This window comes from Pseudoalteromonas sp. EB27, assembly GCF_001974875.1.
Lineage (GTDB): Bacteria > Pseudomonadota > Gammaproteobacteria > Enterobacterales > Alteromonadaceae > Pseudoalteromonas.
In genome coordinates, this window is the sequence record NZ_MTQD01000011.1 from 57672 (window position 1) to 173014 (window position 115343).

General features: G+C 38.7%; 104 protein-coding genes (2 of these 104 cut by a window edge). 41 read left to right on the plus strand and 63 right to left on the minus strand.

Annotated features, from left to right (window positions below; genetic code table 11):
• Together BW142_RS13255 and BW142_RS13260 are read right to left on the minus strand one after the other, a co-directional pair.
• A protein-coding gene (locus BW142_RS13255; protein WP_024598285.1) for a BolA/IbaG family iron-sulfur metabolism protein crosses the window boundary here: on the minus strand, nucleotides 1-239 show its 5' portion. The gene continues 73 nt to the left of window position 1, outside the view; only the first 239 of its 312 coding nucleotides appear in the window; it begins with the start codon at nucleotides 237-239; its stop codon lies off the left edge, out of view.
• 62 nt (nucleotides 240-301) lie between these two features.
• A complete protein-coding gene (locus BW142_RS13260; RefSeq protein WP_076925155.1) occupies nucleotides 302-913 on the minus strand; it encodes an alpha-ketoglutarate-dependent dioxygenase AlkB in 612 nt (203 codons plus the stop codon).
• A gap of 42 nt (nucleotides 914-955) precedes the next feature.
• Between BW142_RS13260 and BW142_RS13265 the strand changes: the two genes are divergently transcribed.
• From BW142_RS13265 to BW142_RS13280, 4 genes are read left to right on the plus strand one after another with little or no spacing between them, the layout of a single operon-like run.
• Nucleotides 956-2098 (plus strand): methyltransferase, encoded by a 1143-nt coding sequence (locus tag BW142_RS13265; RefSeq protein WP_024598287.1) that lies wholly within the window; start codon nucleotides 956-958, stop codon nucleotides 2096-2098.
• Nucleotides 2099-2659 (plus strand): YajG family lipoprotein, encoded by a 561-nt coding sequence (locus tag BW142_RS13270; RefSeq protein WP_076925156.1) that lies wholly within the window; start codon nucleotides 2099-2101, stop codon nucleotides 2657-2659.
• A gap of 2 nt (nucleotides 2660-2661) precedes the next feature.
• A complete protein-coding gene (locus BW142_RS13275; RefSeq protein WP_024598289.1) occupies nucleotides 2662-3282 on the plus strand; it encodes a peptidylprolyl isomerase in 621 nt (206 codons plus the stop codon).
• Between the two features lie 49 nt (nucleotides 3283-3331).
• On the plus strand, nucleotides 3332-4711 hold the full coding sequence (locus tag BW142_RS13280; protein WP_076925157.1) for an MFS transporter: 1380 nt from the start codon (nucleotides 3332-3334) through the stop codon (nucleotides 4709-4711).
• Nucleotides 4712-4779: 68 nt separating this feature from the next.
• On the opposite strand, the gene BW142_RS13285 is transcribed toward BW142_RS13280, so the two are convergent.
• On the minus strand, nucleotides 4780-5019 hold the full coding sequence (locus BW142_RS13285) for a helix-turn-helix transcriptional regulator (protein WP_007584874.1): 240 nt from the start codon (nucleotides 5017-5019) through the stop codon (nucleotides 4780-4782).
• A gap of 451 nt (nucleotides 5020-5470) precedes the next feature.
• On the opposite strand from BW142_RS13285, the gene BW142_RS13290 reads away from it, so the two are divergent.
• Nucleotides 5471-5659 carry a hypothetical protein gene (locus tag BW142_RS13290; protein WP_024598292.1) on the plus strand — a complete coding sequence of 63 codons (189 nt, stop codon included), beginning with the start codon at nucleotides 5471-5473 and terminating at the stop codon, nucleotides 5657-5659.
• A gap of 49 nt (nucleotides 5660-5708) precedes the next feature.
• On the opposite strand, the gene erpA is transcribed toward BW142_RS13290, so the two are convergent.
• Nucleotides 5709-6047, minus strand: coding sequence for an iron-sulfur cluster insertion protein ErpA (gene erpA, locus BW142_RS13295; RefSeq protein ID WP_002958911.1), 339 nt, complete (start codon nucleotides 6045-6047; stop codon nucleotides 5709-5711).
• 322 nt (nucleotides 6048-6369) lie between these two features.
• Between erpA and BW142_RS13300 the strand changes: the two genes are divergently transcribed.
• The 5 genes from BW142_RS13300 (at nucleotide 6370) to BW142_RS13320 (ending at nucleotide 12968) form a co-directional block, all read left to right on the plus strand.
• Nucleotides 6370-8052 carry a chloride channel protein gene (locus BW142_RS13300; RefSeq protein ID WP_076925158.1) on the plus strand — a complete coding sequence of 561 codons (1683 nt, stop codon included), beginning with the start codon at nucleotides 6370-6372 and terminating at the stop codon, nucleotides 8050-8052.
• 15 nt (nucleotides 8053-8067) lie between these two features.
• Nucleotides 8068-8502, plus strand: coding sequence for a CopD family protein (locus BW142_RS13305; protein ID WP_024598293.1), 435 nt, complete (start codon nucleotides 8068-8070; stop codon nucleotides 8500-8502).
• A 115-nt stretch (nucleotides 8503-8617) separates the two neighbouring features.
• Entirely contained in the window at nucleotides 8618-9634 is a 1017-nt protein-coding gene (locus tag BW142_RS13310; RefSeq protein WP_076925159.1) for an aspartate carbamoyltransferase, read from the plus strand.
• Nucleotides 9635-9667: 33 nt separating this feature from the next.
• Nucleotides 9668-10948 (plus strand): glutamate-1-semialdehyde 2,1-aminomutase, encoded by a 1281-nt coding sequence (gene hemL, locus BW142_RS13315; protein ID WP_024598294.1) that lies wholly within the window; start codon nucleotides 9668-9670, stop codon nucleotides 10946-10948.
• A gap of 178 nt (nucleotides 10949-11126) precedes the next feature.
• Nucleotides 11127-12968 (plus strand): methyl-accepting chemotaxis protein, encoded by a 1842-nt coding sequence (locus BW142_RS13320; protein WP_076925160.1) that lies wholly within the window; start codon nucleotides 11127-11129, stop codon nucleotides 12966-12968.
• 279 nt (nucleotides 12969-13247) lie between these two features.
• On the opposite strand, the gene mrcB is transcribed toward BW142_RS13320, so the two are convergent.
• From mrcB to BW142_RS13340, 4 genes are all read right to left on the minus strand, one after another.
• Nucleotides 13248-15590, minus strand: a complete 2343-nt coding sequence (gene mrcB, locus BW142_RS13325) for a penicillin-binding protein 1B (protein ID WP_076925161.1) — start codon at nucleotides 15588-15590, stop codon at nucleotides 13248-13250.
• A gap of 149 nt (nucleotides 15591-15739) precedes the next feature.
• Nucleotides 15740-16969: an ammonium transporter gene (locus BW142_RS13330; RefSeq protein WP_024598297.1), complete on the minus strand. Its 1230-nt coding sequence runs from the start codon at nucleotides 16967-16969 to the stop codon at nucleotides 15740-15742.
• A gap of 9 nt (nucleotides 16970-16978) precedes the next feature.
• Nucleotides 16979-17317, minus strand: coding sequence for a P-II family nitrogen regulator (locus BW142_RS13335; RefSeq protein WP_004587162.1), 339 nt, complete (start codon nucleotides 17315-17317; stop codon nucleotides 16979-16981).
• Between the two features lie 219 nt (nucleotides 17318-17536).
• Complete coding sequence (locus tag BW142_RS13340; protein ID WP_024598298.1) at nucleotides 17537-18760, minus strand: response regulator; 1224 nt, start codon at nucleotides 18758-18760, stop codon at nucleotides 17537-17539.
• Nucleotides 18761-19125: 365 nt separating this feature from the next.
• Here BW142_RS13340 and BW142_RS13345 point away from each other — a divergent pair, with 365 nt between their 5' ends.
• The gene (locus BW142_RS13345; RefSeq protein ID WP_076925162.1) at nucleotides 19126-20643 is read left to right on the plus strand and encodes a carboxypeptidase; all 1518 of its coding nucleotides are present in this window, start codon (nucleotides 19126-19128) and stop codon (nucleotides 20641-20643) included.
• A 41-nt stretch (nucleotides 20644-20684) separates the two neighbouring features.
• Here the strand turns inward: BW142_RS13345 and BW142_RS13350 are convergent, their stop codons facing one another.
• The 4 genes from BW142_RS13350 to BW142_RS13360 form a co-directional block, all read right to left on the minus strand.
• Nucleotides 20685-22916, minus strand: a complete 2232-nt coding sequence (locus BW142_RS13350) for an ATP-binding protein (RefSeq protein WP_076925163.1) — start codon at nucleotides 22914-22916, stop codon at nucleotides 20685-20687.
• Nucleotides 22903-23712, minus strand: coding sequence for a phosphate/phosphite/phosphonate ABC transporter substrate-binding protein (locus BW142_RS13355; RefSeq protein WP_076925164.1), 810 nt, complete (start codon nucleotides 23710-23712; stop codon nucleotides 22903-22905). The genes BW142_RS13350 and BW142_RS13355 overlap by 14 nt, the downstream gene beginning before the upstream one ends.
• 156 nt (nucleotides 23713-23868) lie before the next feature.
• The gene (locus BW142_RS20850) at nucleotides 23869-24012 is read right to left on the minus strand and encodes a hypothetical protein (protein WP_253188821.1); all 144 of its coding nucleotides are present in this window, start codon (nucleotides 24010-24012) and stop codon (nucleotides 23869-23871) included.
• 109 nt (nucleotides 24013-24121) lie between these two features.
• Nucleotides 24122-25645, minus strand: coding sequence for a CYTH and CHAD domain-containing protein (locus tag BW142_RS13360; protein ID WP_007584831.1), 1524 nt, complete (start codon nucleotides 25643-25645; stop codon nucleotides 24122-24124).
• Nucleotides 25646-25858: 213 nt separating this feature from the next.
• Between BW142_RS13360 and BW142_RS13365 the strand changes: the two genes are divergently transcribed.
• Nucleotides 25859-26464 (plus strand): TIGR04211 family SH3 domain-containing protein, encoded by a 606-nt coding sequence (locus BW142_RS13365; protein ID WP_076925165.1) that lies wholly within the window; start codon nucleotides 25859-25861, stop codon nucleotides 26462-26464.
• Between the two features lie 32 nt (nucleotides 26465-26496).
• Here the strand turns inward: BW142_RS13365 and BW142_RS13370 are convergent, their stop codons facing one another.
• From BW142_RS13370 to BW142_RS13390, 5 genes are all read right to left on the minus strand, one after another.
• The gene (locus BW142_RS13370) at nucleotides 26497-27558 is read right to left on the minus strand and encodes a CNNM domain-containing protein (RefSeq protein WP_076925166.1); all 1062 of its coding nucleotides are present in this window, start codon (nucleotides 27556-27558) and stop codon (nucleotides 26497-26499) included.
• A gap of 55 nt (nucleotides 27559-27613) precedes the next feature.
• Nucleotides 27614-28966: a magnesium transporter gene (locus BW142_RS13375; protein ID WP_076925167.1), complete on the minus strand. Its 1353-nt coding sequence runs from the start codon at nucleotides 28964-28966 to the stop codon at nucleotides 27614-27616.
• 312 nt (nucleotides 28967-29278) lie between these two features.
• Entirely contained in the window at nucleotides 29279-30028 is a 750-nt protein-coding gene (locus BW142_RS13380) for a serine/threonine protein kinase (protein WP_076925168.1), read from the minus strand.
• Nucleotides 30029-30161: 133 nt separating this feature from the next.
• On the minus strand, nucleotides 30162-30677 hold the full coding sequence (locus BW142_RS13385) for a MarR family transcriptional regulator (RefSeq protein WP_253188822.1): 516 nt from the start codon (nucleotides 30675-30677) through the stop codon (nucleotides 30162-30164).
• 121 nt (nucleotides 30678-30798) lie between these two features.
• Nucleotides 30799-32466, minus strand: a complete 1668-nt coding sequence (locus BW142_RS13390) for a methyl-accepting chemotaxis protein (protein ID WP_076925170.1) — start codon at nucleotides 32464-32466, stop codon at nucleotides 30799-30801.
• A gap of 516 nt (nucleotides 32467-32982) precedes the next feature.
• Between BW142_RS13390 and BW142_RS13395 the strand changes: the two genes are divergently transcribed.
• From BW142_RS13395 to BW142_RS13435, 9 genes are all read left to right on the plus strand, one after another.
• Nucleotides 32983-35688, plus strand: coding sequence for an endo alpha-1,4 polygalactosaminidase (locus tag BW142_RS13395; RefSeq protein ID WP_076925171.1), 2706 nt, complete (start codon nucleotides 32983-32985; stop codon nucleotides 35686-35688).
• Between the two features lie 304 nt (nucleotides 35689-35992).
• Nucleotides 35993-38701, plus strand: coding sequence for an endo alpha-1,4 polygalactosaminidase (locus BW142_RS13400; RefSeq protein WP_076925172.1), 2709 nt, complete (start codon nucleotides 35993-35995; stop codon nucleotides 38699-38701).
• Entirely contained in the window at nucleotides 38701-41982 is a 3282-nt protein-coding gene (locus tag BW142_RS13405; RefSeq protein ID WP_076925173.1) for a tetratricopeptide repeat protein, read from the plus strand. Before BW142_RS13400 ends, BW142_RS13405 begins: the two co-directional genes overlap by 1 nt.
• A gap of 14 nt (nucleotides 41983-41996) precedes the next feature.
• On the plus strand, nucleotides 41997-42512 hold the full coding sequence (locus BW142_RS13410) for a protein PelC (RefSeq protein WP_076925174.1): 516 nt from the start codon (nucleotides 41997-41999) through the stop codon (nucleotides 42510-42512).
• Complete coding sequence (locus tag BW142_RS13415) at nucleotides 42509-43807, plus strand: PelD GGDEF domain-containing protein (RefSeq protein ID WP_076925175.1); 1299 nt, start codon at nucleotides 42509-42511, stop codon at nucleotides 43805-43807. The genes BW142_RS13410 and BW142_RS13415 overlap by 4 nt, the downstream gene beginning before the upstream one ends.
• Entirely contained in the window at nucleotides 43804-44787 is a 984-nt protein-coding gene (locus tag BW142_RS13420) for a protein PelE (protein WP_076925176.1), read from the plus strand. Before BW142_RS13415 ends, BW142_RS13420 begins: the two co-directional genes overlap by 4 nt.
• Nucleotides 44780-46297, plus strand: coding sequence for a GT4 family glycosyltransferase PelF (gene pelF, locus BW142_RS13425; RefSeq protein WP_076925177.1), 1518 nt, complete (start codon nucleotides 44780-44782; stop codon nucleotides 46295-46297). The genes BW142_RS13420 and pelF overlap by 8 nt, the downstream gene beginning before the upstream one ends.
• The gene (pelG, locus tag BW142_RS13430; RefSeq protein ID WP_076925178.1) at nucleotides 46285-47649 is read left to right on the plus strand and encodes an exopolysaccharide Pel transporter PelG; all 1365 of its coding nucleotides are present in this window, start codon (nucleotides 46285-46287) and stop codon (nucleotides 47647-47649) included. Before pelF ends, pelG begins: the two co-directional genes overlap by 13 nt.
• Before the next feature lie 81 nt (nucleotides 47650-47730).
• Nucleotides 47731-48039, plus strand: coding sequence for a hypothetical protein (locus tag BW142_RS13435; RefSeq protein WP_076925179.1), 309 nt, complete (start codon nucleotides 47731-47733; stop codon nucleotides 48037-48039).
• 99 nt (nucleotides 48040-48138) lie between these two features.
• On the opposite strand, the gene BW142_RS13440 is transcribed toward BW142_RS13435, so the two are convergent.
• The 3 genes from BW142_RS13440 to BW142_RS13450 all read right to left on the minus strand — a co-directional run bounded on the left by BW142_RS13440 (nucleotide 48139) and on the right by BW142_RS13450 (nucleotide 51665).
• Nucleotides 48139-49140, minus strand: coding sequence for a D-Ala-D-Ala carboxypeptidase family metallohydrolase (locus BW142_RS13440; protein WP_076925180.1), 1002 nt, complete (start codon nucleotides 49138-49140; stop codon nucleotides 48139-48141).
• 11 nt (nucleotides 49141-49151) lie between these two features.
• Nucleotides 49152-50477 carry a L,D-transpeptidase family protein gene (locus BW142_RS13445; protein WP_076925181.1) on the minus strand — a complete coding sequence of 442 codons (1326 nt, stop codon included), beginning with the start codon at nucleotides 50475-50477 and terminating at the stop codon, nucleotides 49152-49154.
• A 210-nt stretch (nucleotides 50478-50687) separates the two neighbouring features.
• Nucleotides 50688-51665 (minus strand): DNA topoisomerase IB, encoded by a 978-nt coding sequence (locus BW142_RS13450; RefSeq protein WP_076925182.1) that lies wholly within the window; start codon nucleotides 51663-51665, stop codon nucleotides 50688-50690.
• A 309-nt stretch (nucleotides 51666-51974) separates the two neighbouring features.
• On the opposite strand from BW142_RS13450, the gene BW142_RS13455 reads away from it, so the two are divergent.
• Both BW142_RS13455 and purU read left to right on the plus strand, forming a co-directional pair.
• Nucleotides 51975-53861 (plus strand): hypothetical protein, encoded by a 1887-nt coding sequence (locus tag BW142_RS13455; protein WP_076925183.1) that lies wholly within the window; start codon nucleotides 51975-51977, stop codon nucleotides 53859-53861.
• 204 nt (nucleotides 53862-54065) lie between these two features.
• Nucleotides 54066-54896 carry a formyltetrahydrofolate deformylase gene (purU, locus tag BW142_RS13460; protein WP_076925184.1) on the plus strand — a complete coding sequence of 277 codons (831 nt, stop codon included), beginning with the start codon at nucleotides 54066-54068 and terminating at the stop codon, nucleotides 54894-54896.
• 88 nt (nucleotides 54897-54984) lie between these two features.
• Here the strand turns inward: purU and BW142_RS13465 are convergent, their stop codons facing one another.
• Nucleotides 54985-55635 carry a response regulator transcription factor gene (locus BW142_RS13465; protein ID WP_007584799.1) on the minus strand — a complete coding sequence of 217 codons (651 nt, stop codon included), beginning with the start codon at nucleotides 55633-55635 and terminating at the stop codon, nucleotides 54985-54987.
• A 104-nt stretch (nucleotides 55636-55739) separates the two neighbouring features.
• Nucleotides 55740-57680 carry an acetate--CoA ligase gene (acs, locus tag BW142_RS13470; RefSeq protein ID WP_076925185.1) on the minus strand — a complete coding sequence of 647 codons (1941 nt, stop codon included), beginning with the start codon at nucleotides 57678-57680 and terminating at the stop codon, nucleotides 55740-55742.
• A 440-nt stretch (nucleotides 57681-58120) separates the two neighbouring features.
• Here acs and BW142_RS13475 point away from each other — a divergent pair, with 440 nt between their 5' ends.
• A complete protein-coding gene (locus BW142_RS13475) occupies nucleotides 58121-59287 on the plus strand; it encodes a DcaP family trimeric outer membrane transporter (protein WP_076925186.1) in 1167 nt (388 codons plus the stop codon).
• 223 nt (nucleotides 59288-59510) lie between these two features.
• Entirely contained in the window at nucleotides 59511-61634 is a 2124-nt protein-coding gene (locus tag BW142_RS13480; protein ID WP_076925187.1) for a TonB-dependent siderophore receptor, read from the plus strand.
• 375 nt (nucleotides 61635-62009) lie between these two features.
• Here BW142_RS13480 and recA read toward each other — a convergent pair whose 3' ends face one another.
• Both recA and BW142_RS13490 read right to left on the minus strand, forming a co-directional pair.
• A complete protein-coding gene (gene recA / locus BW142_RS13485) occupies nucleotides 62010-63053 on the minus strand; it encodes a recombinase RecA (RefSeq protein ID WP_076925188.1) in 1044 nt (347 codons plus the stop codon).
• Nucleotides 63054-63121: 68 nt separating this feature from the next.
• Nucleotides 63122-63610 (minus strand): nicotinamide-nucleotide amidohydrolase family protein, encoded by a 489-nt coding sequence (locus BW142_RS13490; RefSeq protein ID WP_076925189.1) that lies wholly within the window; start codon nucleotides 63608-63610, stop codon nucleotides 63122-63124.
• A 21-nt stretch (nucleotides 63611-63631) separates the two neighbouring features.
• Between BW142_RS13490 and mutS the strand changes: the two genes are divergently transcribed.
• Nucleotides 63632-66217 (plus strand): DNA mismatch repair protein MutS, encoded by a 2586-nt coding sequence (gene mutS, locus BW142_RS13495; RefSeq protein ID WP_076925190.1) that lies wholly within the window; start codon nucleotides 63632-63634, stop codon nucleotides 66215-66217.
• Between the two features lie 91 nt (nucleotides 66218-66308).
• Here mutS and rpoS read toward each other — a convergent pair whose 3' ends face one another.
• From rpoS to BW142_RS13550, 11 genes are all read right to left on the minus strand, one after another.
• Nucleotides 66309-67283, minus strand: a complete 975-nt coding sequence (rpoS, locus tag BW142_RS13500; protein WP_076925191.1) for an RNA polymerase sigma factor RpoS — start codon at nucleotides 67281-67283, stop codon at nucleotides 66309-66311.
• A 35-nt stretch (nucleotides 67284-67318) separates the two neighbouring features.
• Entirely contained in the window at nucleotides 67319-68143 is an 825-nt protein-coding gene (locus BW142_RS13505; protein ID WP_076925192.1) for a peptidoglycan DD-metalloendopeptidase family protein, read from the minus strand.
• Nucleotides 68144-68184: 41 nt separating this feature from the next.
• Nucleotides 68185-68763 (minus strand): YqaA family protein, encoded by a 579-nt coding sequence (locus BW142_RS13510; RefSeq protein ID WP_007584782.1) that lies wholly within the window; start codon nucleotides 68761-68763, stop codon nucleotides 68185-68187.
• Nucleotides 68764-68772: 9 nt separating this feature from the next.
• The gene (locus BW142_RS13515) at nucleotides 68773-69411 is read right to left on the minus strand and encodes a protein-L-isoaspartate(D-aspartate) O-methyltransferase (protein WP_076925193.1); all 639 of its coding nucleotides are present in this window, start codon (nucleotides 69409-69411) and stop codon (nucleotides 68773-68775) included.
• Nucleotides 69401-70165 carry a 5'/3'-nucleotidase SurE gene (gene surE, locus BW142_RS13520; protein WP_076925194.1) on the minus strand — a complete coding sequence of 255 codons (765 nt, stop codon included), beginning with the start codon at nucleotides 70163-70165 and terminating at the stop codon, nucleotides 69401-69403. The genes BW142_RS13515 and surE overlap by 11 nt, the downstream gene beginning before the upstream one ends.
• Entirely contained in the window at nucleotides 70146-71198 is a 1053-nt protein-coding gene (locus BW142_RS13525; protein WP_076925195.1) for a tRNA pseudouridine(13) synthase TruD, read from the minus strand. Before BW142_RS13525 ends, surE begins: the two co-directional genes overlap by 20 nt.
• Nucleotides 71195-71692 (minus strand): 2-C-methyl-D-erythritol 2,4-cyclodiphosphate synthase, encoded by a 498-nt coding sequence (ispF, locus tag BW142_RS13530; RefSeq protein ID WP_076925196.1) that lies wholly within the window; start codon nucleotides 71690-71692, stop codon nucleotides 71195-71197. Before ispF ends, BW142_RS13525 begins: the two co-directional genes overlap by 4 nt.
• Nucleotides 71689-72390 carry a 2-C-methyl-D-erythritol 4-phosphate cytidylyltransferase gene (gene ispD, locus BW142_RS13535; protein ID WP_076925197.1) on the minus strand — a complete coding sequence of 234 codons (702 nt, stop codon included), beginning with the start codon at nucleotides 72388-72390 and terminating at the stop codon, nucleotides 71689-71691. The genes ispF and ispD overlap by 4 nt, the downstream gene beginning before the upstream one ends.
• Complete coding sequence (gene ftsB, locus BW142_RS13540) at nucleotides 72380-72667, minus strand: cell division protein FtsB (RefSeq protein ID WP_024596337.1); 288 nt, start codon at nucleotides 72665-72667, stop codon at nucleotides 72380-72382. The genes ispD and ftsB overlap by 11 nt, the downstream gene beginning before the upstream one ends.
• 37 nt (nucleotides 72668-72704) lie before the next feature.
• Nucleotides 72705-73340, minus strand: a complete 636-nt coding sequence (locus tag BW142_RS13545; RefSeq protein ID WP_024596336.1) for a hypothetical protein — start codon at nucleotides 73338-73340, stop codon at nucleotides 72705-72707.
• 75 nt (nucleotides 73341-73415) lie between these two features.
• Nucleotides 73416-73895: a DUF2947 domain-containing protein gene (locus tag BW142_RS13550; protein WP_024596335.1), complete on the minus strand. Its 480-nt coding sequence runs from the start codon at nucleotides 73893-73895 to the stop codon at nucleotides 73416-73418.
• 60 nt (nucleotides 73896-73955) lie between these two features.
• Here BW142_RS13550 and BW142_RS13555 point away from each other — a divergent pair, with 60 nt between their 5' ends.
• The 3 genes from BW142_RS13555 to BW142_RS13565 are packed head-to-tail and all read left to right on the plus strand — an operon-like array spanning nucleotide 73956 to nucleotide 76285.
• On the plus strand, nucleotides 73956-74195 hold the full coding sequence (locus BW142_RS13555) for a DUF1653 domain-containing protein (RefSeq protein ID WP_039486721.1): 240 nt from the start codon (nucleotides 73956-73958) through the stop codon (nucleotides 74193-74195).
• 52 nt (nucleotides 74196-74247) lie between these two features.
• Complete coding sequence (locus tag BW142_RS13560; protein WP_010554437.1) at nucleotides 74248-75096, plus strand: MoxR family ATPase; 849 nt, start codon at nucleotides 74248-74250, stop codon at nucleotides 75094-75096.
• Nucleotide 75097: 1 nt separating this feature from the next.
• Nucleotides 75098-76285, plus strand: a complete 1188-nt coding sequence (locus BW142_RS13565) for a VWA domain-containing protein (RefSeq protein ID WP_076925198.1) — start codon at nucleotides 75098-75100, stop codon at nucleotides 76283-76285.
• A 135-nt stretch (nucleotides 76286-76420) separates the two neighbouring features.
• Here BW142_RS13565 and BW142_RS13570 read toward each other — a convergent pair whose 3' ends face one another.
• From BW142_RS13570 to tkt, 7 genes are all read right to left on the minus strand, one after another.
• Nucleotides 76421-79204, minus strand: coding sequence for an NACHT domain-containing protein (locus BW142_RS13570; RefSeq protein WP_076925199.1), 2784 nt, complete (start codon nucleotides 79202-79204; stop codon nucleotides 76421-76423).
• Complete coding sequence (locus BW142_RS13575; RefSeq protein WP_076925200.1) at nucleotides 79205-80650, minus strand: P-loop NTPase fold protein; 1446 nt, start codon at nucleotides 80648-80650, stop codon at nucleotides 79205-79207.
• Nucleotides 80651-80851: 201 nt separating this feature from the next.
• Nucleotides 80852-81307, minus strand: coding sequence for a GNAT family N-acetyltransferase (locus BW142_RS13580; RefSeq protein ID WP_076925201.1), 456 nt, complete (start codon nucleotides 81305-81307; stop codon nucleotides 80852-80854).
• A 71-nt stretch (nucleotides 81308-81378) separates the two neighbouring features.
• Nucleotides 81379-82554: a divalent metal cation transporter gene (locus BW142_RS13585; RefSeq protein WP_143475940.1), complete on the minus strand. Its 1176-nt coding sequence runs from the start codon at nucleotides 82552-82554 to the stop codon at nucleotides 81379-81381.
• A gap of 202 nt (nucleotides 82555-82756) precedes the next feature.
• Nucleotides 82757-83113 (minus strand): ribosome-associated translation inhibitor RaiA, encoded by a 357-nt coding sequence (gene raiA / locus BW142_RS13590; protein ID WP_007376058.1) that lies wholly within the window; start codon nucleotides 83111-83113, stop codon nucleotides 82757-82759.
• A 177-nt stretch (nucleotides 83114-83290) separates the two neighbouring features.
• Nucleotides 83291-83605 carry a pyrimidine/purine nucleoside phosphorylase gene (locus tag BW142_RS13595; protein ID WP_002958974.1) on the minus strand — a complete coding sequence of 105 codons (315 nt, stop codon included), beginning with the start codon at nucleotides 83603-83605 and terminating at the stop codon, nucleotides 83291-83293.
• Nucleotides 83606-83789: 184 nt separating this feature from the next.
• Nucleotides 83790-85781 (minus strand): transketolase, encoded by a 1992-nt coding sequence (tkt, locus tag BW142_RS13600; RefSeq protein ID WP_076925203.1) that lies wholly within the window; start codon nucleotides 85779-85781, stop codon nucleotides 83790-83792.
• 303 nt (nucleotides 85782-86084) lie between these two features.
• Between tkt and metK the strand changes: the two genes are divergently transcribed.
• From metK to serA, 5 genes are all read left to right on the plus strand, one after another.
• A complete protein-coding gene (gene metK, locus BW142_RS13605; protein WP_024600601.1) occupies nucleotides 86085-87236 on the plus strand; it encodes a methionine adenosyltransferase in 1152 nt (383 codons plus the stop codon).
• A 175-nt stretch (nucleotides 87237-87411) separates the two neighbouring features.
• Nucleotides 87412-87957, plus strand: coding sequence for a hypothetical protein (locus BW142_RS13610; RefSeq protein WP_076925204.1), 546 nt, complete (start codon nucleotides 87412-87414; stop codon nucleotides 87955-87957).
• Nucleotides 87958-87975: 18 nt separating this feature from the next.
• On the plus strand, nucleotides 87976-88572 hold the full coding sequence (locus tag BW142_RS13615) for a 5-formyltetrahydrofolate cyclo-ligase (RefSeq protein WP_076925205.1): 597 nt from the start codon (nucleotides 87976-87978) through the stop codon (nucleotides 88570-88572).
• A 53-nt stretch (nucleotides 88573-88625) separates the two neighbouring features.
• Nucleotides 88626-89279: a ribose-5-phosphate isomerase RpiA gene (gene rpiA, locus BW142_RS13620; RefSeq protein ID WP_076925206.1), complete on the plus strand. Its 654-nt coding sequence runs from the start codon at nucleotides 88626-88628 to the stop codon at nucleotides 89277-89279.
• Nucleotides 89280-89288: 9 nt separating this feature from the next.
• Nucleotides 89289-90518, plus strand: coding sequence for a phosphoglycerate dehydrogenase (gene serA, locus BW142_RS13625; RefSeq protein WP_024600597.1), 1230 nt, complete (start codon nucleotides 89289-89291; stop codon nucleotides 90516-90518).
• Between the two features lie 65 nt (nucleotides 90519-90583).
• Here serA and panP read toward each other — a convergent pair whose 3' ends face one another.
• Nucleotides 90584-92209: a pyridoxal-dependent aspartate 1-decarboxylase PanP gene (panP, locus tag BW142_RS13630; protein ID WP_076925207.1), complete on the minus strand. Its 1626-nt coding sequence runs from the start codon at nucleotides 92207-92209 to the stop codon at nucleotides 90584-90586.
• Nucleotides 92210-92739: 530 nt separating this feature from the next.
• On the opposite strand from panP, the gene BW142_RS13635 reads away from it, so the two are divergent.
• Complete coding sequence (locus tag BW142_RS13635; protein ID WP_076925208.1) at nucleotides 92740-94620, plus strand: GGDEF domain-containing protein; 1881 nt, start codon at nucleotides 92740-92742, stop codon at nucleotides 94618-94620.
• A 266-nt stretch (nucleotides 94621-94886) separates the two neighbouring features.
• Here BW142_RS13635 and BW142_RS13640 read toward each other — a convergent pair whose 3' ends face one another.
• The 8 genes from BW142_RS13640 to folB all read right to left on the minus strand — a co-directional run bounded on the left by BW142_RS13640 (nucleotide 94887) and on the right by folB (nucleotide 101061).
• Entirely contained in the window at nucleotides 94887-95564 is a 678-nt protein-coding gene (locus BW142_RS13640; RefSeq protein WP_024604061.1) for an SAM-dependent methyltransferase, read from the minus strand.
• On the minus strand, nucleotides 95564-96331 hold the full coding sequence (locus BW142_RS13645) for an ABC transporter permease (protein ID WP_007584748.1): 768 nt from the start codon (nucleotides 96329-96331) through the stop codon (nucleotides 95564-95566). The genes BW142_RS13640 and BW142_RS13645 overlap by 1 nt, the downstream gene beginning before the upstream one ends.
• Complete coding sequence (locus tag BW142_RS13650; RefSeq protein ID WP_076925209.1) at nucleotides 96332-97261, minus strand: ABC transporter ATP-binding protein; 930 nt, start codon at nucleotides 97259-97261, stop codon at nucleotides 96332-96334.
• The gene (locus BW142_RS13655) at nucleotides 97261-97881 is read right to left on the minus strand and encodes a flavin prenyltransferase UbiX (protein ID WP_002961027.1); all 621 of its coding nucleotides are present in this window, start codon (nucleotides 97879-97881) and stop codon (nucleotides 97261-97263) included. The genes BW142_RS13650 and BW142_RS13655 overlap by 1 nt, the downstream gene beginning before the upstream one ends.
• Before the next feature lies 1 nt (nucleotide 97882).
• Complete coding sequence (gene mpl / locus BW142_RS13660; RefSeq protein WP_076925210.1) at nucleotides 97883-99238, minus strand: UDP-N-acetylmuramate:L-alanyl-gamma-D-glutamyl-meso-diaminopimelate ligase; 1356 nt, start codon at nucleotides 99236-99238, stop codon at nucleotides 97883-97885.
• A gap of 177 nt (nucleotides 99239-99415) precedes the next feature.
• Nucleotides 99416-100216, minus strand: coding sequence for an undecaprenyl-diphosphate phosphatase (locus tag BW142_RS13665; protein ID WP_076925211.1), 801 nt, complete (start codon nucleotides 100214-100216; stop codon nucleotides 99416-99418).
• Complete coding sequence (gene folK, locus BW142_RS13670) at nucleotides 100213-100701, minus strand: 2-amino-4-hydroxy-6-hydroxymethyldihydropteridine diphosphokinase (protein ID WP_007584740.1); 489 nt, start codon at nucleotides 100699-100701, stop codon at nucleotides 100213-100215. Before folK ends, BW142_RS13665 begins: the two co-directional genes overlap by 4 nt.
• Nucleotides 100702-101061, minus strand: coding sequence for a dihydroneopterin aldolase (gene folB / locus BW142_RS13675; RefSeq protein WP_007584738.1), 360 nt, complete (start codon nucleotides 101059-101061; stop codon nucleotides 100702-100704).
• A 230-nt stretch (nucleotides 101062-101291) separates the two neighbouring features.
• Between folB and plsY the strand changes: the two genes are divergently transcribed.
• Nucleotides 101292-101903: a glycerol-3-phosphate 1-O-acyltransferase PlsY gene (gene plsY / locus BW142_RS13680; RefSeq protein ID WP_024600589.1), complete on the plus strand. Its 612-nt coding sequence runs from the start codon at nucleotides 101292-101294 to the stop codon at nucleotides 101901-101903.
• Between the two features lie 11 nt (nucleotides 101904-101914).
• Here plsY and tsaD read toward each other — a convergent pair whose 3' ends face one another.
• From tsaD to BW142_RS13695, 3 genes are read right to left on the minus strand one after another with little or no spacing between them, the layout of a single operon-like run.
• Nucleotides 101915-102928: a tRNA (adenosine(37)-N6)-threonylcarbamoyltransferase complex transferase subunit TsaD gene (tsaD, locus tag BW142_RS13685; RefSeq protein WP_076925212.1), complete on the minus strand. Its 1014-nt coding sequence runs from the start codon at nucleotides 102926-102928 to the stop codon at nucleotides 101915-101917.
• A 39-nt stretch (nucleotides 102929-102967) separates the two neighbouring features.
• A complete protein-coding gene (locus tag BW142_RS13690; RefSeq protein ID WP_007584732.1) occupies nucleotides 102968-103558 on the minus strand; it encodes a YjaG family protein in 591 nt (196 codons plus the stop codon).
• Nucleotides 103551-103904 carry a DUF2007 domain-containing protein gene (locus BW142_RS13695; protein WP_076925213.1) on the minus strand — a complete coding sequence of 118 codons (354 nt, stop codon included), beginning with the start codon at nucleotides 103902-103904 and terminating at the stop codon, nucleotides 103551-103553. The genes BW142_RS13690 and BW142_RS13695 overlap by 8 nt, the downstream gene beginning before the upstream one ends.
• 104 nt (nucleotides 103905-104008) lie before the next feature.
• On the opposite strand from BW142_RS13695, the gene BW142_RS13700 reads away from it, so the two are divergent.
• The 3 genes from BW142_RS13700 to BW142_RS13710 all read left to right on the plus strand — a co-directional run bounded on the left by BW142_RS13700 (nucleotide 104009) and on the right by BW142_RS13710 (nucleotide 106405).
• Nucleotides 104009-104431: a DUF2721 domain-containing protein gene (locus tag BW142_RS13700; protein ID WP_024598942.1), complete on the plus strand. Its 423-nt coding sequence runs from the start codon at nucleotides 104009-104011 to the stop codon at nucleotides 104429-104431.
• A 377-nt stretch (nucleotides 104432-104808) separates the two neighbouring features.
• Complete coding sequence (locus tag BW142_RS13705) at nucleotides 104809-105693, plus strand: LysR substrate-binding domain-containing protein (RefSeq protein WP_024598943.1); 885 nt, start codon at nucleotides 104809-104811, stop codon at nucleotides 105691-105693.
• A gap of 91 nt (nucleotides 105694-105784) precedes the next feature.
• Nucleotides 105785-106405, plus strand: a complete 621-nt coding sequence (locus tag BW142_RS13710) for a 2OG-Fe(II) oxygenase (RefSeq protein ID WP_076925214.1) — start codon at nucleotides 105785-105787, stop codon at nucleotides 106403-106405.
• 37 nt (nucleotides 106406-106442) lie between these two features.
• On the opposite strand, the gene ubiA is transcribed toward BW142_RS13710, so the two are convergent.
• Together ubiA and BW142_RS13720 are read right to left on the minus strand one after the other, a co-directional pair.
• Nucleotides 106443-107321, minus strand: coding sequence for a 4-hydroxybenzoate octaprenyltransferase (gene ubiA / locus BW142_RS13715; RefSeq protein WP_076925215.1), 879 nt, complete (start codon nucleotides 107319-107321; stop codon nucleotides 106443-106445).
• Nucleotides 107318-107857, minus strand: coding sequence for a chorismate lyase (locus tag BW142_RS13720; RefSeq protein ID WP_076925216.1), 540 nt, complete (start codon nucleotides 107855-107857; stop codon nucleotides 107318-107320). Before BW142_RS13720 ends, ubiA begins: the two co-directional genes overlap by 4 nt.
• A gap of 154 nt (nucleotides 107858-108011) precedes the next feature.
• On the opposite strand from BW142_RS13720, the gene BW142_RS13725 reads away from it, so the two are divergent.
• Nucleotides 108012-108410 carry a flagellar basal body-associated protein FliL gene (locus BW142_RS13725; protein ID WP_002961049.1) on the plus strand — a complete coding sequence of 133 codons (399 nt, stop codon included), beginning with the start codon at nucleotides 108012-108014 and terminating at the stop codon, nucleotides 108408-108410.
• 3 nt (nucleotides 108411-108413) lie between these two features.
• Here the strand turns inward: BW142_RS13725 and glpG are convergent, their stop codons facing one another.
• The 6 genes from glpG to BW142_RS13755 all read right to left on the minus strand — a co-directional run bounded on the left by glpG (nucleotide 108414) and on the right by BW142_RS13755 (nucleotide 113675).
• On the minus strand, nucleotides 108414-109232 hold the full coding sequence (glpG, locus tag BW142_RS13730; protein ID WP_076925217.1) for a rhomboid family intramembrane serine protease GlpG: 819 nt from the start codon (nucleotides 109230-109232) through the stop codon (nucleotides 108414-108416).
• A complete protein-coding gene (gene glpE / locus BW142_RS13735) occupies nucleotides 109229-109546 on the minus strand; it encodes a thiosulfate sulfurtransferase GlpE (RefSeq protein ID WP_024598948.1) in 318 nt (105 codons plus the stop codon). The genes glpG and glpE overlap by 4 nt, the downstream gene beginning before the upstream one ends.
• A 68-nt stretch (nucleotides 109547-109614) precedes the next feature.
• Nucleotides 109615-110640: an L-threonine 3-dehydrogenase gene (gene tdh / locus BW142_RS13740; protein ID WP_024598949.1), complete on the minus strand. Its 1026-nt coding sequence runs from the start codon at nucleotides 110638-110640 to the stop codon at nucleotides 109615-109617.
• A 50-nt stretch (nucleotides 110641-110690) separates the two neighbouring features.
• Nucleotides 110691-111884 (minus strand): glycine C-acetyltransferase, encoded by a 1194-nt coding sequence (locus BW142_RS13745; protein WP_024591460.1) that lies wholly within the window; start codon nucleotides 111882-111884, stop codon nucleotides 110691-110693.
• Between the two features lie 169 nt (nucleotides 111885-112053).
• The gene (gene gmhB / locus BW142_RS13750; RefSeq protein ID WP_076925218.1) at nucleotides 112054-112617 is read right to left on the minus strand and encodes a D-glycero-beta-D-manno-heptose 1,7-bisphosphate 7-phosphatase; all 564 of its coding nucleotides are present in this window, start codon (nucleotides 112615-112617) and stop codon (nucleotides 112054-112056) included.
• Complete coding sequence (locus BW142_RS13755) at nucleotides 112617-113675, minus strand: glycosyltransferase family 9 protein (RefSeq protein ID WP_076925219.1); 1059 nt, start codon at nucleotides 113673-113675, stop codon at nucleotides 112617-112619. The genes gmhB and BW142_RS13755 overlap by 1 nt, the downstream gene beginning before the upstream one ends.
• A 122-nt stretch (nucleotides 113676-113797) precedes the next feature.
• Here BW142_RS13755 and BW142_RS13760 point away from each other — a divergent pair, with 122 nt between their 5' ends.
• The gene (locus BW142_RS13760) at nucleotides 113798-114526 is read left to right on the plus strand and encodes a 3-deoxy-D-manno-octulosonic acid kinase (protein ID WP_076925220.1); all 729 of its coding nucleotides are present in this window, start codon (nucleotides 113798-113800) and stop codon (nucleotides 114524-114526) included.
• 16 nt (nucleotides 114527-114542) lie between these two features.
• Here the strand turns inward: BW142_RS13760 and BW142_RS13765 are convergent, their stop codons facing one another.
• Nucleotides 114543-115343, minus strand: the 3' portion of a protein-coding gene (locus tag BW142_RS13765; protein WP_076925221.1) for a glycosyltransferase. It continues 285 nt past the right edge of the window; 801 of the gene's 1086 nt are visible here — the last part of the coding sequence; the start codon falls outside the window, past its right edge; it ends in the stop codon at nucleotides 114543-114545.

Sequence of the window (115343 nt, forward strand, 5' to 3'; positions counted from 1 at the left end):
GGTGTATATGTATGAATAGCGAGTGCATGAATATGATTTGCTAACTCATCTTTTAAAATTTCATTAATTTCGCGATGACGTTGTAATAAACGCTTACCCGCAAAACCTTCGCTAACAACTACTACTTTAAAGTGTGATTCAGTGCCAGCACTGTGCATATGACTTTCATTGATTACGTTTAAATGTTTACACGCAATGGCGTTGCTTATTTTTTCTTGGATCTGTTGCTGCATTGACATAAAAAGACCGTTTTAATTAGCTAATTTATACACTTACTATAACAATTTAACGCAGCGATTGGCTAACTAAATTGCTTTTGCTTAATGTGTTTAATAAATCGGTAAGTTAAACTTATTCGCGGATGCGCAAGTGTTGTTTGCCTAGGTATTGCATGTTGGTAGTCTCGTTGGCTATGCCCATTCATTATTAAGCAGCTGCCACTTTGTAATTTTAAGTCAGTTACTTTATTGCTTGCCTTGTGCTTTAACTTTAAAACCCTATCAGCTCCTAAAGATACACACACAATTGTTGGTTTATCACCAAGCTCTATTTCATCATCACTATGCCATCCCATCGTATCATTACCATCTCGGTAATAATTAACGAGCAATGAGTTCAGAGGCTGGTTTAAATGTGCTTCTAAACGCTTTCTCATATTAAGTAACAATTCATCCCATGGTTCTACTATTTGCTTACTACTTGAATACCCGTATTCAATATTTAAATCACTCATGAAACATTGCAGTCGTGGAATAGGCCCCGTTTTGCCGTAAACGGTTACATCGGGTTGCTGCCAACGTAGGTTTTTTTGCAAATAATAAAATAGATCGAGGCTTTTTTGCGCACTAAGTGCCCTACTTTGATAAGAAAAGCCATTTGGTAACTGTTGGGGGTTGGCGTTTTGCCGTTGCATGTTAGAATTTACCTACATTAGATTACTGATCAACGAACCATTATGACGACGCAAGCCCAGCTAGGCGATAAAACCTTTACTCTTGAACGCTTTCCATTGGATCAAAAAAACCGCAGCTTACAAGCGTGGGATTCGGCAGATGAGTACCTTATCAATTATGTTAACGAACATCACCCTGATTGTCGCTCATTGCTTATTTTAAACGATAGCTTTGGTGCGCTTGCTTGTTATTTTAATAAGTTAACGGTTTGTTCAGTTAATGATTCTTATATTAGCCACCAAGCTGCGGCTTATAACTTACAAGAAAACAAGCTGCCTACAGCAGAGTTTACGCAAGTAGATAGTTTGTCGGCATTACCAGAGGATGTAGATTTAGTACTTATTAAAATCCCTCGTAATGTGGGTTTTTTACAGTTCCAATTAAGTGAACTTAGTGAAGTACTTGCACCTGGTACACCAGTAATTGCCGCAGGTAAAACAAAAGAAATTCATAATTCAACAATAAAATCATTTGAGCAATTTATTGGTGAAACAACAACAAGCCTAGCAGTTAAAAAATCACGTCTAATATTAAGCAATGCCAAAGGCGGATATAAAGCAGCAGACTTCCCTACAACATGGGAACTTGAAGGTACTGAGTTTAATATAACAAATCATGCAAATGTGTTTTCGCGTGATTCGTTAGATATTGGTGCGCGCTTCTTTTTTAACTACTTACCAGAAACACCAAAAGCTAAAAGTATTATTGATTTAGGGTGTGGTAATGGGGTTGTTGGATTAATGACGCTAGCTCGCTGCCCTAATGCATCAGTTACCTTTGTTGATGAGTCTTACATGGCTGTGGAGTCGGCTCGGTTAAATGTAGAGATTAACCTAGGCGATAAGTTTGACAACTGTGAGTTCATCGAAAACGACTGTTTAACAGGCTTTGAAAGAGACAGTGTGGATATGGTGCTATGTAATCCTCCATTTCACCAAGCTCAAGCTGTTACCGATCACATTGCTTGGCAAATGTTCAAGCAAGCAAAAGATACTTTAAAAGAAGGCGGCGAACTGCGCATTATTGGTAATCGTCATTTAGATTATCATGATAAATTGAACCGCATGTTCGGAAACTGTAAGTTGTTAGGGTCAAACAAAAAGTTTGTCGTTCTAAGTGCAACTAAAAATAGTGGAATGCTATAAATGAAATTAACAAACATTATACTTGGGTGTTGTGTATTACTAATACTTGGTGGCTGTGCAAATCAGCCTAGCCAAGTAATACTTAACCCTGTTTATAAAAGTGGCCAAATAAGCTCTATAAATAGTAGCTTAAGTACTAGTGTAATTGATTTACGAGGTGATACATCAACACTTAAACTTATTGGGTCAGACAAAACTAAAACCTTTGCAAGCCAAGGTATTACTAGCTCTATTAAAAATGTTTTAGATAGTGCACTTAGCCGCAATGGCGCCAGTATTTCTAATTTGGCAAGTGTACGCTTTGAAGTAGATATTCATGCACTACAAGCGGTAGTAACCGAAAAATTAGTGAGCCATACCAGTGAAGCCCATATAGAACTTGGCGTGCGAGTTATTCGCGCCTCAAGTAACTTTAGTAAAGTGTATAGAGGTAGTGCTAATTTAGAAGGACCATTTAGTCACGAGCGAGCAAAAATAGAAGGTCAGCTCAATAAGTTGACTGAGCAAATTATTACCCGCATTGTATCTGACCCTGAATTAATAGAATTTTTAGAAGGTTAACTATGAAACGACTTTTTTTAATCTGCTTAGGCCTATTCTTTAGTGTAAGTAGCTTAGCAGCCCAAGAAGGCCGCTTTGTGCAAAAGGATAATATTTTTCCACGCGTCGAAATTGTAACGACTATGGGTAGCATAGTGGTTGAACTTGATCGTTCAAGAGCCCCTATCACAGTCAATAACTTTTTAACTTACGTGTCAGATAAAAGCTATCAAGGTAGTGTTTTTCACCGTATTGAACGTGATGTAGAAAACGAGCGCGACTTTGTTATTCAAGGTGGTGGCTACGATAAAGATTACGACGGCCTACACGAAAATGACCCTATTTTTAATGAAAGCGGTAACGGTATGAAAAACGATATGTATAGCATTGCTATGGCGTATCAGGACCGTGAGCCTCACTCTGGTACTCGTCAGTTCTTTTTTAATATGGATAACAACGATCACTTAAACCCAGGTAAAGATTGGGGTTTTGCTGTTTTTGGTAATGTGATGGAAGGCTACGAAACACTAGACAAAATTATGGCTGTAGAAACGGGCTTTAATGAAAAAATTGGTTACGATTTTGTACCTGTAAAACCAGTGGTTATTTTAAACATAAAAATGCTTGAGCAAGTCCCACTGTAATTTTTTAAGAGCAGCTTAGCTGCTCTGCATCTAAGCCAATGAAGGCCCTATGAGCAAATCACTCTCTATTAGCGAATATTTTTCTTATTTTAAAGACAAACGCTTAATCCATATTTTTATATTTGGTATGAGTAGCGGTTTTCCGTGGGTACTAATTGGCTCTGTTATGTCGGCTTGGTTAAAGGATGAAGGGCTAAGCCGCAGTATGATTGGCCTATTTGGCATTGTATTTGGCGCCTACAGTATCAACTTTTTATGGTCGCCACTCATTGACCGTATAAAACTCCCTGTTTTATATAAATGGCTAGGCCAACGCCGCAGTTGGATACTATTTTGCCAAAGCTTTATTTTTATTGGCACCCTGCTACTAGCTGGTCTTGATTTAAAAGCTAATCTGGCAATTGTTGCTGCAATTTGTTTATTAATCGCAATTGCTTCTGCGACACAAGACATTGCAATTGATGCATTTAGAATAGATACACTAAGCGAAAAAGAATCGCACAAAGCAACAGCAGCTGCAGCTATGGCAACGTCTGGTTGGTGGACAGGTTATGCGCTTTTAGGTGCCATCCCGTTTTATATGGCCGATATCCCCTCGCTCGACTGGCCACAAATTTATTACTTTTTAGCTGCTGTAATGCTGCTGCTAATGAGTGGAGCACTGTTTGCAAAAGAGCCTGAATCTAACCGCGAAGCAGTACATGCCGAACTTGAACGTGTGTACCTTGAAAAGCTCTCATCAGCAAAACAAACGCCACTTACCAAAACGGTTGCCTGGCTTGCAGTAACCGTTATTGACCCCTTTAGAGCTTTTTTTACTAAAAACGGCGTTAAAACAGCATTGGCATTACTTGCGTTTATTTTCTTATTTAAGATAGGCGAAGCGTTTTTAGGGCGTATGTCGATTGTGTTTTATAAAGAAATTGGTTTTAGTAATAGCGACATAGCAACATTCTCAAAGGTAGGTACGGCGGTGCTTACAATCATATTTACCTTTGTTGGTAGTTTATTTAATCAAAAATATGGCATTGTTAGAGGTTTATTTATAAGTGGCATTGCAATGGCTGCTTCAAACTTAGCCTTTTCGTGGATCGCTTTAGTTGGCCCTGATTTAAGGCTATATGCCTTTGCTATTGTTATTGATGGGTTTACGCAAGCATGGTCGTTAGTGGCTATGGTCGCCTTTATATCGATGTTATGCGATAGAGCATTTAGTGCAACGCACTATGCATTACTGGCATCATTAGGAAATTTAGGACGAACATTACTTTCGAGCTACAGTGGTGTCGTCATTGATGATTGGTTAATGGGGAATTGGTCGCTGTTTTTTGTTTTAACAGCCTTAATGGTTTTACCTTCACTGATATTTTTATATCTGATTAGGCATAAGTTGTATGAGCTTGAGAGAAATTATCATCAAAATATTTAATGCATCCCTGCATTAACATATTGCTTAGCACTATAAGTGCCCCTTAAGTGTACTAAGCAATTTTTGAGTTAATCTACTTTTAGCAAGCTAAGTGCTTCATGTGGATCAACTTCAAGAGCTGTACAATAACGAACAAACTCAATTACATCTAAACGGCGTTCTTGATTTTCAATCTTGCCGATAAACGAATGAGGCGTTCCAAGCACTTGTGCTAGGCTTCGCATTGTATGACCCTTTTCGTGGCGTTTACTTTTAAGCCACTTTGTTAGCTTTGCATTTTCTTCAGAAGAAACTGTTTTGCCCATCATTTTACATCTCCTACTAGATGATTTGACGTACCTATTAAAGCAGTAGTCTCTATCAATAGCTGTAGGCAAGTAAGTAGTCATACTTACATTCAATAGCAAGCTATTGCTTAACAAAGCATGTGTTGCTACTCACTCCACCAATATAGCTAAAAGAACTACGCTAATAATATGGTAAAGATTTATTTTTATTGAGAATGAAATTTTGCCCGTCTCATTCTTGGATACATTATATACTATTAACACTTTGGTTAAATAACTAATTACATACTCGGTACAAATATGAACACGAGTGAATATTTATAAACGCTGAATACTGACCTAAGTACTCAAAAAATATTAATAAATTATTTCTAGTTATAAAATATTTAAAGGAATATTTATAACAATTTTGTTCCAATTTATCGTCATATGTTTATGATTAAGCAATAATTAGCACCAAAAAGGCCGAATAATGTTCAGACTTCTTTTTTTATTACCTATCGTATTGTGCCTGAGTTGGTACTTTTTTTTGCACCATAACGGCGTACCAATTAAGCAAGGCAAAAAAGGCTTCATATACATTTTAGCGTTTTCTGCTTTTGTACTTGGCTTTTTTGTATTGATAATGCAAATAACCGAATACGCCCCAACCGATTTGTAGGCATTAAAAAAGCCGCAAAAGCGGCTTTATTCTATTTAGCATTTAGCTGTTAAACGCTAAAGCTTGCACCACAACCACAGGTTGTTGTTGCATTAGGATTAGATACAAAAAAGCGTGCGCCTTCTAATCCTTCTGTGTAATCAACTTCACCGTCAACCAAATATTGAATGCTCATTGGATCGATAACGAGTGTTACACCATTTTTTACAATTTCTAAATCGCCAGGATTCGCTTTTTCATCAAAAGTAAAACCATATTGAAAACCCGAACAACCACCACCTGTTACGTAAACACGCAGTTTTAAATCTGGATTTTCTTCTTCGTCGATTAACTGTTTAACGCGAACAGCAGCTGCATCGCTGAACTTAATTGGTAATTCTTCAGACATTCTAAAACCCTCAATATCGCAATGGCGTGATTATCTAATACCCGAGTGTTTTAATCAAGTATAGTAAAACAACTCTTTACTCTAAGTTATACCTATAAATAAGTAAAAAAGTGGCTAAACGTTAGCTCACTAAAATAATACTTAAGCAAACTAAAAGCGACCCTTGTAAACTAAAAGTTCGTTAAAAATTTTAGTTATAAATAATAGGTCTTAATCTTTACTGCAAATTGTTAATATAAATTACAAAAATTTCAAAATCACAACGACTTAGCTAAACTCTTTTGCTAAAATGCTGCTGAAAAATGCGGCGAGGAAATAATGCATGTGGCTTGAGCAACTCAGACGTCGACTGGCAAAACCTAAAACATCTGTACAATTATGCTTACTGGGCGTAGTTGCCGGACTAATTGCTGCTTTTTTTATTATTTTATTTCGCTTAACTATTTTATTTTTCCAAAGTTTATTTTTAGAAACCCCTGACGACTTTACTACTCTACCTACACTTGAACGTGTACTCATGCCTTTAATTGCTGCATTACTAATAGCCACGTTTGCTGCTTTTACTGGGTTTAAACATTACCGTTTAGGCATTCCTTTTGTTATTCATCGTATTAAACGCCATTATGGGCAAATGCCTTTATACAATACGGTTAATCAATTTGTTGGTGGCGCACTTGCACTCATTAGCGGTTTTTCGGTCGGTCGAGAAGGGCCTTCCGTTCATATGGGCGCAACAGGTGCGAGTATTTTAGCAGATAAGCTACATTTACCGCATAACGCCATGCGCACTTTAAGTGGTTGTGGTGTTGCCGCAGGTATAGCGGCTTCATTTAATACCCCCCTTGCAGCTGTTATTTTTGTGATGGAAGTGGTACTTCGAGAATATAAAGTACACATATTTGTGCCAATCATGCTTGCCGCTGTTACTGGTGCATTAGCTACACAGTTTGTTTTTGGTGAAGGCTCTGAGCTTGCCCTCATTACCATAGCGCCATTGAGCGGCTGGCATTACCCTTATTTAATATTATGCGGTATGGCGCTGGGCGCTATAGCATTTAGCTTTAATCAAAACTTAATGCTAATTATTAAAACATTTAAACCTTTAAGTATGTTTCCTCGTTTACTAATCGCAGGCTGTATTGCCAGCTTAATAGCTTACGCGGTTCCTCACGCTATGGGCTCTGGTATGAGTGCAATTACTATCGCGGTTGAATCCCCTGATAACGTAAAGCTACTTACCACCATTTTAATCGCTAAACTACTTGCCACATTGTTTGCTATTGGTTTGGGTATTCCCGGTGGCTTAATTGGTCCGGTAATTGGGCTTGGCGTATTAATTGGGACATTAATGGCCTTTTTTGCCCAATACATTAGCCCGGGTACTGATATTGCGGGTACATATGGTGTTTTGGGTATGGCTGGGTTATTAGCGGCTACACTGCATGCACCACTTGCTGCATTAACAACAGTAATGGAGCTTACATCATCACCTGAAATAATTGTTCCTGCGATGATAGTAATAACCACGGCCTATGTAACTGCATTACAATTTTTTGGAAATCGCTCCATATTTTTACAGCAATTAGATTTTCAAGGTTTGCCGTACCATGTGTCCCCTGCAACAGAAGCACTGCAAAAAGTGGGAATAATGGATGATATGGATGAAGACTTTAAATTGCTTTATTCAGACGATAAAGAACAAATAAAGAACACGCTTGATGCGATGGATAGTCAAACACCCTTGATTGTTTTTGACGAAGAAAATGGCTATCGCCTCGCTGAATACGATTTAACGCTAATGTCTGACGAAGCAATAAATATAAATTACATTAGCTTACAGGGCATCAGCAGCCAAGCCACCCTAGCCGATGCATTCGATATACTAAAAGATAAAAGAAGTGGCGCACTTTACGTTTATAACCTTTTAGATAATCAACAAATTATGGGGCTATTACGCTGGGATCAAATTCATCATATTTTAACCATTCGTAACAGCTTACTTTAAGCAATAAGGATTATTATGAGCGCATTATTGATTTATAAAACACTGCACATATTTTTTATGATTGCGTGGTTTGCCGGTATTTTTTACTTACCACGATTATTTGTATATCACGCAATGAGCGAAGAAAGATCATGCAACTCTATGCTTAAAGTTATGGAGCGCAGACTACTTTACTTCGTAACCCCATTTGCTGTTTTAACGGCTGTATTTGGTGTATTAACCATTGTTGAATATGGTCGTGATTGGTTTAGATACAGTATGTGGTTACATTACAAACTTGTACTGGTAATTATTTTATACGTATACCACGGCTACTGTTTTAAGTTATTGAGTGACTTTAAACATGACCGAAACACTAAAACAGACCGCTTCTACCGTATTTTTAATGAGCTCCCTGTTATTGCGCTGCTCATCATAGTGGCACTTGCGGTAATAAAACCTAATTTATAAGCTTTGTAGCGCATGTTAAACTGCGCTGCAATTTACAATACTTGCTAATAACACGCGCGATTGCGTGCTCCATTTATGGATTATCGCGCCCATTTGATTGATTAGGAATTACCCCATGTTAAGTTTCCAAGGCGAACATATACTGTCTGTAAATCAGCTAGACAGAGACTGCATTGAACGTATTTTTGCAGTAGCTAAAAAAATGGAGCCTTATGCTAAAAAGCAAAAGCAAACAACGGTGCTTAAAGGCGCTATTTTAGCTAATTTGTTTTTTGAACCAAGCACTCGTACACGAGTTAGCTTTGGTACAGCCTTTAACTTACTAGGCGGTGGCGTACGTGAAACTACAGGTATGCAAAGCTCAGCTCTTGCTAAAGGTGAGTCTCTTTACGATACTGCGCGCGTTATTTCAGCTTACGCCGATGCTGTTGCTATGCGCCATCCTGACGCAGGCTCAGTAAGTGAATTTGCTGATGGCTGTACTGTGCCGGTTATTAATGGCGGCGACGGTCCAAATGAGCACCCGACCCAGGCATTACTTGATTTATTAACCATTGAGCGTGAATTACAGCGTTTTGATCAAAATATTGATGGCATGCATATAGCGCTTGTGGGTGATTTAAAATATGGTCGCACAGTGCATTCTCTATCAAAACTATTGTGCCATTATAAAAACGTAAAGTTTTCGATGGTCGCACCTGATGGCCTACAAATGCCAACGAGCATTTTAGATGCAGTAGAAAATGCAGGACACAAAATTGAGCTAGTAAACAAGATGGAAGGTAATTTAGCAGCCGATATTGTTTACCAAACACGTATTCAAGAAGAGCGTTTTCCTTCACAAGAAGAAGCAAATAAATATCGTGGCGGTTTTAGAATTAGCCAATCTATTTACAGCGCTCATTGCAAACCTAACTCTGTATTAATGCATCCGTTACCACGCGATAGTCGCTTAGAAGCCAATGAGCTTGATAACGACTTGAACAGTAACGACAATTTAGCAATATTCCGCCAAGTACAAAATGGCGTATTAATTCGTATGGCACTGTTTGCTTTAACACTCGGCGTAGAAAACAAAGTCGATAAGTATGAAGTAGACGTACCTTGGTTTAGCCGCAAACGCGACAGCTAAACCCTCTTTAAGTGACAATTTATAGGATTTTTCATGACAATTAGCCAAGACTTATTTGAACGCGCTCAAGCCTCTATTCCTGGTGGCGTAAACTCGCCAGTTCGTGCTTTTAATGGTGTGGGCGGTACGCCGCTATTTATTACAAAAGCAGAAGGCGCGTTTACATTTGATGCCGACGGTAATCGTTATATTGATTATGTTGGCTCTTGGGGACCTATGATCATGGGTCATAACCACCCTGCAATTAAACAAGCCGTACACGAAGCAGTAGAAAATGGCCTTAGCTATGGCGCGCCAACTGAAGCCGAAATATTAATGGCTGAAAAAGTAAAAGAGCTGGTTCCATCAATCGAAAAAGTACGCATGGTTAGCTCAGGCACTGAAGCAACGATGAGTGCAATTCGTTTAGCACGTGGCTTTACCGGCCGCGATAAAATATTAAAATTTGAAGGTTGTTACCACGGTCACGCTGACTCGTTATTAGTTAAAGCAGGCTCTGGTGCATTAACAATGGGTGTGCCTAATTCTCCTGGTATTCCTGAAGACTTTGCTAAGCATACACTTACGGTATCGTTTAATAACCTAGATGAAGTAAAAGCCATTTTTGCAAAATACGCAGACGAAATTGCCTGTATTATTGTAGAACCAGTAGCCGGTAACATGAACTGTATTCCACCAGTGCCAGGCTTTTTAGAAGGTTTGCGTGATGTGTGTGACGAATATAAATCAGTACTTATTTTTGATGAAGTAATGACGGGCTTTCGTGTTGCACTTGGCGGCGCACAAGCTTATTACAATATTAAACCAGACCTTACGTGTTTAGGTAAGGTCATTGGCGGCGGCATGCCTGTTGGCGCATTTGGTGGTAAAACTGAAATAATGGATTACATTGCGCCTGTGGGCCCTGTTTACCAAGCGGGTACTCTTTCTGGCAACCCTATTGCGATGGCTGCAGGTTTAAAATCACTTGAGCTATTATGTGAGCCAGGTCTACACGATAAGTTAGAAGCTATTTCAAAAGCAATTTGTGAAGGCTTTGAAGCTGGCGCTAAAAAAGCAGGCATTGCATTAACAACTAATTATGCTGGCGGCATGTATGGATTCTTTTTTACTGATGCTGAAAAAGTAACGACATACAAACAAGCGACTGAATGCGACCTAGAGCGCTTCAAACGTTTTTTCCACCTTATGCTTGAAGAAGGCGTGTACCTTGCTCCATCAGCATTTGAGGCTGGTTTTGTATGTGCTGCGCATACTGAACAAGAAGTAAAAGACACAATAGCGGCAGCAGAACGCTCGTTTGCTAAACTTTAAGTTAAAATTACTTTTTATATTTTATAAGCGCTTGTTTTTACAGTATGTAATTAAGACTAAAGATTGAAAAAAGCCCGAAAGGGCTTTTTTTATTTGTAAAGTACTATAAATGAATGATAATTAAGCATAACAAGGTCTATTCACCTTTACCCTAATTACAAAAATACAAGAGAGCCTTATGTCAGGATTACGCCAATTTTCTTTTCCCGCTATCCAGCTAATGGCAAATTTAAAATACAAAACTAAAATCAGCTTAATGTTTGGAATTTTACTCGTTCCTCTTGCACTTAGTTTGTTTTTTTTAGTCTCATTATTAAGTGAAAGTATCGCTGTTTCAAAAATGCAGCAACAAGGCTTAAAAGGCTACAGGTCAATACTTTCAAATCAAACGCAGGGGGAAGCAAATCAAAATATAAAAATAGCTCGCTCACTCGGTTTTGATATAAAAGACGATCAAGAAAATGAAGTACTCGAACTTGTTTCTATTCAGTCAAACCTAGCATTAGATAGCCAGTTAGCCAGTGCTTATGTAAACCGCTCTTTAGTCACGCCGATTCCTGCACTTATAATGCAAATAAACTCGACAGCGCAAAGCGCAAACACTGTTTTGGCAAGTAATCGTTTTACGCCCGATACCTTTATAGCGCTTTCAAATTTTAGTAAATCACTTCCTTTGTACGAAAAACAACTAGATAAAATACTCAATGTAGCCACCAATGCAGATAAATCAGTAAATAAGGCGCTCATGCCTTCGTTAACTAATTTACACAGTGCTGTTGGTGCATTCAAAAAAGCAATAGATGAAAAACTACTTGAGCCTGACGATATTTTATTAACTCAAGCAGAATTTAATAGGCTAACAAACAATGTTCACAGCAGTATTAATCAACTTGTTAGTAAGAGCATTCCAACGCTTGAGAGCCTTATTGAAGCAAAACTGCAAACTCAACAGTGGACTCGAAATCTTGTTTTAGCAGCTTCATTGATTAGTTTGTTATTTGCATTTTATTTAATGATTGGTTTTTATTTTGCGGTTGTTGATACCATTAATCGCTTTGCTGATGCGGCGAATAGAGCCGCGAATGGCGACTTAAATGCAACGATTGATTCAAGCACCAATGATGAAATGGGTATTATTGCATCGCGCTACAACGCATTACTTAATGCATTTTCACACTTATTATTTGATGTTAAAGCAAGTACAGAAGAGCTATGCGGCGCAACTAAATCGCTATCGCATGCGAGTAGCCAAACAAGCAATGATGTTTCAAAACAGCAAACTCGAGTAAATGCCATTTATAATGCACTAAGCGAAATGGCTCAAAACGCACTTGCAGTTGAAGAGTCAGCCCATCAAGCAACGCTTACCGCGCAAGATGCTGCTGCACATGTAAAACAAGGTTCAGACAATACAATGGAGCTTGCTAAATATATGCAAGATCTACAAATTGAATTTGCAGAGAGCCAACAAGCACTCGATAAGCTAGCGCAAGATAGCCAAGAAATTAGCAAAGTTAGTAAAGGCATTAGTGAAATAGCCGATCAAACAAACTTGCTTGCACTCAATGCCGCTATTGAAGCTGCACGAGCTGGCGAGCATGGCCGAGGCTTTGCCGTTGTAGCTGATGAAGTAAGAACTCTTGCTCAGCGTACACAAACACAAACTCAAGAAATTCACCAAATTATTAGCTCCTTACAACAAGCATCTGACGACACTCAACAAAAAATGCGCTCAAGTGTTGAAAAAATGGAGCAATCAGTAAAAGCAGCCAATCAAACTAATGATGTATTGCAAAGCGCAGAGCAAAGTATGGGCGATATTAAACATCAGGGCGAAGTTATTGCCGAGCGTGTTAAACAGCAGTCAAATGCGACAACACAAGCATTGAATGATTCGCAAGAGGTGAGTAATTTAGCAGATCAAACGCTAACATCGGCCCAATCAACGCTGCAAGATGCACAGCAGCTAAGTCGCTTATCTAATGATTTAACCAAATCAATGCAGTTTTTTAAATCTTAATACCAATTCGCTTAATTAAGTGATCTATTTTGAGGGAAGAAAATCGTGTCGATAACAAGGCAAAAATTTCGTTATTTAGTTGTTCTCGGCAATTGCTCCTGCATTGCTCTACCTCCTGCATCCATGCAGTTGTATATCAGAAATTTTTAACGTAGTTAACGTCAGATTTAACCCCTCAAATTGATTAAGTATTATTACGGATTGGTATAATTACGCTAACTATACTTTAAACAACAAAGCCGCTAAATAAGCGGCTTTGTTGTTTAAAGTAATCTCAAATTAACGAATACATTGTGGTCTTGGCTCAAACTCACTCGCTCTAAGCGGTAGCTGAATCACCTTGCCACAACCTGGTGGTGCCTGCTTACCCGTTTGCTCATTTACAAATGCCCAGCGTATTGAAGGTGGACGAGTATCAGCTATTGCTTGTGGGTTAAGCGGCTTTAAGTAACGAATATACGCTTCTAATGCGCCTACGCTGCCTGTTAAACCCGTGCTTTTGTTGTCGTCTCGGCCAAGCCACGCAACAGTCACTGTATTTTGATCAAAGCCTGCAAACCAACTATCACGTAAATCGTTACTAGTTCCTGTTTTACCAGCTAGTTGAATTGACGGAAAGTGTAAATTCAATCGTTTAGCTGTACCGTCTTTCGTTACGCGTTTCATTGCGTATTTAGTCATATACATTGCAGATTTATCAAAACGAGGCTCTGCATTTACTGTATGTTTATAAAGCACTTTACCAACTGAGTCAGTTAATGCCGAAATTGCAGTGAGCTTTTTATATTCGCCATCTGCAGCAATTGTTGTATAAAGCTGAGCAACTTCAAAGCTCGACATTTCAACAGCTCCTAAAAGCAACGATGGGTAATCGTCTATTGCCCCTGTTGCACCTAAACCTTTTAGTGTATTTACTACCTTATCAACACCTACATCGAGGCCTAAATTAACCGCTGGAATATTAATACTGTTACTAAATGCTTTATAAAGAGGGATTGCACCACGGTATTGATGATCAAAGTTCTCTGGTTGCCACACTTTTCCCTGCTCATTTGTAACCTGTACTGGCGAGTCATCAAGCAAAGTAGCTAAATTATAATGTGGTAATTGCAAGGCGGTTAAATACACAGCTGGTTTTACCAGCGAGCCGATATTACGCTTTGTATCTAAAACACGATTAAACCCTGAGTAACGAACATCGCGCCCTGCAACAAGTGCGGATACACCGCCCTTTTCTACATTTACAGAGATCATGGCCGCTTCTAGATTTTCGGTTCTAGGGCGATTTTCTAGGTACGGTAAGCTTTTTTCAACAGACTCTTCCATTGCAGTTTGCTTTTGCAAATCAAAATAAGTAAATACTCTTACGCCTGCATCAAGTGTGTGCTGATCTGGCAGTAATTTATTTAGCTCCCTGTTTACTAGCTCTAAATACCCAGGGTATGATTTTTGTAAGCTGGCTTTCATAGGCGCAATATCAATTGGGCGGTTAAGCGATGCACGGTACTCTTTTGTACTAAGTAGCTTGTTTTCAACCATAAGGCGAAGCACTAAGTCTCGGCGCTCCATTGTGCGCTCTTTATAGCGACGTGGGTTGTAATAAGATGGACCTTTAACCATTGCCACCAGCAAAGCAATTTGATCGTACTCAAGCTCATCTACCGGCTTTGAAAAGTAAAAATCAGCAGCAAGCCCCATTCCATGCACACCTTGGTTATATGACTGACCTAGGTATACTTCATTTAAGTAAGCTTCTAATATCTGATCTTTTGAATAACGATAATCTAAAATAAGGGCAATAAAGGCCTCATTTATTTTTCGTACCAAAGAACGCTCACGCGTTAGGTAAATATTTTTAGCTAATTGCTGAGTAAGCGTACTACCACCTTGAACGGTGCGCCCGGCTTTAATATTAGAATAAAGCGCGCGTAAAATAGAAAACACGGATACACCATGATGTTCGTAAAAATCACGGTCTTCAACCACCAATAGCGTATCTTTTAGCATCGCTGGAAACTTATCTAGTGGTACAAATTCTCTATCTTGTTTAGAGTCGTTACCAATACGCGCTATTTGCACAGGCTCTAAACGAGCGGTGTTTAAACGTCTGCCAAACTTATCTTTAATAGTCGCAACTTTTTGTCCTGCAAAGCGAAGTTCAATAATATGTGATTCTTCAAGCCCATCATAAAATTCAAAATCACGACGATAAATCTTAATGCTATCTGCTGTTTTAACAAATTGCCCTGTTCGGCTTAATCTATTAACAGATGAATAATTTAAACGCTCAAGTTCAAACACAACCTCTTCACTTGATAAAAATTGCCCCGGATAAAACGCCATTGAACGAGCATACACTTGCGCAGGAAGCTGCCATTTATTCCCTTCAAATTGACGTGTTATTTTTGAATCTAAATAAATGAAGTACATTGCCATTGCAATAAAAACAGCCAAGCTTAATTTCCAAAACACTGACCATGTTTTTCTCATAAAAGAACGTTTAACAGTAGCTTTCACTGTTTTTTTACTGCCCTTTGAGGTGCTTTTTTTTGTCGTGCTTGACGATTTACTTGCACGTTTAGTTGCAGGTTTACTGGTAGCTGTTTTTTTATTGTCGGCCATTTAAGTGTAATTTATTCCAAGGGTTATTCACGAGTGTGAGCTTAGCATATTGGGCATACCCTAACATCCGAAAAGTTAACCCTCCCTGAAACAAAAAAGCCCTACCGAAGTAGGGCTTTGTGTAAACACACTATTATTTAAATAAACTATTAGCTATTTCGAACAGAAACAAACTCTGGGTAGGCTTCAATACCACAATCGTGTTGATCCATACCGTTTAGTTCTTCTTCTTCGGTTACTCGTATACCCATTGTTTTGTTAAGCACAGTCCAAACAATAAATGATGCTACAAATACAAAGGCAAGAATACATACTAGACCAATTAACTGATTAACAAAGCTTGCGTCGCCATTTGTTAGCGGTACTAACATAATACCTAATGCGCCACACGTACCGTGAACAGAGATAGCGCCCACTGGATCGTCAATCTTAACTTTATCAAGTGCTATGATACTAAATATAACAAGTGCACCACCAAGTAGACCAAGTAGACATGCCATTAATGGTGATGGTGATAAAGGGTCTGCTGTAATAACAACTAAGCCAGCTAACGCACCATTTAATACCATGGTTAAATCTGATTTACCCCAAAGTACTTTGCACACAAACAGTGCTGCAATAGCACCCATTGCAGCGGCAGCATTAGTATTAAGTAATATTTGGCCTACTGCAGTTGCGTTTTCTTTATCAGAAAGTAATAATTGAGAACCACCGTTAAAGCCAAACCAACCCATCCATAAAATAAATGTACCTAGTGTAGCAAGTGGTAAGTTTGAACCTGGAATCGGGTATATTTCACCGTTCTTACCGTATTTACCTTTACGAGCACCTAGAATTAACACACCTGCTAATGCAGCTGCTGCGCCTGCGCCATGTACAATTGCAGAACCTGCAAAATCAACAAAGCCCATTTCAGATAAGAAACCACCACCCCATGTCCAGTAACCTTCAATAGGGTAGATAAAACCAGTTAGTACTACAGCAAAACCTAGGAAAGCCCACAGTTTCATACGCTCAGCAACAGCACCCGATACAATCGACATAGCGGTTGCAACAAATACTACTTGGAAGAAAAAGTCAGATTCTAAAGAATGGTCAGCATCGGCAGCTTGCGTACCAATTAAAGCGCCTATTGAAGGAATGAAACCACCTTCGGCATTGTCTACATACATAATGTTGTAGCCAACTAATAAAAACATCGTACATGCAATTGAATATAGCGCGACATTTTTAGTTAAAATTTCAGCTGTGTTTTTAGAGCGAACTAAGCCCGCCTCTAACATGGCAAAACCTGCTGCCATCCACATTACTAATATACCTGATATTAAAAAATAGAAGGTATCGAGTGAAAACTTTAGTTCTATTATTGTATTTTCCATGAGACCCCCTTAAATTGCTTCTTCGTCAAGTTCGCCAGTACGGATACGAACAATTTGATCTAAGTCGTACACGAAAATTTTACCGTCACCAATTTTACCTGTTGATGCAATTTTAGTAATTGCTTCAACAACGCGTTGACAATTTTCAGTACGCGTTGCAATTTCAAGTTTGATCTTAGGAATAAAATCTACTTGGTATTCTGCACCACGATATAACTCAGTATGACCTCGTTGACGTCCAAAACCTTTAACATCAACTACTGTCATCCCCTCAATTCCTAAATCAGCGAGTGCTTCACGCACGTCATCTAATTTAAATGGTTTTATGATTGCACTAATCATTTTCATAGCGGCCCCCTCGGACTCTTTATTGTTATCTTATTGGGTTAAACAATCCAACCTTTGTGCCACTATTTTTATATTTTTAAAAACAACAAGTTAATACAAAACACAAACTCAAGATCAAAAAAAACGCACCAATTAGGTGCGTTAATTTAACAAGTCAGCTACATTGGTGCGTGGTATATCTCTATATATTTATCGCGTACCTAGCTTTATTAAGAAAGGTTATACCACACAGTTTCTGCCTTGGCTTTTAGCTTGATATAATGCTTTGTCAGCAACACGCATTGCCTGCGTTAAACTAGTGTCTTGAAAGTCAGCTAAGCCTATACTCGTGGTAATTTTAATCGATTTATCGCTAATAGAAAAATCGTAACTAGCCATCTTTTTCCTGAATGCTTCAAAGTATTCGCGACCGCGTTCTAACTCTATTTCAGGTAATATTATGGCAAACTCTTCTCCGCCAACGCGTGCAACCGTAAAGTTGGAAAATGTAGATCGTATTAAAGAACCAACCTGCTTTAAGGCCTGGTCGCCGCCTTCATGGCCGAACGTATCATTAATATTTTTGAAAAAATCGATATCAAGCAATGCAAGAGTATTTTTCTGGTTTTTACCTTTAAGAAGCTTTTCTGCATATTGATAAAAATAGCGTCGGTTATGAAGCCCTGTTAAATGATCCCTATGTGCACTTTCCTTAATATCTGAAATTAACGACAGCTGCTCCATTGTTTGAAGTACACGACAATGAAACTCCTCATTCATAAATGGCTTTGTTAAAAAGTCATTAGCGCCGTATTTAATAAATCGCGCGGATAACCCATGTTTCCCAGCGCCCGATAAACCAATAATTGCTAAATCGTCTCGGCCTCTAAAATTACGCACAGCTTTAACCAGCTCAAAGCCATCCATAGAGGGCATAGCGTAATCAGTCATTAGTAGCTTTATATCAGGATTAGCTTTTAATATTTCGAGTGCTTGCTGACCGTCATGGGCATCTGTTACATCAAACAATTGCTTTTCAAGCATTTGCTTCATTAACGAGCGACTTAGTAATGAGTCATCTGCTATTAATGCCTTACACCCCTGGTTTCTTAGTAATTGCGCAACGAGTTTAACGGCGTAATGGTAAGAATCGCGGTTATCTTTAATGACATAATCAACCACACCCAATTCAAGCATTTGTTGGCGCTTGTACTCATCTATTTTTGAGGTTAAAACAACGGTAGGAATTTTTTTAGATAAAGTATATTTTGCTACTTCACCGTGCGGAGCATCTGGCAAAGTTAAATCAACTAACGCAAGCGTATAATCGTACTTTTCTACATAAGTCGCGCATTCAGCTAAAGACCAAGCAAAATCGACAGCTACATCGAGGTATTGTGCCGTTAAGTGGCGAAGTACCTGCTGCACGACTTTACTGTCTTCAACCACTAATACTCTTTGCATAAAGCTTCTCTTTACCTTTAATTAATTTTGTAACAAAACAAAAAATACAATGCTATTACCGTAATAGCATTTATCAATAAACATCCGGTGTAGAGTGCACTTATGTGCTTGAAAGCGTAATCCATTAGATTTTTTGGTGATAGCTTGTATATAAAATCAATACAAGCAGGCCCGCAATATACCTGAATTTTGTAATTAACTAAATAAAGAAACCCAACCCAAAATAACTATAGAAGTGATTAATACGCATCTACAAGTGTATTAATCACTTACTTAACTAGTATTATCGGCCACTAGTCTCAATACTTTTGTTATTTAGCTCATTAATGTCTTTAATGGTGTATCAACAACAATAAGGACACCTAATGAAGCTTAGTCGTATTATCAGTTTACCGATAACCGTTATTGCATTAATAATCAGTACAAGCACACTTGCCGATAACCAACGTCGTATTGATGTAGACAGCAAAGTTGTTACTCAACATAAAGCTAAAATCAACGGTCAACGTTTTAACTACACTGTTGCTACAGGTACACAACCTGTATGGGATGATAAAGGCGACGCGGTTGCTACACTGCAATACACCTACTACACCCGCGACAAAGTTGACGACAGAACAACCCGCCCGTTACTTATTTCATTTAATGGCGGGCCAGGTTCGGCTTCGGTATGGATGCACCTTGCTTATACTGGTCCTCGTGTATTAAAAATTGATGACGAAGGCTACCCTATTCAACCATACGGGGTAAAAGACAACCCTTATTCTGTACTTGATATTGCCGATATTGTTTATGTAAACCCTGTAAATACAGGCTATTCTCGCGTACTTGAAAACGAAAAAGGCGAACTTCCTTCTAAAGCAAAACAAAAAGAGCTATTTTTTGGTGTTAATGCTGATATTAAATACCTTGCTGAGTGGTTAAATACCTTTGTAAATAGAGCTGAGCGCTGGCGCTCACCTAAGTTTTTAATAGGTGAAAGCTACGGTACAACACGCGTGTCAGGTCTTGCTCATGAGCTTCAAAATAGTCAATGGATGTACATAAACGGTGTTGTACTAGTATCCCCTACTGATATTGGTATTAAACGCGATGGTCCGATTAAAGCCGCTAACCGCTTACCTTACTTTGCAGCCACTGCTTGGTATCACAAAGCACTTAAAGCCGATTTACAAGCTAAAGACCTAGACGAGTTATTGCCTGAAGTTGAAGAGTTTACTGTAAACGAGTTAATCCCAGCGCTTGCTAAGGGCGGCTTTATTAATGCTGAAGAAAAACGTCGAATTATTACAAAAATGGCGCACTACGCTGGCTTATCAGAAAAATTTGTTGAACAAAATAACTTAGATGTTCCAACTCAATTTTTCTGGAAAGAGCTACTGCGTGATCGCGGTCAAACTGTGGGGCGCTTAGATTCTCGTTATTTAGGAATGGATAAACGCGACGCGGGTGAATCCCCAGACTACTGGGCTGAACTTACCTCTTGGTTACACTCTTTCACTCCTGCAATTAATCACTACTTGCGTGAAGAGCTAAACTATAAAACGGATGTAAAATATAATTTATTTGGTAATGTTCAACCATGGGATAGAACCGGTAATAATACGGGCGAAAATCTACGTTTAGCTATGGCGCAAAACCCTTACTTAAACGTGATGATTCAATCAGGATACTTTGATGGTGCAACCAATTACTTTGACGCTAAATATACGTTATGGCAATTAGACCCAAGCGGTAAAATGAAAGACCGTTTGAGCTTTAAAGGCTACAGAAGTGGGCATATGATGTACCTTCGCCACGCTGACTTAGAAAGCTCTAACAACGATTTACGTGACTTTATAGAGCATGCTTTACCTAAGAAAGAACAAGCAGCTAAATACTAAAATATTTAAAACATAAAAAATGGCTCTTTAGGAGCCATTTTTTATGTGCGTCTTTCATATCGTAAACAATAGCTTTTAAGTTGTGTTACTACATCGTTAAAGCAGAACTCGAGGCTTTGCATTTCATTGTCATCAATAGATTCATTTTCTGCATGCGTTTCAATCTGCTGGCATATCTCAGCCAGTCTAATAGCCCCAACCGACTTTGAAGACGACTTTAAGGCATGGGCCTGAAAAGCTAAATCAACATAGTTTTTACTCTTAGCATACGCATTAGCTAATTTAATTTGCTCACCTGCCGTTTGTAAAAACGCATTAAACACCATGCAGTGCACAGTAGGATCATCACCAAGCATTGCTTTTAGCAGCGTAATATCGAGTTGATCAAAACTATCTGAAGCTATATTTTCACTATCAGATTTTTCGGAACATGTATTAACTATTGTTTGAGAGTGCTCCATTAATAGCGACTTTAACTTAACAAGCTCAATGGGTTTGGTTAAAAAGCCGTTCATTCCACAACTGTAACAATTATCTATATTGTTTTTGGTAATATTGGCAGTAATTGCAATTATGATCAGTTTATCAAAACGGGTGTTTTCGCGTATTTTTTTAGCTAACCCTAACCCATCGAGTAAAGGCATTTGAATATCGGTTAGTAAAATATCAAAGTGTTTATTTTGCAGAGTTTCCCAAGCTTGTTCGCCATTACTTACAAAAGTAGAACACACTCCAAGCATGGTTAATTGCTGTTTTAATACTTGCTGATTTGTAACCTGATCTTCTGCAACTAAAACCTCAAGCGTAGGAAGAGTTACTGTATCTAAGCTTTGCAGTGTTATTTGAGGAGATTGCACTTGTGCTGGCAAGTCAGCTTCATCAAAGCTGTTAAAGTTTAGTGTAAAACAAGAACCTTTGTGCTGCTCACTTTGCGCGCTTAAAGAACCCTGCATACGTTCTACCAGTTGCTTAGTTATCACTAAACCAATACCCGTGCCATTTACTTTACTGGTTTCAGCTCCTAAACGGTCAAAAGGTTTAAATAAGCGAGAAATATCATCTGGAGCAAATCCACATCCTGTATCTATTACATCTATTTCGCACTGTTTATTACTTAATACCCGGCAATTAATATTAATACTGCCGTTTGGTTTGTTGTATTTAATCGCATTTGAAAGCAAGTTAAGCATCACTTGTTTAAAGCGGCGCTGGTCAATATAAACCCTTAGCCCTTCTAAGGACTCAAACCCTTGTGTTTTCAACGTTATTGATTGTCCTTTAATAAGCTCAGTGACGAGCTCTACAGACTCCTCTAATACGCTTTTAATAGGCACATAAGAAAAACTAAACTGCATATTACCCGACTCAATAGCCGTTAAATCAAGTACATCGTCTATAAGTAATAGTAAATGTTCTCCAGCTTGATAAATGCTTTTCGCGTTTTCTTTTTGTACTTTGTTCGCACTTTCATCATATCCATACAGCTGGGCTAAGCCCAAAATTGCATTTAATGGGGTTCTTAATTCGTGGCTCATACTGGCCATAAAGTCTGATTTAGCTTTACTTGCCGACTCTGCTTGAATACGTAATATATTCAATTTTTGATGGTTATTAGCAACCTCATCAACCATGTTATTAAATGCACTTATTACGCTGCCTACTTCATTTTGTTGTTGCTTATCTATATGGCAATCAAAGTCACCTTTGGCTAAACGTGAAAACCCCAGTTTTAGCGTCCTCAAAGGCGATGTAACCCTGTAATCCACCAGCCAAGCTAAGCCAATAAAAACAATAACTAAAATAATAAATTGTATATATATTAGGGTGTAATGAAGTTTTGAAGATTCGTTTATTTCATTCGTAAAATTAACAACCAAGCTAATATTAGCCAGCGGTTTATCTAAAAACACCACCTGCTGAGATAACAGCATGTCACCGTTTTCATTTGCTCCAACCCAGTTTTCAAGCGGGTATAATTGGTTATTTGAATCCACATCAACAATTTTAATACTTTTCCAATTAGGGCGAGTTTGTAGTTGGCTGTCTATTTCTTCATACAGCTCTGCATACTGCCTAGTTAACAACGGAGTCGTTATAGAGGTCGATAACTGCGCTAAAGAACGCTGTGCAGCCTTTGAAAGCCCATCGTTTACCCAACGCGCTTGCTCAGGTAAGGCGTAAAACATAAAAAGACAGGCCATAAGCAAGCCACAAAGCAATACAACAATAAAGCTTTGTGCCCTTAGACTACGAAACCCTCTAATTTTCAACATAAAATGAGCGCAAGCCCCACTGAGTCAACTGCTGATACTCTGCTAAAGTTGCAATACTAGGTTTAATAATTGGGATACCTGCAAGTAAATGTTTATGCTCTGGGCTTTGCCCAATATCTAAAATAGCTTGTTGCACATTTAACTGTATTGCGGGATCAACCCTAGGGTGGGCTACAATTGGATGGCGACTAATTTCACGCGTTTTATAAAGAATTTTAAGCTTATTTTGTAAGCTTTCTGGTTGCTGTTTAAATGTGCCCATTACACCACCACCCGCCATTGTTGAATGCAGTGCTACATTTAAATATACCGATGGGTGGGTTTGGACATATACAGGCTTTATTGTAAGCCCGTATAACAGTGCTAAATCAGCTCTCATTAATAATGATGCCCCTAATGCATTAGGGGCAGGGAATGCTATTTCGGCGCCATCTAGCTGGCTTAAATTATCAATATTACTGTTTTTATTTACGAGCAAAATACCTTGCAGCTTTCGCCCTGCATCTTTTATTAGTGGCAAATATCCCTGTTTTTCGTACGCTACAACACTATGCCAAGGGTTCATGTACGCAAAGTCGTACTCGCCTTCAGCAAAGGCTTTTTCAAATACCGGAATAGACTCAACTGTAATTAGCTTTATTGATACCCCTGTTTGCTTACTTACTTGCTTTAACAAAGGTTGCCAAATAGCATTTAATTTTTGCGGCTCATATTGCGGCACTACACCAAAGGTATATTCTTGAGCCAATAAGAGTGAGCTGTGCATCAAACATAATATAGCCACTAAATACTTCATCAATTCTCCAAATAATAGCGTGTCATTATTGTTTAAGCGTAGTTAAAGACTACTCAACACACCATAAAATTATTATATATTCGATATTTAGCACTGACCTGCTTTGATTACAGGTAGTTTTGGAGTGTATTTTTATGTGTGAGCATATGAACTAAATTAATAAAGTTGTTGTAAGTACTTTTTAGGCAGACTTTGTTGCTTAGCCAAGTAGGGATTGATCCATGAGGCAAAGCTGGTTGGTATTTCGTTCATCTGCGCTTTTACTTCAAAAATATTATCACTGTGGCTTTGATAATACACACTTACGCCATTTTTGTTTTTATACAAATGCCATGTTGGCTCAGCGTAAGTGTTAAAAAATAACGGATAAGCACTTTTGTAACTGAATTTTATTACAAAAGCGCATCATTTATTTTTGCCAGTAAGGTTCTATGTCAAATGAAGCAAGGCGACTTTGCTCCATGGCACTCACCAAATATTCAGACTTTTGTTCAAGCCATGACTGGATTTTAGCAAGCTGTTCGTCTTCTTGCCCTGCACATAGCTGCTTTAAATATTCAAGCGTACTTAACTCATAAATACCATGAGAAATATCAAGCCAAGGCAATCTAAACTCTAGGCGTTCTTCTTTATCAAATAACGATCCTAAGCAGTTACCGCTCAGTAAACTATTTTCAAGTTGAGTGCGCAGGTTTAAATACGAAGCGACATCGAGTGTTTGTTCTTTAGGGAGTAATTCGTGCAGGTTTTTCCAGTCTTTATTAAAAAGCCTACTCGCAATCGACGACACGTTTTGCTCAGCCGCTTGAAGCTCTATTTGCCCCCAATCTTTACGCCACTGTTTATCAATTAACCACGTAGTTAACGACAGTAATAAACGATTATAACGCGCACTATGAAACAGTGCATTTATATCGTCAATGCTTGGCTGCAACTCTTTTAAATCACCAATGACTTGAGTAAGTGCTGGAGCAGCATTAATTTTTTTATAAAAAGCATGGCGTTTAGACGTGTACGTTTTTAATTGAATTGCGTTTTCTACCCACGCTAATTCACTTAATAACCATTTAAGCTCTGTACGTAAATGCTCTGTACTTTCTTTGGATACTATATCGTCATACAACCAAAAAGTATGGCGTATTAGGCTAATGCCATCAGTTACGCGTTTAAGCGTTTTTAAACTTGGCTTATCGAAATAGCATTGCTCGTGCTTTTGCACAAAGCGAATGCCAAAATTCATGGCTTCAACTAAAGCACGTTCTTGGGTAGTCGACTTTGGTAATTGAACAAAACCAATAGATTTGCTTGGTGTTAAAGGTTTTTCATCAGCAAGGCGATAACCACGCGCAGCCTTAGAGTATAATCCTAAACGGATACAGTTTTGGCTAACCAGTACATCTGCAAACGCAAACAACTCATTACGACTGCCCTCAACAAGCTCAATTTCAAGCTCGCTAATAATTTCAATTTTACCCGAAGCCGCAATTTCACCTTTATCGAGTACAACTTCAATTTTAGCGCCACTTTCGGTTTCAATTAACCAAGTACGACGAATAAAGTTAGTACTAAATATTGGATACAAGTTTTTTGAGATTGCGCTTATTTGCATGCCATGAGGCCAAATATCAGCATCAAACGCCATTAAATTAGGGCGACTTGATTCAATTGGTAAATTATACTCTGGACGTTGGTGTAAACCACCGACAACTTCACCTGCAAGCTTTATAGTTTGCTCGCATTCGCTATCAGAACAACGCGTTCTAAAGCCTATATCAAGCGCTCTAAGCTCTCGACTTGGCGTGTCGTAGTATGCATTTTGTAAGCTGCGTGACGGTTTATTCTTCACCGTTTTTGCAAATTGAGTAATTAACGAGGGGATCAGTGGAATAACGGCATCTGATACCAAAAATTTCAGTTCTATCTCAGTATCCATTCGGTTTGCGGATTACCTTTAAAATAAATAAGTGCTCAAAATAAACAAAGCACACTAACAATGCAAATTTTTTAGTCTTATTTCTCTTGTCATATCAGGGGCGAGTTACAATATCAGTCTTGCTATTGAGCTATATAATCCATACTATCTAGCTACTTATGTGAAATAAAATCACGTTCATAATGGACGCAGTTAGATCAACAAGGTAGATAAATGCTAAAACATTGTTTATTAGGGCTACTTTTGACAGCCACCACATTTATGAGTTATGCAGAAGAAGCAAAACCTGCAAATTCAACTGATGCAAACACCGCTTATATTATCGATAATTTATATACTTTTATGCGCTCTGGTGCGAGTAAGAATTATCGACTACTCGGCTCTGTAGATGCTGGAACAAAATTAACCTTGTTATCTGCTGAAGAAAACGGCTTTATAAAAATTAAAGATGATAAAGACCGTGAAGGTTGGATAGAAACTAAGTTTGTTACCAAAACGGCAGGCTTACACCAACAGTACAAAACACTAAGTAGCGAAATGAGCACTATGCAAGAAAACCTGCGCCAAGCTCAAATAGAACTTCCGCAGCTACAAGAGCAAAACCAAACTTTAACTGATCAAAACCTGCAGTTATCGGGCCAAATTACTAAGCTTAAAACGACGCTAGAACAAGAGCGCACCCAAAAAGAAGCTGCTAGCTCAAAAGAGAAGCGCCAGCTACTCACTTACGGTGGTGCTATTGCGTTTTTAGGCCTATTTTTAGGTATTATATTAACGATAGTGTTGTCGCGTCGTAAGCGCTACGAAGGTTGGGCATAACCCTCCTTTCTATTGAATACAAAAAAGCCGCTTTATAGCGGCTTTTTATTCTCTGTATTTTCATGCAGTTCGAGTTTTGGTGCACTCATACCTTTGAGTAACCGACCAAATATATCAGCGCCGGTAATAATGCGCTTCACATCACTCCACACTAACACCACATCGTGATCAATGGCCCCATCAAACGATTTATCTAAAGAATGACTAGCCCGTATTTTTAAAATAACTTCACTCAGGCGCATAGCTTCATCAGCAACAATAATAGGTCTATGACAATAATGATAAGGGTCGAACGACTCTGGTTCAAACAAGGCTGAACGTAAAAAGCCGTCAGCATCTACCACTAATAAAGGCCAACCGTCTTCATTGGTAATGATCACCCAGTTATAACCTGACTTATGTAGTTTTCGTAAAAACTCATTATCAGTCGTTAATGTAAGGTCTGGGAAAATAGGTAAATCAAGCTTAGTCGGCAAAGAAATAATAGAGTCTGGGTCAATTATCTCCCCTTCTTTGGTTACGCTTATTTCATCTAAACTAAAAAAGTTAAGTGCGCCAATTCCCTCAACGTGCTGAACATCAGCCTCTTCCGCTTCTATGTGTTTGCGAATAATACCTCTGAGCTCACTTTCAGCAAAGTACGTAATCCCTTCTTTACCTAGCCATGCATCGAGAATTAAAGCCGTTGGCTTAGCAACTATATAAAACAGAATTTGATAAAACTTAATGAGTGGTGAAAGTAGGCTCGCCATTTTAAGTGCATTACGCGAAAAATAAGCTTGCGGCGTAATTTCACCAATAATAGTAATCGCGATAGTTGAGAATAAAAACGAACTGGCGCCCATTAATACAGAATCAGAGAGTAGCGTAAGCAGTACGTTTATACCTACGTTACCCCATAAAATAGTCGATAATAAAAAGTTAGAGTCGTTTCGAAGTGCCATCACTTTTATGGCAGCTTCGTTCCCTTTTGTGCTTTCCATTTCGAGCTGGAGTCTGCTTAGCGAAAAAAACGCTAAGTTTAAGCCCGAAAATATTGCCGATTGTGAAATACACAAAGCAATTGCACACCAAATCATGACTTCAAAGGTCATTGTATTTTCCTGTAAGTAATACCAATCCGCTTAATTAAGCGAATTGGTATAAGGCTTATAAAAGCAGTAAACTGCCTAAACCTAAAAAGGTAACAAACCCAACAATATCAGTAACAGTAGTTAAAATTACCGAGCCAGATAACGCAGGATCAATTTTCATTTTGTCTAAAATAGACGGAATAACAACACCTGCTAGTGACGCCGCGACTAAATTCAATAAAATGGCTACCGTTATTGTAATGCTGAGCATTAAATCGTTAAACCATAAGAATGTAAGCAGACCTATTACAAACGCCCATACCAAGCCATTTACAGCGCCAACACGTAGCTCTTTTTTAAGTAACGCATTGCGGTTTGAATCTGTAACCTGTCCAAGCGCTAAACCACGCACAATAACGGTTAATGTTTGACTACCTGCAATCCCCCCCATAGAAGCAACAACTGGCATTAATACAGCTAGTGCTACAACCTGCTCTATAGTTGCGCCAAATAAACCGATGAACCAAGACGCTAAAAAGGCAGTAGCTAAGTTAATACCTAACCATATACCACGGTTTTTAGCACTTTTTCGAACACTTGCGAACAGGTCTTCGTCTTCACGTAAACCACCCGCTTTAGCGGCTGCTTCATCAGCAATTTCTTGGCGTAATTCATACGCTGAGGCAATGGTTAATCGCCCGAGTAATTTATTGTCTGCGTTAACCACTGGCAGTGCCATTTTTTCACTGTGGATCACCACTTCTGCCGCTTCATATAAATCATCATCAGCATGGAGCGATGAAAAGTCATGATTTGCCAATGTCATTAAGTTATCGGTGTCGCTGGCTTTTATTAAATCATTTACCGCAACCTCACCTATTAAGCTGCCCTTACGGCTTACTAAATAAATAACTTCACTGTATTGCGGTAAACCTTTATGTAGCAATTTTTTAGCGCCACCGGCGGTTAGCTTCTCTGATACTTTTAAAAAGTCAAAACCTAACCAGTGACCTAATTGTTCTGGCGGATATTGCTGCGCTAAATCATATTGTTTGGTTTGCGCTTCATCGAGTTGCCTTTTTGCATACTCAACAAATCGCTCTGGTATAACTTCTTCAAGTTCCAGTAACTCTTCTACATTCACTTCATCAAGAAGCTTAAAAGCCTCTGTGTCTTCTAGTGTTTGCAGTAACCACAGACAACTGTCTTCACTTAAATTAACAAAAATTTCGTGTTGCGTGTCTTCGTCAAGTAACTGCCAAATTTCAAGTCGCTGTTCTTTTGGTATCGCCTCAAAAAGTAATGACAGGTGCTCTGTAGAAAGCGTCAACTGCGCATCTGTTAATAATTTATTTTTACGTTCTGTTGTATCGCATTGCAATAAATCATTTATGAGTTGTGGAAGTTGGTCTACCGGATACTCAATCATCTTAAAACCTTAAATTTAAAAGCGTACATTACTCACAGTTTACTTGAACAATAAAAAATTGCAGAAAAAACGTGAACTTATTAAGCATGCGCATGCTATTTTTGCGCATTGTATGGGCAAACTAAATGCAGTACTAATATTTATTTTAAAAAATTAAAAAAACAGTAAAAGGAATTATTTTTAAGAGATTAAACGACAAGTAAGCAAACCAAAGGGATTACTTATAATAAAAAAATCCCATATTAGCCAGGCTAATATGGGCAAAATCACACAATGAATTAGGTGTTTTTAAATTGCGGTTTGTGCTTTAAATTAAAGTCTATCGGTAATATTTCGTACTAAATCAGAATCTACAAACTGAGTGATAAGTGCAGCGCCCCATGCATAGCCACGCTGTATTGGGTAACCTTTAAAAATCCAGCGTTTACGCACGTGATTAAAGCGCTCTAAATAGTCTTGCTTTTTTTGAGGCAGAGGTTGCTCGCCCAATTTATTCCATGCTTTATATACACCTGACATGTCAGACCCTCGCATAAAGCGTTGCAACCAGCGCGGAAAACGTGAAAAGCTAATAGTGGACTGAAAATCAATAAAATAAGGTTTACCGTCTGCGCCACATAAAATGTTACCCATATTACGCAAGTCTAAATGCACGATGCCTTTACGATGCATTTTCGCTACTTGACGCTCAAGCTCACTAAAAAAGCTTACTGGTAGCTTTTTGTTTTCATGAATTAAAACGCGCAGTGGCGTGCCTTCAATATAGTTATAAGCTACGGCTATCGGCGATAATCTACAAAAGCGGTTAGCGACGGCATCAAGCTCAGCTAAACGGCTCAATCCTTTATACTCTTGATTTACAGATAGTCGTGCAAATGTTTTGCGGATAAACCACGGGCTTTGGCTAAAGTCTTTAACAATTAAATCAAATTCATTATCTTTATATCGATACACAATCGCGTTAGCAAAACGCCCCTTATGGACAACACTTAAGTGATGTTGCATAAAAGTATGTTCTGGATATTGCTGCTGTAATTGTACTAACAAATTATTTTCAATCATAACAAACCTAACAAGATGATAACTTTAATTGCCTAGGCAACTATATTATCAAAGTTAGATTCTACGCACAATCAGATCAACTAATTAGCACGCTAACTTTCTGTTGAAACAGTATCGCTATTTTATTGATAATCTATTTTTGAGGCGATTCTGGCAGTGAATCAAGATTATTTATAGCTTTGAATAGTAAGTCGATTATTTGTTTTTTTTCTGGCTCTGAAAAACCATTTAATGCTTGCGCATAGACTTCGTTCACTACAGGCATTATTTCTGGACAAAGAGCTTTACCCTTTTCACTTAAACACAAAATGGTTGAGCGCTTATCAAGCTCGCATTGCGTTTTAATAATGAGTCCTTTTTCTTCAAGTCGGTTTAGTAAACGGCTCATAGCGCCACGATCATAAACCATATACTCGCAAAGTCCTGCAAGCGTATTAACCGACTCTCTCGCAAGTAGTACTACCACAATATATTGCGCTGAAGTTAAGTCCATAGGAAGTAACTTGGCATCAACATGAATGGCTAATCTCGAGCGTAAAAAAGACACTAGACGCCCCAAGTCTTGCTCTGGCGCTAACTCTTCGCGAGTACAACGTTTAATTGATGGCATGTTTTGCATGGTTATTCCACTGTATAGGTATATTTGCATGCTGATAGACCTTAACGCATACAAAAAATTCAATAATTTTTATAAAAACTAAGCAGCTAAAACTAAGCCACAAAAATAAAGCCGCAATCAGCGGCTTTATTTTATATAGTTTAAAATTTTGCTAAATTTTAAACTGACCAACAAGCTGGCCTAGGTTTTCACCACGCGCCGCTAAATGCTGACCAACAGTAGACGTGGTTTTACTTGAAATAGTTAACTCATTAACTATTTCTTTAATGGCAAATACATTACGATTTATTTCTTCTGTAACACTACTTTGCTCCAGGGCTGCCGTTGCAATTTGCGTACTCATGTCGTTAATTGATCTAACTGAGGTTGTTACCGCACCTAAACTTTCTGAAATAGCACGAGACGATTCAACCGAGCGATTACAACTACTTTGGCTTGCTTGCATTGCAGCTACGGCATCTGATACTAAATTATGTAACTCACTTAACATCTCACTGATCTCTAGTGTGCTAACTTGAGTACGACTTGCTAGGCTTCTTACTTCATCGGCAACAACAGCAAATCCTCGGCCTTGCTCACCTGCTCGTGCAGCTTCTATCGCAGCATTTAGTGCAAGTAAGTTTGTTTGCTCGGCAATTCCACCAATTACGCTTAGTACACTATTAATCTTTTTAGATTGATCACTGAGTGAATCAACTTGTTCAGCGGCTAGGTTTATCTCGCCCATTAGGTTGGACACCTCACTGAGTGAAATATCAACACACTCTTGAGCCTTAGCAACTTCTTGCGTTGCCGTTTGGGTTGATTCTGCCACTTGATTCGTATTTTGGGCCACCTCATGAGAAGTAGCTGACATTTCGGTAATTGCCGTCGCAACTAGGTCTGTTTCATGGTTGTGATTAAGTAGCTTGTCTTCAATTAATCGTGTTTGTGTATTTATATCACTAGAGGCTATTTTTACATCGTGTGTTACATCAACCACATTGGCAATTATACCGTGAAGCTTACTTACAAACATATTAAATGCTTCGCCAAGTTGGCCTATTTCATCGTTAGTATCAATATCTAAACGTTTGGTTAAATCGCCCTCACCCTTTGCAATATCGTCAAGGCTTTGCGCCATGCGTTGTATTGGTTTTACCATTGTATTTGCAGCAACTAACGCACATATAATTGTTAACACAACCCAAAACAAAGCAATTAGCAACAAGGTCATTACCTTATCATTCATGTGCTCTTGCATTGCCGTTTGGTATTTAAGTAGTTCAGCGTCTATATCATCCATATATGCGCCAGTACCAATCATCCAATTTGTTCCTGGGATCATTGCTGCGTAGCCCATCTTTTCAACTAAGCCTGTGGTATTTGGTTTTTGAAAATGATAGTTAAAAGCGCCGCCGCCATTTCGAGCCTGTTCTAGTAAACCCACTATGATTTTTTTACCGTTAGGGTCAGTCATTCCTATTTTATTTTGCCCTTCAATAGCATCACCTAATAGTGCATGAAAAACACTAACGCCATTTGTGTCGTATATAAAAAAGTAACCGCCTTGACCAAACGTTAAGTCTCTTAAAGCGTTTTTAGCATCTTGCTCAGAGCCATTTGCTATTTGATAGCGCACAATTTTACTGGCAATTTCCACCTCGGTGCTTAGCAACGTTTGTTTGTCACTTATTAGTTTAGTTTGAAATGCTTCAAAATTTTGTTGCTGATTTTTATTCTCTAAATAATAAGAGCTCAGCATCAAGCTAATCAAAAGTAGCATTAAGGGCAATATAGCTAATAACAACAGTTTGTTTTTTAAGCTTAAATTACTCATTTTTTCTCCGGGTAAATAAAGACGTAGATGCAGCAACAACTAAAACCTAGCAAAAACAATATAGTTTGCAGTTTTACTTATTTGCCCAAAAATAACTTCACTCATTTATATCGCTTTTAACTTATATAAGAAAAGCATAAATAAAAACAGGTAGGACCAAGTTTGTAAGAGGTCAGCTTAGCCACATTATAGTCCCAACTCGACCTTTTAGACACCAATAGCACAGAGACCTTAGTCTTAATCAAAAAATAATTTACCCAACATTTGTCCGTTATTTAAAACACTATCTATTGAATAGTATTCATGTAGGTTTACTGCCTGTATTTTAGGTTAATTTGTAGCAAGTTAGAGTATTTAGCAAGTGAGTATAAATATTGACCACAAGGTAAAATCAATATGTAGAGATTAATTTTTCATTAACATATAATAATCCTATCCTCCTAAGACCAAATAACCAGATAGATTAAAACATATTGTTTTGAGCCACTGTTATGAATTAATAAAAATGAATTACTAATGAAATATATTTTATACCTCGTGCTTTTAATCTCTAGTCAAGTATTTGCAAAGCCTGTAAATAATAGTATTGCATTTTACTATTCGTACCCGATGCCTCTAGCCGAAATGACTTTTTATTCTCGCGTTGTAGTTCAGCCCGAACACGTCACTGATCACGAACTTAATTGGTTTAAACAACGTAATATTGCTGTTTATGCTTATTTAAGTGTTGGCGAGTCCTTTAATAAAAATAAGTCATCACTTAGTATAAACCCCAACTGGGATAGTCATATTGCCGATTTAGCATCAGCACATTGGCAACAACATATTAAAAGTAGCGCTGCGGCATTAAAAGCACGCGGCTTTAATGGCTTATTTTTAGATACCCTAGATAGCTATCAGCTATTAGATGCTAAACACAGTAAACCAGATCAACAAACTGGGTTAGTCACCATAATAAGTTCACTCTCTGAGACTTTTGATAAGCACCTTATCCTCAACCGGGGCTTTGAGCTATTGCCTAAACTCACTAATTTAGCCAACGACTTAGTTGCAGAGGGTTTGTATAGCCACTTCAACCCTAACGACAATAGCTATACACTGACTAACAAAAACGACCAAAATTGGCTAAGCGCACAATTAAAAAAAGCACAAAACTTAGGCCTCAACGTCCAAATTATTGATTATGCAAAGCCCGATAACCGCCTCGCTATGGCACAAAAGATTATAGACGCAGGTTTTAATCCATGGGTGACAGATGGCCACTTGCAAACATGGGGTACATCATCAATAAAACCGGTGCCTAGGCGAATATTAATTCCTTATAATAGCGATATTTCACCATTAGTTAAAAAATCTGTTCATTCAAAGCTTGCTACAATCATAGAATACTTAGGGTATATTCCTGATTATGTAGACATTGCTAAAGAAAGGTTACCTAGAATAGATCCGAGTTTACATGCCGGCATTATTTCTTGGACTACTAGTAATATATTTTATAGTACTGAGATTATTAAATGGCTAGAAGAAGGTTTAGAAATAGTACCGGAACTAATATTAGGGGAATTACCTCAATCAAATAAATTACTAGCTAGTTTAGGCGTAGAAAATATAAATGTTGCGCAAGCTGGACCTTATAAAGTTGAATACTTTGCCGATTGGCTAAAAGGTGAAACTACAAAAGCACCTGTAATAATCCGACCAAACTTCCTTAAATTAACCTCAGACGCCACAGCGTTAATTAGCATTACTTCAGCAAACGGCAGAACACTAGCGCAAGGAAGTAAGACTAAACTGGGTGGCATAATAGTAGCCCCTTGGCTAATTGATAATTTACCACTGGAAGGCAGTAAATGGGTGATCGACCCTAAGAAATTGTTAAAGAAAGTACTAAATTTACCCACAATATTAGCTCCTGATACAACGACTCTAAGCGGAAGGCGTATGTTAACTTTGCATATAGATGGCGATGGATTTAGTAGCGTTGCGCACTTCAAAGGTAAGCCATACAACTCAGAGGTAATTCGCGATGAGGTAATAAAAAGGTACAAATTGCCATTAACCTCCTCCATAATACAAGCAGACATAGAGCCTAACGGCTTACATTCAAAACAAAGTGAAGAACTTGAGCAAGTTGCAAGAGATATATTTGAACTACCTTATGTAGAGGTTGCATCGCACACATATAGCCACCCTTACTTTTGGAAAGTGCTATCAGGAATACAAAACATAGATGAAGATGATACAAAATACGGACTTAATTTAAATATTCCTGGGTATCTCTCTGTCGATTTAGAAAAAGAAATTTCAGGGTCAATTCAATATATTAATGAACGACTGACGCCAAAGAATAAAAAAACAGTATTAATTCTATGGTCAGGCGATGCAGTTCCAGGACCAAAGGCTTTAGCCATAGCAAGAAAAGCTGGCGTGCTCAACGTGAATGGTGGTAATACTTCAGTAAAAGCTGATAACCCAACACTTACAAATGTATCGCCAATTGGACGACCTGAAGGTGACTTGTTATACCAAATTTATGCACCCATCATTAACGAGAACGTATATACCAACTTGTGGCATGGGCCTTATTATGGTTTTAAGCGCCTAATCGAAACATTTGAAATTACAGAAAAACCATACAGATTAAAACCCTATAGTATTTACTTTCATTTTTATTCTGGTGAACTACCTGCTGGACTTGATGCCCTGAAATATAATATAGACTACGTACTTGCAAGACCGAATACGCCAGTACATTTAAGCCAGTATGCAAAAATAGCTAAAGACTTTTATTTTTCAGCTCTTGCTAAAAACAGCAATAACGAATGGTTATTTAGCTCTCAAAGCATTCGAACATTACGTATTCCCAATGATTTTGATGTTCCTAATGTAGCTCAAAGTTCAGGAATATCTGGCGTCACTCAAAAGGGTGATTACATTCATATAACTGATGATTTAGCAAAGCTTAGCTTTGAGCACAGCCAAGAAAACAATGTACCGTATTTAGCTTCAGCTAATGTCTCCATGGATAATTGGCAAGTGAATGGAGCTGTCAGTTTTAAAGCATGGGTGCCTGCTAAAATTGATTTAGTTAATGGCCGTTCTTGTGAGTTTGTTTCTAATGATGGCAAGCGCTTTAAAGGTAAATCAAATGCTGATATCACACAGTTTAGTCTGCCAAAAGGTCAATTCTATGGTTACTTAAAATGTAAAAGGGCTGCTTGATGGTGAGTAATAAAAAACTAAGCTCTTATTATAAGTAACATATTGATACATTCTTTTATCGTTTTCTAAGTATAGGTTTGTAGGTTGCTCTTAATAACTCGAGTGGCAAACCTATGGGTTTTATTGTGGTGAGTAAATCAAACCAGCATGTTATTATACCCCTTAAGTATATGGTTGAATTAACATGTAGAAATTAATCTTCCATTAACATATAATAACCCTATATTACTAATACCAAATAGCTAGATAAATTGGAACGCATTACTTTGAGCCACAGTTATAAATTAATTGAAATGAATTACTAATGAAATATTTTTTATACCTAGTGCTTTTAATTTCTAGTCAAGTATTTGCAAAGCCTGTAAATAATAGTATCGCTTTTTACTACTCAGCGCCGATGCCATTAGCCGAAATGACCTTTTATTCTCGCGTTGTAGTTCAGCCCGAATTAGTCACTGAGCACGAACTTAATTGGTTTAAACAGCGTAATATTGCTGTCTATGCTTATTTAAGTGTTGGTGAGTCGTTTATTGAAAGTAAGTCTTCACTCGCAGTTAACCCTAACTGGAATAGCCATATTGCCGATTTGGCATCAGCACATTGGCAACAACATATTAAAAGTAGCGCTGTGGCATTAAAAGCACGCGGCTTTAGCGGCTTATTTTTAGATACCCTAGATAGCTATCAGCTATTAGATGCTACACACAGTAAACCCGATCAACAAGCTGGGTTAGTCACCATAATAAGCTCACTATCTGAGACTTTTGATAAGCACCTTATCCTCAATCGGGGATTTGAGTTATTGCCTAAACTCGCTAATTTAGCAAGTGACTTAGTTGCTGAGGGTTTGTATAGCCACTTCAATCCAACCGACAATAGCTATAAAGTGACCAACAAAAACGACCAAGATTGGCTAAGCGCACAATTAAAAACAGCACAAAGTTTAGGCCTCAACGTCCAAGTTATTGATTATGCAAAGCCCGGTAATCGCCTTACTATGGCACAAAATATTATAGACGCAGGTTTCAATCCGTGGGTGACCGACGGTCACTTGCAAACGTGGGGCACATCATCAATTATGCCGATCCCTAGGCGCATTTTAATCCCTTATAACAGTAACGTAAAACCACTCATATACACTACCGTACACTTAAAGCTTGCGACCATGATTGAGTATTTGGGGTACATACCTGATTACATAGATATGGCAAAACGCGACTTACCTTTGGTTGACCCTAGCTTACATGCCGGTATTATTTCGTGGACCTCAAGCGATGCATTTTACACCCCAGCACTTACCAATTGGCTTGAAGCTAATTTAGGTGTTGTGCCAGAACTTATTTTAGGCGAGTTACCACAGTCAACTAAATTACTATTTAACATGGGTATTGAGGCGTTAAACACACTACCTGAAGGTCCATATAAACAAGATAGCTTTGCACCTTGGCTCAAAGGAGAATCCACAACACCTCCCCCTATCGTTAAACCATATTTACTAAAATTAGCAACTAATGCGACTCCTTTAATTACAATAAAATCAGCTGATAACACGATAATTGTACAAGCGGCTAAAACTAAATATGGTGCAGTCGTGGTTGCTCCTTGGCTAATTGATACATTTCCGATGGAGGGCAGCAAATGGGTTATTGATCCACGTACATTACTAACTCAGGCTATGGAACTACCACCTATATTAGTGCCAGATACAACCACCGAAAGCGGTAGGCGAATGCTTACGCTGCATATAGATGGAGATGGATTTACAAGTGTTGCCCACTATGCGGGTAGGCCTTATTCAGCAGAAGTAATTCGAGATGAAATAATTAAACACTACAAACTACCGTTAACGTCCTCAGTGATCCAAGCTGACATTGAAGAAGGCGGTATTCACTCTAAACAAAGTGCCAAACTCGAAGACATTGCGCGTAGTATTTTTAAGCTGCCTTACGTAGAAGTTGCTTCACACACCTATAGCCACCCCTATTTTTGGACTGCTCTATCTGGGCGAAAAAAAATAGATGAAGACGACACTGATTACGGTTTTCATCTAGATGTACCTGGCTACAACACCATCAGCCTTAAAAAAGAAATTACAGATTCGATAAAATATATTGATGAAAAACTCACACCTAAAAATAAAAAAACAGTGATGATGTTATGGTCAGGCGATGCAACACCTGGTCCTAAAGCGCTTGAACTGGCTCGTGATGCTGGTGTGCTAAACGTAAATGGCGGCAACACTGATGTAAATTCCGATAACCCTAGCCTTACACATATATCACCTATTGGCCGCCCTGAAAGAGATTTGCTGTATCAAATTTATGCCCCCATATTAAATGAAAATGTTTACACTAACTTATGGCATGGCCCTTATTATGGCTTTAGACGCTTAACTGAAACTTTCGAAATTACAGAAAAGCCATATAGGTTAAAACCTTACACTATTTATTATCACTTTTATTCAGGTGAAGTTCTTGCGGGACTAGACGCTCTTAAACACAATATAGATTATGTTTTAGCAAGACCAAATACACCTGTGCATTTAAGCCATTATGCAAAAGTAGCAAAGGATTTTTACTTTTCTGCACTTGCAAAAAACAGTAATAATGAATGGTTATTTAGCTCAAAGTACATTCATACTTTGCGAATACCTACCGATTTTGATGTGCCAAACATAGCTCAAAGTGAAGGTGTATCCGGTGTAACTGAAAAAGGTGACTACATACATATTATAAATAACATAGCTCGCCTTAGCTTTGATCATAGCCAAAATAGTAAAAAACCTTATTTAGCGTCTGCAAATGTTGTTATTAATAACTGGCAAGTTAACGGGCCTGTTAGTTTTAAAGCGTGGGTACCTGCTTCGCTTGATTTAATGAATGCACGCTCTTGTGAGTTTGTATCTGGTTTGGGTGAGCGCTTTAAAGGTATTAACCGAGGCAAATTAACACATTTCAAAATACCTGCAGGTGATTTTTATGGTTACCTTAACTGCGACGGAGCCGCACTATAATGAATACTACAAAGCGCCCTCAGTTAATTTCAGTAAAAACAATATTAGCGATATTAGCCGTAAGTTGTTTTGCACTTTATGCATTATTTCCACATACCTTATTTTTTGAAGATGATGCACTTTCACAAGACTATACCTTTGAGAAGTCTTACCTTAATGCAGCGCTCAATACAGAGCCCGACAACGAAAAGCTACGCGCAAAATTAGTTGAGCTACATATAGGGCTTAGTGAGTATTCACAAGCTACTAACGAGCTTGAAAAGCTACCTAGAGGTGAGCGCAAAGCAACACTTGAAATAAAGCTGCTCTACTCATTATGGCTAGCAAGCGGTGCTAAAGTTGACGACCGCTTTGAAGAGTTATCTTTAAAAATTGGTGCTCATAAAAACTGGAACGAACAAATATTAACTATTGCAAAAGCAGTTGGGTTAAATGCAAAAGTTGCTCAGTACTATCAAAAAAATAAACAGCCTCTCCTTGCAGCCGATTACTGGTTAAGCGCAGGCGAACCAGACAAAGCATTCGCTATTTATAAAACAAATATAAATGCTGATTTTGCAGCTAAAGCGATTGAAACTGCACTTGGTGCAAATCACCCGATACAAGCTTATGCATGGTGGAAAACCTATGGCGACCAAGCCAATATTAAACGCACACTTTATTTGGCTAACTTAGCAGGCAATACGGAAGATGCAGCTCAAGCCATTGAAAGTTTATTAAAAGCTGAGCCAAATAACACAGAGTACTTAACACAAGCGATGCACCTGCGTTTGGCAAATGCAAATGCAAAAGGGGCAGAGCAATTACTCGCAAAGTTATTACTACAAAGCCCAGCTGACAAAGAGCTACATTTATTAAATTGGAAGATAAAGCGCTGGCAAAACAAGCCTGAAGAAGCACTTCGAGAGTTTAAATGGCTAATGTCTAACAAAGCTGTAACTCCTGCGATGCTTACCGATAGTATTAACGATGCCACCGCTTTATATTTATACCAAGACGCTAATGATATATACGAATATAAAGCCCAAAATAGAAATCTAAAAGGTAATGGCTTTGCTAATTGGATGCAAGCTAACGAATTTATTGGTAACACAAAGCAAGAATTAAATAATATTGAACGCTTTGAGCAAATAAATGGTAAAAGTGCATTATCACAATATTGGAAAGCAAAAGTACTTCACGATACTGGTAATTTAAAAGCATTAAGGGCTTTGTGGCCTACATATAAAGGGCCTAAAAATGAAGAAGATTTACTTTGGATTGCCCGCGCATTTTGGCTAGAAGATGACTTTTCTACAGCTCTGCAAGTACTAAAAAATAAACATGAAAGTTCTGACGATGAATTTTGGAGCGCCAATATTGACATGGCAATGCGAGTTAAGGACAAAGCTCATGAGCTATATGCATTAGAGAAGTTACAAAAAATAAGTCCTTTGAGCGTAGGCGACATGCTGCACTACCAACAACTGCGCTTTGAAGGTCGGCCTCAGGAGCTTCTTGATTATTTATGGAAAAGCGACTCGCAAACTGACCGTCAATTGATTCAAATTGCATTATTAAGCACACAAGTAAATGATGCTAAATCAGTTGCACGTATTCATGCTGAACTTGATAAACAACGATATAATAAAGCTCTCTATCCTGCTTGGTTAATTCTTTCTAATTGGTATCAAAACCAAAGTGATTTAAATTCAGCTTATACAACTTTAAACCGCGCCGCTAAATTAAGTGAATATGACTCTGATGTTGTGCTGGCACAAGGTTGGTTAGCGCTGCAAATGCACGACACCGTGATGATCAGCCGCATTTTAGCTCGCTATTCTCAAAGCGACCCTTCCTATGCGTGGACCCAGCTATTAGCAAGCTTATCTATTCACGAAAAGTCATATAACAGTGCTTACTTTTATTTGCGTAAATTAGCCATTGCAGATCCAAGCGATTTAACAACACTGGTTAACTTAGCCGATGTAATGAAGCAACTTGGTTATTATGCAAATGCTGCTGAACTTAATCACTATTTACTGCAACACTTACCTAAAGATAAATATGCATACAGAGGCTTAATGTTCCGCTGGGCGGGCGCGATGGCTGTTCCTCATTTAATGCAATTAAACACAATGGAAGAACTTGCCCCCGACACTATTGGTGAGCCCCAAACAAACTGGTGGTTAGCGCGCAGGGCTGCACAAAAATTAGAGCCATGGCAAAAACTACAACTTTATATGACCAACGGCGAATTTAATAAAGCGAAACAACTATTAGCAGAAGGCTCACTAAGCAAATTAGATGAACTAAACGCCCTACTCTATCTAAAGCAGCCATACGCAACAATGCAGCGTTGGTATGAAGAACTGACTGGTGAGCTTGACGAATCACAATTGAGCTTACTTAGAAATGCACGTGCATCCTACTTTAGGGCGCTTGAAATTAACCTATCGCCAGAGGCTGGTTTAAACAGTAGCCAGTACGATGTAAACGTTTATTTTCCTTATGCTAATGGGCAATGGAAATTAAGTTTAAGTAATCAGCAAAATCTTGATAACAACGGATTACTGTTTGCGATAGAAGATAAAATGACATTTGGTCGTTGGTATTTTGATGCAAAAATAGATTCTCACCAAGGCAGCTTAGTTAGCCGCCAAGGTCTTAGCTTAGACTCTCGTTATCAATGGGATTCGCGTACACAGATAGGTTTAAAGCTTGAATATAATGTTGAAAACCGCCAATCAGAAGCGCTACTTAGTTATGCTCAACTAGATAAAGCCACGGCCTATGTTAACTACAACATTGATGGTAGACAAAACGTACAACTATCAGCAGCAGCGATGTCTTTTTCTCGAAGAGACGATGGCAGCTCACTCATTAATGGCCAAGAATATAATGCACGTTACCAGTACAGCATTTTAAAAGATCGCCCAATTTGGAACGCTTATTTTAGTGCACAATGGCAAGACTTTGAACGTGTAAATGCATTAATAAATACAGACACAAGACCTCTAAGAGTTGACCTTCAACCATTTAGGCGCTTTGCACTAGGTACCTCATTTGCCTCAACGGGTTCGTTAGAGCCGCCTTATTTAGGCGCAAACCCTTCATGGCTATTCGATATAAGTACTGGCTATCAAACACTTAACGATACAGTAGATGTATCTGTTTCGAGTGGCGCAGGTTGGTCTGTACTAGGCGATGATTTATTTAAATTACAGCTGGGTTACCAAAGTAGTAATAAAGTGGGTAACTCAGATACACAATTACAATTAGGTTATTACGTACATTTTTAATGTTAGGAGAGAGTATGTTTCGTTTAATTATACCGTGTTTGGTATTACTATTATCAGCATGTACCACCAGCAGAGTTGCTGATGATGTAGAGCTTAGCCCTTTAAAAACAGTGGCATTAATGCCACTTGTTAATCATGCTCAAACACCGCTTGCAGGTGAGCGTGCTGAAGATATTTTAGCCAGTATTTGGCAACAAAATAAATTACCAACTCTTATACGTGCACCTCGCGTTAACACCAAAGAGCTTCCACCGCTGGACGATCAATACCGCTTAGACAATGCTATGCAGTGGTTAAACACTCAACAAGCTGACTATGTATTAACAGGCAGTATTGAAGAGTGGCGCTATAAAGCTGGCCTTGATGGCGAACCCGTTGTTGCACTTACATTATCACTCACTGTAACTGGACAAACAACACCGATTTGGACCGGTACTATTGCTAAAAGTGGTTGGGGCCGCGATAGCATTGCAGCAACAGCACAAGATGTGATTGCCGATTTAATTTCTTATATAGAGGTTAGTGAGTGAAAACACATTTCCTTAGACCAAGAGACGTTCCTGAGCTACAAATATGGGCTGAGGTATTTATATTTACCGCGCTTGCTTTAGGGCTGCCTGTATTATTTAACGCAGAGGACCCATTTTGGACTGAGGGAGGGTTTTCGTGGCCTGTACTTGGCCCACTTTTAGTTTCTCTACGTTATGGCTTTTCAAAAGGCTTTATTAGTATTTTATGTTTGCTTGTTGGCCAACTTTTTTTACTTCAAACAAATATTTTATCACCACAAAGCGACTTCAATATTAACGCTATGATTGGCTACATTATTGTAATTATGATCACAGGTGAATTTAGGGATGTGTGGGAGCGCACTAATCAACAACAAAGTATTCAGCTTGAGTACGTAACCGACCGCCTTGAAACATTTACTCGTCAGTATCACTTAATTAATTCATCTCACGATAGAATAGAGCAAATGTTAGCTGGCCATACGTTAAGTTTGCGTGAATCGCTACAAGCAGTAAGAACCTCTATCGGGCTATTAAAAGAAAGAAGACTTGATAGCGCAGCGCAAAAAATAATCGACCTGTTCGTTGAATATGGTTTATTAGAAAGAGCGGGTTTATATAAAGTTGAAAATGACACTGTTTTAGAGCCACCACTTGCCTCTATTGGCAAAATGAGTCAAATAGCTGAAAACGATCCTCTTATATTAGCGATGATTGAAGAAAAAGAATTAGTATCAGTAAAAGACGCAAAAATGGCATCAGGTATAAGTAAATACCATATGGCGATTCCACTTATCGACGTAAATAACACAATTTATGGCGCTATTTTAGTTGAAAGAGTACAATTTTTTGCACTTAAAAATACCACTCTTACACTACTTGCAGTTATGGCTGGGCATATTGGCGACCTACTGCGCCATGAAATAACAAACCCAGTAATGACTTATGAAGAGTATCCATACTTTATTCGCCAAGTTAAACGTGCGAATAAAGAAGCAAAACGATACAACATTCCATCGCAGCTACTAAAAATAAAAGCTAATAATATTACTGATAAATCCACTCAACTTATGAGTTATTTAAGTGAAGCCCGTCGTGGTTTAGACATTTATTTGTACGATAATCAAAATCAGGTATTACTGCTATTGATGCCATTAGCTGATGAACTTGAAAAAGCAGGGTTTATCGCCCGAATGAACACTTGGTGTAAAGAGCGCACTGGTAGCACTTTAGCTGAGCTTGATATTGTTATTGAGCAGCAACTTGCACTACCTATAAGCTCAGATGACATAAAGAGATTGGTTTCACTTTCATGATTATAATTATTGTAGCGGCTATATTAGGGTTTATTTGTCAGTACTTTGCACTAATAGAAGTACTGGAAACACCTAATTGGTTTTTAGCTATATTATTGCATGCTATTGCTAGCATCTTTTTTGCTATTGTTAGTTATGTTTTTATACCTAAAAAATACAAAACGACTCCTTATAGCTCTTTGCTACTCATGTTTTTATTATTGCTTACATTACCAGTACTTGGAATTATAGGTGTTGTAGTAGCACTTACATTTGCTCTTTGTAAACCTCTCAAGAATGACGAGATAGAAATAGAGGAGCATAAAATACCTGAGCTTCCTTTTGAAGCCAGAGCAATATCAGCAAATCCAACCTATTCAATTGGCGGACTTAAAGCAATTTTGAAGCACGCTAATGAGCCAAACAAGCGTTTAAGTGCTGTAATGGCGGCTCGTCACATGAGTGACTCACAAGCTATTCCTATTTTAAAGCTAGCACTTAAAGATTTAGAAGATGATATTCGACTACTCGCCTACTCAACCCTTGATGGTAAAGAAACCAAACTTAACGAAAAAATCAGTTTGTACCAGCAAGAAATAGCCATTACGACTAAGCAGCCAAAGTTAAGTAATTTACAAAAACAACTAGCCGAACTTTATTGGGAACTTAGCTACTTAGGTTTAGCACAAGGTGCGCTTCGTGAATACGTTTTAGAAAAAGCCGAAGCACTTGCACAGCAAAGTATTGAGCACGTAAAAACACCTGCAACCTTTATATTTTTAGGGCGTATATCTTTAGCCTTAAACAAATACGAAATAGCCCATGAGTACCTACTCAAAGCAACTGAGTCGGGCATGGCAAGGCGTCATGTTCTCCCTTATAAAGCCGAAGTTGCCTTTTGTATGAACAAGTTTGACGACTGTAAACGCTACTTAAAAGAACTCCCAGAACAACCTAAGGGCAGTGAATTACGTCATTTACAGGAGTATTGGCATGAGTAACAAAAATGCAGACATTTTACTGCTTTTAGAAGGCACTTACCCTTATGTGCGTGGTGGCGTATCTAGCTGGGTTCATCAAATAATTGAAGGGTTACCTCATTATAACTTTGAGCTTGTTTTTATAGGTGGAGCACCAGAGCATTATGGCGAGATTCAATATACTTTGCCTAAAAATGTTACCAAGCTGCATGTACATTATTTAGTGGAAAATGACACTTCTGAAATAAAAGCTAAGCATGGCGTTAAATATAAAAAAGAGCTCTTTGATTTTTGGCAGCAACTACAAAATTATTTTAGAGATTGTGATGAGCCCATCCCAACTGAGTTATTAAAGTTTGCATTTGAGACTTTGGCTAAAAAAGACGGTATTAACGAAGCCGACTTTTTATATAGTGAATCATCGTGGCAAGTACTCACTAATTATTATTCAACTTTTTGTGATGAATCTTCTTTTATTGACTTTTTTTGGTCATATCGCAATTTATATAAACCGCTATTTAAAATAGCCGAAATTGCACGAGGGCTTCCTAAAGTTAAACTTATTCACTCAATATCTACCGGGTATGCGGGTATTTTAGGATCCGGCGCCAGTGTAATAAGTAATACTCCCTTTTTGTTGACCGAGCATGGTATTTACACCAAAGAGAGAAAAATAGATCTTATTCAAGCCAGTTGGATCAAAGAGTCAGAACAAAGCCTAGGTAAAAACTTAAATACCGAGATGGGCTTTATTCGCCGTATGTGGATCAGCTTTTTTGAGCAAATTGGCCGAACAACATACCAAGAAGCAGATAAGATCATTTCGCTATACGACGGTAACAGGCAGCGCCAAATAAAGGATGGTGCAGCGCCAGAAAAAGCATTTGTTGTACCTAATGGAATTAAAACAGTGCGCTTTATTGAAGCGCTTGAGCAGCGTCCAAAACAGATACCACCAGTTGTTGGATTAATTGGACGTGTAGTGCCTATAAAAGATATTAAAACCTTTATACGTGCGATTAAAGAGGCGCAATCGATGCTGCCTGAAGTAGAAGGCTGGATCATCGGCCCTTATGAAGAAGATCCGCAATATTACAAAGAGTGTGAACTACTTGTAGGCAGTCTTGATTTACAAAGCAGTGTAAAGTTTTTAGGTATGCAAGATATTACCAAAATTTTGCCTAAGCTCGGAATTGTAGCTTTAACCTCGATTTCCGAAGCGCAGCCTTTAGTACTTTTAGAAGCAATGGCGGCCGGTGTGCCTGTACTTGCTAGTGATGTTGGCTCGTGCCGCGAAATAATCGAAGGCGGAACCGATGAAGATAAAGCATTAGGTAAAGCCGGTGAAGTTGTCTCAATTGCTTCACCTAGCGAAACAGCACAACAAATATCAAACATGCTAACAAATGAGCAAGTTTGGCTTGAGTATCAAAAAAGTGGTTTAGACCGCGTACAAAAATTTTATGACGAGAGCCACATGTTTGCCCGTTACGATAAACTTTATAAGGATACAATGGCATGGCCGGAATAGGTTTTGAGATACGAAAAATTCTCAAAAAAAATACCCTGCTCTCAGTTTTTGAAGCATACGGCTACGCGGGCTTAATAGGCTCAGGTCCTTGGCTGCTCTCTATTGTAGCGTTAATGCTAATTGGTATTTTAAGTTTAGGCGTTGTATTACCTAAAGTACTTATTATTCAGTTTTTAACGCTTGTTACCTACATGATGGCAGCTTCACTTATTTTAACGGGTGGCTTGCAGTTATTATTAACTCGATTTATTGCTGATTTGTTTTTTCAAAAAGAAGAGGCAAAAGTACTTCCTAATTTACTTGGTGCGCAACTTATAACAACAATAGCCGCATTATTGGTGGGCTTGGCTGTATGGCCTATGCTCCCTATACCCGTTGTTACTAAGATTATAATTTTAGGTGCCTTTGTAAGCTTATGTAATCAGTGGCTTGGCGCTATTTTTCTATCGGGTATGAAAGAATACCGGTTGATTTTGATTACCATGCTAAGTGGTTATGCCTTTATGGTACTGCTTGCATATTTATTAAGAGACTGGCAGTTAGACGGCTTGTTTTTTGCATTTTTCGCTGGCGAAGCACTGCTCTTTTTTAGCTTTTTATTTATGATTATTCGCCGCTACCCTGGTGAAAAACTTATAAGCTTTGACTTTTTAAGCAATAAAAAAGTGTATTACAGCCTGTTCTTTTGTGGTCTGTTTTACAATATTGGCGTGTGGGCTGATAAAATCATTTTTTGGTATTCTCCAAGCACATCAATCCAAATTATTGGCACGTTAAGAGCCAGCCCAATTTATGACTTACCTATATTTTTGGCCTATTTATCTATTATTCCTGGTATGGCAGTATTTTTAGTAAAAATGGAAACCGACTTTGTAGAAGAGTACGACCGTTTTTACACCGCTATTCGTGGTGGCTCATCTCTTGAAGAGATATACATATTAAAAGACAGTATGATCCAGACTGCGCGTGCTGGTTTATACGATATATTTAAAATTCAGGGTATTACCGTTGCCTGCTTATTATTATGGGGTGAGCAAATACTTACCTTTATTGGTATTGATCCAAACTACAAAACGCTGTTATTTATTGATGTAGTAGGTGTAGGGGTGCAAGTTATATTTTTGTCTATTTTGAATATTTTGTTTTATTTAGATAAACGCTCAACAGTCCTATTTTTAGCTGGACTATTTTTGGTAATAAATGTGGTTTTAACTTTGCTATCAATAGCTTTTGGGCCGCAGTTCTATGGATATGGCTTTGCATTAGCAACCATTATTACCTCGGTAGTAGGGTTATTCTGGCTTTCAAAGCAATTTGAAGATTTAGAATATGAAACGTTTATGCTGCAATAGACTATTTAAAACTCAATAGAAAATACATTATTTACCAAAAACTACACGCGTAGAGCTCTTTTATGACTAACGGAGAATAATATGGAAGTAGACTATTTAAATTATTCACTGCAAGAGCTACATGAAGCTTGGATAACAATTGATGATTACGCTTACCCAGAGCGTGCGATCAAGGTTTATCAGCTTTTGAAAAATGCTGAGGCTAAAGCGACAGAAGATAATTCTTCCAGTGCATCTTTTACGTGGGTCGCGTCCGTGCTACGTAATTTCAGTAGGCCTAGATTATATAACCCAAGCTTTAGCGATATATTACTGGAAGAAAGTAGTGCAACGATGAAAGAGCAACGTGTGATAAAACTCATCGCAAAAAGAGAAAGTATTGACCACTAGCAAGTGCTCAATACTTTTAAATAAAGTGAAGCTCAACACTATCCATTAGTCTGCACTTGCATAATCCCTGTGTAACTAAAAATAGTTAAGTTGATGTAACTACTTACTCACCCAACGCGCTTTAAAACCTCTCGTATCAACATGTATAAATGCGCCCCTGTGCGACTTAGGCCCATAAATACCTAAACCACCTAACAAACCTTTAAATGATTCACGTCTAGCTAACGACTCCACTATATCAGCCATAGCTTTAGCGTCACCAATTGAATAGTTACCGTCATTATTTATGTCATCCATGCGGTAGTTGCCATCGTTATCTATAAAAATATCGGCAGCATCACCAAATACGTGTCGGCTAAGTTTTACATTGCCAATTGATTTATTGTAGTACGGAGTTCGGTAACCGCTCATAACCACCATATTACTGACAGGTATGTTTTCTAAAATGAGCTCTTTGCGTATTTTTTCTAGTTTAAGTAGCAACTTGTTTTGTAAAAATAAATACTTTGGGTGCTTACTTCGCTGCTTACTAACAAACTCTTTTAGTGAAAAGTGAGGTGATATTTTTACGTTTTCATTTTCAGGCGTTACCTCAACAAATCCATCGGGCACTATGTAATGTGCAGTGTCTTTAATCTGTGAAGGCTTAGGGTAGTGGCCAATGTGGTAATACTTGAGCTTTCCTCCTTCAACGTGGTCTGCGGGTACTTTTACAAAAACGTTAATTTTCATACGCTGTTTTTTATCGGGCGACTCAATAATTACCGTTGTTAAACCAGGCTCTTTGGGTGCTTGCCATTGCCAGCGGTTAGTGTCCGTAAGCTCGGACTTTCCTTGAGTATTAATTAAATTGTAGGCTTTTTTTGATTGCGCAAAAAGCACTTCAAACTCAACCTGCTCTTGGGGCATTACAAACACCGAAAACACCGAGTATGGCATAACTATATCGTTAATTTTCAAGCTAAATTCTGCATCTTCAAAGTTAGCTTTATTTTTTATATCAACCACCTGATGCGCAGCTTTTGTGGGCGCTGCAGCAAATACATTATTGCTAAATATAAGTGTGAATACGGCGATAGAAATATAATGAATAAATTGCATAAACCCTCTCATTATTTATTTTTTAACAAAGCGGCAATCACCAATTGTTCATCATTTTTTAATAATGCTTTTTTATCGCGTTGATAAATGTCATCTCTAAAGTTAACCAGCTTATTTTCATCAACCCATGCAGTCCAATAAACTAAATGAATAGGAAGAGGCTCGTCTAAATGAAACGTTTGAGTACTGTTTTGAGTACGTGCGCTGTCTATATGATTAAGTGTTTGTGCCTCTCCTTCGTGCTTAATAATTTCACGCGCTAACGAAAAGGGTTGCTCTATCCTTATACAGCCATGCGATAAAGCACGATTTGATTGGCTAAAACGCTGTTTTGCTGGTGTATCGTGAACATAAATTGCTTCGGCGTTAGGAAATAAATACTTAACCTCTCCTAGAGGGTTTTCTTCACCAGCACGTTTAACTAAAAAGTGATCAAATTGATATGGCTTAATAGAATCCCAATCAATATTGCTAGGATTAACAGTTTGTGAGTCTAGGTAGCTGTTTTTTCTAATTTCAATGTTATTTTTTACAAGGTAGTCAGGATCCTCGGCTACCTTTGGAGCAATTTCTTTAGTAGCGATTGAGGTGGGTATACGCCATTCAGGGTTAACTACAAACTTTTCTATTTCGTCGCTAAATGCAGGTGTTTCCCAACTTGGTTTACCTACAATTACGTTATTTTTTAATTTCACATCGCCCGCTTTTACAAACCGTAAGCTATATTCAGGAATATTTACATACACATATTGCTCATCACTTGCGCCTGCAAAGTTAGTTATTCTATAAAAGTTAAGTTTTAATTTATCGAGTTTTTGCTTTGCGGGCACATTAAGTGAAGCAAAAGTTCGCTTACCCACTCGGCCATCAACTTTTAAACCATGGCGGCTTTGAAATTGCTTAACGGCTTGTTCTATATGTTTATCAAACGTACATATAGACTCGTCACACACATTATTTTTTAAGTCACGCTCTTGGTATAAACGCTGTGCAAGTAAGTTTACCTCTTTATTATTGCTGCCTAGTTCAAGCAATTCATCGTTATATAAGTGAGTAAAACCTCCTTTATTAACAACTTCTTGATACCAATTAATGGCCTTTTCTGTACGTTCAATTAACTGCGATGAATATTGATCAAAGTAGTAGCTGTCATCAGCTTGCATGTACTTTTGTGAGTTGTAAGTAGTTAGTGAAGAGTTAGCGAGCACTACACTCTCAAGCTCATTAGCAGCGAGAGCAGGTGCTGAGCATAAGCCGCTCATGCTAATAAACAATGCAGTTTTTAAAGTAAAACGCTTTGCTTTAGTAAACCCTTGATTTGAAAATGACCCCTTCACTGTGTACCTCCTCGCTAAATATCGTTGATAAATGCTTTTGTACTTACCACTAAGTAGTACACTGGAGGTGCAACGGTAATGCCAAATTAAAATTTAACAGTAAACGTTTGAAATTTAATGACTTTTTAAAAACTCGTTTTTTAAACGTTAATAAATTAGATTAGTGAATATGTAATTAGTATGCTTAAGTGTGTAAAGTTGCTATGGCAATTAATCTTTTAAAAAAGCTAAAAAACCACGTTCATAACGACTCAAGTACTTCGTTTTTCGTGGTAATGAAAGCGACTCTCTCCACGCAGTTTGAGTATCTTCATCTTCTTTGCACAGCATAATTAAATCGGGATGCACATAAGATTTACGTGCTATAGCTGGAGTATTACCCAGTTGCTGGGAGACACTATCAAGCATACTTTTTAAAGTAAGCGCTCCTTTCGCTTTAGCTAATTGTTTAAATGCAATTACGCTTGCTCGCCAGGTTCTAAAGTGTTTTGCACTAAACTCCTCACCCATTATTTGCTGAATATATTGATTTATTTCACTTGATGTAACATTAGTGCACTCACCCTCATTTATATACTGAAACAAATGCTGGCCGGGTAAATCTTGTAAGTCTTTTATTACATGACTAAGCACTCTATCGGTTACATTTACTTCACGCTCCTTGCCTGATTTAGCACGATACTTTAGCTGAATATTTTTACCCGTGAGTTTTGCATGGCGTGTGCGTAATGTTGTAGCACCAAAACTTTTATTTTGCTTTACGTTACGCTCGTTACCTACCCTCAGCGCACCTAAATCCATAAGCCTTACAACTGCCGCTAAAGTACGTTCAATATTAAGCTCATCACCTTGTAAGTCTGTTTCTAAACGAGCTCTTAACAAAGGAAGTTTATTACCAAACACTCCACATGCTTGGTATTTTTTAGCCTCTTGTTGCGCTCTAAATTCAGGATGATAGCGGTATTGTTTTCGCCCTTTACTATCAAACCCTGTCGCTAAAATATGCCCATTTTCTTCTGGGCAAAACCAGGCGTTTTTATAGGCAGGCGGAAATGCCAATCCATTTAAACGATCAATCACATTTTGCTCTTTTATTTGCTTTCCTATTGGATCGAAGTAAAGCCAACTTTTGTGCTTAAGTTTACGAGTGATCCCTGGCAAATTATCGTCTACATAAATTAGTTTCATTTACCCTCCAGTTATATTTAAGTATGCGTCGAAATATAAAATGTATCACTTTAAAATAACCTTAAACTGAACAAGATTATTGATATATAATAAAAAACTAATAACAACTATAAATACTTAATATATATTAATAATTCTATTTAGGTTTTTGTAAAAGTAGGACGCACTTACGCGCAAGCAAAAAGTCTATTACGATTAAACTCAATGCACTTCGCGCTAAAAACTACTTGAGATAGATTTATTATCCTAAGTTCAGATTAATTACACTTTTGTCCCCCGTAATGGGGTGCTGTTTAAATGGAGAATTCAATGGCTTTTGATTATGGATCGATTGATCTTGGACTAAAAAACCCCTTCAAACTAGAAGGTAAAGTAACAGCGCTAAGAGGACTCATTGAGTCTATAGCGGGTATTAGTTTACTTGTTATTGCTGCGGGCTCAGTGAAAGAAGATACAACCGCTGGATGGATTTTAATGGTGTTTGGCATGCTTATTTTAGCATTCGGCATTCGCTCACTTTCAAGTGGTATTTATGCAACTCTTAAGTATTTTGTAGGCAGAAACCACCCTACTTCACTTGCTTATAACTACAGCAAATCACAAGCATCAACCGCTCAAGAAGAACAAAAAGAAGTAGCCTATACAGCGCAATCACTAGAAGAAATGTTGGTTGGTCGTAAAAATAGTACATTTAAAGAGCCTAATGGTTTTTTATCACGTTTACTACACAGTTTAATCCCTAAGTTATTATTCCTACCTTATCCTATTCGTAATGTTGCTCAGCGCTTATTTGGCTCATGGGTAAGTACCCTTGTTGCACTTATTGCTTATGGCCTTGTAGCATTTGTATCTTTATCGGGTTTTACCGGTGAAGCAGGCGAATTAGCATTTCCTGTTTATAGTGCCATATTAATGTTCTACGTGCTTTTTTCGTGGCGCTCTACGGGTAAACCTATTTCTAGAAACGCTGAAAAAAATATTGAAGCACTTGGTACCGGTGCACTCGCTAAAATTATTTCTTTATCTTTTATTCTACCAATCGCTATTGGTCTTTCTATGTCATGGCTGATGAAAGAACAACACATTAGCAAACAAGAAATAGATGGCTGGATTGAGCAACTACCTAGTCTTCATGCTGGCATGTACTTAATTGCGATTATTGTATTAGCTACTCTGAGCTGCGCAATTGCTTTTATTATGATTAAAGCGCGTTTAAATGCAGTTACACCTTCGGCTGAAGTATCAGAACTACGTGAAAACTGGCAAGAGTCTGTTCATCCAGACGAAATTTTTATAAACCTTGATAACTTAGTAATGGCTAATCGTCGTTATAAAGAGGTACCTAACAGAGTTTACAGAGAATTAGACCCTAAACTTCAAGAACAAATTGAAGGTAAAGGCGGTTTTAAAGGTGAAATGATCCAAGAAATTCAGCCTAAATTGCACTCAATGGATTTAGGTAAAAACTTCTCGTTAGCAAGGCTAATTTCTTTAGTGAGCGGTAACTTACTTTATATTGTAGCGTTGGCGTTTACTGTGTTTTTAGCGTATTCGTTTATCAATATTTATCATTACGTTGACGCGGCAAATATTAGTAGCTTTAAACAAGCATTTAATAACCAACATGTTGTTCAATTTAGTGAGCTATTAATGACAAGCTTTCACTTATTGCTAATAGGTATACTTATTAAAGCATTTGCGCAATTGCTAACAAACACAGCTCATTTATTTTTTGCTGAAATGCAATTTGAATCACTATTGGTATATTTTAAATGTGAAGGCACATTTACTGAGTCTAAAATATCAACTGGTACGGGTATTCATGATAGTACCCGCTCAGAAAATACGTTAGTACGCAGTAGCATAACGCCTTGGATTATTGTTTCTCGTGTTGTTTCTACTACGTTTGCAGCAACAGGCATGAAAAACCTTGAACATCCTCGCCATATTATGGAAATGCATAAAGACGAAGGGCAATTACAAGCAATCAAAAAAGACGTTATCGCGTTCTTGAAAGACCGTGAATCTATCGCCTCAATCACCAGTGAGCGTGATTTAGGTAATGCGTCACAAATACATCAATTAAACCAACAAACGCGCGCAATACCTACTCAGCAAGCGATAGCTAAAGATGACGAAGAAGCTGCTGGGTATTTAAGACAAGAAGAAAACTTATCTCCTGAACCTAAGGGTTAATTAACCTAAACTCTGGATAAGTAGTATTAATGCCACCTTGTTAAATTAGGTGGCATTTTTTTAACCTCTATTCAATACTTTTTAACTTTATTACCTCTTTTATACTCAACAACATGATTAATATTGGATTAGTCCACAAAGCCCTTGCTTTATATGCCAAAACACAAATAATGAGGTATTAATCACGGGGTAAGAATGAGGACAATGAGCTATATATTAACCACCCAATGTGCTGACGACGTAGGCTTAATAGCTAAAATCACAGGGCTTTGTCATAAAAACAATTTAAACATTACGCGTAACAACGAGTTTGTAGATAAAGACGCGCAGCGATTTTTCATGCGTACAGAGCTTACAGGTGAGCCACAAAGCGACTTTTTAGACCAACTGCGTGCATTGCTACCACAAGGCGCTAAACTTGCCCTGCATTGCGGCGCAAAAACTAAAGTAGTTTTACTGGCAACTAAAGAAGCCCATTGTTTAGGTGGCATGTTATTAAAGCAATTTGAACAAACTCTTAATATTGAAGTATTAGCTGTAATTGCTAACTATGCTGATTTAAAGCCACTAGCAAAAGGGTTTGGTGTGCCGTTTCATGTTGTATCGCATGAAGGGTTAACCCGTAGCGAGCACGATCAGAAAGTAGGTGATTTAATTGCCAGCTACAACCCTGATATTATTGGCCTTGCCAAATACATGCGTATTTTGAGCCCTGAATTTGTGGGTCGCTTTGAAGGCAAAATAATTAATATTCATCACTCATTTTTACCAGCATTTATTGGTGCTAAACCTTATCATCAAGCATTTGAGCGCGGCGTAAAGATCATTGGCGCCACCGCTCACTTTGTGAACAACGAGCTTGATGAAGGCCCTATTATTTTGCAGGATGTAACCAGCGTGACGCACGCTAATACAGCTGAAATGATGGCAAAAATGGGTAAAGATGTTGAGAAAACAGTGTTTTGTAAAGCACTGCAACTTGCCTCAGAGCACAAGCTATTTATTAATGGTAATAAAACCGTAGTGTTTTCTTAGCATTAATTATTCTACACATAAAAATATGCCAGCATTGTTGCTGGCATTTTTTTGCTCATAAATAAGCAAGTGACTTTTTAAATGTAAATTATGCCTGCTCTATTGGCTCGAGTTTTAATTTAGCGGCAATTAAAACGGCTTGGGTACGATTGTACACGCCGAGTTTTCTAAATATGGCTGTAATGTGTGCTTTTACTGTCGCTTCTGATATGTGCAGTTCATAAGCAATTTGCTTATTAAGTAAACCTTCGTGCAGATATTGCAGTACTCGGTATTGTTGAGGTGTTAATGAGGCAACTTGCGCTGCTATTTCTCGGTCTTCACCTTCAATTTCAGCTACTTTGTTTTTTAGCTCTTTTGGTAGCCATGTATCGCCTTCAAGTATTTGGTTAATTGCACTGGCAATATCATCAGACGATGACGATTTAGGAATAAAACCCATAGCGCCGTAACCCATTACTTTTGAAACTATATTAGCGTCTTCACTACCCGAAACAACGGCAATTGGTAAGCTTGGGTATTCTTCTCTAATACGAATAAGACCATATAAATCACCATTACCTGGCATGTGAAGGTCTAGCAGTAATATATCAAGATCCTCTTGCTCGCTTAACACTTGCAGTGTGCTGTCAAAATCGGATGATTCAAAAACCTCTAAACCTTCAAATTTTGCGCTCAATGCGCCCTTTAGTGCTTCACGAAATAACGGATGATCGTCCGCTATTAAAAACTGACTCATGGTTCACTCCTAATGAATTCGGCTGCCAGTTAGGTATAAAACCCTTACTGACAGCCGATATACTACGTTTAGAATCAACTTGTAATCAAGTTTTTAACGCACATTTAACGATTTAATCTGTTCTCGATTAGTTCATCAACTACAGATGGATCTGCAAGCGTTGACGTATCACCGAGTTGTTGGTGCTCATTTGCAGCGATTTTACGTAAAATACGACGCATAATCTTGCCTGAGCGCGTTTTAGGTAAACCCGGTGACCATTGAATCATATCTGGTGATGCTATTGGGCTAAGCTCTTTACGAACCCAGTTACGTACCTCTTTTGTTAACTCATCGCTTACTGTTACACCTTCGTTAGGCGTAATATAAACATAAATACCTTGGCCTTTAATATCATGCGGGTAACCCACTACTGCAGCTTCGGCTACTGCTTCGTGCGCAACTAAAGCACTTTCAATTTCGGCTGTACCAAGGCGATGGCCTGATACGTTAAGTACATCGTCCACACGTCCTGTGATCCAGTAATACCCGTCTTCATCACGACGACAACCGTCACCTGTAAAGTAAACACCTGGGTAGGCGCTAAAATAAGTTTGTTCAAAACGTTCATGGTCGTTGTAAACAGTTCGCGCTTGCGATGGCCAGCTATCTAAAATAACTAAATTACCGTCCACAGCACCCTCAAGGTTATTCCCCTCAGCATCAAATAATGCAGGCGCAATACCAAAAAATGGATGTGTCGCAGAACCAGGTTTTGTATCAGTAGCACCTGGTAATGGCGTGATCATAATGCCACCGGTTTCTGTTTGCCACCACGTATCAACAATCGGACAATTAGATTTACCAATACTCTCGTAATACCACGTCCATGCTTCTGGATTTATTGGCTCACCTACCGAACCTAAAATACGTAAACTATCACGGTTTGATGAAGCAATTGGCTCATCACCTTTCGCCATTAATGCACGAATTGCTGTAGGCGCAGTATATAAAATAGTTACACCGTGTTTATCAACAATTTCACCCATACGCCCGGCTGTTGGGTATGTAGGTACACCTTCAAATAAAACTTGCGTACAACCGTTTACTAATGGCCCGTATGCAATGTAGCTGTGTCCTGTGATCCAACCTACATCGGCACTACACCAATACACATCGTCTTCTTTTAAATCAAACACGTATTCATGTGTCATTGATGAGTAAACTAAGTAGCCTCCTGTGGTATGCACAACACCCTTCGGCTGACCTGTTGAACCTGACGTATACAAAATAAACAATGGATCTTCAGCATTCATTGGCTCTGGCTCGCACTGCGCTGGTAAATCTGCAACTAAGTCATGCCACCAAATGTCATGTTCATTCCAATCAACTTCGCCGCCTGTTAATTGATGTACTATAACGTGTTCAATTGAAGTCACTGTATCTTGTGCAACAGCTTCATCAACGTTTGCTTTTAGTGGTACACAATTACCTGCTCTGCGTCCTTCATCTGATGTAATAACAATCTTGGCACCCGAATCTCTAATACGATCGGCAATAGCTGAAGGTGAAAAACCACCAAATACAACAGAATGAATAGCACCAATACGTGCACAAGCTTGCATTGCATACACAGCCTGTGGCGTCATAGGCATATAAATCGCTACGCGGTCACCTTTTTGCACACCTAATTTTTTTAAGCCATTAGCAAACTTAGCAACTTCATCATGCAGCTGCTGATAAGTAATACTCTCGCTTTGAGATGGACTATCACCTTCCCAAATAAGCGCAACCTTATCGGCTTTGGTTTTTAGATGGCGGTCAATACAATTATACGAAGCATTAAGGTAGCCATCTTCATACCATTTAATATTTATGTGACCTTTATCAAAAGACGTATTTTTAACTTTGGTATAAGGAGTAGACCAATCAAGACGTTTGCCATGCTCACGCCAAAAACTTTCTGGGTCATCAATAGATTGCTTGTAAAGCGTATTATATTTACTTTTATCAATGAGAGTCGCATCTTTAATATGCGCAGGAACTGGATAGATACTTTGTGACATCTTAGTCTCCATTTAAATTACTTGCCTTAAGCTTTTATCAAGGATTACTCAGCAGTGCTACATTAAGTATTAGACCTTAGTTGTACACCCCTTCAATTTCCTCATTTGTAGTTTATAATCCTTCTGCTTTCAATTTTTTTACATAAATAATACAACGCGTTAAATGTAAGTGAATACAAACTAATCTGTTCTCAAACCTTAGTCTTATAGACCAATAGGTAATTGAGTAAATATTGCACATATTCAACAGTGTTCTCGTACTCTAAATAAAGATATTTTGTTGTACTTACTAAAATGCTTTATTTAACGAATGAAAATAGAAAGTGAATTGAAAGCCAAATTAACAACCCTTTTTATTCGTAAGTAATACTCGTAGCAAGTAATACAACCTTACATGAAAAAAAGTAACAAATAACAAGTAGCCTATAAAGGACACCACAATGAAATTTACCCCATTAAAAACATTGGCAGCAAGCGCTGTACTATGTGCACTATCAAGTACTGCTTATGCAGCGACTGCCGCAAAAATTGGTGATACCGAATTTACTTACGGTGGATACATTAAGCTCGACTCTATGTGGAGTGATTATTCAGCGGGTGCGCCTGCAGGTTCAAACGTAGGTCGTGACTTTTACGTACCAAGTACACTTACAGTTGGCGACGATAACAGCTCAGATGCCGTGTTTGATATGCATGCTCGCGAGTCACGCTTTAACTTTGGCACAGCTACTGTTATGGATAACGGTAAGACCGTTAACACTAAAATTGAGATTGATTTTTTAGCCTCAGCTGCTGGCGGTAATGAACGTGTATCAAACTCTTATGCTCCACGTATTCGCCATGCGTTTGTGACATACGACGGTTGGTTATTTGGTCAAACATGGTCTAACTTTCAAAACGTGGGTGCCCTTGCTGAAACGCTTGATTTTGTAGGCCCAGCTGAAGGCACTATATTTGTTCGCCAATCGCAAATTAAGTATACCACTGGCGCATGGTCTTTCTCATTAGAAAACCCAGAAAGTACAATTTCTACTACAAGCGGTATGGTAGTAACTGATGATGCATCATTACCTGACTTTACAGCTCGTTACACGCATAAAGCTGATTGGGGTAACATTGTTGTTGCAGCGCTTGCTCGCCAACTAACTTATAAAGTAGGCAGTGTTGATGCAGATGAAACATCTTTTGGTATTAGCGCATCAGGTAAAATAAACCTTGGTGAAGACAACCTTAAATTTATGCTTACTCAAGGTAAAGGCTTAGGCCGTTACGTAGGCTTAAACGTTGCTCACGGCGCAGTACTTAATGGCGATGAACTAGATGCCATTGATTCGACTTCTGGTTTTGTTGCTTACCAGCACAAGTGGACAAGCCAATGGCGTTCAACGTTCTTATACTCATTCTTCTCTGCTGATAACAACACTGATCTATTAGTTATTTCTGGCGATCCGACAGAATCAAGCCAAAGCTATAGCGCTAACATTTTATATTCCCCTGTTAAACGCCTAACATTTGGAGCTGAGCTAAAACATGCTGAGCGTGAAACTGAAAGCGGCGTAGATGGCAATTTAGATCGTTTACAGTTCTCTGTTAAATACTCTTTTTAATAACTAAAAAGCTAACTACTTAAAAAAAAGCGGCCTTGGCCGCTTTTTTTATAAGCGATATTAAGTTCTATATAATTCATCAATTCGTACCCATAATCTCTATATATGACGCTAAAATCCAACAAAATAGAATAATAATAGGTAAAAAACATACAACTCAATTGCAAATCGCTATCATTTAGATTAAGTTACGCACTTCTTTTTGAACTAACTGGAAAAACTTATGTCGTCCCCTCAAGTTTTGCGTTTATCTAAACTAAGCTTTGCTACTTCTTTAATTCTATCTGGTTATGCACTTGCTGATGAAGCAACTGTAAAAAATGAACCTCTCGAAAAAATTGCGGTATATGGTCAGCATCACAAAAACTACATAACAGAAGAGGCACAATCGGCTACCAAACTTGGTTTAACAATTAAAGAAACACCACAGTCAATCTCGGTAGTATCACGCGCACTCATGGACGACTTTTCATTAGACGATATAAACTCAGTACTTGAGAGCACGCCAGGCGTAACAGTAGAGCAAATAGAAACCGACCGTACTTACTTTAAAGCTCGTGGTTTTGAAATTACGAACTTTCAAGTTGATGGCTTAGGTATTCCACAAAGCTCAGGGTCAATTCAAGGCAGTCTTGATACTTCAATTTACGACCGTGTAGAAATTGTTCGTGGCGCTAATGGCTTAATGACCGGCGCGGGTAATCCTTCTGCAACTGTAAATATGGTTTTAAAGAAACCAACATATAACACACAAGCTAATGCGTCTGTGTCATATGGTTCGTGGAATAAAAAACGATTAGATTTAGATGTATCTACGCCAATAAATGAAGAACACGCCGTACGTGCTGTATTTACAAAACAAAAAGCTGATTCATACTTAGATCGTTACGAAACAGATAAAACAATTATTTACTTAGCCTACGAAGGTAAATTAACGGACAGCACACTATTAAGTGTTAACTACGTTAATCAGCAAAAAGATGCTGACAGCCCGCTTTGGGGAGCGCTGCCTCTTTATTATACTGACGGCACACCAACTGACTACGATGAGTCAACAAGCACGGCTTCTGATTGGTCATACTGGAATAACAGTGCAGAGCAAGTATATGTAACGCTCGAACAAAACTTATCAGCAACATGGGTGGCTAGAGCACGCTATGCTCACATCGAAAACGAGCAAGACTCAGAGTTGTTTTACGTATACGGTACACCAGATAGAGAAACAGAGCTTGGCTTAACCGGTTATGCAAGCCGTTATGACTACGAAGATAAGCACGACTTATTTGATTTGTATGCGAGCGGGAAGTTTGATTTATTTGGCCAAGAGCATGACTTGGCATTTGGTGTTAGCCAAGCAAAAATGGATTACACCGAGCAGTCTCTTTACGATTACACCACAGGCAATGGCTTTCCGGCAATGCCATCACTTAAAACGTGGGATGGGGTAATGCCACAAGCAACACTTGCTGATGGCGTAAATGGAAGCGATATAACGAATGAGCAAAAGTCGGCGTATATATCAACTCGTATCAGATTAAGTGAGCCACTAAGTATACTTGCTGGCGCGCGTTATACGGATTGGGAAACAAAAGGTACAGCGTACGGTGTTGCTCAAACTCGCAATGACTCAGAGCTAATACCTTACATTGGTACTGTATACGACTTTACCGAGTCTTTCTCTGCTTACGCTAGCTACACTGAAACATTTGTCCCGCAAAAAGAACTTGATATAAATGCAAATCAACTCCCTGCAATTACAGGGAAAAGTAGTGAAATAGGGATTAAAGCGCAGCTTCTTGACGATCAACTATTTGTGACATTCGCTTATTTTGATGCAAAACAAGACGGCCTTGCTATTGCTATACCTAACTCATTACCAGATGATACTCGCTACTACGCCGCAGATGGAATTAATAGTGATGGCTTTGAAGTAGAGCTAAGCGGTAAATTTACAGATGATTTAAGTGCAAGTATTAGCTTTAGTAATTTAAATATTGATGGTGATGATTTAGTAAAAGATTACACACCAGAAAACCAACTTAAAATAGCAGCAACTTACCAAGTACCTTTAATTGATGGTTTATCATTTGGTGCAAATTACCGCTGGCAGGATTCAACTAGCCGAGTACAAGTTAGCGATGCTAATGGTATTGCAAGTGTGACGACCCATCAAGATGCCTACGGGTTACTTGATTTAATGGCCACTTACGAAATTACAGACAACGTAGGCGTTACATTTAATGTGAATAACACCACTGGTGAAAAATATTTGCACAGCCTATACTGGGCTCAAGGCTACTACGGTGCGCCACGTAACTACGCGCTATCAGTTAACTGGCAACTATAAAATTAATTAAAAAATTTTAATTAATTTTAAAAACGACACATACTATGTGTCGTTTTTATTTTTATGGCTGTAATACTAACCCGCAATAATACTTTATCAATTATAAGGGTTAAACCTGACGCTAATTGCGTTAAAGTTTCGAATTTACTAATGCATAGCAGTACAAAAAAAATTGCCGATATCAACTAAATAACGAAGTTTTTCTCTCGTTATCAACAAGGTTTTCTTTTCTTAAAGTAGATTACTTAATTAAGCTGATTGGTATAATTATTATCAACTTAATAAAAGCTTAAAAACAAAAAAGCGCTAATCATTACTGATTAGCGCTTTTTAAAGCTCGGGTCAAATCAAGCTTAAAAACTCATTTTTAGGCTGTTAAAGGTCAGCGTCATCGCCTAACTTATCTTCACCATCTTCTGGTTCAATAGTTGCTTTTAGTAAAAGCATTTCGCGTAACTTGCCTTCAATCTCATCTGCAATTTCTGGATTTTCTTTCAAAAACTTAATTGAGTTAGATTTACCTTGGCCAACTTTGTTGCCGCAGTAGCTATACCAAGCACCTGCTTTTTCAACAATTTTGTGCTTAACACCTAAATCAATTAACTCGCCTTGCTTAGAAATACCTTCACCATACATGATGATAAATTCAGCTTGTTTAAACGGAGGAGCAACTTTGTTTTTAACAATTTTAACGCGAGTTTCGTTACCAACAACCTCGTCACCTTCTTTTACAGAACCAATACGACGAATATCAATACGTACCGATGCGTAAAACTTAAGTGCATTACCACCCGTTGTTGTTTCTGGGTTACCAAACATAACACCAATTTTCATACGGATTTGGTTAATGAAAATACATAACGTGTTAGAGCGTTTAATGTTACCAGTAAGCTTACGTAATGCTTGTGACATTAAACGTGCTTGTAAGCCCATGTGCGAGTCGCCCATGTCGCCTTCAATTTCAGCTTTTGGTGTAAGTGCAGCAACCGAGTCAATAATAACAACGTCTACCGCGCTTGAGCGTACTAACATGTCACAAATTTCTAGTGCTTGCTCACCTGTATCTGGCTGCGATACAAAAAGCTCGTCAATATTAACACCAAGCTTTTGTGCATAAATTGGATCTAGAGCATGCTCAGCATCGATAAAGGCACATGTTTTGCCTTCTTTTTGAGCTTCGGCGATAACTTGTAAAGTAAGTGTTGTTTTACCTGATGATTCAGGACCATACACTTCAACAATACGTCCCATAGGTAAACCACCTATGCCTAAGGCAATATCGATGCCTAATGAACCTGTAGATACAGATTCAATATTTAACGCTTTGTTATCACCCAATTTCATAATTGAGCCTTTACCAAATTGACGTTCAATTTGTGATAGTGCAGCGTCCAACGCCTTTTGTTTGTTATCGTTCATTTTATTCTCCAAATCCAGCTAATGGAACCAAGTATACTGTATGAAATCACAGTATCAAGTTAATTTTTTCATTTTATCTCATCAATTACACTTTTTAATGAAAATACAATAGCTTGCAGTCTAACTTGAGCCCTATCACCGGTAAATACTTGCTTTAATGCAAGTTGCTTGTCGTTAATTTGTATACCAAACCACACTAAACCAACTGGTTTATCTTCGGTGGCACCACCGGGTCCTGCAATACCCGATATAGCTATAGCAATATTGGCGTTCGCAGCCTTAATTGCACCTAATGCCATTTCGCGCACGGTTTGCTCGCTCACAGCACCAAATTGCGTTAATGTACTGGCACTTACATTTAGCAAATCCTGCTTTGCTTGGTTGCTGTAAGTGACAAATGCACGGTCAATATAAGCAGAGCTTCCAGGGGTATCTGTAAGGGCATAACTCACTCCGCCACCAGTACATGACTCAGCACTAGTGATCCATAAGCATTTATCCGTTAAAATAGCGCCTAATTGCGCAGCAAGTGTTTTAATCTCTTGATGTAATTCCATATTCAGCCTTTGGGTAAATACATGTCGTTTGATCTTTATGCACCACACACTATAAAACAACAAACCCCTATGATGCAGCAGTATCTAAAAATAAAATCAGAGCATCGCGATATTTTATTGTTTTATCGTATGGGCGACTTTTACGAACTCTTTTTTGATGACGCTAAACGCGCCGCTCAATTACTCGATATTTCGCAAACTCATCGCGGCAAAGCCGGTGGCGATCCTATCCCTATGGCGGGCGTACCTTATCATGCAGTAGAAAACTACCTAGCACGTCTAGTTCAAATGGGCGAATCAGTGGCTATTTGTGAACAAGTTGGGGATCCCGCAACGAGTAAAGGCCCTGTCGATCGTAAAGTTGTTCGTATTGTAACGCCAGGTACTATTTCTGACGAAGCGCTTTTACAAGAACGACAAGACAACCTACTTACCAGCGTTTGGCAAAGTAAAAAAGGTTTATACGGTATTGCGTACCTTGATATTAACTCTGGTCGCTTTAACGTTGTAGAGGTTAGTACCGATGAAGCTTTTAGCTCAACTATTCAACGCTTAGCTCCGGCAGAATTGCTATATAGCGAAAGCTTTGAAAACTTCCATTTAATTGAGCATATAAAAGGTGCTCGTCGTCGCCCAGAGTGGGAGTTCGACTTAGATACGGCTCAGCACTTATTATGCGATCAGTTTGGTACTAAAGATTTAGTTGGCTTTGGTGTTGATAAAGCTCACAGCGCACTTGTTGCTGCTGGTTGCCTGATGCAATACGTAAAAGATACACAGCGTATTGCACTGCCACATATTCGTGCAATTACACTTGAGCACAACGAACACGCTGTTATTTTAGATGCCGCAACCCGTAAAAATTTAGAACTTACCGTTAATTTATCAGGCGGGTTTGAAAATACACTTGCCCAGGTACTTGATAAAACAGCAACGCCAATGGGTTCTCGTTTACTTAAGCGCCATATTCATACACCTGTACGTAATAAAGACGAGCTAAATTCACGCTTAAATGCAATTAGTGCCATTTTAGATGTACAACTGTGCGGTGAATTACACGAATCATTAAAAGAGATTGGTGATGTAGAGCGTGTTATTGCACGCCTAGCTTTATGCACAGCTCGCCCGCGCGATTTAACTCGCCTGCGCAGTGCATTACAAGCACTTGCACCACTGCATTCTTTGTTAGGTGATGCTAACGATCCTCGTATAGCGGGTATTATCAAGCACTCGCCTGAGCTCCCTGATTTACAAGAGTTATTAGAACGTGCAGTGATAGAAAACCCACCGGTACTAATTCGTGACGGTGGTGTTATTGCCCCTGGTTACAACAGCGAACTAGATGAGTGGCGTAACTTAAGTAAAGGTGCAACCGACGTACTTGATCAACTAGAGTTGCGTGAACGCGAACGCACGGGTATTAGTACGCTTAAAATTGGTTATAACCGCGTACATGGCTTTTTTATTGAAGTAAGCCGCGCCAATGCTCACTTAGTGCCAGCCGACTACATTCGTCGTCAAACACTTAAAAATAACGAACGCTATATTATTCCTGAGCTTAAAGAGCACGAAGATAAAGTACTTGGTAGCCAATCAAAAGCCTTAGCGCTTGAAAAGCAACTATACGAAGAGTTGTTTAGATTTATTGCTCCACACATAGAGCAACTTCAAATGATGGCAGCAGCACTGGCCGATTTAGACGTGTTAAATAACTTGGCCGAACGTGCACTTGCACTCAATTATGCAAAACCAGAACTGTGCGATAACGACAATATAAGCATTAAGCAAGGTCGTCACCCTGTTGTTGAACAAGTAATGAAAGAACCATTTATTGCCAACCCTGTTGAATTAAACAGCCAACGTAAAATGTTGATTATTACGGGTCCAAACATGGGCGGTAAATCAACCTATATGCGCCAAACAGCACTTATTGTATTAATGGCTCACATTGGCAGTTATGTACCTGCAGACAGCGCTAAAATAGGCAATATCGATCGCATATTTACACGTATTGGTGCTAGCGATGATTTAGCATCAGGTCGCTCAACCTTCATGGTAGAAATGACCGAAACAGCAACTATTTTAAATAATGCCACGGCGCAGTCTTTAGTATTAATGGATGAAATTGGTCGCGGTACAAGTACCTACGATGGGCTCTCGCTTGCGTATGCAACAGCCGATCATTTAGCGTCAAAAATATCAGCTAAAACATTATTTGCTACTCACTACTTTGAGTTAACAGAACTTGCTGAACAAACAACAGGTCTTGTAAACGTGCACCTTGATGCAATAGAACATAACGATACAATCGCCTTTATGCATACAGTACTTGATGGCGCAGCAAGTAAGAGCTTTGGCTTACAGGTAGCTGCTCTTGCGGGTGTGCCAAAAGCTGTAATAGCACAAGCAAAGCAAAAACTTAAGTTACTTGAAAATCATCAAAGCGTTACTGCACCAAGTACAGAGCAACAAGCCTTTACTTTTAATAACGAAGCTGCGCAAAGTACACCTTCTGAAGTGGAAGAGCAGTTAAGCGCTATCGACCCTGATAATCTATCGCCACGCCAAGCGCACGATTTATTATATAAACTAAAAGCATTGTTGTAATTTATATCTTCTAATTTGCAAGCATAAAAAAAGCCGAAGAATAAATTCTTCGGCTTTTTAACACACATAATCTCTTAAATTATTTAAGCTATTACGAAAACTGATTAAACAAGCTATCCGTACTTAAACCTTCTTGTTGCAAAATGTCTTTTAAACGACGTAATGCTTCTACCTGAATTTGTCTTACACGCTCACGTGTTAAGCCAATTTCACGACCTACATCTTCAAGTGTCGATGGCTCGTAGCCAAGCAGTCCAAATCGACGAGCTAACACTTCGCGTTGTTTAGGGTTCAATTCACCTAACCAATCTACAATGTGCTTATTAATATCATTGTTTTGTACTTCGCCTTCAGGGCCTGCACTTTTTTCATCTGGGATGATATCAAGTAGTACACTGTCGTTTTCACCACCAATCGGCATATCAACCGATGCTATTCTCTCGTTTAAACGTAGCATTTTAGTTACGTCTTCAACGGGTCTGTCTAGGCACGCTGCAATTTCGTCAGCTGTTGGTTCATGGTCAAGCTTTTGAGTTAATTCACGTGCTGTACGTAAGTAAACATTAAGCTCTTTTACAACATGTATTGGCAAGCGAATGGTGCGAGTTTGATTCATAATGGCACGTTCAATTGTTTGACGTATCCACCAGGTAGCGTAAGTAGAAAATCTAAAGCCACGTTCCGGGTCAAATTTTTCAACCGCGCGAATTAAGCCTAAGTTACCTTCTTCAATTAAATCGAGTAGAGCAAGGCCACGGTTGTTGTAACGGCGTGCTATTTTAACAACTAAACGTAGGTTACTTTCGATCATACGTTTACGTGAGGCTTCACAACCTCGAAGTGATTTACGAGAAAAAAACACTTCTTCTTCAGCACTAAGCAAAGGAGAAAAACCAATTTCGCCTAAATAAAGTTGGGTTGCATCAAGGTTTTTAGTTACTTCTTCTTTTGCAAAAATTTCATCGTCTTCTACTTTTTCTAGTAGCGTTGTACTTTCATCAGCATCGATGTCATCGAATTTTTCATCAGTCGTAGTATGTTTGTCAAGTTTTGCTGCGTTAGCCATAAGCCTTCTCCCGAGCAATTATCAATACCTAAAAATTAAGGTAGGTATTTAGCAGGATTGACAGATTGCCCTCGGTAGCGAATTTCAAAACGAAGCGCGGTGACCGGAGATTCTGAATTACCAATTTCTGCTATTTTTTGTCCTGCCTTAACCTTCTGCTTTTCTTTAACAAGTAATTTCGAGTTATGTGCATAAGCACTTAGGTAATCATCATTATGTTTCAATATGATTAAACTACCGTATCCTCGAAGAGCGTTACCCGCGTATACCACTGTTCCTTGTGCCGCGGCTAAGACTGAAGCCCCTTTGCGATTAGTAATCTGTAAACCTTTATAACCGTTTTCCTTATTAGAAAAGCGTTTGGTAATTTTGCCCTTTGCAGGCCAAAACCACTTAACTTTACTGCTCGACAAACGTTTAGCATTACTAACTTTGTTACTGGCTTGTTTCTGAACATACTCTCGTTGTTTTGGAGGATCAAGCTCTTTCTTTAATATTATGTTATTTTTTTGTGTGTTTTTTATAGACTTTTTACTCGAATTCGTATACTTTCCATCCCTTTTTGTTTTTTCAGGCTTGGAGATTAAGGAGATGTTTTGCCCAGGAAAAATTGTGTAAGGTGATGGAATTGAATTGTTTTTTGCAAGTAATCTAAAATCTTGACCGGCGCTAAAGGCTATAGAGTAGAGCGTATCACCTTTTTGCACCTTATAAATATCGCCATTTATGTTAATGGTGTGACCTAAATCATTAACATTATTATTTAGGCTGCTAACAGGCGCTGGAATATGGCGAGAAGAGCAACCAGAGAGAAAAACACCAACAAATATAGTCACATACAGTAAAAACTGTTTATTCATTGTATTTTTCTCCCAAATTAGACAATTGATATTTTTAACGCTTAACGCAATAAAAAGTACGCTAGCGCAATTAATACCACTAATCCCCAACCAAGTATTTCAATATATTGACGTAATTTTGCTTCCATTTTAGCCCCGCCCCACTTCATTAAGGCTGAAACTAAAAAGAATCGCGCACCACGTCCAATGGCCGATGCGAGCAAAAATGGCAAAAATGCCATTTGTAAAACACCTGCGCCAATGGTAAATACTTTATATGGTATAGGCGAAAAACCAGCTAAAAACACAACCCAAACACCGTAATCTTTAAACCAATTTAATGCGATATCAAACTTTTCTTGCCAGTGCATTTGTGCAATCAATGGCTCAACAACGGGTTCAAATAGCCAAAATCCAAGCAAGTAACCAACGACTCCACCAACAACCGATGCTATTGTGGCAAAACTTGCAAAACGCCATGCTTTTTTAGGTTGTGCAAGCGACATAGGTGCAAGCATTACATCAGGTGGGATTGGAAAAAAAACTGACTCTGCAAAGCTCATTGCAGCTAAATAACGTTCCGCATGGCGGTGCTTTGCCCACACTAGGGCCATATCGTATAATTTGGTAAACAACTTCAAAATGAATTCCTATTCAATATCGCCAGGTACTAACGGCACAAATCTAACGGGAGCAATAACATGCTCTTTATAATTACCGCCTTCGCGGATAACCATTACTAATTTTTGAACACTCTCACCAATGGGCGCTAATAACACGCCTCCATCGGCTAACTGAGCAAGTAAGTCTTGCGGGACTTTAGAGGCCGCAGCAGTCACTATAATACCATCAAAAGGTGCTTGTGATTGCCAGCCTTGCCAACCATCACCATGCTTCATGGTTACATTATATAAATCGAGTTGTTGCAATCGACGTTTTGCCTGCCACTGAAGCGTTTTAATACGCTCTACCGAATAAACCTTTGTAAACGTTTTGGCTAATATTGCAGTTTGATATCCAGAGCCAGTACCAATTTCCAGCACTTTATTGCGCACACCAGCTAAGCGAAGTAACTCAGTCATACGCGCGACTATATAAGGCTGAGAAATAGTTTGCCCTTGCCCAATCGGTAGCGCTGTATTTTCATAGGCTTTGTGTTTGAGCACATCATCTATAAACACATGACGTGGAACATCAGCTATAGCACTAAGTACTTGTGTATCTTCAACACCTTCACGCTTTAGTAAGTCAGATAGCGCTTTTGCACTGCGGGAATAATTAGCGAGCACGATTAATCTCCAAATCGGCTAACCAGTCTCCTACTGCTTTTAAGCTATCTTTAGCTGTCATATCAACACTTAATGGCGTAACAGAGGCATAACCGTTATTGATTGCGTAAAAGTCGGTCCCCTCACCTGCATCACTCTCTGTACCCAGCGATCCATACCAATAAATATCACGACCCCAAGGATCGGTTTGTTTGGTCATGGTTTCGGCTTTATGACGAGCGCCTAGACGTGTTACTTGCACCCCTTTTAATTCACTTAATGGAATATCTGGCACATTTATATTTATTATTTGATCTTTTGGAAGCGGGTGCGAAGCCAAGCCTTTAATAATATTTACGGTGACAGCAGCGGCTGTTTCAAAATGCTCACCTTTATGTGAGCAAAGCGATACTGCAATTGCAGGTAAGCCTAAGTGGCGACCTTCGGTTGCAGCGGCAACAGTGCCTGAATAAAGCGTATCGTCGCCTAAATTGGCACCATGGTTAATACCAGCAACAACAAGGTCGGGTTTTTCATCAACTAACTGATTTACACCTAAATGTACACAATCTGTAGGTGTGCCATTAACCGACATAAAACCATTTTCAAGCGTTGTTGCGCGTAGCGGGTTCATTAATGTTAAAGAATTACTAGCACCACTACAGTTGCGATCAGGTGCAACAAGGGTTACATCTGCAATTTGTATAAGCGCCTGATATAAAACCGCAATACCTTTGGCATTTACGCCATCATCGTTACTTAACAGTATCTTCATTTATGTCATTATCCTTTTCTTTGCGCTCTCGTGGACTTGCATCTGTGTAATCCACCAGCTCGCGTAATAATGCGGTTGCAAAACATCCTTTTGGCAAACCAAAACTCAGTTTTAAACTGGTTTCATCTATGGTCTCAACCGTTAAGTTTTGCGGAATTAAACGCAGCATCCTGCGCTCATTTTTTAGGCCTAGCTCACCTAAGCCATCACACCATGTTTGATATGGTTCAAGCCATACTTTTTCTTGCTCGGTTAGGCCTTTTTCACTTTTACCCACCATAGGTGCCGACATCATAATATCGCCAGTGGCTAATCGCTCTATGTTTTCGTCGTTAATTGCATCTTCAAAAAATGCATTACTGCCGCTTAGCATAAATACTTCACGGTGCATTGTTTTAGCTAAACCATGCTCTTTAACACGTAAATTTACTATTTGATTAAATACATGAGAACGCGCTGCTGAAATAATAATACCGCGCAGTTTTTTATCGCGAATACGCTCACCGGCAAACATTTTTTCAGCCATTACTAAGTTATGGCCGCCATGTCCAAAACGCTGCTCGCCAAAATAGTTAGGTACACCTGCGCGTACAGCGTTAATACGGCATAAAATATCAAGCGGCTCAGTCACGTTACGAAGCGTAATAGTAAATTTATTACCCTTGTGGCAGCCCGTACGTAATTTACGATCGTGGCGCTGTTGCGACACAATAAAAATGCTCTCACTATTTAAATCACTAAAATCGATAGGCTTTTTAATCGGTACTTTCACACTAAACCACTGCGAGCACACACCGTGGCGATCTTTCATGCCAGCGTAACTTACGTCTCGAGGGGATACACCCGCACGCTGCGCAATTAGCTTGGCAACATATTGCGTGTTTTCGCCTTTTTTAACCACCTGCAAACACACGTGTTCGCCACTACCAGTAAATTCTATACCAAGATCTTCATCAACCATAAAGTCTTCAGCAGTGGTTTTAAAATCAGCTTTAGAAAGCGGAGCACCGTATAAATAATTTAAATCGCTCATGCGTTTGTTGTACTCGCAAGATCTTTATTCATAATAACCACTGCATGGCTCGAAATACCTTCCCTGCGCCCTTCAAAGCCTAGCTTTTCGGTTGTAGTGGCTTTAACGTTAATTTGCGAAAGGTCACAATTTAAATCGCTAGCTAAATTAGCGCGCATAGCTTGAATATGTGGCAGCATTTTTGGTGCTTGAGCAACAATAGTTACATCACCATTACCAAGTACATAACCTTGCTCTTTAGCTAAGCTCACTACATGGCGAAGTAAAATACGGCTGTCGATATTTTCATACTCGCTTGCCGTATCTGGAAAGTGCTTACCAATATCACCCATTGCAAGCGAGCCTAAAATAGCATCGCATAATGCATGAATAGCAACATCACCATCTGAGTGCGCTAAAAAGCCCTGTGGGTAATCAATTTTTTCACCACAAATAGTTAACGGGCCTTCGCCGCCAAATTTATGTACGTCAAAACCATGGCCAATTCGTATCATAATGCACTCTCGTTTTGTTGTTTGTGTAATAAAAACCCAGCCAAATCTAAATCCTCTGGCGTGGTTATTTTAATATTATCGCTGCGGCCTGCTACAAGCTTTACCGGTTTACCCGCCCATTCAATTGCACTTGCTTCGTCTGTAATAGTTACCCCACTTGCTAATGCGTTTTGAAGCGCACTTTTAAGCTCGTTATATTTAAAAAACTGGGGGGTAAGTGCTTGCCATAAATCGTCTCGTGGCACCGTTTGTTCGCTGTACTCGTGGCCACGTTTTATGGTGTCTTTTACTTTACTAGCTAAAATACCGCCTTCATCAGCGCTTACGCATTCATCAATCAAACGTTCTATATCACTGATATTAACTAGCGGACGGGCAGCATCGTGCACCAATACCCATGTAGGCGGGTTAGGCGCTAAAAAAAGTAAGCTATTGAGCACAGAATCGGCTCGCTCTTTACCGCCACTGGCTCGCACAATGCGCTTATCAAGCAGTGGGAGTTCATCAAAATAGGGGTCGCTGTCGCTAAGAGCAACAACAATAGTACGTAATTGAGATAATTGGGAAAGTTTAGCTAAGGTGTGTTCTAAAATAGTTTTACCGGCTAATTGTATATATTGCTTAGGCGCATTGTGCTGCATTCTACTGCCAACACCCGCTGCAGGTACAATTGCTGCAATAGTCTGTTTATTTGTCATATTGTTTGCCCGGTAAAACACGAATAAATGTTTCGTCCGGTTTAATCATTCCCAATTCGTTGCGTGCACGCTCTTCAATGCCTTCTTGGCCAAGCTTTAAGTCTTCAATATCTGCTTTAAGTACTTTATTACGTTTAATGAGCTTTTCGTTAGTTACTTGATGCGACGCTACAGCACCTTTTAGCCGTGTGTAGTCTTGTAAACCATTATGACCAAACCATAATCTGTATTGTACAAACAGTGCTAAGCACAGTAAGCCAACTTGAAAAATACGCATTTAACACTCCTTATTTTAAATTCCAAATACCTTAGCTTTAATACGCTAAGGGGCGCTTTAAATTGCGCCAATTAATACTACCCGCTAAAAGCATTTCGCGTAGAGATAAAACCCGTGGCATGCAACGCTTCGAAAATTGCCACTGGTGCCCACAACATGCCCCCGTTAAACTCACTTTACTTGGCTTTATTAACTGAGCATTTTGCTGCTCTAGCCCATTTCCTAAAAAATCAAACCAACCAAGCTCGTTACAATGCAGCTTATTTTCGCCTAACTGATCGATACTGTCTATTCTAAGACGCACCTGATCGTAGCCATTTAATATAACGGGCACTATAAGCCCCACTTTGGCATACGTTTGATAAAAAAGTTCATTAGCTTGAACATTCACATCCGGTGGGGTTGGTTTTTGCTTTTCAAGCCACGTACCATTTTGTGCGTCCAGCGTAAAAGGCGTGTCACCATTGGCAACTAACGTTGCAGCTCGCTCAATATAATAAGGTAGGCTTTTTAACTGTCGGCGCAGTTTATCGGCATTAGGCTCTGCAACTAATCGCTGAACCTCACGCTGATAAAACGCATTACACAATTGTGCATACAACACTTTTTGTGCATCAGTTTGCCAAATTTCAACTTGCTGCTGAGCACCAAGTGACTGATTTTTAGCGACCAAAAGCTGTACTCAAAAATATTTAGGTAAATGTTTTATAACACAGTATTGAATGTTTTTTAAGCGCAGCGCACCAATTTAAGCGCTTGGCTTTTCACCTAATTTTGCTTTACCTGATTCTAAAAATTGCACAACCGTATTACGCTTTTTACCAATTAGTAAACTGCCATCAGCTAAAAACATAAAGTTTTGCCAATTGCGTTTAAATACATCAAAGGTTGTTTCGATAATATTATCGCGTGCCATACAAAAATAAACAGTGGTGTTAGCTTCCCAATCTAAAAACGTTAAGATTGCTTCTGGAGGTTGCGCATCCCCATTTTCCCACGCATCTTGCCAATCTACTTCTTGGCTAAAGCTTTTTTCTTGACCACACCAATCGGTGTCTTCAAAAAAATCAGGGTGATCAAACTCACGGCTCACCATGGTTGTCCAAAGTACGGCTGCGCGCTCGTCGCTCATAGGCTTTATTTTTGCTGCGTCTTCATCAGATACAGGTAAATCTTTGTGGCGAAAAACCCACGCCTTTTTGTAATCATCTAAAGAAATATAGTTCATAGTATTGGCAAATTAGTTAACATTAAAAGTGCAAAGCCAAATTATACAAGAGATCAAAACATGACTACAGCAATAAAACCACTTTCCCTAAAACCAGGCATATACCAACACTACAAAGGCCCGCAATATAAAGTTATTCATGTTGCCACCCATAGCGAAACCGAGGAACAGCTTGTGATTTACCAAGCACTCTATGGTGAATTTGGTATATGGGCGCGCCCACTTAGTATGTTTTTAGAAACTGTTGAAAAAGAAGGTGAGGTCATACAGCGTTTTGCTTATATTGGACCTGCTGCTTAACTATGGCATTATAACAAAATAACTTACTGCTCAGACCAGACAAGGGTACACCGTGCAATTTAATTCAACTGACAATTACATAGCGAGTAGCGCGCTTAAACAAGCTGTAAATGCTGCCATTATGCTCGAAAAACCACTTTTAATTAAAGGCGAACCTGGCACAGGTAAAACCATGCTGGCTGAGGAGTTGGCTAAAAGCTTAGATACCACGCTTATTCAGTGGCATATAAAATCGACTACTAAAGCGCAGCAAGGTTTATACGAGTACGACGCGGTTTCGCGCCTGCGCGACAGCCAACTAGGTGACGAGCGTGTACACAATATTGGCAACTACATCGTTAAAGGTAAGCTTTGGCAGGCATTTACGTATGCAGAGCTTAACGGCAAACGCCCAGTGCTTTTAATTGATGAAATAGACAAAGCCGACATAGAGTTCCCAAACGACCTACTACTTGAGCTTGATAAAATGGAGTTTCATGTTTATGAGACTAACGAGCGCATTGTCGCAAAAGAGCGCCCTATTGTAATCATCACATCAAATAACGAAAAAGAATTGCCGGACGCATTTTTACGCCGCTGCTTTTTTCATTACATTGATTTTCCTAGCAGCGACGAAATGCAGCAAATTATTGACGTGCACTACCCTAACGTTAAACAGGATTTAGTACGCCAAGCACTTGAAGTGTTTTTTAACCTGCGCGAAGCAAACGGCCTTAAAAAGAAACCTTCCACCAGCGAATTACTCGATTGGTTAAAGCTTTTAATGGCTGAAGACATAGACGCTAAAACACTGCACGACAAAGCTAAAAAAGGCGGTTTAATGCCAATGTTTGGCGCATTACTTAAAAATGAGCAAGATATAAGCCTAATCGAAAAATTAGCCTTTATGAGCCGCCGTTAAGATGTTGATTGCGTTTTTCTTCAAACTGCGTGAATACCGCCTACCTGTAAGCCTGCGCGAACTGCTCGATTTAATTAACGCCTTAAAAAAAGGCGTTATATTTGCCGACGTAGACGCCTTTTACCATCTAGCGCGCACCATCATGGTAAAAGATGAAACGCATTTTGATCGATTCGATAAAGCCTTTAGCGACTACTTTAGTGGTATTGCTGACCTTGATTTGCTCGAGAGTTTAAAGCAACAACACAACTTACCTGAAGATTGGCTACGTAAAGAGTTTGAAAAAAACCTAAGCGATGAAGAAAAAGCTCAACTTAAAGCTATGGGCGGACTCGACGAGCTTATGAAAACCCTAAAAGAGCGTTTAGAAGAGCAACAAAAACGCCACGCAGGCGGCAATAAATGGGTGGGCACTGGCGGCACATCACCTTTTGGTGCATACGGCTATAACCCCGAAGGCGTGCGTATAGGGCAAGACGGCAACCGTAACCGCCAAGCGGTAAAAGTGTGGGATAAACGAGAATACAAAAACCTCGACACCGACAGAGAAATTAGTTCGCGCACAGTTAAACTCGCCCTTAAAAAGTTACGAAAGTTTGCCCGCACTGGCGCAAGCGACACGCTTGATTTAAACGAGACCATTCGCGCTACTGCAAAGCAAGGCGGCATGCTTGATGTAAAAATGGCACCCGAACGCCACAATGCAGTAAAAGTACTCATGCTGTTTGATATTGGCGGCTCAATGGATGACTATATCCACACCTGCGAAGAATTATTTAGCGCCGCTCACAGCGAATTTAAACACCTAGAGTTTTACTACTTTCATAACTGTTTATACGAGCACGTTTGGCAAGACAACGCACGCCGCCATTCAAACGTGATTGACACCATGACGCTGATTAATAAATTTACCAGCGACTACAAAGTCATATTTGTCGGCGATGCCACTATGGGCCCTTACGAAATAGCTTATGCGGGCGGCTCGGTAGAACATTACAACGAAGAGCCCGGCAGTGCATGGTTATCACGTATAACAAACCACTTTGATAAAGTCGCCTGGCTCAACCCACAACCGGTTGAACACTGGCCGTACTATCAATCTATTGGCTTTATAAAAGAGTTAATGAACAATCGCATGTATGCGCTGAGCTTAGATGGAATAAGTAGAGCGATAAGGGAGTTAAGCTAATTTATAACTTAAATATTATAAGTTTTATTAACAGCTTATTATTTAGCTAAAAACCCAGTATTTAACTATGCTCTAGGTAAATACTGGGTATTAAATAATCAAAACTAAAAAGTGGATAATACTGCAAGAGCTCATTTACCTATGAACATTTACACCTTTGGATTTTAAATCGTTTAAAATTAGCTCCTGTGTTTCACCTATTTTTTCCTCAGACTTAACTAATAATAATTTCAAATTATTGAGTTTATTTAAAAAACTAATATCTTCAATACCATCGATAGTAAAGCTTAGCTCTTCTAGCTCACTTAGTTCCCCTAACAAATCCCAATCAACGCCACTATCTATATCACAATGTGATATAGTCAAGTTCTTAAGGTTTTTTAGCTTTTCAATACCTCTAAATCTGTTTATTTTCGATGCTAGTAAATCACAGCTTTCTAAATTCTTTAAGTCACTTATAAAGTTAAAGTTTTTAATCTCATTAGCAAATAATATTGTTATAGTCTCTAAATTTTCAACATTTTTTCCGAACTTAACACCTGTTAAATCTGTACGAGTTAAACTCAGAGAGGTTAACGATTTGCTAGCTATGTTATTCAATAAATCACTCGATTGAATATTACCCAAACTTAGCAATTTTAATTTATTAAAGCCTTTGAAGTCAGGTAAACACTTAAGCTTTTTGGAGCTAATAGATAGGTCGGTTATATCATGGTAAGCTTTGAAATAAGGTATACTTTCAAACTCACCATCGAAGCTAATACTTACTAAACTTTTAAAATTAATATCTATTATTCCTTGAAAATCATCGGAACTATAAAAATCGCGAAACGTAAGAGTCTCTATGCTTGAAAGGTCTTGTAACCAAAAAAAGTTTTTCAACCTGTTAAAGTAAATAGTTATCTTTTTTTCATCTTTTAAAAGCCGAACTAACTCACTCTCATTTTCGATCTTTTCGTCAACTGGTAATATGGCAGCTAAAGCCTGACATCTACTTTTAGTGTAAATAGCTTTAAGAAGCTCTAATTCTAAGCTCCTTTCCTTTTTTACAGGTAACTTAATTGCTGTATTGTCTATAAACTCTTTTTGTAAGAGAAAAATTCTATCTTCATAGAATAGCCTTAATCCTGAAGAATCAACATTATCAAAAACTTTATCATAAAAAATCCCTATTTCTTTTCGGTTTTTCCCTTGTGTGGATAACTCTTCAAAAACCAAAACCCAAATTTCTTTCCAAGCTGCTTCATAAGTACTATTCACTAAAGACTGAAAGCCAGTCTTATTATCCTGTAAAGTATCTAAATTTAAACTTATAAAATAAGCGCAAAAATATTCTTGAAATGATAAATGACTAAAGCCAAATACATTTTCTCCATTTTCTACACCTTTGGGTATTAAAAAGCCCGTTCTACTTTGTAAATAATCAACCAAGTTATTACTATGTTCAGATAATGAATCAACATCTATTATTTCAGATAGCTGTAATTCTAAAAACAGCTTTAGTTGCGATTCTTTGACTGTAAAAAAGCTACTATTATGATTTGGGTTTGGTAGGCGCTCTCTAGCATCTTCTAATTCGGCCTCGTCAAATGAGGATATTTTATTGTCTGGTAAACATAAATCTCCAGCATGCATAAAATAGGCAAGCTTTGAGAGCCAATTCTTAATATCCTGATAGTCATATTCACGACCTAATTTATGTTCTAATCTTCTGGCTTTATCCATTGACTCAAGATATGTCCCAACAATTCTCTGATATAACTCAGCTCTACCATGGGGTAACTGCCCTCTACGCCACTGAATAAAACAAATTAAGTTAAGCAATACAGGTATTCTTGACAAAGCATTTATCTGAATTAATTGAGCACTAATATTAGTAATATTTTCAATAAACTCTTTTCTTAGCTCCATTTTAGGAGGTAAGTATTTTTTTACCCAGTTTTCTGAAAATGTCTTTCGCTGTTCTGGTGAAAAAGGTGCCAGATATAAAATAGTAGGTAAATTTAGAGCCTCACTAAAAGAGACTTCCATATCGTTAGCTAACTCGTTATCTGTACTAATGTTAACTTCCATCTCTTTGCTGAATTGTTGAATACTGTTTTTTAAAGGAGTACTTGCCTTTTCTAACTCACTCCATCGACCCTTTTCATACCAAAAACTCTGATTATTAAACCCAACAATGCGACTGGTCATCAAAAGCCTTGTTTTAGGATACTCACGTAATAACTGCTTGATTTGCTTAGCAAGCCAAATAGTCATTTCTGGTGAAATCTCATCCAAACCATCAATTAAAAAGAATACTTGCCCAGTGCTTAATAAATCAAAAAAGCAGTTTTTAGTGCTCTGATCATTTAATATCAAGGTAGAAAGAGCATCGCCTTGCTGCATAAATATTAAATTTATAAACTCTTCATTTGATAGCTCAGATAAATTTACTTGTGATAATTTACGCACAGTAAGTAAAAGAGGGAAAAGTGGACCTAAACGTTTTTTTGCATAGTTATCGCTCCAATGACAAAGTGAACAAACGAGCCATTTTATTAATGTGCTTTTGCCAACGCCCGGATCACCTAACAACACCATTCTTGGATTTTCAACAATTAAATCCGCGACACTATTTAGAGGCAAAGACTTTGTCGCTTTATCATCTCCATCAATTTTCGCTAAATATTCAGCTGTAATACGGGTTTTGCTAAGTTTTGGTATAACGTAAAGTTCATCAATGTGAACTAACTTTTTGTCACCATCGCTATCATCTAAAGCTAAGCCTTGGTTATCTAAATAGCGCTCTTCTTTTAAAAATTGGTCTAAATAACGATACAATGGTGATTTTTCTAGATCCTTAAAATCACTAACTATTGGGTCTATAAACTTAGGTACAATTCCGGAAAACAGATCCACAGATTGTTGTGTCCACATTTAGTTCACCTGATTATGGTTAAAGTAGTTAACAAATTGATGCATAATTTCGCTAATAGTCTTAGGTGTAGATTGAGTATATATATGTAGACCTGTTACCTCGTCAAATAAAGGCTTTAATTTGAAGATACTTAAATCACTTGGGTGCTCATATTTTGCTTGAACATCAGTAGTACGATGGTCTTTATTTAATTCATAGAATGCAGAGCTCGGAGTAGTATAATTTGTACCTTTTTCTGCTGTAACAAAGTCAAAAATATCCCGGGCTGCATCCGCTCTTAATTCAATACTTTCGTATATTCTCCTATAACTTACCGAAAGGCTTGATACAATGAGAGCTATAGCAGCAAAAGACTCGGATCTTTTTGGCTCTATTATGTTATTAAACTCTTTAAAAAGTGAGCAATCTTCATTAACTACACCCTTTACATTTGAACCATCCACTTTCCTTAAATATCCTGCTAGTTTATTTGAGATCATTTTTAACCGCCTAGGGTTGGCAGGCAAAACATCATAGCTTTCCAGTATTTCGTTTAAATCCTCAATAACGGTAGAGCCATTTTCATCCTTAAACAACAACTTTAGATGGGATATAAAAAAGTCTGATTTTTGTTTTTGATTAGGAATGGGTAAACGATAAGCTTCCTGACATAGCTTTTCTAAATACTCTACACCTAAATAACTATACTGATTATCAATCTCAGTTTTTCTTTCAGGCATTAAATTAATAAACTGTTTCTGTAAAAATCGCTCGATTTGCTGCTGGTCAATAGCAAGAACAACAGTGCAATTTGGTATACTCAAATATAGCTTTAATCCCTCAAGCAATTTATAAGCATTTTCTGGTTCACAACGATCTAAGTCATCAATAAAAATTACAAGCTTCTCTTTATTATCTAATAAAACACTTACAGCCTGAGTAAGAGCATCATTGATTTGATCTGCTGCTAAGCGACTCAGTAGATTATCTTTTTCGTATTTTTCACCGATTTCGCTTATTTTGCTAAAACCCGATAAACCTGTAGCCTGCTTTATCACACCATCTAAAACAGTTAATGCACCAAGTACACTTACACTAGCTAACTTGCCTGCTCCATCAATAAACTTTTTACTCGATGAAAAGTGATTTTTAATACAATGTAGTAATGCAATAATTGGTGATACTTCATTTTGATAACGCCAAGCTTCAAACCAGATACCGGTATATTCACCTGTTTGTTCTTGCTTATTATTAGTAATTTCGGCTGGAGAAGTAGCGGTTACTTTTTTATATACACCAGCTAAACAGGACGTTTTTCCGCTACCCCAATATCCAGTAATAGCTATAGTGCGAGGGCTTTCTGACTTCTCAATATCTTCAGCTATAGTTGTGACAAAAGACTCTGTGCCTAAAAATTTACAAGTGTCAGCAGTTGCCTGATCATTGTGGCTATGTTTTAACGTCATCCAAGCTATCCCTTTCTTTTATAAATTATAATCAGGTTCATATAGTAATTATCAACTATATCAAAATTAAGAGTTTTAAGTTAATCATAACCTACAAAATACTGTTACTTAGACTTCCCTTATTTTAATTAGTTAGGTAATTAAGGGGTAAAAGGCCTATGTAATACTTTTATAACTTTTAGCATAAATGATTTATTAGATTTAAAGCACTTTACTCATAAACAAACTATACGGATCGAGCTCATAACCCCAAAACGGCTCGCATTCTTTAAAACCAAACTGAGTATAAAGCTTTTGTGCGGGCAAAAATGCCTTTGCCGTGCCGGTCTCTAAGCTTAACTTTTTGTAACCTCGCAAAGTTGATTGCTCAATAATATGCGTGAGTAACTTGGCAGCGATACCTTGGCGTAAATAGTTACTTGATGTGCGCATTGATTTAATTTCGCCATGCGTTGTATTTAGTGCTTTTAAAGCGCCAACACCCGCTAAATTATTATCAATCCATAAACTATAAAAAGTTATATCGGTCTGAGTGAGTTTACTCACATCAAGTGCATGTACGCTCTCAACGGGTGAGTGTTTTAACATATCGTTATGATGCGCTTGTAGTAGCTTTATAACGTGTGGGTTTGAAAGCTCACCTATTCTAATATCCATTTATACCTCGTTTAATCCTAGAATTTAATGCTTTAGGGTTTTAATTAAAACCCTAAAGTAAGTGGCTGTATTTAGAATGCTAGTTTCCACACTACAAAAGCGACAGCAAACCCAACTAAGTACACCAAACCTAACCACGTTAAACTACGTAGTAAAACGCTATGCTTAATAGCAGGCTCTGATCGCACAAGGCTAAAGTTGAGCCATGCAAATACAGGCGTTGTAACAAATGAAAGCGTCATGGCAAAAGTAAGCATGGGGCCAAGGGCTGATTTAAAAAATAAAATAACGGCCATACCGGCAAATGCTTGTAGTATTAACCAAATATTTAAGCTGTGTTTTGATTGCCCAAAGCCAAGTAGTTTATGAGATTCGTTAAGCGTACGGGCGTAGCCATCTAGCACGGTGAGTGTAGTGCCAAACATACATAAAAAGGCGATTGCTGATACAAGCGGCCTTGCCCACTCGCCTATTGTTAATGCGTACATATCAATAAGCTGCTTGGCAAACGCGACACCGCCGAGTTCTATACTACTGGTTTGCCCGTACTGCACTAATACACCTAAGCTAAAAAATACCAAGGCTAAGCCAGCTGTAAGCCAGTAACCTACGTTAAAATCGAACAAGCCTTGGCTTTTAGAAACTGTTTGCTGCGCTTGTTTTTCTTTTAGCCATAAAGAACTTAATGCAGATATTTCGATAGGTGCTGGCATCCAGCCCATTAAAGCCACCATAAAGCTAAGCATGGCAAGTTCATACGGTGAAGGACCCACATAATCAGCAGGTGCCATTGGGCCGTTACTAAATGCAATGGCAAGGGCAATCAAAGTAGCGAGCGTAAGCAGCCCCATAATGCCTTTGGCAACGTTATCTAGCGCTTTAAAGTGTCCAAGTAGTAATATAACTAAACATACACCCAGCAGCATCCAACAAAGTAAGGTTACTTCGATAACCACAGGTAAGGCGTAATGCAGTAAGCTTGCGGTAAGCAGTAATACGCCAGCGGTATTAACAACAGCGGCTACAATGTTTAAGCCAATAAAGCTGTAAAAATAAAACGGGCCTTTACTCTTATAGCCCTCCACTAGGCTATTTTTAGTCGCGAGTGTGTATTCCATACCAAAGCGAAAAAACGGATATTTTAAAACATTAACAACGAGGATAAGCCAAAATAGTTGCCAACCAAATATTGCTCCAGCTTGCGTAGAGGCAACTAGGTGAGATCCGCCAATAGCGGCTGTTGCCATGAGTATTCCAGGCCCAAGCGCACCTAGTCGAGACTTCCATACTGCTTTTGTTGTGTGCATTAATTTCTCAAAATATGTGTGTTATACGCTGCTTTTATTAATTTTTTTGATTAATAAACTGCAAGAACGCATAACTTACCTAAATTACAGGCAATAAAAAAGAGCCATACGGCTCTTTTTTACAATACTTTGGAACTAAATTTTATTTAAGATCCATCTCTTGGATGATCTCGTGTGCGATTTCAGGTGTAGTGCTAACAGGCTTTTCGTGTAAGTTTGCTTTTATCTGCCCTTTTCGATGTTTTAGTGCCGCATCGAGTTTTTTAGCTGCGCTTGCAATGGCTGGGTACATAACTTCGTTTTCCCCTTTTACCGATATGCGCGTGCCTTCGTAATTAGTGCTAATTTCAGCTTGGATTTTATGATGCTCTTTAGACAAAATAATATCGAGTGCAATAAGCGATGGAAAGTGGCTCTCGATTTTTGAAAATTTTTCGTTGATGTGCTCTCTAATAGAGTCAGTAACTTCAACATGGTGACCAGAAAGATTAATTTTCATAGGGTATCCTTTTATTTGTTACCTCATAAATAGTATTGGGGGCTATTTAGATTAACACAAGGAAAAAAGAGAGATATTTGAGGTTTATTTGCGGTTTTTGGTGATTTAAATCATACGTTGCGCAAAGTTTATGCAAAGCCCATAGTACATGGGCTTTCAGACGTCTAGCTGTATTGATTAATCTGTGTACGAACAACAGTAGTCAGCAAAATCAGATACTTTTACTTTAAAGCTTACATTTGCATCAACATTAAACGATTCACCTGCGTTAAATGTTTTCCACTCACTTGCCCCTGGTAATAAAATATCCCATTGGCCAGCTAAAAGCTCCATGCATTCTTTTTGGTTTGTATCAAAAACAAACTCACCAGGTTGCATAAAGCCTAACGTTTTCGCTTCGCCATCACCTAAAATAACGGTACGGCTCGACACTTTTCCGTCAAAATATACATTGGCTTTTTTTACTACACTTACGTTATCGAACTTTGGCATTTTTAGCTCCTGCTATTAATTTAAGATTTTTATTTATAAATTTTATCGCACTACCTTGCCTGATAGCTTACTTTCTTGCAAGGAAAGCAGCATTGTTCAAGGTGAAGTTGCTTCATGTAAGGGCATAAAAATACCCGCAACATGTGCGGGTTTTTCAATTACTTACTTTATTTAATCAAAGCGATTAAAAAAGCTCGTTTGCTTTGCTTACAATGTTTGCCACTGTAAAACCAAAGTGCTCAAACAGCTCACCAGCAGGTGCCGACTCACCAAAGGTAGTCATACCTACTACTGCGCCATTTAGACCTACGTACTTGTACCAGTAGTCAGCAATACCTGCTTCTACTGCTACGCGGCGTGTAACAGATGCCGGTAATACGCTTTCTTTGTACTCTGCGCTTTGATCTTCAAAGGCATCAGTACATGGCATAGATACAACACGTACCTTTTTACCTTGGCTGCGTAGCTCAGTTGCTGAATCTTGTGCTAGTTGCACTTCAGAGCCCGTCGCAATGAAAATAATTTCAGGGTTGCCGTCACAGCTAAGGATGTAACCACCCTTTTTAACGTCTGCTAATTGCTGTGCGTCACGCGCTTGTTGCTCAAGACCTTGGCGAGTAAAGATTAACGATGTAGGACCGTCTTTACGCTCAATAGCTTGTTGCCATGCAATTGCCGACTCAACTTGGTCACATGGGCGCCAGTTGTATAAGTTAGGCGTTAAACGCATGCTTGCAATTTGCTCTACTGGTTGGTGAGTTGGACCATCTTCACCTAAACCGATTGAATCGTGCGTGTATACAAAAATGCTTGGTTGCTTCATTAATGCAGCCATACGTACGGCATTTTTTGCATATTCAACAAACATTAAGAACGTAGCACCGTAAGGAATAAAGCCTTTATGAAGGGCAATACCATTCATAATTGCCGACATACCAAACTCACGTACACCGTAATAAATGTAGTTACCGCTTGCATCGTCGTGTGTTAAACCTTTAGAGCCATCCCAAATTGTTAAGTTTGAGCCTGCTAAATCGGCTGAGCCACCCATAAATTCAGGTAATAACGGACCAAATGCGTTTAATGCATTTTGCGATGCTTTACGAGACGCTGGGTTTGCAGGGTTTGCTTGTAATTGCTCAATGTACGCTTGAGATTTTTCAGCCCAATCGCCAGGCAGTTCGTTATTAATACGACGCTTGTATTCAGCCGCAAGCTCTGGGTATGCTTTTGCGTATGCTGCAAATTTTTCGTCCCAGCTTGATTCAAGCTGCTGACCTTTTTCTTTGCTATCCCATTGTGCGTAAATATCATCAGGAATTTCGAACGCATCGCCAGTCCAACCTAAGAATTCGCGAGACGCTTTAATTTCGTCATCACCTAGTGGTGCACCGTGACAATCGTGGCTACCAGATTTATTAGGTGAGCCGTAACCAATAATTGTTTTACAACAAATTAGTGATGGTTTATCGGTAACACTTTTAGCTTCTGCAATAGCAGCACTTATAGCATCGCTGTCGTGGCCATCAACACCACTAATTACATGCCAACCGTATGCTTTAAAGCGAGCTGGCGTGTCATCTGTAAACCAACCTTCTACTTCACCATCGATTGAAATGCCGTTGTCATCCCAAAATGCAACAAGTTTACCCAGACCTAATGTGCCTGCAAGTGAACCAGCTTCATGAGAAATACCTTCCATAAGGCAGCCATCGCCCATAAATGCATAGGTAAAGTGATCAACAATATCGTGACCTTCACGGTTAAACTGTGCAGCTAACGCTTTTTCGGCAATTGCCATACCTACGGCATTTGTGATCCCTTGACCTAATGGACCCGTAGTAGTTTCGATTCCTGGTGCATAGCCATATTCAGGGTGACCTGGTGTTTTAGAATGCATTTGACGGAAGTTTTTAATTTCGTCCAGTGGTAAGTCGTAACCACTTAGATGCAATAGAGAATAGATAAGCATTGAACCGTGGCCGTTTGAAAGAATAAATCTGTCACGGTCAGCCCACTCTGGATTTGTTGGGTTGTGTTTTAGATAATCGCGCCATAATACTTCTGCGATATCAGCCATGCCCATAGGGGCTCCAGGGTGACCAGATTTGGCCTTTTGTACTGCGTCCATTGACAAGACGCGAATAGCATTTGCAAGTTCTTTGCGAGATGGCATGAATTCTCCTACCTTATATGTGTATTTGCGCGGGTATTTATGTGTTTGTTTATGTAACCAAATAACTTGGATACTGTTATATATCCATTCTTACTTATTGTGGGGGCGGTGTGCAATTAAAAACCCCAGAAAAGGCAGCATTATGAATTTTTTTTGAGACTAGAACGACATTCGTAATTTTATTTAGACGTCTAGGCGTAAAAACACTATGCAATGCGTTTTGTTTTAGATAAAATACGCCCCTTAATTTTTTAGCGCTAATACCGACATTTGTGAAGCGCAATATTTGTGAGCAGAAATACAATGGCAAAACATTTATTTACTTCTGAATCTGTTTCTGAAGGTCATCCGGATAAAATCGCCGATCAAATCTCTGATGCGGTACTTGATGCAATCCTAGAGCAAGACTCTCAGGCTCGCGTAGCGTGTGAAACTTACGTTAAAACCGGTATGGTTATGGTTGGTGGTGAAATCACTACTAGCGCATGGGTTGATATCGAAGAAATTACACGTAAAACAATTCGTGACATTGGCTACACAAATTCAGACATGGGCTTTGATGCCGATTCATGTGCAATTTTAAACACTATTGGTAAACAGTCTCCAGACATTAACCAAGGTGTTGACCGTACTAGCCCAGAAGAGCAAGGCGCGGGCGATCAAGGCTTAATGTTTGGTTACGCATGTAACGAAACAGAAGTACTAATGCCTGCTCCAATTACTTACTCACACCGTTTAGTACAGCGCCAAGCGCAAGTGCGTAAGAGCGGCGAGCTTAACTGGTTACGTCCAGATGCAAAATCTCAAGTTACTTTTGCATACGAAAACGGCAAACCAGTAGGTATTGATGCTGTTGTACTTTCTACTCAGCACAGCGAAGACATTTCACAAAAAGATTTAGTAGAAGCTGTGATGGAAACAATCATCAAGCCTGTACTTCCTGCAGAACTTATTACAAGCGCAACTAAGTTTTTCATTAACCCAACAGGTCGTTTTGTAATTGGCGGACCAATGGGCGATTGTGGTTTAACTGGTCGTAAAATCATTGTAGATACATACGGTGGTATGGCTCGTCACGGTGGTGGTGCTTTCTCTGGTAAAGATCCATCAAAAGTTGACCGCTCAGCAGCATATGCAGCACGTTACGTTGCTAAAAACATTGTTGCTGCTGGTCTTGCTGACAAGTGTGAGCTACAAGTTTCTTACGCAATAGGTGTTGCAGAGCCTACTTCTATCAGCGTTGAAACATTTGGTACAAGCAAGCTAGAAGAAAGCCGTTTAATCGAGCTTATTCGTGAACATTTTGACCTACGCCCTTACGGCTTAATTCAAATGCTTGATTTAGAGCGCCCTATCTACCTTCCTACAGCGGCTTACGGCCACTTTGGTCGTGACGAATTCCCTTGGGAACGTACAGATAAAGCAGACGCACTTCGCGCAGCTGCTGGCCTTTAAGCCAAAAGTTTTGTAATAAATTAAAAACGGCCCTTTTAAGGGTCGTTTTTGCATCTAAAACTTATTCGCTATATTGTTTGTAGAGCGTCTACAAAATAACTATAAAATCGACCTCGAATTCTTTTGTACTTTAGGTATATACTCATTTCATTATAAAAGCTTTAGGGATAGTTAAATGGCCGATAACTTTCGCGTTATATTTGCAGGACTTGCCGATAACGTTGATATAAAAACAGCATGTACAAATTTAGCTGCAAAATTAAAAACGTCAGATGAAAAAGTAGCTCTTTTTTTTAAAGGCAAGCCACTGTTTGCGCCAAGCGATAAAGACAAAGCGTTAAAACAGGCTAAGTTACTAGCGAGCTTAGGCATTAAAAGTAAGCTTCAAGCTGTTTCAAACGCTATTCAAAATAGCTCTGCCCCTGCTGCAAACAACCAACGTGATGAACGTATTTTTGATGCTCTCGATTACATCACTAGCAGCTTAATTCGCCTTGAAGAAAAGTTAGACGAGCTAGAGCAACGCCTTCCTGAAGCTCAATTAAAAGCACCAGACGAAAATGTTGACGAATGGCAAGATGACGACCTAATGCTAGATGAGGATTTAGCGCCTCCTAAAAAACGCAGTAACTTACTTTTATATTCATTGATTGCAACTGCCACCATTTTGCTAGTAGTACTGGCTGTTTTTTTAATTTTTCCCGATTTATTCTCTTTTTAAGAATGGCTAATTAATTTAATGAGTAATAAACGCGCAAAAATAAGAGCAGAAATTCGTAACACCCGTAAAAACTTGTCAAATAATCAGCAAATAATTGCTGCGCAATCGCTAAAAATGAATTTTATTCAACATTTAAAAAGCGAAAAAACAACGAATTCAAAGCATATTGCCATTTACTTAAGTAACGATGGGGAGTTAGACACTTCATTGTTAATTAAAGAATTATGGAGTTTAAACCATACCGTTTACCTACCTATAATACACCCATTCAATAGCGCTAATTTACTATTTCAGCGCTATGAGAAAAACTCACCCATGAGAGCAAATCGCTATGGTATCTTGGAGCCTAAGCTGAACTGCTCTCAAATATGCCCATTACCAGTGCTTGATTACCTCCTTATGCCATTAGTTGCATTTGATAAACAAGGTAATCGCCTAGGAATGGGAGGTGGGTTTTACGACCGGACTTTGGCGCGTTTGCACGAACAAAATTGGCAAAAACCACAACTAATTGGCCTTGCACATGAATGCCAAAAAGTTGAGGCCCTACCAATCGAGTCGTGGGATGTACCACTTAAAACCATTATCACCCCAGATAAAACATACTGTTGGTAACAATTAAATTTGATTACTAACCGCATATTTCTGACATACATGAGCACAAAGCAATGACACAAGACGAATTAAAAAAAGCAGCTGCTTGGGCAGCACTCGAGTTTGTAAAAGAAAACACCATTGTAGGTGTGGGTACAGGCTCTACTGTTAATCACTTTATTGATGCCCTTGGCTCAGTAAAGGACACTATTGTAGGCGCTGTATCAAGCTCAGAAGCCTCAACCGCGCGCCTACAAGCGTTGGGTATTGAAGTATTTGAGCTTAATAACGTTGCTGCTTTAGATGTATACGTTGACGGCGCTGACGAAATAAACGCTCAAAACGAAATGATTAAAGGCGGCGGCGCAGCGCTAACACGTGAAAAAATAGTAGCGGCAGTTGCAAAACAGTTTGTGTGTATTGTTGATGACACAAAACTGGTAGATACATTGGGCGACTTCCCGCTTCCGGTAGAAGTTATTCCAATGGCGCGCAGCTACGTTGCACGAGAATTATTAAAACTTGGTGGTGACCCTGTTTATCGCCAAGGCGTAGTTACCGATAATGGTAACGTTATATTAGATGTATTTAACTTAAAAATTACCAATGCCAAACAACTTGAAACACAAATAAATTCAATTGTTGGCGTAGTTACCAACGGCCTATTTGCAATGCGAGGTGCTGATAAAGTGATTATCGGTACTAAAAATGGGCCACAAATTAAATAGGATGAGGTTATGAGTAAGGTATCGTTAGCAAAAGACAAAATTAAAATTCTCTTGCTTGAAGGTGTTCACCAAAGCGCTGTTGAAACGCTAAAACGTAACGGTTACAGCAATATCGACTACGTTAAAACATCCTTACCTGAGGACGAGCTTAAAGAGCGCATTAAAGATGTTCACTTTGTAGGACTTCGTTCTCGTACTCATATTAACCAAGCCGTATTAGACTCAGCTGACAAACTAGTTGCTGTTGGGTGTTTTTGTATTGGTACAAACCAAGTTGATTTAGATGCAGCACGCGAACGCGGTATTGCTGTGTTCAACGCACCGTTTTCTAATACTCGCTCAGTTGCTGAACTTGTACTTGGTGAAATTCTACTTTTATTACGCGGTATTCCAGAGCGTAATGCAGCGGCTCATCGTGGTGGCTGGTTAAAAACAGCAAATGGTTCGTTTGAAGCACGTGGTAAAACTTTAGGTATTATTGGCTACGGTCACATTGGTACTCAGCTAGGTATTATGGCTGAAAATATCGGTATGAACGTTGAATATTACGATATCGAAGATAAGTTATCACTGGGTAATGCAACACAAGTTCATAACCTAACTCAGCTGTTACAACGCTCTGATATTATTAGCTTACATGTACCAGAAACACCGCAAACTAAAAACCTTATTGGTAGCGCAGAACTTGCTGTTATGAAGCAGGGGTCTATTTTGATCAATGCCTCACGCGGAACTGTGGTTGATATTGATGCTCTTGCAGAAGCGCTTACAGAGAAAAAACTAAGTGGTGCAGCAATCGATGTGTTCCCTACTGAGCCAAAATCTAACGATGAAGAATTTGTATCGCCACTGCGCCAATTCGACAATGTTATTTTAACGCCGCACATTGGTGGTTCTACACAAGAAGCACAAGAAAACATTGGTATTGAAGTAGCGGGTAAACTGGCTAAATACTCAGATAATGGCTCAACTATTACTGCGGTTAACTTCCCTGAAGTATCGCTGCCTGAGCTTGCTAATCGTAGCCGTTTATTACACGTACACCACAACCGCCCTGGTGTACTAACGCAAATTAACCAAGCGTTTGCACAGCACGGTATTAATATTGCTGCGCAATACCTACAAACAGACGCATCTATTGGTTATGTAGTTATTGATGTAGATACAGATCAATCTGAAGTAGCACTTAAAGAACTAAGCGCTGTTGAGGGTACAATTAGAGCACGTATTCTGCATTAGTAATTAATCAACTATTCTAATATCAAAAAGGGTCACTTCAAAGTGACCCTTTTTTTGTATTTAGTTTACATGTACTTTCTCAAGTATTTTTTGAATACCGGATCTGTTGCAGCCAACTCTTTTTGCTCAGCCAATATATCTTTTAAAATAGCGCCTGAGGTAAGCGGGTTTGCAAGTACCACTCTAAATACAACGGTAGGTTGATTGTCGTATTTAGAAGGCGTTAAACGAGTACGTGATACAAATGAGCGACCAGACTCTCGTTGACGCTTTTGCATACTGGCAGTAAAACGGTTCAGTGAAGCAAAAATATCTAACCGAGTTGCAGCATCTGCATCGGCTATTGTTTGTTTAATTTGCTTAGGTACATAACGATACGTTAATAGGCACAACTCAGGTTCTGAGATAAGCTCAAAGTCTTCATCAGCTTTGATTAAGTCAGCAAAGTAATGTGCTTTTTTGATGCTTCGATCAATCAGCATTTCGTAACCTTTACGACCAATAACACGTAAGCAAGCATGTACTAACATTGCCATACCAGGTCGGCTGCCTTCAAGCGTGTGGCTACCTAAGTCTTTTGAACCTTTACGTAATATGTACTCAGCGTGATGCTCTATTGCATCTGTGGCCGCGGGATCTTTAAATAAAACTAAGCCCGCTCCCATTGGTACATACATTTGTTTATGTGCATCGATGGTAATTGAATCTGCTCGCTCAATCCCTTTTAGTAAAGGGCGATGCGTGTTCGATAAAAGGGTCGCTCCTCCCCACGCAGCATCTACATGAAAATGGCAGTTAATGTCTTGTGCTAAGTCGGCCATTTCATCAAGTGGGTCAATATTACCGGTTTCGGTTGTACCCGCTACCCCAATAATCGCCATTACTTTAATGCCTTGCGATTCAAGCTCACGTGCTTTTTCGCGCATAGCTCCTACATCAACTTTATTATTTTCGCAGGTTTTAATACCAATTAAGTTATCGCGACCAATACCGAGTAAATCAACTGATTTACCTAATGAGTAATGTCCGCGTTCTGATATTAATACTGCTAAACCTTTATAGCCGTAATGCAGCATACCGGCAATTAGGCCTTGTGCGCCAATACCTCTAAAATCACCATCGGGTTTTAATAAGCGGTTTCGCGCAATCCAAAGCGCAGTAATATTAGCAACCGTTCCACCTGAGCAAAATGCACCTAATGAGGTTTTAGCACTGTGCATCCATTTAGAATAAAACGAATCTTCTTGCCCATAAGCTAAATGATGCATCATTCCAAGCACTTGACGCTCAAGAGGCGTAAACGCTTTAGACGTTTCTATTTTTACTAGATTTTGATTTAGCCCTACCATCAATTTTGACAGCGGTAATAAAAAATGCGGCAAGGCAGAGGTCATATGACCAATAAAGCTAGGCGCAGCTGTATGCACAGAATGCGCAACAAGTTGCTCCATTATGTCTTGAGCATAAGCAGATACAAACGTTGGATCCTCTGGGATCACTGCCGACTGAAAATCTTTTTCGATTTCATGTAATGGTTTTTCAATTGCCGCTATATTTTCGTTTAAGAAACCTGCTAAATTACTCGAAATTTCAAGCTCGATTTTGCTTAAAGTTGAGTCTGGCGCTTCAGGTACAGTAAATATACGCTTAAGGCTTTCTTTAGAGGCGACGGCACAACGCTTTTGATCCATCTCAATACCTAGTGTGTGTAGCTAAAACACGCGCTTACCCATCAAAAACGCCTATTTTTTAGGACATTTAGAGCAATCGTGTTTCTTTAAAAATTGCGCTAACTTTACTGCAATATAACTAAAATGTCTCGTTTAAACCTATAAAAGCAATCAAAGCGATGACAAAAAAATGATAATTCAGGGTCTATTTATCTTTCAAGGTTAAATTTGCAGCAGCCTGTTTGGTATTTAGGCAAGGCAGCGCCTATGTAGTGTGGTTATTCCCCATAAATAGGCGATAACGTAGCATTAATGCCAAACAGGCTCTGCCCAAAGGGTTCTGCCTAGGGCCTATTTACTCTTTGTTGCTCGGTTTTTACTTAGCCCACTAGGTTACAAATCTCGCGTCGCGATTAAATCGCCTCTAGTTTGAACAAATTATAATCCGCAAAGATAAACAGACCCTAATTAAAACTCTACCAAACCTAATTATTTATTGGGCATTTACTTATTTTGGGTATAATAAATTTGATAACAAAAAAGGGACACATATGCCAGAAGGAAGAGTCAAAGTTAGTTGGATAGTGGCAGGCTTTAGCTTGTTTTTAATAAGCTTGCTTACCTACGTTTACTACACTTACCAAACTACGCGTGCTGAAATAATGCAGTCGGTTGATAATCGCTTACTTAATGCAGCCACCAGCGTTAAACATATCTTAGGTGAAAATTACCTAAGTGCGGTTAATCAAGGCGACAACATAAGTTTTTCTTACTATCAAAATAAGAGTAAACAGCTCTCTGAGTTCGCTCAAGCACTTGATATTGCTTATGTGTATTCAATGATTTTAAAAGACGGAAAGGTTCTTTTTAGCTCATCAAGCTACACGCAAGACGATCAGAATAATGGCAAAGTAACTCAATTTTTAGATCTCTACCCTGAAGCTACCGATGCCAATATAAGTGCTTTTTATTCAACAGAACCTGTATTTGAAATATCGAGCGATCAGTGGGGCCACTTTAAAACTATTTTTATTCCTTACGTTGACCCTATTAACGGCAATACCTATTTAACGGGTGCCGATATAACTATTTACAATTTAAACGAACAACTTAAAGAAAGTGTGTCGAAAGCTGCTGCAATGGCTAGCTTCTTCTTTTTTATCGCGATACTTGTTGCCGCTATATATATTTATTTACTAAAACGGTCTTTAGCAACTGACTCTAGTACTGGTTTTTCAAATCATATTGCTCTTGAGTACTTTATTAAAAAAAGTAATGCACATCACATGCAGTTAGCCGTTATTTGGGTTAATGAAATAGAAGATATAAACAGTTTCTACGGCACTGAAGTGGGTGATAAAGTAATGAAAAACTTACTTATTCACTTTAAGCTCAGAAGCTCTGCGCATTGCCATATATACAGGCTAGCAACCAATAAAATAGTATTACTCGCGCCAAAAGAAATGAGTAATGACGAATTTACCGAGCTCGTAAAAACATATAACTTTAATACCCCAGTGTTAACTGATCCTTTTATTTATATAACCCTATGTGCAGGTATTGCCAGTGGTAATAAATCGCTACTACTTGAAAACGCTCATATAGCGGCGCTGCAAGCAAAACAAGGCAGACATAGTGTAGTTAACTACTCAAAAGCGCTACACGATGTAAAAACGCAATATCAATACAATGTTGAAATGGCTAAAGAGGTGCGTGAAGCGTTTGATAACAACCGTATAGTGCCTTACTTTCAACCTATTATTGATACTAATACCAATAAAGTTGTTCAATACGAATGTTTAGCTCGAATGGTAACAGCGCAAGGTGAAGTATTAAAACCTGATGCATTTTTAAATGTTGTTACTCGCTCAAGAATGGACGGAATACTTACCCGTACTATATTTTCACAATGTGTTAGTCGCTTTAGAAAAACAGATATTTGCTGGAGTTTAAATATAACTGCACAAGATATGCTCGACCCTAATTTAAGTGAGTTTATTGCAGACGAACTTAAGCGTTACCCGCATCCTGGTAATATCACACTAGAGCTTTTAGAAACCCAAGCTATTGCTAACTTTTCTGAAGTAAAAGCATTTATTGGAATGGTTAAAACGAAAGGCGTTAAGGTTATTATTGATGACTTTGGTAGTGGTTATTCAAATATATCAAACGTACTTAAGCTTGAAGTAGATGGTATTAAGCTCGATGGCGCACTAATAAAGCAAATAGTGAATGACAAAGACATCTACTTGTTTATTGAACATATAGCCAGTTTTGCTAATCAACTTGGTTTACAATTAATGGCAGAATCCGTAGAAAATGCAACCATAGTAACCGCACTTAAAAAGGCGAATGTAACACTAATGCAAGGCAACTATTTTGCCCACCCAGTGCCACATGTTAATACGGTTACAGAAGAATTAGCACTTTAACTTACTTTAACCAGGGCGTGTTGATCTTTGTGGATTGAAATTTGTTCAATCTAGGGGCGATTAAATCGCGGCGCGAGGTTTGTAACCTAGTGGGCTAAGTAAAAACTGAGCAACAAAGAGTTAATCGTCCCTAGAAAGAACCCAAAGGGCAGCACATGTTTGGTCTTTATGCTGCGTTATCGCCTATTTATGGGGAATAACCACACTACATAGGCTCCGCCTTGCCTAAAAACCAAACATGCTGCTGCAAAATCAATCACGAAAGGTCAACACGCCCTAGGTAAGTTTATAACGAGTCGGTGGCTTTGCTGGCCACTGGCCCAGTATTTACGCTCAAAAGGCGTAATTGCATCGTTTGACTCATAAAGTGTTACATCGCAAGGGTTGCCTGTTAATTCAAGCGCACGAGCAAACTCCTTAACGTAAATATCCCAATTGCTGCGCACTTCTAATTTTCCACCTAACTTAACGATAAATGGAAAAATAGCTGCGCCATGCCAGCGCCTACGAATATGCTTAGATTTAGGCCACGGGTTTGGATACAACAAATAATGGTGCGTAGGTTGCCAATTAGCAGCAACCGCTAAACGCCAAAAGTCATTTAAGTCTGCTTGCACTAAGATGTACTGACCACTGTCGGTTTGCTTATATTCAACATCGTGCTTATCTAAGCGGTGCGACGATTTATCAATACCGATTACAAGTGCATCAGGGTGGCGCTTAGCTAAGTTAGCTGAGCTTTCACCTACGCCACAACACGAGTCTAAAATAAGCGGACCACTAAAGGCTTGTACTTTGGCATTAACCTCGTCAAATGCGGCTTGGGTATGCGCTGCTATTGGCTTTTTAAATTCAGCATCTAAGTGCTTATTTACTATTTCATCAAGCTTTTCGTGAATACCCGCTTGATTAGATACAATACTACGTGAATTTGCATCACTCATTAGTGTCTTAGCCCCACACCTTTTTTGATCAATGTAAGCGCCAATGTAAATAACGCTGTTATAAATACTAAAATAACCCCAAGAGCCACGCTCAAATCAACATCCGACACACCTAAAAAGCCATAACGAAATGCGTTAACCATATAAATTATAGGGTTGATTTGTGATACATTCTGCCAAAACTCAGGCAGCAACGTAATTGAATAAAATACACCGCCTAAGTAAGTTAGTGGCGTTAAAATGAAGGTGGGGATAATGCTTATATCGTCAAAACTATTTGCGTAAATTGCATTAATTAAACCACCTAAAGCAAACACAGCTGAGGTTAAAATAACCGTCGCCATAATTACAAAAATATTATGAATTTGGATATCAACAAATAATAACGACACACAGGTCACTATAAAGCCCACCATAATACCGCGTGTCATACCGCCACCCATATAACCTAGAACAATGATGTAGTTAGGTACAGGTGCAACTAAAAGCTCTTCAATGCTTTTTTGAAACTTTGTTGAGTAAAAACTAGAGGCTACGTTGGAATAGGAATTAGTAATAACCGACATCATTATAAGGCCAGGTACAATAAACTCCATATAACTAAAGCCGCCCATATCACCAATACGTGAACCAATTAAGTTACCAAAAATAACAAAATATAAGCTCATCGTAATTGCTGGCGGTACTAAAGTTTGCACCCAAATACGTAAAAAACGAATACACTCTTTAATCCATAAACTCTTTAAGGCTACGCCATATTTAAACATTTACTCGCCCCGCCCTTGCTCTAGTAATCCTACAAATAGCTCTTCTAATCTGTTTGCTTTATTTCGCATACTCAACACAGTATTACCTTGAGCTGTTAACGCACTAAATACAGCATTTAGCCCTTGAGATTTAGCAACTTCCACTTCAACAGTGTGATCGTCCGTCATGGTAAATTTATAACCTTCAAGCGTTACAGGGCTTGCTGGCATTTTTAAGTCTAAAATAAAGGTTTCTTTATCAAGCTTTGCAAGCAATGCTTTTATGGTGGTGTTTTCAACAATTCGGCCATTATCGATTATGGCGATGTTTTTACACAGTAACTCTGCTTCTTCAAGGTAATGTGTAGTTAAAATAATAGTAACGCCTTGCTCATTTATTTGGCGTAAAAAATCCCACATTGAACGACGAAGTTCTATGTCTACCCCCGCTGTTGGCTCATCAAGTATAAGCAACTTAGGTTCGTGCATAAGGGCACGCGCAATCATTAATCGACGTTTCATACCGCCTGAAAGCGTACGTGCTTGTTTGTCTTTTTTCTCAAGCAAGCCAAGCTGTGCTAAGTACTTATCAGCACGTTTATGGGCTTCGCCACGTGGCACACCATAATAACCGGCTTGGTTAACAAGTATTTGGCTAAGTGTTTCAAATTGGCTAAAATTAAACTCTTGCGGCACGAGCCCTAAATGCGCTTTTGCAGCTTCTAAATCGGTATCAATATCACAACCGAAGACTTCTACTTTGCCTTTTGTTTTATTAACAAGTGACGAAATAACACCAATTGTAGTTGATTTACCGGCTCCATTTGGACCAAGTAATGCGAAAAAGTCGCCCTCTTTAACTTGTAAATCAACGCCTTTAATAGCCTCAACACCATTTTTATAAACCTTGGTAAGGCCTTCTATATTTAAAGCAATATTTTGCTTATTCATTACTTACCCTCACCATAACCCCAACGTTTTGTTAGGTTATGTTCAATATTTAAATGATCTAAAATTCTCGCCACCATAAAATCAACTAAGTCTTCAATACTTTGTGGCTTATGATAAAAACCAGGCGCTGCTGGCATTATGGTCACACCTAAACGAGATAACTTAAGCATGTTTTCTAAATGAATTTCGTTAAACGGTGTTTCGCGCGGCACTAAAATAAGTTGTCCGCGTTCTTTAATTACCACATCAGCAGCGCGCTCTAATAAGTTATCTGACGCCCCTACTGCAATTGCAGAAACCGACCCTGCACTACATGGGCAAACCACCATTTTTTTAGGCGCCGCAGAGCCCGAAGCCACAGGGCTAAACCAGTTATCTTTACCGTATACTTTTAGCTGCTCGGGTTTAGCATTAAACAGCGTACTTAACTGCTCAGTGGCTTTATCTTCATTACCTGAGAGTTTAATATTTGATTCTGTATCAAGCACCACTCGTGCTGCACTTGAGATAAGTACGTAAACTTGAAATTGCTGCTCAAGTAATACTTCAAGTAACCTTAACCCATAAGGCGCACCTGATGCACCGCTAAAAGCGAGCGTAATTCTATCTTTAAATTGCACACTATTCTCCGCTGTATTTATCAGCTAAACCATCAACAAGGTGTTGATGAAGGCCATTAAAACCGCCATTGCTCATAATTAAAATATGTTGATTGGGCTCAATATTTTCAAGCACCGTATCGATAATTGTTTGTGTGCTGCTAAAGCACTGCATACCCGCTTTATCTGCTTGCTCTTTTAGCGACCAATTTAGATTCTCTGGTTCAAAAAGTAGTACGTCGTCAGCATCGCGCAGTGAATCTAATAATGTATATTGATGCACACCCATTTTCATGGTGTTTGAGCGCGGCTCTAAAATAGCGATAATTTTTTCATCGCCTACTTTTGCGCGCAGTCCTGCAAGCGTAGTTTTAATTGCTGTTGGGTGATGCGCAAAATCGTCATACACCTTAATATTATTTATATCAGCCTTTAGCTCCATGCGCCTTTTAGGGCTAATAAACTCACCTAAGGCATCAATACTATGATCAATAGCTATACCCACATGGCGCGCTGCTGCGATAGTCATAATTGCATTTTTAACGTTATGTTCGCCTATTGCTTGCCAGCAAACAGTGCCCTGCTTTTCGTTATTTAAAAGTACATTAAACTCACTACCATCGGCTTTTATTAATTCATAGCTCCAATCATCGCCTAGCGTTTCGCTTTCGCTCCAAAGCCCTTGTGCTATTACGTCATTAAGCGCTACGTCTTGCTTTGGCCAAATTACCTTGCCGCTTTGAGGTAATGTACGCATTAAGTGATGAAATTGTTTTTTTATTGCGTTTAAATCTTCGAAAATATCAGCGTGATCGAATTCAAGATTATTTAAGATAAGTGTACGCGGGAGGTAATGTACAAACTTACTGCGCTTATCAAAAAAAGCAGTGTCGTATTCATCGGCTTCAATAACAAAAAATGGCGTTTCACCGACTTTGGCCGATACACCAAAATTTTGGACTATGCCGCCAATTAAAAACCCTGGTTTTAAACCTGCGTACTCTAACACCCAAGCAAGCATACTTGCTGTGGTTGTTTTACCATGCGTACCGGCGACAGCAAGTACCCACGAGTTTTGTAATAAATTATGTTTAAGCCATTCAGGGCCGGAGGTGTAAGGCAGACCTTTATCAAGCACATATTCAACACACGGGTTACCACGACTCATTGCATTACCGATAACTACCATATCTGGCTTTGTCTCTAATTGAGATACGTCGTAGCCTTGAGTCAGTTCAATGCCAAGCTCTTCAAGTTGCGTACTCATTGGTGGGTAAACGTTTTGATCAGAACCCGTTACTTTATGACCTAATGATTTAGCAATGGCTGCAATGCCACCCATAAACGTGCCACAAATGCCCAAAATATGTATATGCATATACTTTCCTTAAATCGTATGCTCACTTTACAGCTATGCAAAGTTTAATGGCGCTATAATGCCAAAATTCGTGCTTAGTTACCATTGCGAGTAAGCATTTCACTCGTGCCAAAATGTCCACTTGATAATAAAAAAGCCTTCTTAGTCAGAAGGCTTTTTTATCTAGTCAATTATTTTCTACATCATTAAAAATACAATCAAACCGACACCGAGTAATAGACGATATATCACAAATGGCAACATACCCATTCGCTCTATTACTTTTAAAAACATAAATATACATGCATAAGCCGATAAGAACGATAGCACCACACCCAGTAATAATGTATTCCAATCAACTACATGGTCACCCAGTGCAAGCTCTGCAATATAATAAAGCCCCATCATAGAAATAATCGGAATCGCTAGTAAAAACGAAAAACGCGCTGCGCTTTGCTTATTCATACCCAACATTAAACCAGCGGTCATCGTGATACCTGATCGAGAAGTACCCGGGATCATTGCAACAGCTTGTGCGAAACCAATGATAAGTGCCGTTTTCCAATTGAGCTGATAAATAGTTTTGATTTGTTTCCCTTTTGCATCCGCGTACCAAAGCAATAAACCAAATACAATGGTGGTAGTAGCAATAACCCAAGCGCTTCGCAGGTATAACTCAATAAAATCTTTTAAAAGTAAACCTAAAATAGCGGCTGGCACTGTACCTAAGATAATCCACCAGCCTAATTTACTGTCATCGGTAGTGCCTTCCTTACCAAAAGATTTAAACCATGCGCTTAGTATATCTACTACTTCTTTACGAAAATAAATAACGACGGCTATTAAAGTACCAACATGTACTGCTACGTCAAACGCAAGCCCTTGATCTTCCCAGCCTAAAATTTGCGATGGGAGAATTAAATGCGCAGAGCTCGATATTGGTAAAAACTCAGTAAATCCCTGTATGAGGGCTAAAATAATTATTTCGATAATACTCATAGGTTAGAAAACTCCACCTTCCATAGCTTTTGTTGAGGGTTATTATATTCATTCCATAACTGCGCAATCGTTTGCTTAGCTACAGGATGATAAAAATCTGGGGCAACCTCACTCAGAGGTTGTAATACAAATGCATTTTTAGTTATTTCATCACGTGGTAATTGCGCTGGGGAATCGCAAGTTACATCATCATAAAACAGTAAATCTAAATCGAGCGTTCGTGGACTGAATTTTTTATCGTTTGCTGTACGCCCATTATCACGTTCTATTTGTTTTAATAAAGCGCATACATCAGCAAGCGACATATCAGTTGTAGCGCCAACTACTGAATTATAAAAATTATTGCCAGCAAACCCAACTGCTTCACTTTCAAAAACAGACGAGTGCACAATGTGCTCAAAGTGCTGCTTAAGTGCAATTAATGCACATTGTATATAATGCGCTTTATTTATATTTGACCCTAGGCTGATATAAATTTGGGCCATTTAGTCAGTTGCCTTAACGCGTGTAATTTCAACACCCACAGTTTGTGCTTGTGCTACTGCTGCAGGTTTACTTACTCTTATAGTAACTTGTGGCGTATTAAACTCGCTTAAAATAATCTCAGCCAACTGCTCAACCAAAGTTTCTAGCAACTCAACAGGTTTTGCAGTGCAGTGCTTAATAACGCGTTCGCTTACTTTTGAGTAATCCAGTGCTAAATTAATATCGTCATTTTCGGCTGCAGGCTTAATATCACTAAGCATTTCAATATCAAAATAAAGGCTCTGTTTACTTTCTTTTTCAAAGTCGTACACTCCAATAATAGTGTCGACGTGCAATTGAGATATAAAAACCTTATCCATTGATACTCCAAATAACAACAAACGACTAAGCAACGATACAAAGCATCAATAAAATTAATACTGTATATGGTTTAGCCAGTGTTTAAATATGTGAAAATAACTTCTACAATAGCAAAACAACCAAACTAGCTATTAAATAGCCTGTTAATAATTTTCACGATAAATTTTGCTGCCAATAATAGCTTAAAAGTACTATCAATTGGTATAGCAATTAAAAAATAAGGAAGCGTGTGTTAGCCACTTTAATGTTTGTTTTAGCTTATTTACTTGGGTCGATTTCGTCGGCTATTTTAGTGTCGCGGTTGTTCAAACTCCCTGACCCTCGTAATAGCGGTTCTAACAACCCTGGGGCTACAAATGTTTATAGATTAGGCGGAGCATTTCCGGCTTGCTTGGTTTTAGTGTTTGATATTTTAAAAGGCACTATTCCAGTATGGGGAGCTTATTTTTTAGAAGTTGAACCTTTAGAGCTTGGTTTAGTCGCTGTAGCAGCTTGCTTAGGCCATATGTACCCACTGTTTTTTAGCTTCAAAGGCGGTAAAGCCGTAGCAACGGCATTTGGCTCATTATTACCTATTGGCTTATCATTGGCTGGTTTACTTGTTTGCACATGGCTGGTTATAGTGGCAATAACACGCTATTCATCACTTGCGGCGCTTGTAGCTGTATCTTTAGCACCTTTATATACATGGCTAATAAAACCACTTTATACTCTTCCGGTTACTTTTATTACGCTGTTAATTATATTTCGTCATCGTACTAATATTATTAGATTATTTAGTGGGGAAGAACCAAAAGTGGGCGCTAAAAAAGCGCCCACTGATGAAAACAAAAATCTTTAAAATTTGAGCAGTTAAATCGACTCAAGGCTATCTATTGGCCAACGCGGTTTTGTTTTCATATCAAGACTTGCGAACTGACCTGCTTTTAAACGTTGCATTCCAGCATAAGCAATCATTGCACCATTGTCGGTACAAAATTCAGTACGCGGATAAAAAACGTCGCCTTTCATACCTTTCATCACGCGTTCGAGCTGCAGGCGAAGCTGTGTATTTGCACTTACGCCACCGGCGATTACTAAACGCTTAATACCTGTTTGTTTAAGCGCTCGCTTGCACTTAATAACCAGCGTATCAATAACCGCTGTTTGAAATGCATGCGCTATATCAGCTTTAGTTTGATCGTCGTCGTCATTTTCACGAATAGTGATTGATGCTGCAGTTTTTAAACCACTAAAACTAAAATCAAGACCTGGTTTGTCGGTCATCGGGCGAGGAAAAATAAAACGCTTCGCAACGCCTTGTTCGGCCATTTTAGCTAATCGCGGACCTCCTGGGTAGTCAAGACCAAGTAACTTAGCCGTTTTATCAAAGGCTTCGCCTGCGGCATCATCAACTGACTCACCTAATACTTCGTATTGTCCAATACCCGCTACTTTAACCATCATGGTATGACCGCCCGATACAAGCAATGCAATAAACGGAAACTCAGGAATATTGTCTTCAAGCATCGGAGCAAGTAAATGCCCTTCCATATGATGAACAGCAACAGCTGGAATATCCCAACCGTATGCTAATGAACGACCAATAGAAGTACCTACCAATAATGCACCAACTAAACCTGGGCCTGCAGTATAAGCAATACCATCTAAATCTTCTGGGCCACAACCTGCTTGTTCAAATGCTGCGTCTATAAGTGGTAGCGTTTTACGAACATGATCGCGCGATGCCAGTTCCGGTACTACACCGCCATAATCAGCGTGTACTTTTACCTGGCTGTATAATTGATGAGCTAACAAGCCTTTTTCGTCATCGTATATTGCAATACCTGTTTCATCACATGACGATTCAATGCCTAAAATTCGCACTGTACTTCTCCTGCCTTTAAAGTTTTTACTTCGCTGTTTTTATAACGTAAGACCAATATTTGTTTGACCATCTTCTAGGGCAAACTTTTTAAGTGCTTTTACGCTATCAGAGGTGATACGCCCCATATTTTCTACAAAATCAATTAGCTCACCTAATACTTCAATTTCGTATTGCATTAATGGGTGTTCTCTTACAGCTGTGTTATCTGCAACCTCACCTTCAACCGTCATTTGATATTCAATAAAGCGTGCCACTGTTGCTTGAGATATTTTACTGACACTAATGAACTCTTGTTCATCTTGCGCCATTAGACCGTGCATTAAGCTAAGTAAAGACGTTGCGGCATCAATAGCAGGGTAAGTACCAAACATATCAAAATCAGCAAGTTCAGGAACATTCGGTTCTATTTTTTCAACTTGTTTTTCGAGATCTATTTTACTTTTAGGCAGTAATATTTTTTCCCAACAAACATTAAGCGAATTACGAAGTAAGGTTTCATCACCAAACCCCGTTGCTTCGCTAAATAAACCGTAATTTGGCAGCATTCGCTCTATTAGAGCACTCGCTAAAACGGCTTTTTGTAAATAGTTAAGCTCTCTAATACGCTGAAAATTATTTGCTTTAGTCATTCTTTAACGTCTCACACGACCAACAAAAATCAAATGTTGATCCATTATGCTCATTACAGTTAGGGCATACCCAATCTGGAGCGGATTGTTTTACTTGTTGATAGTTTACCAATATTTGGCGCGCATGGCGCTCTTTTATCGAATAAACCTGCACACTAACTTGTGCTTGATCAAATGGAATTTCTCCCAATGCGCCTTGGAGCATCTCACCTTTAATTTTGCATTCAATGCCACTGGTTTGTATTAAACCTTTAATAATATTAGCTTCAAGGGTATTTTCGGCTTTATAAATTGTAACCCATTGAAAAGAGCTATCAGTTGAATTTTTATTATTAATATTTTGCAATATTCACCTCATTTATTTTGTGTGTACAATGTCGAGTATTAGTCGACTAAACTAAACAATACATGACAGCTTTAATAGTTAGCCATATTTCACGAGGAATAAACATGACACTTACAACCCCGGGCTTACTTTTTCCGGCTATATCGCTGCTATTATTAGCCTATACAAACCGATTTTTAGTTTTAGCGCAATTAATTAGGGAGTTAAATGCACGCGAGGGTGAATCTATACGCCCCGTTGTAGTGGCTCAAATCACCAACTTACGTAAACGAATAAACTTAATCAGAACAATGCAAGTTTATGGGGTAGCCTCTTTTTTACTGTGTACATTTTCGATGTTTGCTTTATTTATTGAATTTAATACCACGGGGATTATTTTATTCGGCATTAGCTTAGCCTGCTTAAGTTTATCGTTGTTAACGTCTTTATTTGAAATACATATCTCCTGTGATGCAATTGAAATAGAACTGCAAAGCATTGAAAACAAACCATTAAGCAACCGAATAAATAGAAATTTTGTAAAATAAACTCCTATAGATAAAACACCCTATTATTTGTCACAATCATGTTGTAAGTACGCCCCATTTTGGGTCGTACTTTTTTATTAATTAGAACAATTGAATCCCAACCGGCTATCTAACCCACTGAGTTAAAATAACTTTGCCTAGATAGTTAATTGCAAAAATACAGACAAAACACAATAAACAACTAATTATCAATTAAAAAAGTAATACTATTTGGTCGCTTTCCTCTTTAATTAATACTAAAAGGGGGGTATCCTGCTGGAAACACGTATGAACTTGCAACCGTATTTCAATATAGAATTTTACTAAACTTTAGAATAAAAATTAATATATTTGATGTCCGTGGTATCTGCGACTTACTTATAAAAAGGGACTATAAAGTGAGATTTGAACAATTAGAGCAATTTGTAGCACTTGGTGTATTACGTCATTTTAGACAAGCAGCTGAACAAACCCAGATTAGTACTTCAGCGCTGACGCGCAGCATTCAAACACTTGAAAATGAAATGGGATATGAGTTAGTAAAACGCTCAACACGTTCAGTTAAATTAACGCCAGAAGGCGAACTTTTTCTTGAATATGCTAAAACGACTTTATCGGAACTTGAGCTAACGAAAAAACGGATTTTTCAATCAGTAAACGGTAATGCTAATGAGAAACTGGTTATTGGTTATACCAACAAGGCAAGTGGCATAGTTCCTATTTCTTGTGGGCAGTTTTTAGCTCAATATCCTCATATAAAAATTGAAATGCAGTTACAAGATCAGCAAGAGCTAACACGCAGACTCCAACAAGGTGAAATAGACATAAGTGTATACTCTCAAGCTATTAACAGTATTGGCAGTGACATTCACTTACCTGATCAGCTTGTATTATTTGTTTCAAAAAACCACCCTCTTGCACATAAAAACGATATAAGTAAGCAAAACCTTGATAGCTACCCTATGTTTGGTTGTTTCTCTCAATCTAAACAAGTGCAAACTATGCTTAATGAAGCAATCGATTCTTTAAATAAATCATCAAGTATTAAAGTGGGCAGTATTGAGCAAGTAATGGCCGGTGTAGTTAAATCAGATCACTTTGCTATTGCAAGCATTGAGCATGCAAACACAATCGCAGAGAACTCTGAACTCGTGCAACTAAAAACAAATAAAGATTTAAATCACGAACAACTCGTTGTACAAACAAGCCAGCAAACCTCTATTACTGAACATGTAGAGCATTTACTATCGCTTATAAAGAAAGCGGGAGCTACATTTAGCTAATCCAATATTTGAAAAAGTGCGGCGCAATAAACAGTAGCTTTAAATCGCTTTTCGGCTACACTGTCGCACCTTTTTTAAACAGCTGATGTGAATGAACACACTTTTTGGTCCTGATGTCTATTTAGATGATATAGAACGCCAAGGATACACCGTAATTCATAACGCGCTTATTGCCGATTTAGTTAACGATTTAGTTGCAGATTGTCACCGTATAAACCCCCACTTTAGCCTTGCTGGTATTGGTCGACTAAATAGCTTACAAATAGATAAAACTATTCGTACTGACAAAACTTATTGGTTTGACGGCAGCTCTCAAGCACAGCTTACGTATCAAGCAATAATGCAAAGTATAAAAACCACGTTAAATCGTAGCTTTTTTATGGGGCTATTTGATTACGAATGCCATTATGCAAAATATACACAGGGTGATTTTTACAAAAAACACTTAGATGCATTCAAAGGTCGATCTAATCGTGTATTTACAACGGTGCTTTATTTAAATACGCCAGAGCAAGGTGGCGAACTTGTTATTTATAAACCTAAAAGTAAAGAAGTAGAAATAACGATTAAACCAACTGCTGGCACATTGGTTATGTTTGAAAGCGAACGTTTTGCTCACGAAGTACTTCCCGCAGTTGACGAACGCTACTCTATTGCTGGGTGGTTTAGAAAAAACGCCTCTATTAGCGGCATTATTGATCCGCCCAGGTAGCTCTAAATAGCGAATTTTAACAGCCTTTATTAAGGCTTTAAAATGCTATTGGGTATGAAAGTAATAAGCCTATAAAGATAGCCAAACCCACATAATGGTTATTTAAAAACGCTTTAAAGCAGGCTTCTCTTTCACGTTTATGAATAAGCGTTTGTTGATATGCCAATAAACCAGCTGCTACACTCAAGCCAATGCCAAACGCGACACTTAAATGATTGCTTATACCAATAAACGCAACCAGCGCTATAAATACAGCATTAAGTAAAAAGATAATATGTCGATCGTATTTACCAAATAAAATAGCGGTTGATTTTACCCCTATTTTTAAATCGTCATCTCTATCAACCATCGCATACATAGTGTCGTAAGCAACTGTCCAACAAATATTGGCTATAAATAATAACCATGCCTGCTGCGGTAATGCATTTATTGAAGCCATATAGGCCATTGGAATAGCCCAACCAAATGCAGCCCCTAAAACAACTTGTGGTAATTGTGTATAGCGTTTCATAAAAGGGTAGCAAAAGGCTAAAGCCAACGCCCCAAAAGAAAGTAAAATAGTATTAAAGCTAAGCATTAATACTAAAATGAACGCAATAACTATGAGCAATAAAAATAGACTAAGAGCTTCACCACTACTAACCAGCCCTGAAGCTAGCGGCCGTTGAGCTGTGCGTTTTACCGAGCCGTCTATTTTTCTATCTGCAAAATCATTAATTACACACCCTGCGCTACGCATAACAACAACGCCCAGTGTAAATACAATAAAGTTGAGCAAGCTCGGCATCCCACTATTAGCAAGCCATAAAGCCCAGTATGTTGGCCAAAGTAATAACAAGGTACCAATGGGCTTATCTATACGCATTAGCTGTATATAGTAAGAAATATGTTTTGGCTTTAAAGCGGCTAATTTCATGAGTATAAATATGCTCCTGGTAAAAACACTTCACACACTAAAAATTTATATTCTTTGAGGGAAAATACACTTCGACGCCCTAGTAAGTTTTTCTCGGGTAGGTTTAATTTTGCAACTAATTGCTGAACGGGGTGCTTGGCATCAAAATAAGCAATTTCTATATCCGTGCGTTTTAGTGCTGGGTCTTGAAAAATCACATCACCAAGAGGTCGTTCACCCATATTGTGCAAAGGATTGCTCGAATCATTTTTAGGAAGCCAGCTTTGTGCGTACACCATAGGTTTATTATCGCACAATAAGAGTACTTCTCGATTAATCGCTGTTTTAGCTGCGCTGTTTAGTAGTAACTTTTGCTCTAGGCTTAAAGTAAATAACTGCTCGCTTAATACTCTTACACTAAAAATTTGTGATTTACTTTTTAATTTAGCAGTTAAAGAATTAGGTTCAAAAAGCCATTCTTGCTCTAGAGGAGATAAATCACTTACATATGAAGTGGACTGCCAATTAGCAGATATAGACAGAGGATAAGTAATCACAATAGCTCAACAAAATAAAAAACAACGAGATGATACCATTGCCAAAGCTTTTGAAAAAGTGATGTTTTATAACCATAAATAATTGCTTGGCGCTGTTTATTACCCACTATTAAGTATAAACTATTTGTAACAAGTTTTAAGAAACGCTTTAAATATGAAAAAAATAGTATACGCAGGTCTTTTTACGTTCTTTGTAAGCGTCATAAGCTTTACAGCCCGTGCTGAATCTACAGTTGGTTATTTTGGTTTTGAGCCAGATATAATCACCAACTACATTGGCGCATCGAGTAAAAAAATGGGCTATGTGCGTGTAACTATTGATTTAATGCTTACTGATACTTCTGATATTGCAGTCGTTGAACATCACACGCCATTACTTCGTGATGCCCTAGTAGAGATTTTATCTAAAGAGCCTGAAGAAAAAATAAAATCCCTTACTGGCCGTGAAGAAATACGCGCAAAGTGCGCCGAAAAACTAAAAAGCCTTTTAAAAGAAGAAACAGGACAAGAGATCATCCGTGAAGTCTTGTTCACTAAATATTTATATCATTAGTATTTAACGTTTTACGTTAAATACTTTGGCGGTATAAGCAAAAGCCATACCGCTAACTAATCCGCCTAAGTGCGCCCAATTAGCCATACCTACAAACAATACATCTGCAAACCCTAGCACTAACCAAATCAACATAAAACCAACAATAGCCGTACTAACCAACGCAGGTTTGTTCGGATTTAAAAAGCTATGAATCCAACAAAAACCAAGTAACCCATATACTACGCCACTCAAACCGCCAAAGTTGGGACCAACCATTAGGTATTGCGCCCAATTACTAATAAGTGCAGTCACTAAAAACAAACCTATTAAGCTGAGTTTTCCGCATTGCTTTTCTATATTGTCGCCAAGCGACATCCACCAAATTAAATTAAACACAATATGCATCGCACTAAAGTGTACGAGCGCGGGCGTTAACCAACTTAAAGGCTGCGAAGGTTTAAACTGCATCATAGTGTAAATGGTCTCAAAACCACCTAGTAAAAAAGCAAAATAAATTATAACGCTTACAATACTTACGGTTTGATTTAACCAGCTGAGTGCTTTAAAACGGGCTATTAGATTAAGTGATTGCCCTTGATATTTAAGCGGCGATTGCGTGCTGCCTACATCCCAAGATGCTTGCAGGTATTTTTCATGATTAGGGTTTTGTGTAAATTCAGCCCATAGAGGCTGAACTTGATGAAAGTCCTCTTCAAGCACACTAACAATAACATTACTGCCATCTGCTGAATCTAATTGCCCTTTCAAACCTTGGCTTTTTAAATAATCTATAAAGCCCTGTGCGGCGCGCGGGTTATTTAAACTGCCAAGCTCTATCATCGCTCTACTTTCTCGCTGTAAGCTACTTCCCAAGCGGTAAAACCACCATCCATGCTATAAACATCTTCAAAGCCTTGCTCAACTAAATAACTAGCTGCGCCCTGAGAGCTCATACCGTGGTAACACACAATAATAATTGGCTGATCGAATTCTTTTTCCATCATAAATTGTGCAATATTACCGTTAGAAAGTGCTTCTGAGCCAGGAATACGACCAGCTTGATACGAATTAGGATCGCGAATATCTGCAATTACAACGTCTTCTTTATCTAGAAGCTCTAACGTTTGCGCTATAGAAATGTGTTTAAATGCCATTGAAGTCTCTTTAATTAATAGTATAAAAAAGGCGGCTAAAGCCGCCCTTCTTGTAATTTAGTGAGGAACTAATCCCAGTTTAAAATTACTTTACCTGACTGACCTGAAATCATCATATCAAAGCCAGCTTGGAAGTCATCCACAGAATACTGATGTGTAATGATTGGGTTCAAATCAAGACCAGATTGAATCAAGCTTGCCATTTTGTACCACGTTTCGAACATTTCGCGACCGTAAATACCTTTAATCACTAAACCTTTAAAAATAACTTGGTTCCAGTCAACTGCCATATCTGATGGTGGAATACCTAGCATGGCAATTTTACCGCCGTGGTTCATGTTATTAAGCATTGAATTAAACGCGCTTGGCACACCTGACATTTCAAGGCCAATATCAAAGCCCTCTGTCATACCTAAGTCTTTTATTACGTCTTCAAGCTTTTCGCTTGCCACGTTTACAGCACGTGAAGCACCCATTTTACGTGCTAAATCTAGGCGATATTCGTTTACGTCGGTAATAACAACGTGGCGAGCACCCACGTGTTTTGCTACAGCTGCTGCCATAATACCAATTGGGCCTGCACCAGTAATAAGTACATCTTCGCCAACTAAGTCGAATGATAATGCGGTATGAACTGCATTACCAAACGGGTCAAAAATAGAAGCCAGTTCATCAGAAATATTATCTGGAATTTTAAATGCGTTAAATGCAGGAATAACTAAATATTCGGCAAACGCGCCTTCACGGTTTACACCCACACCCGTTGTATTACGGCATAAATGTACGCGCCCTGCACGGCAATTTCGACAATGACCACAGGTAATATGACCTTCACCCGACACGCGGTCGCCAACATTAAAGCCACGAACTTCCTGGCCCATATCAACGACTTCACCAACATATTCGTGACCAACAACCATTGGAGTAGGAATAGTTTTGCTTGCCCATTCATCCCATTTGTAAATATGTACGTCGGTACCACAAATAGCTGTTTTACGAATTTTAATTAGTAAGTCGTTATGACCCACTTCTGGCTTTGGCGCATCTGTCATCCAAATGCCCGGTTCTGCTTTTAATTTAGATAATGCTTTCATAATTCACACTCAACTAAAAAACCGAAGCAAGGCTTCGGTTTAAAATAAAATTAAATAACGCCCATTTCTTTACCAATGCGGGTAAATGCATCAATAGCAATATCGAGTTGCTCAATGCTATGCGCTGCTGAAATTTGTGTACGAATACGCGCTTGCCCTTTTGGCACTACTGGGAATGAAAAACCAGTGACGTAAATGCCTTCAGCAAGTAGTTTATCAGCCATTAACGAGGCTACTTTTGCATCTCCTAGCATTACTGGGATGATTGCATGATCTTTACCTGCACACGTAAAACCAACAGCTTCCATTTGCTCACGGAAATATTTAGCATTTGACCAAAGTTTAGCGCGAAGCTCGCCGCCATTTTCTAGCATTTCAAGTACTTTAATCGATGCAGTAACAATTGAAGGGGCTAATGAGTTTGAGAACAAGTATGGGCGTGAACGCTGACGTAACCATTCAACAATTTCTTTTTTACCCGATGTATAACCACCTGATGCGCCGCCTAGCGCTTTACCTAATGTACCGGTGATAATATCTACACGATCTAATACATTACAGTACTCTGGTGTACCTTTACCGTTTTCGCCAACAAAGCCAACAGCATGAGAGTCATCAACCATTACAAGTGCATCGTATTTATCAGCTAGGTCGCACACAGCTTCTAAATTACAGATAACACCGTCCATAGAAAACACGCCATCGGTAGCAATTAGTTTAGTTTTAGCACCGGCTTCATCAGCTGCAATAAGCTGCTTTTCAAGATCAGCCATGTCGTTATTTGCATAACGGAAACGTTTAGCTTTACACAAACGTACACCATCTATAATTGATGCATGGTTTAATGAATCAGAAATAATAGCGTCTTCTGCGCCTAAAATAGTTTCAAACAAACCGGTGTTTGCATCAAAACACGAAGAATATAGAATGGTGTCTTCAGTTTCTAAAAACTCACTGATTTTTTTCTCTAGTGTTTTATGAATATCTTGCGTACCACAAATAAAACGAACAGACGCCACACCAAAACCATGATTATTTAGACCGTTTTGCGCAGCTTCAATTAGCTCTGGGCTATTAGCTAAACCTAAGTAGTTATTAGCACAAAAGTTGATTACTTTACCTGACGCAACTTCGATTTGAGCTTGCTGCTGAGATTTAATAATACGTTCGCTTTTATACAAACCTTCGGTTTTTACGTCTTCAATTTGCTGTTGTAGCTGGCTAAAAAAAGCAGATGCTCTCATCTGTGTTCTCCATTTATTTGAACGGGTAAACAACCACATTTAAGCGACTGTTTATTATGGGGGGTATTGTAAAAGTTTAATGGGGAAAATGCACGGTTTGCAGTTCGTCGCAAACGCCCTAAACTGGAAGGAATTCCTGCCAGTTTACAGGCTAATCTGTTTAGTTTATTTATGTATTTAAAAGTGCAGGTAAACTGTTTATAGAATCGATAATTAAATCAGCCTCTTGCTTGGCTCTTTCATCAAAGCTTTGACCTGAACGCACTAAAACGCGGGTAGTGATCCCTGCTTTTTTCGCAGCCTGCATATCACTGAGTTTATCGCCCACCATAATACTGCAAGCAGGGTCGATGTTATGCTCTTGTATGCCTTGCAATAACATACCTGGCGCAGGCTTTCTGCAACTGCACTCTTTCAAATATTCAGGGTGCGCTTTTTTAGGGTGATGAGGGCAAAAGTACACATCGGTAACTTCAATGCTTTGATCGCTAAATTGGGTTTTCATCCAATCAGTTAGTGCTAAAAAATCAGCTTCGGTATAATAACCTCGGCCAATTCCAGATTGATTAGTGACGATTATGATTTTATAGCCCGCATCATAAAATGTTTTACAAGCGCTAAAAACACCGTCAATAAATTCAAATTTATCGCTTTGATACACATAACCACGATCAACATTTACCACGCCATCTCGGTCTAAAAAAAGCGCTTTATTTTTTTGTTGTGCATTCATTACAAAGACTCTTTTTGTACAACATGGTCAAACATCGCTTTTACATCATCAACTGTAATTTGGCTCATTAAATCATCGCCTTTTACGCGTGTCCCCCACGGTACTTGCTCAGCCGTTTTACTTGTTTGCTTAAACAAGTTTTGATGATAAACCTCTACCACATAGTCTTGGTATAAGTAAGGGCCTGTTCGTGCAGGGTTTGAATGTGCGTATAAACCAATAACCGGCGTACCAACAGTTACCGCCATATGCGCAGGACCAGTATCGGGCGCAAGCACTAAGCTGCCACGCTTTAACACGCACAACAACTCTTTGAGCTTAGTTTTGCCCACTAAATTTAAAATAGGTGTTTTGCTATACTCAACAATGCTATTTGCTAGGTTAATTTCAAGTTCTGTTGGACCACCCGTCAATACAACTTTAAAGCCTTGCTCATTTGCATAATCAGCCAATGCTGCATAACGATCAGCGAGCCAATTACGCTGTGCTTTACTTGCTGCTGGCGATATTACTAATAGTTTATTAGTTAGGTATTCTGGTGTTAGTAGTTCATCGGCAACCGCTTGGTCTTGCTCTGTATATGGCATGTTCCAACTCGGTTTATAATCAGCTACACCAATGGCTTTTGCAAAACCTTTAAAGCCCTCAAGCACATGCGCCTGAGCTTGTGGGGCTATTCGTTTATTAATAAACAAGCTGTGCAATTCTTTTGAACGCGCCCAATCAAAGCCTATTTTTACTTTTGCCGGAATACAACGCGCTACAAACCCAGCCCTTAATGCAACTTGCATGTTAAGTAGTACATCAAACTGTTGACCTTTAAAGCGTTGCTTTAAGCTTTTGAGCGCTGCTTTGCCTTGTTTTTTATCAAATACCACCAGCTCAACGCCCGGTAAGTCGGCAAGTAGCATGGCTTCTATTTTGCCAATAACCCACGTAATTTTTGCATTAGGGTGTGCTTTTTGAATAGCTTGTACAGCACTCAAACCATGACATACGTCACCAATGGCTGAGAGTCTTAATATACAAATAGATGAATAATTAGGAGCTTGAGTCACGCATTCCCTTAGGTATTAAATACAAAAGCCGATCTTAAATTATAATCACGCTATTGCAAGCACTTATCCTAAGCTTTAAAACGCGCTAATATAGACACATTATTTAGCAATTACACAGAGCTATGTTTAAACAACACGAGCAAGGCAATCACACTGTATTAAGCCATCCTAATTACACAAGCCAAATTACCCTCGATTGGTTTGATGCAAATTATTGGCAACAACAAAATAAAATTGTGGGCGCTAAAAAAGGTCGAGCAACTGCGTGGTTTTTTAAGCAAGACGAATTAACAGCCGTACTTAGGCATTATTGGCGCGGTGGCTTAGTGGGTAAATTGCTAAGCGATCAGTATTTATACCCAGGACTTGAACAAACCCGTGTGTATAAAGAGTTTAGTTTAATGAGTAAGCTTATAGAGCTTGGTTTAAACGTACCAACCCCTATTGCAGCTAAAGTAACCCGCAGCGGGTTAATTTATCGTGGTGATATTATTACCGAGGCTGTTATAGGCGCTAAAAGTGTACTCGATATATTAATTGAACGCCCATTGAGCGAAGAAGAGTTAGAGCGCATTGCTAAAACAATCGCGCTATTTCATTCAAAAGGTGTGTGCCACGCCGATTTAAATATTAATAACATTTTATTTGATGATACTGGTGATGTGTATATTATCGACTTTGATAGAGGTGAAATAAAAACGCCTAACCCACAATGGCAGCAAAGTAATATGGCACGTCTTGAGCGCTCATTTTTAAAAGAGCAAGGTCGAAATGATGCATTTAATTGGCAAATGAGCGATTGGCAAACACTGCATAGCAATTACCTCAAAGCGCTCGCTAATATAAGTTAACCTAATATAAGTTAACTTAGTTAGCCAATGCTAAATACTGTAGAGCAACGTGCTCTGCCTGCACTTGTTTTAGAATATCTGCGTTTTCTACATTTGGCTTATCTGTCAGCATCTGCTTAACTGCATTGGCTAATGCCTCACTTTGTCCAGCGGGTACTAAATATTTACTCAGCTCGCCTGTTAATATCTCGCTTGGGCCAAATGTACAATTAGTACTAACTACCGGAGTACCCACCGCTAAAGCCTCAATTAATACCGTTGGAAGTCCTTCAAAATCAGAACTCAACACTAAAGCTTTGGCATGCTTAATCCAGTTGTACGGGTTTTGTTGAAATCCTGGCACTACTAACTGTTTTTCTATACCGTATTGCTGTGCAAGCTTTAACGCTTTTGCAGGTTTATTACATAAAAGTACTAACTTGTATTTTTTATCAAGCTTTGAAAATGCTGCAAATAATATATCGTGGCGTTTTTGTTTGGCGAGTCTTCCTACATGTATTAAGTAAGGCTCATTTGGGATATTGTTATTTTGCTCATTTGCTTGCTGTCTAATTTTTTCAAAATTGAACGGGTTATAAATAGTCGCAATTGCACTTGGGTTAATTAAATCCCCTTGTGTTATTTCTTTTTCAACACCCTTTGATACGCAAATAAGTGATTTACCATTTAAATTTTGCTTACTCTTTTTAAGATATAAGTATGAAAATGGACCTAACTTTTTTTGACGTGCAAGCTCCGCGTTAACGGAGTTATGAATAACAAAGTGAACATTTTTGACATTACTACGTGCAAGTAAATTATTACTTCTATCAAGGTT

What these genes read in the sequence shown, in the direction of transcription:
- BW142_RS13260 (WP_076925155.1), bottom strand. Translation starts at nt 913, where the DNA reads ATGCAACGGCAAAACGCCAACCCCCAACAGTTACCAAATGGCTTTTCT.
- BW142_RS13265 (WP_024598287.1), top strand. Translation starts at nt 956, where the DNA reads ATGACGACGCAAGCCCAGCTAGGCGATAAAACCTTTACTCTTGAACGC.
- BW142_RS13270 (WP_076925156.1), top strand. Translation starts at nt 2,099, where the DNA reads ATGAAATTAACAAACATTATACTTGGGTGTTGTGTATTACTAATACTT.
- BW142_RS13275 (WP_024598289.1), top strand. Translation starts at nt 2,662, where the DNA reads ATGAAACGACTTTTTTTAATCTGCTTAGGCCTATTCTTTAGTGTAAGT.
- BW142_RS13280 (WP_076925157.1), top strand. Translation starts at nt 3,332, where the DNA reads ATGAGCAAATCACTCTCTATTAGCGAATATTTTTCTTATTTTAAAGAC.
- BW142_RS13285 (WP_007584874.1), bottom strand. Translation starts at nt 5,019, where the DNA reads ATGATGGGCAAAACAGTTTCTTCTGAAGAAAATGCAAAGCTAACAAAG.
- BW142_RS13290 (WP_024598292.1), top strand. Translation starts at nt 5,471, where the DNA reads ATGTTCAGACTTCTTTTTTTATTACCTATCGTATTGTGCCTGAGTTGG.
- erpA (WP_002958911.1), bottom strand. Translation starts at nt 6,047, where the DNA reads ATGTCTGAAGAATTACCAATTAAGTTCAGCGATGCAGCTGCTGTTCGC.
- BW142_RS13300 (WP_076925158.1), top strand. Translation starts at nt 6,370, where the DNA reads ATGTGGCTTGAGCAACTCAGACGTCGACTGGCAAAACCTAAAACATCT.
- BW142_RS13305 (WP_024598293.1), top strand. Translation starts at nt 8,068, where the DNA reads ATGAGCGCATTATTGATTTATAAAACACTGCACATATTTTTTATGATT.
- BW142_RS13310 (WP_076925159.1), top strand. Translation starts at nt 8,618, where the DNA reads ATGTTAAGTTTCCAAGGCGAACATATACTGTCTGTAAATCAGCTAGAC.
- hemL (WP_024598294.1), top strand. Translation starts at nt 9,668, where the DNA reads ATGACAATTAGCCAAGACTTATTTGAACGCGCTCAAGCCTCTATTCCT.
- BW142_RS13320 (WP_076925160.1), top strand. Translation starts at nt 11,127, where the DNA reads ATGTCAGGATTACGCCAATTTTCTTTTCCCGCTATCCAGCTAATGGCA.
- mrcB (WP_076925161.1), bottom strand. Translation starts at nt 15,590, where the DNA reads ATGGCCGACAATAAAAAAACAGCTACCAGTAAACCTGCAACTAAACGT.
- BW142_RS13330 (WP_024598297.1), bottom strand. Translation starts at nt 16,969, where the DNA reads ATGGAAAATACAATAATAGAACTAAAGTTTTCACTCGATACCTTCTAT.
- BW142_RS13335 (WP_004587162.1), bottom strand. Translation starts at nt 17,317, where the DNA reads ATGAAAATGATTAGTGCAATCATAAAACCATTTAAATTAGATGACGTG.
- BW142_RS13340 (WP_024598298.1), bottom strand. Translation starts at nt 18,760, where the DNA reads ATGCAAAGAGTATTAGTGGTTGAAGACAGTAAAGTCGTGCAGCAGGTA.
- BW142_RS13345 (WP_076925162.1), top strand. Translation starts at nt 19,126, where the DNA reads ATGAAGCTTAGTCGTATTATCAGTTTACCGATAACCGTTATTGCATTA.
- BW142_RS13350 (WP_076925163.1), bottom strand. Translation starts at nt 22,916, where the DNA reads ATGTTGAAAATTAGAGGGTTTCGTAGTCTAAGGGCACAAAGCTTTATT.
- BW142_RS13355 (WP_076925164.1), bottom strand. Translation starts at nt 23,712, where the DNA reads ATGAAGTATTTAGTGGCTATATTATGTTTGATGCACAGCTCACTCTTA.
- BW142_RS13360 (WP_007584831.1), bottom strand. Translation starts at nt 25,645, where the DNA reads ATGGATACTGAGATAGAACTGAAATTTTTGGTATCAGATGCCGTTATT.
- BW142_RS13365 (WP_076925165.1), top strand. Translation starts at nt 25,859, where the DNA reads ATGCTAAAACATTGTTTATTAGGGCTACTTTTGACAGCCACCACATTT.
- BW142_RS13370 (WP_076925166.1), bottom strand. Translation starts at nt 27,558, where the DNA reads ATGACCTTTGAAGTCATGATTTGGTGTGCAATTGCTTTGTGTATTTCA.
- BW142_RS13375 (WP_076925167.1), bottom strand. Translation starts at nt 28,966, where the DNA reads ATGATTGAGTATCCGGTAGACCAACTTCCACAACTCATAAATGATTTA.
- BW142_RS13380 (WP_076925168.1), bottom strand. Translation starts at nt 30,028, where the DNA reads ATGATTGAAAATAATTTGTTAGTACAATTACAGCAGCAATATCCAGAA.
- BW142_RS13385 (WP_253188822.1), bottom strand. Translation starts at nt 30,677, where the DNA reads ATGCAAATATACCTATACAGTGGAATAACCATGCAAAACATGCCATCA.
- BW142_RS13390 (WP_076925170.1), bottom strand. Translation starts at nt 32,466, where the DNA reads ATGAGTAATTTAAGCTTAAAAAACAAACTGTTGTTATTAGCTATATTG.
- BW142_RS13395 (WP_076925171.1), top strand. Translation starts at nt 32,983, where the DNA reads ATGAAATATATTTTATACCTCGTGCTTTTAATCTCTAGTCAAGTATTT.
- BW142_RS13400 (WP_076925172.1), top strand. Translation starts at nt 35,993, where the DNA reads ATGAAATATTTTTTATACCTAGTGCTTTTAATTTCTAGTCAAGTATTT.
- BW142_RS13405 (WP_076925173.1), top strand. Translation starts at nt 38,701, where the DNA reads ATGAATACTACAAAGCGCCCTCAGTTAATTTCAGTAAAAACAATATTA.
- BW142_RS13410 (WP_076925174.1), top strand. Translation starts at nt 41,997, where the DNA reads ATGTTTCGTTTAATTATACCGTGTTTGGTATTACTATTATCAGCATGT.
- BW142_RS13420 (WP_076925176.1), top strand. Translation starts at nt 43,804, where the DNA reads ATGATTATAATTATTGTAGCGGCTATATTAGGGTTTATTTGTCAGTAC.
- pelF (WP_076925177.1), top strand. Translation starts at nt 44,780, where the DNA reads ATGAGTAACAAAAATGCAGACATTTTACTGCTTTTAGAAGGCACTTAC.
- pelG (WP_076925178.1), top strand. Translation starts at nt 46,285, where the DNA reads ATGGCCGGAATAGGTTTTGAGATACGAAAAATTCTCAAAAAAAATACC.
- BW142_RS13435 (WP_076925179.1), top strand. Translation starts at nt 47,731, where the DNA reads ATGGAAGTAGACTATTTAAATTATTCACTGCAAGAGCTACATGAAGCT.
- BW142_RS13440 (WP_076925180.1), bottom strand. Translation starts at nt 49,140, where the DNA reads ATGCAATTTATTCATTATATTTCTATCGCCGTATTCACACTTATATTT.
- BW142_RS13450 (WP_076925182.1), bottom strand. Translation starts at nt 51,665, where the DNA reads ATGAAACTAATTTATGTAGACGATAATTTGCCAGGGATCACTCGTAAA.
- BW142_RS13455 (WP_076925183.1), top strand. Translation starts at nt 51,975, where the DNA reads ATGGCTTTTGATTATGGATCGATTGATCTTGGACTAAAAAACCCCTTC.
- purU (WP_076925184.1), top strand. Translation starts at nt 54,066, where the DNA reads ATGAGCTATATATTAACCACCCAATGTGCTGACGACGTAGGCTTAATA.
- BW142_RS13465 (WP_007584799.1), bottom strand. Translation starts at nt 55,635, where the DNA reads ATGAGTCAGTTTTTAATAGCGGACGATCATCCGTTATTTCGTGAAGCA.
- acs (WP_076925185.1), bottom strand. Translation starts at nt 57,680, where the DNA reads ATGTCACAAAGTATCTATCCAGTTCCTGCGCATATTAAAGATGCGACT.
- BW142_RS13475 (WP_076925186.1), top strand. Translation starts at nt 58,121, where the DNA reads ATGAAATTTACCCCATTAAAAACATTGGCAGCAAGCGCTGTACTATGT.
- BW142_RS13480 (WP_076925187.1), top strand. Translation starts at nt 59,511, where the DNA reads ATGTCGTCCCCTCAAGTTTTGCGTTTATCTAAACTAAGCTTTGCTACT.
- recA (WP_076925188.1), bottom strand. Translation starts at nt 63,053, where the DNA reads ATGAACGATAACAAACAAAAGGCGTTGGACGCTGCACTATCACAAATT.
- BW142_RS13490 (WP_076925189.1), bottom strand. Translation starts at nt 63,610, where the DNA reads ATGGAATTACATCAAGAGATTAAAACACTTGCTGCGCAATTAGGCGCT.
- mutS (WP_076925190.1), top strand. Translation starts at nt 63,632, where the DNA reads ATGTCGTTTGATCTTTATGCACCACACACTATAAAACAACAAACCCCT.
- rpoS (WP_076925191.1), bottom strand. Translation starts at nt 67,283, where the DNA reads ATGGCTAACGCAGCAAAACTTGACAAACATACTACGACTGATGAAAAA.
- BW142_RS13505 (WP_076925192.1), bottom strand. Translation starts at nt 68,143, where the DNA reads ATGAATAAACAGTTTTTACTGTATGTGACTATATTTGTTGGTGTTTTT.
- surE (WP_076925194.1), bottom strand. Translation starts at nt 70,165, where the DNA reads ATGAAGATACTGTTAAGTAACGATGATGGCGTAAATGCCAAAGGTATT.
- BW142_RS13525 (WP_076925195.1), bottom strand. Translation starts at nt 71,198, where the DNA reads ATGAGCGATTTAAATTATTTATACGGTGCTCCGCTTTCTAAAGCTGAT.
- ispF (WP_076925196.1), bottom strand. Translation starts at nt 71,692, where the DNA reads ATGATACGAATTGGCCATGGTTTTGACGTACATAAATTTGGCGGCGAA.
- ispD (WP_076925197.1), bottom strand. Translation starts at nt 72,390, where the DNA reads ATGACAAATAAACAGACTATTGCAGCAATTGTACCTGCAGCGGGTGTT.
- ftsB (WP_024596337.1), bottom strand. Translation starts at nt 72,667, where the DNA reads ATGCGTATTTTTCAAGTTGGCTTACTGTGCTTAGCACTGTTTGTACAA.
- BW142_RS13550 (WP_024596335.1), bottom strand. Translation starts at nt 73,895, where the DNA reads ATGAACTATATTTCTTTAGATGATTACAAAAAGGCGTGGGTTTTTCGC.
- BW142_RS13555 (WP_039486721.1), top strand. Translation starts at nt 73,956, where the DNA reads ATGACTACAGCAATAAAACCACTTTCCCTAAAACCAGGCATATACCAA.
- BW142_RS13565 (WP_076925198.1), top strand. Translation starts at nt 75,098, where the DNA reads ATGTTGATTGCGTTTTTCTTCAAACTGCGTGAATACCGCCTACCTGTA.
- BW142_RS13570 (WP_076925199.1), bottom strand. Translation starts at nt 79,204, where the DNA reads ATGTGGACACAACAATCTGTGGATCTGTTTTCCGGAATTGTACCTAAG.
- BW142_RS13575 (WP_076925200.1), bottom strand. Translation starts at nt 80,650, where the DNA reads ATGACGTTAAAACATAGCCACAATGATCAGGCAACTGCTGACACTTGT.
- BW142_RS13580 (WP_076925201.1), bottom strand. Translation starts at nt 81,307, where the DNA reads ATGGATATTAGAATAGGTGAGCTTTCAAACCCACACGTTATAAAGCTA.
- BW142_RS13585 (WP_143475940.1), bottom strand. Translation starts at nt 82,554, where the DNA reads ATGGCAACAGCCGCTATTGGCGGATCTCACCTAGTTGCCTCTACGCAA.
- raiA (WP_007376058.1), bottom strand. Translation starts at nt 83,113, where the DNA reads ATGAAAATTAATCTTTCTGGTCACCATGTTGAAGTTACTGACTCTATT.
- BW142_RS13595 (WP_002958974.1), bottom strand. Translation starts at nt 83,605, where the DNA reads ATGCCAAAGTTCGATAACGTAAGTGTAGTAAAAAAAGCCAATGTATAT.
- tkt (WP_076925203.1), bottom strand. Translation starts at nt 85,781, where the DNA reads ATGCCATCTCGCAAAGAACTTGCAAATGCTATTCGCGTCTTGTCAATG.
- metK (WP_024600601.1), top strand. Translation starts at nt 86,085, where the DNA reads ATGGCAAAACATTTATTTACTTCTGAATCTGTTTCTGAAGGTCATCCG.
- BW142_RS13610 (WP_076925204.1), top strand. Translation starts at nt 87,412, where the DNA reads ATGGCCGATAACTTTCGCGTTATATTTGCAGGACTTGCCGATAACGTT.
- BW142_RS13615 (WP_076925205.1), top strand. Translation starts at nt 87,976, where the DNA reads ATGAGTAATAAACGCGCAAAAATAAGAGCAGAAATTCGTAACACCCGT.
- rpiA (WP_076925206.1), top strand. Translation starts at nt 88,626, where the DNA reads ATGACACAAGACGAATTAAAAAAAGCAGCTGCTTGGGCAGCACTCGAG.
- serA (WP_024600597.1), top strand. Translation starts at nt 89,289, where the DNA reads ATGAGTAAGGTATCGTTAGCAAAAGACAAAATTAAAATTCTCTTGCTT.
- panP (WP_076925207.1), bottom strand. Translation starts at nt 92,209, where the DNA reads ATGGATCAAAAGCGTTGTGCCGTCGCCTCTAAAGAAAGCCTTAAGCGT.
- BW142_RS13635 (WP_076925208.1), top strand. Translation starts at nt 92,740, where the DNA reads ATGCCAGAAGGAAGAGTCAAAGTTAGTTGGATAGTGGCAGGCTTTAGC.
- BW142_RS13640 (WP_024604061.1), bottom strand. Translation starts at nt 95,564, where the DNA reads ATGAGTGATGCAAATTCACGTAGTATTGTATCTAATCAAGCGGGTATT.
- BW142_RS13645 (WP_007584748.1), bottom strand. Translation starts at nt 96,331, where the DNA reads ATGTTTAAATATGGCGTAGCCTTAAAGAGTTTATGGATTAAAGAGTGT.
- BW142_RS13650 (WP_076925209.1), bottom strand. Translation starts at nt 97,261, where the DNA reads ATGAATAAGCAAAATATTGCTTTAAATATAGAAGGCCTTACCAAGGTT.
- mpl (WP_076925210.1), bottom strand. Translation starts at nt 99,238, where the DNA reads ATGCATATACATATTTTGGGCATTTGTGGCACGTTTATGGGTGGCATT.
- BW142_RS13665 (WP_076925211.1), bottom strand. Translation starts at nt 100,216, where the DNA reads ATGAGTATTATCGAAATAATTATTTTAGCCCTCATACAGGGATTTACT.
- folK (WP_007584740.1), bottom strand. Translation starts at nt 100,701, where the DNA reads ATGGCCCAAATTTATATCAGCCTAGGGTCAAATATAAATAAAGCGCAT.
- folB (WP_007584738.1), bottom strand. Translation starts at nt 101,061, where the DNA reads ATGGATAAGGTTTTTATATCTCAATTGCACGTCGACACTATTATTGGA.
- BW142_RS13690 (WP_007584732.1), bottom strand. Translation starts at nt 103,558, where the DNA reads ATGACTAAAGCAAATAATTTTCAGCGTATTAGAGAGCTTAACTATTTA.
- BW142_RS13700 (WP_024598942.1), top strand. Translation starts at nt 104,009, where the DNA reads ATGACACTTACAACCCCGGGCTTACTTTTTCCGGCTATATCGCTGCTA.
- BW142_RS13710 (WP_076925214.1), top strand. Translation starts at nt 105,785, where the DNA reads ATGAACACACTTTTTGGTCCTGATGTCTATTTAGATGATATAGAACGC.
- ubiA (WP_076925215.1), bottom strand. Translation starts at nt 107,321, where the DNA reads ATGAAATTAGCCGCTTTAAAGCCAAAACATATTTCTTACTATATACAG.
- BW142_RS13725 (WP_002961049.1), top strand. Translation starts at nt 108,012, where the DNA reads ATGAAAAAAATAGTATACGCAGGTCTTTTTACGTTCTTTGTAAGCGTC.
- glpG (WP_076925217.1), bottom strand. Translation starts at nt 109,232, where the DNA reads ATGATAGAGCTTGGCAGTTTAAATAACCCGCGCGCCGCACAGGGCTTT.
- glpE (WP_024598948.1), bottom strand. Translation starts at nt 109,546, where the DNA reads ATGGCATTTAAACACATTTCTATAGCGCAAACGTTAGAGCTTCTAGAT.
- tdh (WP_024598949.1), bottom strand. Translation starts at nt 110,640, where the DNA reads ATGAAAGCATTATCTAAATTAAAAGCAGAACCGGGCATTTGGATGACA.
- BW142_RS13745 (WP_024591460.1), bottom strand. Translation starts at nt 111,884, where the DNA reads ATGAGAGCATCTGCTTTTTTTAGCCAGCTACAACAGCAAATTGAAGAC.
- gmhB (WP_076925218.1), bottom strand. Translation starts at nt 112,617, where the DNA reads ATGAATGCACAACAAAAAAATAAAGCGCTTTTTTTAGACCGAGATGGC.
- BW142_RS13760 (WP_076925220.1), top strand. Translation starts at nt 113,798, where the DNA reads ATGTTTAAACAACACGAGCAAGGCAATCACACTGTATTAAGCCATCCT.